The sequence below is a fragment of the Deinococcus seoulensis genome, assembly GCF_014648115.1.
Lineage (GTDB): Bacteria > Deinococcota > Deinococci > Deinococcales > Deinococcaceae > Deinococcus > Deinococcus seoulensis.
In genome coordinates this window covers 1-100,361 of the sequence record NZ_BMQM01000015.1, presented here as the reverse complement: position 1 = coordinate 100,361, position 100,361 = coordinate 1, and the positions used below count along the sequence as shown (strand labels likewise).

Below are 100,361 nucleotides of genomic sequence, written 5' to 3'. Positions count from 1 at the left end.
CCCTCATTCTGAGGTCAGAAGCCGTGCTGGACGTCCTTTTCTAAAACTGAAAGATGTCAGATAACCGAAATCAGGAATACCTGAAAAGCCGATTTCAGGTATTCCTGATTTCAGGTAAAGCGCATCGCAACGCTGTGGGGCGTGTTTCCAGGTGTCACTGAAGCGCTGGAATGCATTCTGGTGCAGAAAATGGCAGGGCGTACAAAGATCCCAGTCCGTGTGGTTGAGGAAGCGGCGAGGGGTCACCGACGGCCCTGTGAGTAGAACGGGAATAGCCGGAAGGGTCGAGGAAGAGATCTAGGAAGACCTGGAAGGAGTCGCGGTGTTGTTTGCGCGAGAAGCAGGTGAGGATAGAGCCGTCTGGTACGTGCATTCTTTGGGCTAACACCTCACGCCGAGGCGCGTCACCATTCGTTCGCTGCCGTGTGCCTGCACCTGGTGTGCGTTGGGCTGGCGGGGCGGTGATTACCCGATCACGGATGTCATCACGCACGGCACGAAGGATCAGGCGGTCACGTACCTGACGCTGACCGATCCAGATCAAAAGAACAGGCTGGAGTTCGTTGAGACCACCCCCGAGCATCCCTTCTTCGTCGCGCAGCCAGCCGATCCCCAGCCCAGGCCCGCGCCGGAAGGTCATGGCGACCTCAGCCGGAACTGGGTGGGCGCGGGGCACCTGAAGATCGGCGATAAGATCAAGCAGGCCGACGGCACCACCGGATTGGTCGCCAACGTCACCACCGTTGAGCAGACGCGCGAGATGTTCAACCGTCTGTGATTAGCGGTCGGCCGAAAGGCCGAGTACCGGGTCAGCGCATCAGGGAGGACTCCGGCGCATCGATGCCGTACAGCCGGACGCGCACGCCCCGGATCTCCAGCGTGTCGCCGTCGATACCGAGGCCACGCCGACCAGAGGGGCGGGAGCGGCGTGCGTGGTGCCCAGCAGGGCCAGGAGCAGGGGCGAGCAGCGCAGCACCCGCTGATGCTGGCACGGCGCGGGCGCGGGCCGGGGCCGGGTCAGGCGGTGGTGTCCAGGATCACGCGCAGCGTCTGGGCAGGCATGTCCCAGTGCGGGAAGTGGCCGCTGTGGTCGAACCAATGCAGCCGGGCGTCGGGAAACAGCTCCTTAGCCCTCGACGCCTGGACCGGCAGGCACACCCGGTCCCAGCGCCCCCAGCCGATCACCAGCGGGCGCGCCAGCCGGCCCCGGGGCAGGCCCTGCTGCGCCTCGCCATACGCGAGGTTCCGCAGCAGTTCATCCGTGGACGGCGAGGCCGCGAAACTCCTCATCTCGGTCAGGGTGAGTTCCGGACTCAGCGCCCACGGATGCGAGGAGAACTGGGCGAACAGGGCGCTGCGGGTGACGGGCGACGCCGTCAGGGCGGGCATGACCGGCTGGAGCGCGCGGATCAGTTTGATGGACGCCGCCACCGTGCTGTAGAAGAAGGCCCGTTCCCAGCCCTGCCAGAACCCGCCGGGATCGAGCGACACCACCGCGCCCAGGACGCCCCCACGCCGCGCGAGTTCCAGCACCAGCCGGGCCCCCATCGAGGTGCCCACGGCATCGATGCCCAGGAGGTTCTCCCGCGTCAGGAACTCGGTCACCGCGTCGGCGAGCGTGGCGATACTCACCTCGCCGGGCAACGGGGGCGTGTGGCCGAAGCCGGGCAGGTCGACGGCGATCACCTCACGCTGCGCTTCCAGTCCGGGCAGGATCGGCGCCCACGTCTGCCAGGAACTGCCCAGCCCGTGGATGAGCAGCAGCGGCTTGCCCTGGCCGCGCCGGACGTGGAAGAGCGCAGGTGCGGAAGCGTCCTGGGACGGGGGCCGGGGGGCGGGTGTGGATGCAGTCATCCTCCCACTGTCGGGGCGTGCGGTAGAGCCCGGCACCCGGTTGCCCCAAGGCCTCTTGGGTCTTGCCCGGCGGGGCGCTCGTGGGCGGCAGAAGGTGGACGGCGCGGCACCAGCCGGTGGCGTCCGTCCGGGGGCGTGGGCGCGGCCGACCGATGGCGTGACCGTCCTGGGCCTGACTACCAATGATTCGGACAGTTTTTGACGTGGCGATTTCCCCAGCCTCATATACAGTACCGTTACAGTTGTTGAACGCTCCAGCGACAACTCGCGGAGTTGGACGCCGAGGCGACGCAGCCGGTGCTGGCCCGCATCCAGGCACGCAGGGGGGCTGGGAACCCACTCCCGGAAGCTATCCAGCGTCACCTGGAACAGGGCCTGAACCATGACCTGAGCCGCGTTCGGATTCACGATGACGCGGAAGCGGACAAGCTGGCCAAGGGCGTGAATGCCATCGCGTTCACGACGGGTACGGACATCTTCTTCCAGGCGGGGCGCTTCAATCCGAACACGCAGAGCGGCCTGGAACTGCTCGCACACGAGGTCACACATACCGTCCAGCAGTCCCAGGGTCGGGTCGGGACCGGCATCGACCCGGACGCCGGACTGGAAAGCGAGGCCCGGACCATGGGCGCCCGACTGGCGAAGAGGCCGGTGAAGAACAGGCCCGCGTTGCCAGCCGTGGCTGCGGTGCCCCGTCACACCGGCAGCGGCCTCCTCGTGCAGCGCCAGGCCGCTCCGGGCCAGCCGGCCTTCAAGTTCAGGGACGTCAACTTCTGGAAACCCATCCCCGGTGCCATGTTCGAGGGCGCCAAGCAGGCCCTCGTGGACGTCTGGGAGCTCATCAAGAACCTGCCCGTCATCGCGCAGCAACTCCCTGAACTCACGCGGAAAGCGGTCGCCTGGCTCCGCACCATGGACACGCTGCAGGAATGGAAAGCCGTCGCGCAGGCACTCGGGATGGGCGCCCTGACCGCCGGGCAGAACTGGCTCAAGCAGACGGCCGCGCAGCAGGGCGCCGCGCTGGGACACTTCGTCGGCCAGCTGATCGGCGAGTTCGCACTCGGCAAGGGCGCCGGAGCCGCCCTGAAAGCCCTCAAGGGTGGCGGCGGTGTCGTGAAGATGTTCGACGACTTCACCGCTAAGGTGGACGACGCCCTGCAGCGGATGGGAGGCGGTGGGCCCAGACCCGCACTGGCCGGCGCAGGGTACGGGCCGTCGCTGCCCAGCCCAGCACGGCCAGGCAGCGTGCGCACGCCAGCGCCCCTCCCGTCACTGAGTAGCCCTACACGGATGACCGCGGCGGCCCCCACCAGTGGCGAAGTGATCTCCAAAGCGCTGCAGACAGCGATGAACGCGAAGAACTGGAACGCCGTCCGGGGACTGCTCGATAAGGCCCCGCCCGCCAAACTCCCGGACGGCTACTTCTACCGCACCATGGAGAACGGCAAGAAACGGATCGTTCGCAAGAAAGCGGACGACGATCAGTTCGTCGTGCTCACCATCGACGAGAAGGGCAAGGTGCAGGTCGCCGATCCCAATGTCAGCGACCGGATCAGCGTCGCCTCCGCCATGAAGAGGAACTTCAAGGCGGCGATGGGCCGGGCGGTCCGTGACGGGTACCAGCTGCATCACCTGATCCCGGACAACCTGGTCCGCAGTCATCCCCTGATGCAGCTGGCCATGGCCAAGGGGTACGACCTGGACCGCGCCTCCAACCTGCTCGAGATGCCCGGCCGGGCCGACGTTCGCCAGAGTGTCCAGGAGATCGTGGGGCACTTCGGCAGTCACCAGAAGTACGACGCCATCGTCGAAAGGCGCCTTGATGCCCTGTACGACACCCTCAAGGGCGACTATGGGACTCGGATCCCTGAGGATGTGTTGATGCAAGAAATGCGCAAGCTGGAAGACGGTTTGAGGAAGTTGTTCAAGGACGGGGGGGCACCGACGCGCTGGGACGATGAGACTAAATCGAACGTGCTGGCCGGCGTGGGCATAGATCAAAGAGTGGGTGATCAGGCGTGAGCGGTGAATTCTTCTTCCTGCTCCCTGACCTGGACCGGCTCCATCCTGACCTGAATGGCAGCGAGGTAAACCCCGTCGACAACAACCCAATCCGCGCCGAGTACACCACGATGTACGGTCGCGAGGAGTTGGAAGAAGACCTACGCTTCTGGCTGAATACGGCAGAGCCCTTCCAGGTGACTGAGCCCGTGGAGCTCACCGGCTTCTTTCCGACGCTGCTCGAGACCGACATGCCGATCATGCGCCCTCAGCTGCCGCTGGTGTCCAGGAAACTGCTTGAAACCCTGCAGAGCGTCGGGGACTTCACCCACCGGGCCCTGGCGACGCGAATCAAGGATGACGTTGAGTCCAGCGGCGGCGAGCCCGACTATCCAGTGGGTCGAACCACTGATCAGTACGTCCTGATCCAAGTGCTGGAGCATCTGGACATCCTGGACTTGGAGCACTCACGCTACAGCAGCCACAACGAGCGCACAGGGAGCGTGACGGGGTTAGAAAAAGCTGTCCTGACGATCCCTGCAGCGGGCGTGCCACCTCTGTTTCGCCTCAGAGCGGCCCGCACGCACCTGCTGGTCTCAGCCGCAGGGCGAGCCGCGCTTGAGGCCGCTGGCATCCGGGGCGTCAGCTTCTCGGATAGCCCCTACTACTGACCGCTCCGACTGCTGCTTGAGGCGGTGACCCGGGAGCGGGACTGGTTGCGCTCGATGGACGGACGGTACGAGGATGGGGGCGAGAAGCCCGGGCATCTCTGGGAAGCCCACACGGTGGTCAGCTGGCTGGCGGCACGCCATGGGCTGCCAGCGCCGACCTCGCAGGCCACCTGGGATCAGACGGTTCAGGACCTGCATGAACGGCTCTGAGGACAGCACGGCAGCACCTGACCAGTACCTACAAGTTACAAGTCGTCGGGGTAGCTATGGGCATCCTGATGGATCTCTACCAGTCCAGCAAGGAAGTAGGTGAGCAGGAGCTGGAGCGCGCGGCCGGGATGGCCCGCAGCATGAACCGGGACGTGATCGACGACGAGAAGATGGAATGGCTCCGCCGGGATCTGCGACTGCTCGTCCGCAACTTCTGGAGCACCCTCCGGGACCGTCAGAACCGCGGACGCTTCGACGAGATCATCCGGGGCGCTCTCCGCTGAGGGAGCGCTACTTTTCGGCCGCTGCAGTTGCCGCCTTGGTCGCCTGCAGGCTGTAGCCCAGCGCCAGCCCCGCAAACGGGAATGTCACGTCGGCGTGATCGCGGAACGCCTCCGCCAGCGCTGCGCGGTACTCCACGCCGCCCAGCCCGATCACCCGGTCGAACGACGCCAGGTCCCGCTCGATCACCTGTCGCCGCAGCGTCTCCACCGCCACCGGGCTCGTCTTCTTCCGCTTGAACGTCACCTCGTACGGCCCCTCCAGCAGGTCGTCCGGCGCCAGGAAGCCGTACCTGGCACTCAGGATCACCCATGCGTCTCCCACCACCTCGGCGTACGCCCGGTTCACCCGGAACGGCACGCCCACGTACGCGTCTGCCGCCCGCACCGCCCCGAGCGACGGCTCCTCCGCCCAGATCTTCTTCGCCCCGCACGGCACCACCACCAGTGTTCGCATGTTCCGGTCAGTTTGACCCGCGTTCTGCCCCGCCGCCACCTACCATGACGCCGTGCCCGACGATCTCGACCAGAAACGAACCCTGCTCCTGAACTGGCTCACCTCCCATGACGCCCACCGCGTCGCCCTGCACGACGGCGGCCCGATCGAGACGCCGCAAATCTTGACGCGTCTGCGGGCCGCCCTGCCCAATCCTGAGGAGAGTGTCTACATCCTCGTCCGCCGGGACGCCCCCACGATGCCGATCTACGTCGGCCGCGCCGCTCAGCCCGTGAGCCGCTGGAAGGGTCACCTGCGAAGCCTGCTGGAGCCCACGTCCCGTGCGGACGCCTGGCGGGCCCACTTCCAGCACGACCTCGACCTGTACGTCGTGCCCGTGACGGCCATGCAGGGGCCGCCCATCCCCGGCTTCCCCGTCACCGTCGGTGCCGTGGAAGCGCAGCTGATCAGCCTGGCGCAGGACACCAGTCCGGCGCTGCTCAACCGTGAAGGAGTCCAGCGATGATCCACCTGCCCGAATGGCTGGCCCAGCAGGAGCAGCACCTGACCCCGCTCTTCGAGACGGCCGGGGATGGCCTGAGCGTGAACACGCACCTGCGTGGCAAGGAGAAGAATCGACTGACCCTGACCCGTCACTCCAGCTTCGACGCAGCGATGATCGGGATGGTCACGGAGGGTCTCGAGGACGATACCTGGCAGGGCTTCCTGTACGTCATGCACACCGGGGAAGGGAACGACCTGACGCCCCGGTACATCGGCAAGGCGGAGAAGAAGGGCGTCACGAACCCGGTGAGTGCCAACCTCATCCGGATCGCCTCGAACCACGACAAGTTCGGGCGCTGGGGGTACAACAAGGCGTACCACATTGGCGAGCTCAGCCACGCCGTGCCAGGCTTTTATCTTGACGCGAGTTCAGGAATCAGGAGTTGAAGAGCGAGCAACGGATCAATGGTCAGGCGACGCACCAGCGCCGTGATCTGACGGGTCTGTCCGTTGAGTAGCGCCACAATCACGCCATTGAGCATCGCCCGTCCCTGTGCTCCCCGGCGCAACCGACACGCATCCTCGTGCAGCACGACATCCCGGCAATGGTGGCTTCGATTCTCAATACCCCAGTGACCACGCCAGATGCGCTCCGCTTCCTGAGCCGTCAGCAGCCGGCTGCTGACGGCATACCGCACCTCAACCCGTTGTGTGCCATCGCGGCGCGTCACCTGATGTTCACGGCGGATCAACGTCTGCACACCACACAGCCCTTCCTTGATCTCCTCTGGGACCTGCTCGCCGGTGATCACCGACGTACGCCGCTCCCAGATCTCCCCGCTGCGCCGCTCGACGTTCACGACGTGATCGTGCGCCGGGTACGTGAACGCGAACATCGCCCATTCCTTGAGCGAGCGGGTGTTGTTCTTGAGTGGGACGAGGTAGGCTCCGCCTGCCTCGTCGATTCGAGTGGTGAGTTCCCGCTCGGTGTAGGCGGCGTCCAACGTCATGAGCCACCCGTTCCCGAAGAGGGTTGTGAGGGTGGGGAGCAGATCCTGCATCCCTTTGGCTTCATGACGCCCTGCTTGATCAACCTGCGCGACGGTCAGCGCCAGCTCATGGAAGAAGACCGATAGGAACGAGAGGGCCGAACGGCCCTCTCGAGCGCTTCCTTTCAGGACTTTGCCGTCACCGGCAAGGATGACCAGGCGGTCATGCGCCGTGGGATGTTGAGCCTTCACTCAATCCAGCAGGGCGCGTTGCAGTTCGGGAAGATGCTGGTCCAGCGACCAGAAGAAGCGGTAGATCATGGCTTGCTGGGGGAGGCGATTGAGGCCGAGGTGCTGGCACAGCACCTCGCGGTGTCCGGCAAGCCACTGGGTGAGGGCGAGGATGTTGGGTGGTCCGGCGAGGAGGCCAGTGAGAATGACGGTCCAGAGGGCGTCCCATGGGTAATGGATGCGGGTAGGGGCACGCCAGTCTGGAATTTGGGTTAGAAATGGGAGCGGGCTGATGGGTGGTCTCACAACTTCCAATCAGCCCGTTTTGTTGGACCCGAGTCAAGATAAAAGCCTGACGCCGTGCTGGGGGAGGCGTTCAAGCCGGGCCGCGCACCGGGGAAGTACCACCGCTGGGCGGCGGCGCTGTTCGAGACGCTGGAGCCCCCGAAGCTGCAGATGCCGGTGTCGATGTCGCTGATTCCCTGGCGGGACGGCCTGCGTGGACCGTCGGGGATGATCGGGAGTCTGGCGGCGGTGGAGTACGAGTTGATCGCCCTGGCCGCTGCGGCCTACCCGGAGGCGCTCCTCAACGTCCAGGGACGCTGAAACAGAATCGACCGGCGCACCACCCTTCAGCGCGGTCCCACCGAGGTTGGACCGCATCATCGGCCATGATCACCTCTGTTTCGTTCAGAGAAACCCGCTGGCCGGGTCGACACTCGGCCCATGAACATCACCTTCGAGGTCACTCCCGCCCGCCCCGTCCCGGCCACGCCCACAGTCACGGACCTCCTGATCACGGTGACGCCCGCCGCCACGCCTGGCCCGGCGCCCCTGGACCTCACCCTGGTCATCGACACCAGCGGCAGTATGGGGGGCTTCCCGCTGGAGATGGCCCGCGCCGCCGCCAGCGGACTCCTCACCCGGCTCGGCCAGGATGACCGCGCCGCGCTCGTTACGTTCTCGGGCGGCCCCGTCCTGCACGCGCCCCTGCAGCCCGTCGGGGACGCCCGGACCCTGCAGGGGCACCTGAGCAGACTGCGCGCCACCGGCGGTACCGCCCTGCACGCCGGTCGGATGTTGTGCGGTGAGGAAAGCCACAGGCGCGAAGAACAGCATTCTTCGCGCTCTACATTCAGTCGGGGCTGTGGTGCACGGGGTATTTAAGGACATCCCGTCCCGCCTGGAAACTCTTGTCCTTGGCGACTCTGCACCACGTCGCCCCTTCATCACAGACAGATCGCCTGCCTTCGTGGCGTTCTTCTGCTTCCTGACCCCCGGGCTCCTGGACTGGCCCTCAAACGAAGCGACCGCCGACCAGGAAGGGCTCGCCGTCCAGGCTCAGGATACCGCCCAGGCGCAGGTCGCGGATCATGTCCCAGTGCACGGCGCTGCGGTTCTTCCCGCCATTTTCCGCGTAGGCCTGCCCCACGGCCAGGTGCACCGTCCCGCCGATCTTCTCGTCGAAGAGGATGTTCATGCTGGGCTGCTGGATGCCGAAGTTCGTGCCGATGCCGAGTTCACCCAGGAAGCGGGCGCCGTCGTCCGTGGCGAGCGCGGCCCGCAGGACGTCCTCCCCTTCCTCGGCGTGCGCCTCGACGACCTCGCCGTCCCGGAACACGAGGTCGATGCCGCGTACGACGCGGCCTCCGTACAGGGTGGGCAGGTCGAAGTGCACGGTCCCGTTCGCGCTGCGTTCCAGCGGCGCCGTGAACACCTCGCCAGAGGGCATGTTGCGTTTGGCGTCGCTGTTGCTCCAGGTCCGCCCGCGCACGCTGAGGTGCAGGTCCGTGCCGTCCGCCTGCAGGTGGACGTCGTCCGTTGCGGCGAGGCGTTCGATCAGCCCGGCCTGGAAGTCGCGGATTTCGCCCCATTTCTGCACGGGGTCCGGGGCGTCGAGGAACATCGCGCGGGCCACGAACGCTTCGTACGCTTCCAGGGTCATCCCGGCGGCCTGCGCGCCGAACGCCGTGGGGTACAGCGTGAGGTTCCAGCGGGAGTGCAGGGTGCTCATGGCAACCGGGGACTGCGCGGCGCGCCAGCGAGCCGCGCGGGCCACATCGATATCCGGGACGGGCGGGGTGGGCGTGAGGATGCGGATGGAGGCGTCGAGCGCCCGGGCGTCGTCGATCTCGACCGGGTGCAGCGTGCTGAGCACCTCGTCGGAGGCGAGGCGCTGTACGTCTTCGGTCTGCGTGGGGTAGCTCAGGCGCAGGACGGGGCGCGCGCCCCGCTCAAGCAGCGTGCGGTGCAGCGCCTCGATGAGGGGGAGGGCCAGGGTGCTGCCGGCCACGAGTACGCGGTCGCCAGGGCGGACGCTGACGCAGTAGTCGGCGAGCAGGGTGGCGTGCCGTTCGGGATCGTAGGTCATGGGTGCCTCCTGGGGTGCCTCACAGCGCGGTGACGGCGCCACCGTCGACGAGCAGGGCGCTGCCGTTGACGTACTGCGCGGCGGGTGAACACAGGAACGCGGCGACCCGGCCGAACTCGTCGGGCGTGCCGAGTCGGCCCATCGGCACCTCGCGTTCGGACGCCTCCCGCACGGCCTGCCAGCTGGTGCCGCGCCGGGAGGCTGCGGCCTCATCGAGCTGCTGGATACGTTCGGTGAGCACCCGGCCGGGTGCCAGGCCGTTGACCTGGATGTTGTCCGGGCCGAGTTCGACACTCAGGGATTTGCACAGGCCGTACACGGCGGGGCGCAGTGCGTTGGACAGGGTCAGGTTGTCCAGGGGGCGTTTGACGCTGCTGCTGAGCAGGGCCAGGATGCGGCCGCCGCCCCCGGCGCGCAGGTGTGGCAGGGCGGCCGTGACGCTGCGGACCACGCTCATCAGCGTGAGCTGGTACGCCGCGTGCCACTGCGCTTCCCCGAGGGCCGTGAAGTTCCCCGGCGGGGGCCCTCCGGCGTTGCAGACGAGAATGCGAATCCCCCCGAGGTCCCGGGCGGCCGCGTCAATGAAGGTCGTCAGGCTCTCAGCGTCGGCCACGTCGGCGGCGTAGCCCAGCGTGGGCACGCCGGTGTCCTGTTCGATGCGGCGCGCGGCCGCCTGGGCACGCTCCAGCGTGCGGGCGCACAGGGCCACTCGGGCGCCCTCGCGTGCCAGAGCGTGGGCGGTCGCGAAGCCGAGGCCCGCGCTGGCGGCGAGGACGACGGCAGGTTGATCTTTGAGGCCGAGATCCATCTCAGACGTGTCCGTACTTGGCGAGTACGTCGGGCAGGGTGGCGCCGTTCTCGAGGTCCGCGCGGATCAGGCGTTCCTTCTCGGTGAGCGCCTCGGCGCGCGTGAGGACCTCCTCGGCCACCTCCTGCGGGATCAGGATGGCGCCGTCCACGTCTGCGAGGATGAAGTCGTCGGGCCGGACGCGCACGCGCGCGGCGGTGGCGCCCGGGAGGTACACCTCGACCTGCCAGGCGTTGACTTCCCAGCGGCCGATCGACTGCACGGGCGTGCGGTAGCGGGTGTACACGGGGAAATTCATGCGGTCGAGCCACTCGATGTCGCGGATGCCACCGTCGACGAGGGCGCCCACGCAGCCGCGGTACTGCATGCCGCGGGCGATGAGTTCGCCGAAGAAACACACGCCCTGCGCGCCGCCGCCGCTCCAGACACTCAGGTGTCCGGGGGTGAGGCCGCTGACGGCTTCCATCTTTTTCGGATCGCCGGTGCCAGGGTACGGGGTCATCTGGCCGCGGATGGTGTACGCCCAGCCGCCCATCTTCTCGAGGCGCGTCTTGATGGGCCACAGGTCGCTGGACAGCCCGCAGTCGGGCAGGCCGAGTTCGTCGAGGACGTCCGCGACGTTGGCGGTGTCAACAGTCATGAAACGTTCGCGCAGGGCGAGTTTGTGGTCGGCGGTGAGGGTCATAGGTTCAGGGCTCCTTGTGTTTGCTTGGCGCGCAGTTCGTCGGCCACGACCGTGGCGGGCGCGTGCCCGTGGGCGAGCAGGGCGTCGTGAAAGAGGCGGGGCGGCAGGGCGAGTTCGGCGCGCAGGGCCTTGATGGTCTCGGTACCGAGCCAGTACATCAGGCGGCTGGCTGGGAACAGGGCGTTACGGGTGGTTTCGGCCCAGATCCGGGCGGGCGCGAAATGCGCTTCATCGCGGTAGAAGGTGCGGGCCTGTTCGAGGGTCCACTCGCCGAGGTGGAGCTTGAGATCCACGATGCAGGAGGCGGCGTTGCGGCGCTCGAACTGCGTGAGCAGCAGTTCCTCGGCGGGCGTGTAGAAGCCGGGGATTTCGGCGAGCAGATCTTCGGCGTAGCAGGCCCAGCCTTCGACCATGGTGCCCGCCCCGAGCAGGGCGATGCCGGAGGCGCAGTCGGTGCCGGCCACCCGGGCCAGCACCGAGTCGGCCTGACGGGCGCGGGCGTTGTGCGTGTGGTGCCCGATACTGCCGTGGTGCACGGCGTGAACGAGTTTCACGAACGCGCAGTTGTGGGCGCGCAGGTCCGCCGGGTTCGGCCCGGGCGGCGTGACCCAGTAGCGGCTGCCGCTGCCAGGGCGCAGAGGTGCAGGCGAGCGGTAGAACAGGAAGTACAGGTCGCCGCTGCCCTCCGCCCACTCGGGCAGGAAGGTGAAGTCCAGGCCGTACTCGTCGGCGGGCGTCATCAGCGGGCGGGCGGCGTCCAGTGCCCGCTCATGCAGGTCGCGGTAGGTGCCCAGCAGGCGCGCCGGGTCGGCGTCCGGAACCTGTGTCTCCAGCCGCGCGAGGTGTTCGGTCCAGTGCAGGCCGCCCGGCAGGCGCCGGGCCTGTGTCTCGAGCTGCGTGGTGAGACGCGCGAACGCCTCGGTGGCGCGTTCCAGCGCCTCGCGCGGCCCGAACGGCAGGGCGTGCGTGACGCGCATCAGCAGGTCGAGGTGCGTCTCGCCGCAGGCCACGGGTGCGTCCGGGCCGCTCAGGTCCTCAGCGTACGCCTGCAATGCGCGGGCGGCGCGGCCTGCCGGGAGGCGCAGTGTGTCGTCCCAGAGGGGGTGCCGCGGCAGCCCGGAGGTGAGCAGGTGCGCGGCGGCGCGCGCCTCACGCCGCGCCCGCTCCGCCACGTCATCGGGGCGGGCGCGGCCCTGCAGGTGCGCGCGGGCCTGCGCCAAAAACGCGGGAATTGCCTCCAGTCGCACGCGCAGCGCGTCGCGGGTGACGTCCGGGTCGTCCAGATGTCCGGGCAGCAGCAGGGAGATCACGCCGAACGCAGCCTCACCGGTGTACCACGCAGGGCTGTGCTGCCGCGGCGCGCGCCTCCCCTCGGCCAGCGCGGTGGTGAGCTGCGCCGTGAGCAGCTGCGCGTCGATGCGCCCGGCGGCCGTCTGCGGCACCTGAAGGTGCGCCAGGTCCGCCTGAAGGGCTTCCAGCGTGGCGAGCTCGGCATGAACCGCGTCCGGCCCGGCGGGAGGCAGTTGGTGGTCGTGACCGGGCAGGCCCATGAAGGTGGCGTCGACCGGGCGCAGCTGGGCATGGGCACGCAGGTACGCCCGGGCCTGGTCGTGCACGTCGGTCACGCCCGCGCCTCCTGCGGGTACAGCGGGAGCGACACCCAGCGGCGCTCGCGGTGAGACTGCACGATGGCGTTCACGGCCTCCTGACTCTTCGCGCCGTCGTAGAAGGTGCATTCGGCGGGTGTGCCGTCGAGGATCTCGTCCACGAAGTGCCGCACGAGGTTGCGGTAATACAGTTCCGGCCAGGGCGTGTGCAGGGTCGTTCCGGGCGGCAGGGCACTTTCCGGGAGTTTGACCTCCTGGAATTCCACGGCGTCCGGCGTCGCGAAGCGCAGCGTCTCAGCCACGCCGTTTTCCTCAACGAGACGCGCGACGGCCGCGCCGCGGCTGCCGTACACCCGCAGTTCCACGCCCGGGTAGTTCCCGACCGCGATGTAGGAGGTCTGCAGCATGCCCTGCGCGCCACTCTCGAATTCGACGAGTGCGACCGTGCCGTCCTCCACCTGGATGCGCTGCATGCCTTCGTACCCACGCACGACGCGTTCCGGAATGAAGTTGTGCATGCTCCCGATCACCTGCGAGTACTCCCCGGCGCACCAGCGCACCAGGTCGATCAGGTGCGAGCCGTACCCGACGATGGAGGACGGGATCAGGGTACCGAAGTCCGCACCCTGCGGAACCTGCCGCAGCGGAAAGTTCGGGTCGAGGAACTGCGAGTTCTGCTCCAGGCCGTGCACGTGGAAGATCTCGCCGAGCGTGCCGTCTTTGATCCAGGCCTGAATCTGCCGGATGGCCGGGGAGTAGCGGAACGTGAACCCCAGCTTGGTGCGCACGCCCGCCCGTTCGGCCTCGCGGGCCGCCATGAACGCGTCGGCCGCGTCGTGCGCGAGGGGTTTTTCGGAGAGCACGTGCTTGCCCGCGCGGATAGCGTCCAGGCTCAGGGGCAGGTGCGTGTCGGTGGGCGTGCAGACGTCCACCATCTGCACGTCCGGGTCGCGCAGCATCTCGCGGTGATCGGTATACACCCGCTCAATGCCGAACTTCTCGGCCATGGCTCGGGCGCGCTCTTCGACGGTGTCGCAGATCGCCACGAGTCGCGCGCGGTCATAGGCGTGATAGCCGGGCAGGTGGGCGGATTCCGCCCAGGCGTGCGCGCCGATCACGCCGACCCCGAGTCGCGGGCCGCTCATGGCAGCGCCTTGCCGAGACTCTGGACGTACCCCTCGAGTTCCTCGAAGTTCTGGAAGCCCAGCGGGCGCTGGCCGTCCTCGATCTCGTAGATCATCTCGCAGAGTTTCGCGTTCAGGCGCGAGTCCGCTCCGGCCTGCTCGGCGTAGGCGACCAGTTTGCCGTTCGAGGACCGCACCTCGGAGGGGCGGTTGCGGTACACGATGTCCCACCAGATGCCCGAGCCTTTTTTCTTGAACTGGTGCGTGGCGGGTTTCTGGTCTTTTTTCAGTAGCCAGATGGCGTGCTGGATGTTGTCGAGCAACTTGCGGGTCTCGTCGGGCGTGCGCGGTTTGTAGTTGGCAGGGTCGAAAAAGTCGAAGGCCTCGACGGTGATGCCGTTCGCCTCGGCGATCTCCAGCGCCTCACGGACGACGGCGCCCGCCACCCGGGCGTAACGTTCCACACCGAGCGTCTCGGTGACCGGCGCGTCGGCCAGGGCGCTGAAGACCACCTGGGCGCTGTAGACTTCCTTGGCCCAGATCTGTCCCCAGATATTGTCGCTGAGTTGCACCTCGGTCAGCGCGCCGAGCGCCGCGGCGAGTTCCGTCAGGCGCGGCGTGCGCTCACCGGTCATCTCGCCCAGCTGGATCGGCCCCTCGTGCACGAACTCGATATAGCCAGGATCGACGAGCGCGCCGCCGTAGTTGGGGATCGAGCCCATCACGCGCTCGGCGCCGCCCAGCCCGGCAGCCTGCAGGCGCGCGATCAGGTCGGGTTCGTTGAAGCCGTTCTGGAAGGACACCACGAACGTCTCCGGCCCGAAGTGCGGGAGGACGCTCTCCAGGGCCTCGACGGCATGCTGGGATTTCGTGGCGATCAGCACGGCTTCCAGCGGGCCCTGCAGTTCGTGGGGGTGCAGGGCCTTCACGGTAAAGTGCCGTTCGCCACGCACGCCGTCCACGCGCAGACCATGTTGTTTCAGGGCGTCGATGTGCTCGGCCCAGCGGTCGACGAGGGTCACGTCATGACCGGCCTGCGTCATCCAGGCGCCGGCGAGTCCGCCGATGGCGCCCGCGCCAACAATCGTGATCTTCATGGGTTCTCCTTATGGATCAGGGGCGGGGATCAAGCGCGTCGCGCAGTCCATCCCCGAGAAAATTCACGGCCAGGACTGTGATCAGGATCATCAAGCCGGGGAAGACTGCCAGCCACGGAGCGTTCTGCAGCCACTGGCTGGCGTAGTTCAGGAGGTTGCCCCAGGTGGGCGTGGGAGGCTGGACGCCCAGACCCAGGAAGGACAGGGCGGACTCGAGCATGATTCCGCTGCCCACCGCGAGGGTGGTCGCGACGATGATCGGCCCGAGTGCGTTGGGGAGCATGTGGCGGAACATGATGCGGTTGTTGCTGCCGCCCAGGGCGCGGGAGGCTTCCACGAACTCGCGTTCGCGCAGGCTCAGGAACTGCCCGCGAACCAGGCGGGCCGTCCCCATCCAGCCCAGCACGCCGATGATCCCGACCAGCAGCGGCACGGTGGGACGCAGCATGCCCGAGAGCAGGATCACCAGTGGCAGCAGCGGAATGCACAGGACCATGTCGGTCAGGCGCATCAGGAGGTTGTCAATCACGCCGCGGTAGTACCCGGCGAGCGCGCCGATCAGGGTGCCGAGCAGCGTGGCGAGCAGCGCGCTGGCCAGACCGACGGCCAGCGATACCCGCGCGCCGTACAGGACACGGGTGAAGGCGTCACGGCCGAGCTGGTCGGTGCCCATCAGGTGCGCCGGGCTGGGCGGCTGTGGCTCCCCCATGATGGTGAGGTCCTGCTCGTCGAAGCTGTAGGGAGCGATCTGCGGCGCGAACAGCGCCAGCAGGCCGAGCAGGCACAGCACCACGAGGCCCGTCACAGCCAGGCGGTGGCGCAGGAAGCGGCGCAGGAACAGGCGCCAGGGGCTGTCGGCCAGGGGAGTGCGGGCAGGCAGGGCGGGATTACTCATAGCGGATCCGGGGGTCGACGGCGGCGTAGGCCAGGTCGGCGAGGAGATTGCTGATGACCAGGGCGAACGAACCGGCCATCATCAGGGCCATCAGGACCGGGTAGTCGCGGCCGTTCATGCTCTCGATGAAGAGGCGCCCGATGCCGGGCCAGGCGAAGATGGTCTCGGTGATCACCGCGCCTGACAGGATGGTCGCGAAGTCGAGCGCCACGACCGTGATGATCGGGATGAGCGCGTTGCGCAGGGCGTGGCGGTACACGACCCGCCCTGCGGTCAGGCCCTTGGCGCGGGCGGTGCGGACATAGTCCTGCCCAAGCACCTCGACCATGCTCGAGCGCATGTAGCGGCTCCAGCCGGCCACGGACGCGAAGGCCAGGATGAACGCGGGCAGGATCAGGTGGTGCAGCAGATCCAGCACCGAGTTGCTCCCGATGGTCTGGATACCGGCCGAGGGCAGCACGCGCCACTGCACGGCGAAGAGCAGCTGCAGCATCAGCGCCAGCCAGAACACCGGCATGCTCACTCCCAGGAAGGACAGGAAGGTGATGAGGTAGTCCACGCCGCTGTAACGGCGTACGGCGCTCACGATCCCAAGGGGCAGGGCGATGAGCAGGGACAGCACGAAGCTGGTGCCGCCCAGGATCAGGGTCGGGCCGAGCCGCTCGAGAATCTCCTGCGAAACGGGCCGGGCAGTGCGGATGGAGTAGCCCCACTCGCCAGTGAAGAACGCCGTGACCCACGATACGTACTGCACTGGCAGGGGCTGATCGAGTCCGAAGGCGACGCGCATCTGCGCGAGCGCCTCGGGACTCACCGAGGGGTTGTCGGCGTACACGTCCAGCGGACCGCCGGGTGCGAGGTGCAGCACCCCGAACAGCAGCAGCGACACGCCGAGCAGCAGGGGCAGCGTTCCGAGCAGTCGTTTCAGAAGGTGGGCAGCGTTCATTCGGACCTCGCAGCGCGTGGGGCGGTCACCGTTACTTCAGGTACCAGCCGCTGGTATTCACGAAATTGGTCATGTTCGTCGGGTTGGGCACGAATCCCCCGAGTTTTTCCGTGACGGCGATCATGGACGGGTTGCTGGTGATCGGAATGCTGGGCAGGTCCGTCATCAGTGCCGTCTGGAATTCCCGCAGGGCAGCCGTGCGCTGCGTGGGGTCCAGGGTGCTCTCGGCGCGGGTCAGGAGCGTGTCGATGCGGGGATTTGAGTACCCCTGCCCGTTGTTGACACCTTTGCTGCCGAAGAACACGCTGTAGGTCGGGTCGGCGGAAGTGATCCAGCCGCCGTAGAACAGGTCGTAATTGCCCTTGTAACGTGCGTCGCGGAAGGCCACGCCGGACTTGTTGTCGGGCTGGAGCTCGATGCCGGCCTGTTTGAGGGAGGCGATGATGACCTGCTGGGCGTCCTCGTCAGTGGAGCGTCCGGCCTGCGCCATGATCTTGAAGCTCATGCGTTTGCCGTCCTTGACGCGGATGCCGTCAGGACCGGGTTTCCAGCCGGCGGCGTCGAGTAACTGTTTGGCGCGCGTGAGGTTGTAATCGTATTTCGGCACGGCCGGGTTGGTATACGAGAAGACCGGTACAACCACGCTGTTGATCGGCGTGGGATAGCCTCCCAGCGCCTTGCTGACGGCGGATTTGTTGATGGCGTAGGCGAAGGCCTTGCGCACGTTGGGGTCTTTGAAGGCATCGACCGTTTTGAGATTGAAGTCCAGGTGCTGCCAGCTCAGGACGTTGTTCTTCACGATGCGCATGCCGGGCACGCCGTCGAGCTGCTTGACCTGCGAGTAGGGAATGCCGTAGGCGAGTTGCACCTCGCCGGTGCGTAGCTGCGTGACAAGGGTATTGCTGTCCGGAATGATCTTGAAGATCATACCGTCGAGGTAGGGCAGTTGGACGCCCTTGCTGTCCTTGCGCCAGTAATAGGGGTTGCGTTCCAGAATCACGTACTGGCCGCGGCGGAATTCCTTGACCCGGAACGGGCCAGTGCCCAGCGGTTTCTCGTTGTATGTGTCGGTGTTCAGGTCCTTGCCGTCGAGCGCATGCTTGGGCAGGATGCCGAAGGTGAACAGGGTGCTCATGAAATCCGGCGCGACGCGCTTGTAGTTCACGACCACGGTGGTGGCGTTGGGCGTGTCGATGGAGGTGATGTCCTCTGTGCCGTCCTTGCTTTCCGCGATGAATTTGGGGTTCTTGACGGCTTCCCAGGTGAATTTTACGTCGGCGGAGGTCAGGGGCTGCCCGTCGGACCATTTGGCGCCGGGGCGCAGGCGGTAGGTGACGGTCATGCTCTTGCCGTCGGCGGCGACCTTGATGCCACCGTTGCGGACGGTGGGGACCTGCGTGGCGAGCACCGGAACGTAGTTGGCCTTGGCATCCGGGGCAACCAATCCTTCGACTACGGCGGCCTGTACGTCACCCAGAAAGCCTGTGGAATACACGTTGAGGGTGTCGATGTCGTAGCCGAGGCCGACGGTGAGGGTGCCGCCACGCTGCTGAGCCGCCGCCATTCCGCCTAGCAGAATGAATGCGGCGCCGGCGAGGCGCAAGGCATTTCGGGATGCGGAATGGTTGAAACGGGGATTCCGGGCCATGATGTAACCTCCATGAGTGGGGTAGTGATTCATCTCCTCTGGGCCGATCTGATCTGTCTGAACGATTCCGATTGTAAGAACCCGCGAAAGGGAAAGTCAACCTCAGTGGGCTAGATCGTTTCGTAGAGCGGAATGGACTGAGTCCAAAGCTATTCCACAATGCGGAATCTAGAGTACGCTGGTCATGGAGGTCTCAATGCCCACACAAGACATGACCCTGCAGGACCAGGAACTCGGCCAGCGCCTCACCGCCCTCACCATCGGCATGGATCAACTCGAGCGCCGCCTCTCCCGCGGGCACGGCGTCCTCGACAGCGAGGGCCTGGTGCCCATCTACCTCGGCCAGGACCTCGTCCCAGCTCCCACCTACCAAGACTGGGAAGAAGTCCACAGCGAGCTCGCGGCCCTCGATCAGGCCACCCGGCACATCGCCCCCAGCCCACGCCGCGCCTTCCTGGAAGACATGCTGCGCTCCCTGCGAACCGCCGCCCGCCTCTTCGAGGGAGAAGAACTCAGCTTCAAGGAAAAACTCGAGCAGCTCGTCGGCGTGCCCGCCGAACCGGTCAGTGAAGACGTCATCCAGGACCTCCAGGGCCGCATCGACACCCTGCTCCACGACGCTGGCTACCGCAGCGGAACCCTCGCCGAACGCGTCCACCGCTGGGAAGCCGACGGCGCCATCGCGTCAGCTGATCTCAGCACCACCTTCCGCGCCCTGATGAACGAAGCGCAGCGGCGTACCGACGCACTGATCTACCCCACCGGCGACTACACCATGGCCCTGAACGAGGTGCGAGGCGTCCCCTTCACCGCCCGCTGCAACTTCAACGCCGGACAGATGGACCTCAACGTCGATCTGAACTTCACCCGCTCCGCCCTCAAGCACCTCGTCTGCCACGAAGTCTTCCCCGGCCACTCCACGCAACTGCTCTACACCCGCGCCGCCGCCGAACGCGGCGAAAGCACACCCGACGTGCTGCTCTGCACTGCCAACGCCGTCACCGGCTGCGTGCAAGAAGGCATCGGCGACCAGGGCGTGCACCTGATCGACTGGGTTGAAGACACCAACGACGCCATTCACATGACGCTGCGGCGACTGCGGTCCGCGAGCGCCACCAGCGCCGCGTGGTACCAGATGGGGGCCGGCTGGAGTGAAGACCGCGTCCGCGCGTTCCTGCGAGACACCAGTTACGGGCAGCCCGTCTGGATCGATGGCCGCATCCGGTTCGCCTCGTACAGCTTCCGTGGGCCGTTCATCGCCTCCTACTGGCACGGTGACGAGGCTGTGCGGACGGTTCGTGAACGCATCCACCCTGACCAGCGGGCCGCCTTCATCGATACCCTCTACGGTCAGATGCACTCACCCCGGAGCCTCATGATGTTCCAAGCTTGAGGTAGCCACCACATGAGTGAAAACGTCCAGAGCATCGAACGGGCCCTGACCCTGATCAACACCATCGTGGACGCCCAACGTCCACTGAGCATCGCGGAACTCTCCCAGGCCGCCGGCCTCGCACCCAGCACCATCCACCGCATCATCCAGACCCTGGCCGCCAACGGCTACATTCACCAGGATCTCAACAGCAAACGGTACGACATCGGCCCGGAAATCGTCGAGATCAGCCGCTCCCTCTACCTGCGTTACGACCTTGTCCGGCGCGTCCGGCCCTACCTTCAAGACCTCGTTGACCTCACCGGGGAAACCGCGCATCTGGCCGAACTGTATGGCACCAGCGCCATGTACCTCAGCCAACTCGAACCGCTCAGCATGGTCCGCATGTTTACCACTCCCGGCTCCATCGCGCCGCTGTACTGCAGTGACGTAGGCAAACTCTTCCTGGCTGACCTGCCCCCCGCGCGGATCGCCGACATCATCCAGAAGACCGGCCTGCGCCCCCGTACACCCCACACCATCACCAGTCCCGAGCACCTCGACGTGGCCCTGCAAGTGGTCCGGGAACAGGGCTACGCCGAAGACGACGAGGAACGCGAGATCGGCGTGCGCTGCGTCTCCGCGCCCATCCTCAACGGCGCGGGCAAGGTCATCGCCGCGATCGGCATCGCCGGCTCCAGCGGCCGCCTCATCAAAGAGCGCGTACCGGACCTGGCCGCCGTTGTTCTGCAGGTCGCCCAGCGCGCCGCCACCGAACTCATCCTGCAACCCCGCGACGAGGCCCACGCCCCATGACCCAACCCGCCCGCCTCGAGATCAGCCGGGCCGAACACGCCCAGCGCCGTGAGCGGCTCGCGCAGCGCCTCCAGGAAAACGGCCTGAACCGCATCTGCGTGTTCGGCCCAGTGCGCGTCGCGTACCTCACCGGCTTCCACTTCGCCGCGACCGAACGGCCCGTCGCGCTGGTCATCACTGACGCCGGCGACGTCACCACGCTCCTCCCGGCACTGGAGGCCGAGCATTTCGCCCACCAGTGCCCGGACCTGCCCGCCCCCCTGACCTACCCCGAGTACCCAGGCGGCGGCAGCGGCCGGCACCCTCTGACCGTCCTGGCCGACCACCTGCGCGCAGCGCCGCAAGGACGCTTGGCCGCCGATCACGACGGATATGAGCACCGCTGGGGCTACCGCGGACCGGCTCTGTCGAGCCTGCTCAGCCAGCCTGTCCATGACGGACTCGCCCTGATCGACGACCTGCGCATCATCAAGAGCCCGGCCGAGATTGCCCTGATCCGCGAGGCCTGCCGCTGGGGCGACCACGCCCACCGACTGATGCAAGGCGCCATCACCACCGGCGTCAACGAACTCATGGTCTCCCACACCGCCAGCCTCCAGGCCACCCGCGACCTGCTGGAGACGCTCGGCGACCGCTACGTGCCCAAAGCCCGTGAAGGCCTGCCCGCCAACACCATGTTCATCAGCGGTGCCAACACGGCACACCCGCACGGCCTGCACCGTAACGCCGGAGTTCAGGAGGGCGACGTGCTCGTCACAGGCGCGTACGGCGTCGTGGGCGGGTACGAAAGCGAACTGGAACGCACCATGCACGTCGGCGACCCCACGCCCGACTTCGAACGGTACTTCTCCGCCATGCTCGGCGCGCAGGACGCCGGTCTGGCCGCTCTGCGTGCCGGACGCGCCTGCGCAGAGGTGGAAGCCGACGTCCGCGCCTTTATCGAAGACCTCGGTCTGACCCACCTGATCCGCCACCACACCGGGCATGCGTTCGGCCTGGAAGGTCACGAACACCCGTTCCTGGACCTCGATGATCACACCGTCATCGAGCCCGGCATGATCTTCTCCATCGAGCCCGGCCTGTACGTGCCCGGCCTGGCCGGATTCCGGCACTCCGATACGGTGCTCGTCACCACTGACGGCGCCGAGCGGCTCAGCCTGTACCCCCGCGACCTACCCAGCCTGTTGATTGAACCTCTGCCCGCAGGGATGTCCTGATTGTCGAACCCACCTGACGTGATCGACGACGAGCGGATGGAATGGCTCCGCCGGGATCTGCGACTGCTCGTCCGCAACTTCTGGAGCACCCTCCGGGACCGCCGGAACCGCGGACGCTTCGACGAGATCATCCGGGGCGCTCTCCGCTGAGGGAAGTGCTTTCAGAAAGAGGCGCACGGGCGTCGGAAGCCCGCGTCTGACCTGCGCCAGCAGCGCAGAATGGGGCGGTGAGTGAACTGTATTTTCTCGGTCTGGGCGGCACGGACGAGGTCGGAGCCAGCTCCTACCTCCCTGTCACGTCAGATGCTGGACGCCCTGCTGCAGGTGAAGCCCTTCAGACACCGGGCGATACCCATCCAGATCATTGGTCGGACGCAATGATCGGAGGAGTCAACGGAACGCCAACAGAAGATCGCCCCAGTCAACGGCAGTGACGCTATATCGGGATGGCCCGCACTTTCCCGTTCACCTTAGGTCAACCCTGTTCGCCGTGAACCGAGGCTCTGCGGAGCAGGGTCCAACCCCCGGGATAGATCAGGCGTTCCCTTTACACGGGGGTGGCCGGGATGGTTACACTCGAACATGAAGTTATTCACGTTCGGAGGGCTCTCGGTGTCCGGCGTGCCCTACCGGCGTGAGAAACCGCTGCTGCTCCTGACGTACCTCACGCTACAGGGACCGCAGGCCCGTCGTCACCTCGCCGACCTCTTCTGGCCGGACGCGGCCAATCCCATGAATTCCCTTGCGCAGCACCTGATCCGCCTGCGCCCACTGACCGGCGCCGTCGTGGAGACTGATCAGCAGGTCAGGGCGGACATCCCCTGCGACGCTCTGGAGTTCCGCGGGCACCTGCGTGCCGGCCGACTCGAGGAGGCGACCTCGCTGGTGACTGGGGCCTTCCTGCACGGCCTGCACCTCGACCTGCCGACCGAACTCGAGGAGTGGATTCTCGACACGCGTGACACCCTCGGGGCGGAACTGCGCGCCGCGCACCTGTCCCTCTCCGAACTCGCGCACGCCCGCGGGGAAACCAGCGAGGCCCTCGCCCAGGCCGACCGCGCTTACCACGCGCCCGGCGCGGCGCCCTGCCCTCCGGATGATCTGCTGCGCCTGTGGGCCATTGCCGGGCACACCGACCAGCCGCTCACCCTGGCCCTGCGGCGCGACGCGGCGGAACTGCAACTGCTCCTGGCGCCGCCCTCACCGCCCATCCCGACCGTGCGGCTGATCGGTCGGGACGCCGAACTCACAGCATTGGGCGCCCTGCGCGCCGGACAGACCGGCTGGGTGAGTGGCGGCGCCGGTCTCGGGAAGACGGCGCTGCTGCGCGCCCTCGCGACACGCGGCTGGCGGTACCTTCCCGCCCGTCCGGACACGCCGCTCGCCACCCTTGCGCCCCTGAGTTCCCGCCCTCTCCAGAACCTCTCGGACGCCGTGGAGCTTCTGCGTGACCCGCGCCTCAGATGCACGGTCGACGACTGGGACGCCCTGGACGACACCACCCGGCGCGCCCTGACCCTGACGACCCGGCACGCCGGCGGGGCCGCCCTCATCATCGCCTCGCAGAGCCTGCCGGCGTTCCCGCCCACACTTCACCTCCCACTGTCCGCGCTGAGTGAAGACGCTCTCGCGGAACATCCCGGCGCGTACACCGCCACCGGCGGTCACCCGGCGCTCCTCACAGCCTTCCTGCAGGGATCACCGACGGACCGTGGCCTCGACACCCACCTCGCGCAGCTGGGGCCCGACCTGCGCCGGTTATTCCTGACGCTGGCTGTGCAGGACGTGCCCGACCTGGGCGCCACTCGCGCCGCCATCGGGAACGACGCCGCTACCCTGGCCCACGCTCTCGACCGCCTCACCCACGAGGGCCTCACCCGCCCGGACGGCACCGTGCGCCCCATCGAACCGGCCCGCGCTCTCCTGACTGCAGAAGCCCACGAGGCGGCCCTCATCCACCTGCGCCTCGCCCGGCACCTGGACCCGGAGCGGGCCTGGCCGCACTGGCTGGCCGCGCGGCACCTCTGGGAACCGGCCGACGCGCCCGACTGCGCCGCCGCCGCCCATCAGCACGCTACCGGGCAACGCGCGCGTGGCGAGACCCTGGCGGCGGTCACCACCCTCGAACAGGCGCCCCCGGCCCCCGACGTGCTGCTCCTGCGCGGCTGGCTCCTGCTGGACCTGGGGCGCGCCCCGGAAAGCCTGAGAATCACGGGTGCGCTGCCACTGAGTGACGACGTCCGCGCCCTGCGGGCGAGTGCCCACCTGTACTGCGGGCAGCCGCGAGAGGCGCAGGCGCTCGCCACGCCCGTCGCCCCCGCCCTGAGCGCCGCGTACGCGCACGCCCAGTCCACCCTCGGGCACGCCGCCGACCGACTTGGTGACCTGGACGCCGCCGCCACCCATTACCGCGCGGCCGCGAACATCTGGCACATGCTGGGCGACGCCATGAGGTTCACCGAAGCGCAGGTGCACCTCACCACCCTGGACTGCCTCAGCCGCGGCGCGCCCCTCGAGCGCTTCACCGACCTGCACCGCGCCGCCGGTACTCCCGCCCTGCAGGGCACGGTTCTGCTCAACAGCGCCCACGTCCACCACCGCGCCGGCCTGCTCGACGAGGCACTCACTCTCGGTAAGGAAGCCGAAAGCTGCTACCGGATCACGGGTGATCAGGTGGGCCTCGCCAACGCCCTGAACACCCAGGCGGTCATCCATCACCTTCAAGACCGACCCGAGCGCGCCCGTCCCCATTACCGCGAAGCGCTGGATCTCGCCCGGCAGGCAGGGCACGTCAACCTGATCTCCCTGATCGCCTCGAACCTCGCCGAGATTGAAGGCCGCTTCGAGGACGCCCTCCAGATCATCACCTTCCTGCGGCAGGTCGGGCATCACGTCCAGGCTGAGCATCTCACGGAACAGATGCAGAACGTTCCAGACGGCCTGCATCCGCCCTGAACTGGTCACCGCCCGGTCACGCCCAGCCCACCAGACTCCCCGCGGAGGTCTACCATGAACCAAGCCCTGACCGCCGTCCTGATCGCCCTTCTGCTCAGCGTCGCCCGCGCCGCCATTCCCGTAGAGGAGATCTACCCAAGCCAGGTCGCGCCTGGGGGACTGATCGAAATCACCATTCCCCCACAACGGGATGTGATCTGCCGCCGGTCGGGTACGCCCTTGAGTGTCTGGATTGGCAGCCGACCCTACGCCCCCGCGTGCGAACCACTCGGTGCAGACTGGGTCCTGACCTTCCGGCTGCCCAAGCCACAACCTGAGACATCGCCCCCTGTCCGCGATCTCCGGCTGCCTCAGGAGGGACTGCAGGGCGTGGTGGTGCTGCCTGCAGGCGAACGCCTGACCGCCTCCACCGCTGCCACGGTGCGGAATCTGGCCATTCTGCCGCCCGGCGCTGGCGTGCTCGTCATCCAGAAGAACGGCAAGCGTGGCCTGTTCCCCTCCAACCGGCCTTTTAATCTATCGATCCTGTTCGCTCCGGGTTTCAGGGGAAGTAATCACAGCGCCGCCGTGAGTGATCAACTCAGACGGCTCGAAGAGAGCGTCCGTGACATTGACCTCAAGACGGTGTACCAGCCGTCAGTCGGAAAATTGTTCCCTGACGGTTCCCTGTGTGGGGATACCGTGGTGCAAGGTGGACAGCTGCCGGACGAAGTCAAAGCCGATCTGGGCATGCTGATCGAGCAGGCCGAACGGAAGTACGGCGGCAGCATCGTCGTCGCACCAGACACGGCCAAGCAGCCCCCCGGCGGCCAGGAGGGCCAGATGCTCCGGCGTACCGAGGGAGGCAACGAGTTGGCCTGGCAGGCCATCGGCTTAGCCCCCCTCGTGATCTCACAGCGCATTCGGCCCGTCACCGTCCACACCATCGACACGTTCGACGGCACAACGGACAACTACACGCACCAGACTCAACTGAACGGCTTGCCGTACACCATGCGGGGCCATGGCAGGGCCATCGACCAGCTCATCCGCACCGTCGCGCCAGTCACCTCCCGCTTCGAGTACACACCTGCCTGCGACGCAAAGGGGACCTGCCGCGTCGTTCAGATTATCGAAGGGCTGTGCCAGGCCGTTGCCGCGGTAAGGTCTCAAGCCCCCGTGATCGTCAACTTGAGTTTCGCCACACCCTACGACCACCCCATCCTGAGGCAGGCGGTGCAGGAGGCGCTGCAAGCAGGCGTCGCCGTGGTGACCGCTTACGGCAACAGCGACCGGTGTGCCCTGCGCGCCAGCAGCCTGCTCGATTACTGCAACGCCTACCCAGCCGACTGGACCACGACGATGGAAGAGAAGAAGTACCCAGGACGCCTGTACGCCGTTGGCGCATCCGAACAGGGCAACGCGACCCCGCAGAATTTTCAACGTGGTGAAGCCAGGTGGAGCAGGGAGAACGGTCAGGCCACGATCACGCAACACCGCATGAGCGTCGCCACGCAGCCCACAGTGCTCGCCCCGGCCTTCTTCTGGCTGACACCACCCGGCATGCAAGCTCAGGAATCTCCATCGCCGGGTGCCTACTGGGGCACCTCGTTTGCCGCGCCGCTGGTCACGGGCGCTCTTGTGCGCTGGGTACAGAGCGGACATCAAGGCTGGCCGACCCCGTCGCAACTTCAGTGCAGGGACGCGCGTCTCGATCTACGGCGCATCACCGACGCCTGCCCCTGATACCCAAGACCGCACATTCCTCACTTGAGACGGTGGCATCAGAACAGACTCTGACGCCACCGTGTAATCGGTCGCTACAGAACAGGCTACGTTCCCGGTCACGGTGCGGTCACGTGCCCCCTGCGAAGGTGCCCTCAGGCCGCGCGGACACCGCGGTCCAGGGGGAACAGATGACTGGGATCACGCCCACCGGAGGGGTCAGCCATGCTTGATGTGGCGATCACCCAGGAACTCGCCGACCTTCGCCCGCCCGCCTCACCCTTCCGGCTCAGCCGGCCGGAACGCGAGCGGCTCGTGCAGCGGTCCTTTCACGCGCTGTACCGCTGGTACACGGACCGGTCCCAGCGCACCCGGAACTGGAATCCGGACACGTCCTTCGACTGGCGCGCGTACCGCCGCACGCATAGCCCCACTGTCCTGCAGGTCCTGGAAGGGTTCTACGCTGTCGAGCAGTACGCGCCGGACTACACGTATGAACTCATCCGTCTGGTCCGGCAGGGATATGGCCGGTCGCAGTTCGTGCTGCGCTGGGGCAGCGAGGAGGAGAAGCACGCCGACCTGTGGCGCAACACGCTCCTGCACTCCGGGCAGCGGACGCCCGAGTGGATCGAGGCGTACACGGAGGAGTTGCGGGCGCGGGCGTGGCTGCTGAACTGGGACGAACCGATCCGGAACATCCTGTACACCGTCATTCAGGAACGCGCCACGCAACTGAACTACCTCAACCTCGCCGCGCTCGCCCGCGGGGAAGGCAAAGCGGGATTCGAGGCGGACCACGACCTGGAACTGGCGCGGATGGCCCAGACCATCGCCGTAGACGAAGCGGCTCACTTCGCGTTCTTTCTCGCCGGCGCGCAGCTGTTCCTCTATTACTTTCCCGAGGAGACCTGTGAAGCGCTGCTGGACGTCCTGAAACTCTTCCAGATGCCGGCGGCGGATCTCGTGCCGAACTATGAGGCGTTCACGGCGGCGCTGCACGACGCGGACCTGTTCGGTCGGCGTAAGTACGCCCGGGACGTGGTGCGGGTCGCTATTGACGCACTGGGCGTGGAGAGCCTCGCGGCGCTCGAGGCGGGCGTGCATGAGCGGCGCAACGTCCCCCAGGAGGACGGCACGCTGCGGTCCACGCAGGCCAACTTCGGTGTGCGCTTCGATGTGATCGAGTCGTCCCTGGACGGCATCTTCCGGCGGATCGGGGCATTCGAGCACCGCGTTGGCCTCGCAGATGTCGCCCCAACGCGGTTCGAGCGGGTGGTGTGGTGATCGGCACCTGTGACGGGTTCACGCTCAGCGTCGCGCGAACGCCCGCAGAACTGGACCTGGCGGCCGGCATCCGGTACCGGGCGTACCGCGCGACCGGCGCCCTGCCGGAATGCGCCTCCGCACGGTTCCTGGACGCGTTCGACCAGGCGCCCGATGCCCGCACGGTCCTCGTCTGGCACGGTGATCGCCCGGTCGCGGCCACCCGTACCCTGGTCTCCAGGGACACTGCTCGAACGGACCTGACGGCCGCCCTCGCGTTCGGGGACGTCATCCGTGAGGTGATCCCCCCGCAGGCCGTGGTGATCGAAGCGAACCGGTTCGTCGTGGACCCGGAGGTTGCGGGTATGAACCGGCGGGCCATCTGGCCGATGATCCGCGCAAACCTGATGCGCTGCGCCTTCGAGGAGGGCGACTACTTCGTGGCGGCGCTGCGCCCCGCGCACCTCGCGTTCTACGCCCGGGTGCTACGTCTCTCGGTCGCCTCGGAAGAGCGCGTGTATCCCGGCCTGCGCACTGGCATGCACCTGATGACGGCCGATCTGCACACGCAGGTGCCGCTCATCATGGCGGAATTCACTGCCCTGCAGGCCACGCACGCCGAGCAGTCTGCCCTGTTCGGGGAGGTGAGCTGTGTTCACCCTGACCACCCGCACGCGCGTCCAGGCCTCTGAGCGGGCTGTCGACTGGGACGCCTACGCACGCGAGTACGACCATCTGCTGCTGCAGAACCCGGCGTACCTGGACGTGCTGTCCCTCTTCGTGTCGGCCCTGCGGCGGTACCCGTCCCCACCCGGCGCGGCCGCCCTGGATATCGGTTCGGGCACCGGGAACCTCGCGGCTGTTCTCTCTCACGTCCGCCCTGACCTGCACTGGTTCCTGCTGGACCCTTCACCGGCGATGCAGCGCGCCGCCGCCCGGAAACTGACCGGCCGGACCGTGACGCCGCTCCACGCCGGGGCAGACGACGTCGATCTGACGGGCGTCCAGCCCCACCTCATCACGCTGATGCACAGCCTGTACACCCTCCCCGACCCGCAGGGCACGCTGCGCCGCTGCGCGCAGGCCCTCCCGCCGGGCGGCATGCTGATCCTCTGTGACATTGGCCGGCCCCTGAACGTCACCCGCTGGGCCGCGTACCTGGCCCACACGAGCGTGAAGCGCCAGGGCCTGCGGGCCACAGCCCGCCTGCTGCGCGCCACCGGGCAGGTCCGCGCGCAGAACCGCGCCATTCACGCCGCGCAGCGCGCCGGTTGCTACTGGCTACACAGTCCCGCCGAACTTCGCGGGGCCGTGCAGGCCGCGGGCCTGGACGTGCTCGAACAGCGACTCGCGTACCGCGGAAACAGTGATTTCCTGATTGCCACGCGATCGGTTGAGGCAGGTCGGCCGTGACCTGGGGCGCCTGCAACGTCCTGGCATTCATCGCCTGCTTCGGCACGTTCACCTGGGCAATGCAGGGTGGGCTGTTCCGGAAGACCAGCCACGCGTCACCGGGCCTGACCCTCATCCGTGTCCTGGGTGCCCTCAGCATGGCAGTGCATCTACTGACGCTTATTCTGGCCCGTCATTCGAACGATCTGCACGCCGCCGCAGGGTTCGTCGTGTACATGAGCGCCCTGACCCTGTTCGCGTGGGCCGCGCGGACCATCTGGCGGCGGCGGCTCACGCTGGCCTTCGCCGAGGACGAACCCGCCCACCTCGAGACGTGCGGGCCCTACCGGTGGATCCGGCATCCCTTCTATGCGGCCTACCTGCTGGGCTGGCTGGCCGGCGTCCTCGCAACCGGTCAACCAGCGCTGCTGGCGACCGTGCTGGCCATGGGAGCCCTGTACGTCCACGCCGCCCGGCAGGAAGAGGGCAAGTTCGCCCGCAGCGCCCTGAACGGCGCCTACACCTCATACCGGCAGCGTACCGGCATGTTCATCCCGAACCTCTGGCCACGCAAAGGAGCGCACCCATGAACGAACGGGCCCTGACCGACCTCGGCATTGACCCCGCTACTCTCAGCGCGCAGGACGTCATGGAGCGCCTCGACGCGCGGGTGGAACAACTCGTCCGCGACATGCAGGGCCGGCCGTTCTTCCAGGACGTCATGGGTGACCGCCTGCCCCCACCGGTCCTGCGGAATGTGCTTCGGGAAGTGTACCTGGACATCGCCCTGTACCAGGAGCACATCATCGAGGCGTCCATCGCCCTGATCGGCCAGTTGCCCAGGAGTCTCGACGTACGGCTGATCGAGGAACTCCTGCATCACCAGGCCGAGGAATTCGATCACGGGGAGATGGCGGTACGCGACTATGTCGGCCTGGGCGGCGACGAGGCGCTCGCGCGCGGACGGCGGATGACACCGGCCGCGTTCGGGATCGCCGCGCTGCGCCGCATGATGGTGCACACCCGCGACTGGCCAGCGTGGCTCGGGAGCCTGTACGTCGTGGAGTGCAGTACCCCCATCCTGACCGGGTTCGTGAAGGATCATTTCCGGACGCAGGGTGTCCCTGGGAGGGGACTGGAGTTCATCGACCACCATGCCACGGCTGACCTGGAGCATGCGGCGCTGCTCCGGAACGTCCTTCTTGAGATCGCCCAGGCCGTACCGGACGCACGCGAGGGCATGCTGTACGGCCCGGAGTACTACCTGCAGCTGTACCCCGGCGTGTCCTGGGAGGCCGCCTACCGGCGGGCGCTGCGGGCCACGCCAGAGGTGGGCGCGCGTGAACTGGCGTGAACTGCCCCTGCTCGGCCAGGGCCTCCTGGCCGAGGGGGACGACTGGCAGGTGCATCTGGTGCGGCCGGGCGAGCCGCTGTTCACCGCCATCCTCCATGGGCGGCAGGCGGTCAGCGGCGGCCCGGTCACGGACGACATCGACCGGCACTCCACCCACTACGCCCTCACGCAGGGGGGGACGCTGCAGGTCTGGTTCCGGGTGACCCGCGCCCATCAGGGCCCCCTCGACTGCGAGGACGCCTACCCCCCGGACCTCATCCGGGCGTTCCGGCCGGTGCTGGCTTCCACCAGCCGCCTGGGCCGCCAGCCCGGACCGGGCCGCAATCATCTCGTCACCCTCGCCATGCGGTGCGGATGGGCGCACCAGTTGAGCCAGGGCGCGGAGGTTGACCTGATCAACGCCCGCGCGACGCTTGCGCCGCTCTACACGCGTCTGCAGTATCCGCCTCTACCGGGCTGGTCGTTCACGCATCCACGCACTGGCGCCCTTCACGACGTGCGCGCGCTGGCTCCGGCCTGCGATGTCCGCGGCAGCTGGGGCGACGTGTTCGCGGACGTTCCTGTCACGCAGGCTGCGCCGCACCGTGCGCGCCTCGCGGCGGCCGGTCGACTGGTCGGTGCGTGGTGAGTGCGAGCATCCTTCTGCTGTACAGTTCCGCGCGCGGTCAGACGCGGCGGGTCTGCCACACGCTCACCGCCTCTCACCCTGACATCGAACTCGTGGAACTGACCCCCGACCCTCCCGCCTGGCCCGGCCGGTACGAGGCGGTGCTGTTCGCTTCCCCGACGTACGGGCAGGGCGGTCTGCATCACGTCTGGACGACCCACCTCCCTCAGCTCGTTGAGGCATTCACGCCGTCACCTCCGCGTCTGGGTGGCCTGCTGGTCCTGGGTGACCAGCGGTATCACGCCCGCACGTTCGCCGGGGCGGTGACGGCCTTCAAGCCGTACCTGCAAGGCACGGCGCTGGCTCCGCTGCTGGACCGGATCTGCGTGCTCGACCCACGGCAGGACAGGGCGTGGGAACAGCGCTGCGCATCCTGGGTCGAAGCCATCATTCAGGACTCCAGAGGAGCAACGTATGACCACGATCGATTCGACCGTTCAGCTCGCAGATGAGGTGCTGGCCCTGTTCGAGGCGCAGCGGGACTGGGACGCCGCCAACCGGTTGTGGCCAGCCCTGTGGTCCTGGCGTCTCACCGATCCGCTGGGCTGGCCTGACCGCGTCACGGAACTGCGCGCACATCCCCTGCTCGCGCACCTGCACGCCTGCCCATTCACGCACCGCGCCTTTCACAAACCCCGCGGGTACGCCGGGGACGCCGTGATGCTCGACCACATGTACGGCCTGACCCTGGCCTTCCCCCACCCGGCCTCGCCCGGGGGACGGTTGTACGCCTACACCACCAACAGTCCCGCCGCTCAGGCCGTCCGGGCGAGGCGCTCACGTCTGGCAGCCCTGATCGACCGGGCCGCGGCGCGGCGGCCGGACGCCCGCATCGTCGCCCTGGCCGCCGGACACGGACGGGAACTGGGGCAGTCCGAAGCGGTCCGCCGCGGCCAGCCGATCACGTTTGTGGCCGTGGATCAGGATCCGGAGAGCCTGGGTGAACTGGGCCGCAGCTACCCGGACGTGCGGGTCGAACCCGTCACCGGCAACATCCAGGACGTGATCACCGGTGACCTCACCTTCGACGCGGACGTCGTGTACGCCGCCGGGCTGTTCGACTACCTGCCGGACTCGGCGGCGCGGCGGCTCACGACCCGCATGGCGCAGATGCTCCGCCCGGGCGGGGAGATGCTGGTCGCGAACTTCGTGCCGGACTGCCCGGACATCGGTTTCATGGAGGCCTGCATGGACTGGCGGCTGATCACCCGCACCGAGGAGCAGGTGCGGGCCCTGTTCGTGGACGTTCCGGAACCGGACCGGGTCGTCACGGATCAGGACGGCTACGGCACCGTCACCTACGGCCTGTGGAGCCGGCCCACCTGATCGCTATGACTTCCCCAGCCTTCTCTCCCGGATGTGGGCAGTGTCGAGTAGAGCACCCGACCTGATCAGTCTCAGGCCCGAACGGTCAGCCTGAGACCCTGAATCTCATCGTTCAGCCCAGCAGTGGCCGGGGTTGCAGCCGGGGATCCGGGGGCAACCACAGCGGCGCGCGGTCCTCGATCACCAGCCGACTCCCCCCGCCCCCCGTCAGGTCCAGTCGGCCGAACTCCGGCCCGTGCCGCGTGCGCCACTGTCCCTCCTCGAACGTCACGCGGATCAACCCGCTGTCCAGCAGGCGGTGCACGGTCGGCGTGAGCGCCACCCCGTTATGCACGTGATCCGCGCCACCCGACGCCACGCTCCGCAGGTGCGCGGCGTCCAGCAGTCCCCCACTCAGGTCCACCGGGGCCTGCCAGCCCGTCACCGCGCACCGCCAGCGGTACGCGGCCAGCACCTGCGCCCGGAACGACCGGTCCCGCACCGCCCGCTCCACCAGCACCCGGCGGCGCTCCGCGTCCTCCCCGTCCAACGCGGTCCACGCGGCACTCGGGGTCAGGCCCAGCAGCCCGGCCGCCGCGAAGATCCGCGCGGCGTCCGCCTCCGTGACCGGCCGAACCGAGAGACCGTTCTGCCGGACGCCGCGTTCCCGGAGGGGGAACGCGCCCAGCCACGCCTCCATCACCACGCCGCCCTCCTCCTGCTTCACGGGGCGGGGCAGCGGCACGACGGGACTGTCGTACGTGAGGACCCACAGGCCCTGGCCCGCCGGTTCCGGCGGGCGCGTGACGACCGTCCACCCGATGTACGCCTGCAGGCCCCGGCCGCTCCCGGCGCGGCGGGACTCGTACAGGATCACCACGGTCGGCTCCCCGGCCATCAGGGGCGCCAGGGCGGCGTTGTAGCGGGCGGGGTAGGTGTAGTGGCGTTCGCTGTCGTCGTACGTCTGCTGACCGGCCTGGGAGACCAGGATCACGTAGTGCATGGGGGGTTGCTCCTCGTCGGCCAGGTTACCCGGGGAGCAGTGCACGGGTGACCGCACCTGCCGGCATTGGGCCTCCACGCACCAAGGGCCCCCTCCTGGAGCGCTAGGATGCGCGGGATGCCGCCCACCCTGCGCCTCGACCGGGGCACACTCGTCATGACGGACGCGCCCGCGTCCGTCCGTGATCACTTCACCTGGGATGACCGCAGCCAGTCCTGGCGGGCCCCCGGGCACGCCTACCGCGATGTGGTCGAAGCCCTGCGCGCCGCCGGGATCCCCTTCAAGGACAGCGCCGCGGCGTTCGAGCCGCTGGTGCTGGGCTTCGCGCGGGAGGTCACGCCGTACGCGCATCAGACGCGCGCCCTGAACGCCTGGAAACGCGCCGGTCGCCGCGGCGTGGTCGTCCTCCCCACCGGCGCCGGGAAGACCCTGGTCGCGCAGCTGGCGCTGCGGGACACGCCCCGCAGCGCCCTGATCTGCGTCCCCACCCTGGACCTGCTGCACCAGTGGTACGCGGGCCTGCTCGCGGCGTTCCCGGACACCCCGGTCGGGCTGCTGGGGGGCGGCAGTCACGACGAGGCGCCGCTGCTGGTGAGTACCTACGATTCCGCCGCGATTCACGCGGAGTCCCTGGCAGGGCGGTACGCCCTGCAGATCTTCGACGAGGCGCACCACCTGCCCAGTGACTTCACGCGGGTGATCGCGGAGATGGGCCTCGCCCCGTACCGCCTGGGGTTGACGGCCACGCCGAAACGCAGTGACGGGCGGGAGCGGGATCTCGACCGGCTGGTCGGGCCGGTGGTGTACGAGGTCGCCCCGGGCGACCTCGCGGGGGACACGCTCGCCGCGTACCGCGAGGTCGTGATCCGCGTGCGGCTCAGTCCGAACGAACAACAGAAGTACGCGGAGTTGATCGCGCTGCGCAACGACTTCCTGCGGCTGAACGGCATCCGGCTGGTGTCCCTGGACGGCTGGAAGAAGTTCATCCTGGCGAGCGGCACGCCGCACGGCCGGCGGGCCATGCTGGCCCACCGGGAAGCGAAATCCATGGCGTACGGGACCGAGGGGAAACTGCGGGTACTCGAGGAGATCCTCGCGAACCACCCGCAGGACCGGACGCTGATCTTCACGGACGACAACGCGACCGTGTACCGCGTCAGCCGGGAGTTCCTGATCCCGGCGATCACGCACAAGACCCCCATCAAGGAGCGCCACGCCCTGCTGGAGAAGTTCCGCAGTGGCGAGTACCGGATTCTGGTGGCGAGCCGGGTGCTGAACGAGGGCGTGGACGTCCCCGAGGCGAGCGTGGCCGTGGTCCTGTCGGGCACCGCGACGGAACGGGAGCACATCCAGCGGCTCGGGCGGATCCTGCGCCGCGCGGAGGGGAAGGTGGCGGTGCTGTACGAGGTGATCACGGAAGGCACGAGCGAGGAGCGCGTCAGTCAGCAGCGCCGCGGGCAGTGGCAACCCGGCCAGGGGCGCGCCCCATCGAGTTTCGAGGATCTGAATGCTCCCGAATGACCTGCTGCTGTTCCGGGTGAAGGCGGGGCTCGTGGAGCCCCGCCGCCTGAAGCCCACCACCCTGAACCTCACGCTGGCCGAAACCCTGATCGGGACCTTCGAGGCGAACGTCGGGAAGCGCCGCTTCGAACTGGACGAGGATCTCCGCGTCCTGGAGGCCGGTCGGCAGGACTTCAAGGTGCTGCGTGGCCTGGCGCACCTGCTCTCCAACATGGGGACGTTCGAGGCGGGGAGCGGGCTGGACCCGGTCCTGGCGCGGGAGCGGGTGTTCACGCTGGCGCAGGAGGTGGTGCCGAGCCGGCGCCACGCGGCGGCGGTCCTGGAACAGGCGGCGCGGTCCCTCAGTACGGAGGGGGAGGTGTCCGGCGAGGCCCTGCAGGCCTCGCTGTACGCGGATCTGCCGGATCAGCAGACGCTGGTGGCGTTCGAGCCGCCCGCGCCGCTGGAACTCATTCACCGCTACGACCTCGCGCAGGCGCAGGGTCAGCTGTACCGGGCGACGGAACTGGTGATCACCGCACGCCGGAACGAACCGGCGCGCTACAAGCAACTCCTGAAGTACCTGAAGTTCTTCGGGCTGATGGCGACGGTGGAGGGGGACGCGTCGTACGGGTTCTCGCTGACACTGGACGGCCCGGCGAGCCTGTTCTCACCCACCACCCGGTATGGGCTGGGCATGGCGAAGTTGCTGCCGGCGCTGCTGCACGTGACGAAGTGGGACCTGAGCGCGACCCTGAAGCCCAGGAAGGATCTCGCGTGGGTGGATCCGGGGGATACGGAGTGGTCGTTCCAGGTGACGAGCGAGGACGGGTACGTGAGTCACTACGCGCCGCCCCCGGAGTACGACAGCGCGCTGGAGGGTGGCTTCTCGGAACGATTCGCGAAACTCGACACGCCCTGGACGCTCGAACGCGAGGTGGATCTGGTGCCGGTCCCAGGGGGCGTGATCCTCCCGGACTTCCGTCTCGTTAACGGCGACCGGAGTGTGCTGGTGGAGATCGTGGGCTACTGGCGCCCGGAGTACCTGCGTAAGAAGTTCGACCTGCTGCGGAAAGCGGGGCGGATGGACGTGATCGTGTGCGTCAGTGAGCGGCTGAACCTGGAGCGGGCGGGCGTGGACCCCAGCGATTTTGGGGAGCGGCTGGTGTGGTTCAAGGGCGTGCTGAACCCGAAGGACGTGCTGGCACTGGCCGAGAAGTACGCGGTCGCAGGCGCTTGAAGGAGAGGTGCGAGGCGCACCCGAATCAAACCTCCTGTCAAAGTCCCCCTGATTCTTGGACCTGTGCCCAAATTTCTCCGTACAGGCAACAACGGCGGACAGGTTGGAGGGTTCGAAAGCTCATTCACATGCGATGCCGTCACCATCACCGTCAAGGCCAGCACGGTATCCAGGCTGGCCGCGGAAGAGTGGAGCAGCACCTGCAGCTTTGGCTTCAGCGCAACGGCTGTAATACACATTGGAAGGGCTAGCACTCACAACCGGTCGAGGTGCTTGCGAAGTAATCACCTGTAGGAAGTTTTGTGAAACAAAACCATACAGACGACCATAGTCCACGCGGCACCATCCGCCTGTGCATGATTGGATGGTCACCATGCTGCCTCTAGGTAATTGCTTGATGACGCGAGAAGTAGTTGTCGCACTCTGTCTTAGATTCAGGTTGCTTGTCGTTACAGCGCGGGCGCCAAATGATGGTGCGGCAAGACTTGAGTAAGTGCTTGTTGAGCTGCCTATATAGCCCTGACCGCCTGACAGATTTTATGAGATGAAGTGAAAACTAACGTGCCAGCCGTTCTTGAGCGAGTCCAACGAGGACGGCTGGTCGCGTTTTCTGGGTTTCGGTGGCTCGGGGTCCGGGCCGCCCCGCAATCTCAGGGTTCTGAAGAACCTCTGACCTCGACTCAGCGCGTAGCTCATCGCTTTGTGCCCAATCTTCAGGTAGCTCAATCCGCGCTGCCAGTGGGGATCGACGCGTCGTCGATCCCCACGCTCCACCACGTCCAGCCCCTCGGACACCAGCAGCAACGTCGCCACCGAGATCACCATGACCAGCCGTTCCAGGCTTTTCACATCCCGCAGTTTGGACGCTTCCAGCTCGAACAGGCCGCTTTTCTCGTCCAGAAACCCTTCCTCGATCTGAAAACGCTCGCCGTACTCGCCAAAGGTTTCCACGCTGGTGGGCTCGTTGCTCACCACCTGCCATTGCTCTGGGTCGTCTGATGGACGACCCAGAACGACGTGCACCGGCCCAAATTGCCGTCCGGTCAGACGCACATGGTGAAAGCAGGCCGTTTCCCTCGGTTGGAGTTTCACATCGCCGATCTTGCAGAGGCGCTGCCCGTCTGGCGTGCTGAGGATCAGGGTGGATTTGATACGGATGCGGTAGGTCCATCCGCAGTGCTGGAGCCATGCCATCAGGTCGGTGTCGCAGAAACCCCGGTCCGCCAGCAGGCGGACCTGACGGATTCCCACGAAGTCCAGGAGACCTTTGGCTTCTGCGAGCACGGGGAGCAATTCGTCCGTATCGACCTGGGCACTGGAATGCTCGAGTACCCGGGACACCAGTGGAACAGCCCGCCCCCGGAAGAGGACGGATACCCGGATGAGGCAGAATTTCTCGAACAGGACGCTGGTATCCAGGGCGAGGACCAGGGTGTCCTGGCCCCACTCGCGGAGTGCGCGGGTGATGATCGGACCGTAGAGCAGGCTCGGGTGAAGGTGCTTATTGCCTAACCAGCGTCGAAAGCGGCGTTCGGTGCTCTGCGCGAACGCTGCGCGGGAGTGGACGTGAGGGAGCCAGAAGGAGGGTGTGCTGCGCCTGGAGAGCAGCATTCCCGTGACCATCCAGGCGAGGGTATGGACGTTGCGGACGTCGTTCCACAGGGCACCCTGGAGATGAGGGAGGATGGCTTGGTAGAGTCGTGAGGCGTCCCCGGTGGCATTTTCGGTCTTCACAAACAGAAAGTGTCCCCTACCGGGGACGCTTTCTCATAATTTCTGTCAGGCGGTCAGCTATATAGCCACTACTACCGCCGCTGTAACCGCCGCCACTCGGAGAGGACCGAGTATACCCCCGTACATACGTTCCATCTTTACGGAAGTACCCTCGTACGCTCACGCGTCCTGCGTCAGCGAGAGTAGCGCTGATGCAGCATAGGACGGATACAAGGAGAATGGCTTGCTTCAAAATTTTCACGCAGAGATCCTGTCATATCAAGCAACCCTGAAAGTGCAGATTTGCCGCCCAGACTGCGAAAAAACACACATTTCGGACCAGCCTGCACATACATGCAGTGATGCAGAGCCGGTTACACCAGCGATTCCCAGGTCCGCAAACCGGTCACTCGCAGGCGCGGCCGTCCCCGTCCCGGTCGAGCTTGGTGCTGTACCCGGGTTGACCGCGCAGCAGCGGTGACTTCCCGGCGGCGCGGACGGCCGCGCAGTTCGCGTAGGTCACGTTCGCTGGTGCGGCCGGGACCACCGGCGCGGGCGTGGGCGCCGGTTTGACCGGAACAGCGGCTGGCGTGGCCGTGCCCTTCTCCGTGGTGATGCGGTACGCACCGCCGGGTTGCACGGTCACCGTCACGGTGCCCTGGAGGTCCGTGCGGAACACGTTGGCCCCGACCTTGCGGTACAGGTTCAGGGCCGTACTCGTCGGATGCCCGTAGTTGTTCGGGCCCACGCTCACCACCACGTTCCGGGGCTGCACGGCCGCCAGCCACGCGGCGCTGTCTCCGTTCGCCGCGCCGTGATGAATGCTCTTGTACACGTCCACCGGCCCCAGCGTCCCGCCCGGAAGGGTCCGCAGCCACGCACGGGTCTGCTCCGTCTCACTGTCCCCGGTCAGCAGCGCACGGAACGACCCGTACTGCACGATCAGGCCGACGCTGTTGAGGTTCTGGTCACCGGCTGGCATGCCAGCCGGTGGGGGCAGCACCGTGAGCCGCACGCTGCCCAGGTTCAGGACCTGGTTCCGGGCGGGGAGACCCTGGGTGCCCGCGAGCTTCAGGATGTTGGTGAGTTTCGCCCAGGTCTGCGTGGTGGCCGCCACGCCGTTGTTCAGGAAAAAACGCGGCTTGAACAGTGCCGCGGCCGGGATCAGCCCGGTGATGTGGTCGGCGTCCCCGTGACTGGCGGCGATCAGGTCCAGGGAGGGCACGTCGTACTGGCGGATGAGTTCCCGCATCCGGCTTTCACTGCGGCCCCCGTCGTACAGGACACTCTTGCCCTCAGGACTGGTGATCAGCACCGCGTCGCCCTGCCCGACGTCCAGGAAGCGGATGGTGAGGACCCCGGCGGGCGCGCGCTGCGCGTGCGCCAGTCCCAGGCTGAGGGCCAGCAGGCACAGGGCGCGCTTCACAGCTCCACGTCGCCGGTGGGTGCCCCGGCGTTCAGGGCGTCCATGCCCGCCTGCGCGGCCGTGAGGCGGTCGCGGGTCTGGGCATGGTCGATCTCCGCTTCGAGGTCGCCGCCGTGGACGGTCAGGCGGATCACGTCGCCTTCCCTGACGCCGGGGGGCAGACTGGCCAGGGGCCAGTCCTCGGTGGTGCCGTCCGGGAGTTCCACGCGGGCGAGGTGGCCTTCGAGGCCGTCCACGGTGACGAACGACGGGTGCAGCATCAGGTCATCAGGGGCGTCTTCGGTGGGCATGCCGCACGCTACCGTACGGCGGGACACGGCGCACGCAGCGATGACCACGAGGAAAACATCGAGACCATGATCAAGGGCGCACCGGGTAGCCTGTGCGCAGGGCTACCGGCACCACGCCTGGTCACTGCTTGCCGCGCCCGAATGACGGCTTTCAGTCCTGCAGGATCAATCTGTTTCTCCCCCCCCTTATCCAGGATGGGCGAATTGCCTGACCAATCCTTATGTTGCGCTCCCTGGCTGCGCTGGCTGCTTTGACGCAACAGCATGTCTGGTTTGTCCGGAGACTCAGGGTCGGCCTCCGTACTGCACTTGCATGAGCCCTGGCGACCACTGCGCATGCTCTGGTCGAGCTGGAACGCGGAGGTCACTTTGCTTGTTAAGTACATCGAAGCTAACATTGCGAGATTCCGGGAAGGCGCCGGAACCTCTCCATTCCCGCTTCAACGTACTTCCTCTGCTACGCGCTCCGCGCGGTTTATCTACAAGATAAACGCAGTGTACTTAGTCAGATCTGGATAGGCTGGTTCTGATCACACCTACCTCATATACACTCTTGTACACAGGATTCCGAAGGGCACAATCGCACCAAGCACATTACCTTCCCTGGACGTTGAGGAGCGCCTCCGGGTAGGCCGCGGCGGCCAGGGCAATCAACTCGTACTCCACCGCCGCCAGACTCCCGATCATCCCCGACGGTCCCCGCAGGCCGTCCCACCAAGGAATCAGTGACATCGACACCGGCAGCTGCAGCTTCGGGGGCTCCAGCGTCTCGAACAGCGCCGCCGCCCAGCGGTGGTACTTCCCCGGGGCGCGCCCCGGCCTGAACGCCTCCCCGAGCACGGCGTGACTGAGTTCCCCGACGTGGTACGCCTTGTTGTACCCCCAGCGCCCGAACTTGTCGTGGTTCGAGGCGATCCGGATGAGGTTGGCACTCACCGGATTCGTGATGCCCTTCTTCTCCGCCTTGCCGATGTACCGGGGCGTCAGGTCGTTCCCTTCCCCGGTGTGCATGACGTACAGGAAGCCCTGCCAGTCCTCCTCCGCCAGTCCCGCCGTGACCATCCCGATCATCGCTGCGTCGAAGCTGGGGTGACGGGTCAGGGTCAGCCGATTCTTCTCCTTGCCGCGCAGGTGCGTGTTCACGCTCAGGCCGTCCCCAGCCGTCTCGAAGAGCGGGGTCAGGTGCTGCTCCTGCTGGGCCAGCCACTCGGGCAGGTGAATCATCGCCGGACTCCTTCACGGTTGAGCAGCGCCGGACTGGTGTCCTGCGCCAGACTGATCAGCTGCGCTTCCACGGCACCGACCGTGACCGGGAAGCCGGGGATGGGCGGCCCCTGCATGGCCGTGACGGGCACGACGTACAGGTCGAGATCGTGCTGGAAGTGGGCACGCCAGGCGTCCGCGCGGGACGTGGACTCCAGCAGGCTCCGCAGGTGACCCTTCCAGCGGCTCACGGGCTGAGCGGCGCGGCCGACGTAGATCGGCATCGTGGGCGCGTCCCGGCGGACGAGGATGTAGACACTCTCCTCGGGATTGGGCAGGGCGGCGCGCAGGCGCATCAAGATCCGCACCGACTCGACCTTGCCGCCGTCGTGCAGGGCGACGCGGTGGGCGTCATGGGTGGTGAGCCACTCGAGGAGCAGGGCCCGTTTCCGGTCGTGGTCGTCGGACACCAGGTCATGGTAGGTGGTGACGGAGCAGAACGCGGGTCAAACTGACCGGAACATGCGAACACTGGTGGTGGTGCCGTGCAGGGCGAAGAAGATCTGGGCGGATCAAGGCCAGCAGCCTGATCAGCAACATCCTCGACCTCATCGTCACGCAGCCCCCGCAGGGAAGCGCTCGGATCAGGAGCTACGTCTCCACGTTGCAGAAACAGGGTCTCAGCGTCTGGGAGGGCCTGGTCAGCGTGTTTACCAGTGACGTGCTCATACCCAACTTCAACCCCTGAGCTCGCCCTGCTGAGCAGCGACGTTGAATCTACTTCTGACCTCAGCTCCCCGGAATCCGGGATGAACCTACAAGTATATCTTTCACTGATTATTATGTCAAAAAACCAGTAAAACGTTTTAGCGGTTTACCGTTTTTTAGATGATCTGAGGACACGCAGGACAGCAACACCGCGCCACTCGGGCGCGGTCACGGGGTCAGAATGGCAGGCCATCCTCTGGGCTTCCGGGCTCGCTCTCCTCTGCCGCCGGGCCTGCCTCGCCCAGGGGCTCCTCGTCCAGCTCCCGCGCGGACTCGTTCGCCCCCCAGTCCAGGCCGTGCAGGTCCTCCAGATCGGGGCCGCTCGTGATGCTGTCCTCGTAGTACTCATCTGCGCTGTACATCGCCTGTCCTCCTTCGGATGGGGCGGCCCCCCCTGGGGGGCCGCCCGCTGCGGGTCAGGCGGCGGCCTGCGGGAGCGCCTGGGCGCGCTGCTCCAGCGTGCCCAGGATGTGAGACACCGCGCGCTGAATGCGGGTCAGGCTGCCCTGCAGCTTCTGCGCGTCCCCGCCCCAACCGGTGATGTAGTCGCTGACCTGGGCGGCCGCCTCGATGCCGTAGAAACTCGACAGCACGTACGCGCAGGCGTCGGCCTCCAGTTCCCGCGTGGCCCGGTCGGGCAGCTCCTCGGGGCGTTTCCCCTGGCCCTGAAAGTGCAGCTCGACGTGCGCCCACTCATGGAAGAACACGCGGACGGCGTGCGCGGGCTCCAGGGCGCACTTGGCGCGGTTGAGCACGATCCGCCCGCCGTCTGTCCAGCCGTGCGCTCCGCGGCCTTCGCCGTCCTGCCACTCGACCGGCACGGGGGCGGCGCCCGACAGGGCGCGCAGGAGGTCGCGCGTGCCCTCGTCGCCGCCCTGCACCACCCATGCGGAACAGGTCGGGATGGGGTCGCCTTCGGTGTCGTAATCGGCAAACACGCTCATGTACTTGAAGCCCACCACCTTCTGCGCGGGCTTGCCGCTGAGCAGGGGCGGCGCCTCGCGGTCAGGGACCACGAGCGGGGCCAGCACCCGCACGGCCTTCGCGCCCTTCCTGACCTTGCGGCCTAAGTCCTTCCACGCATGGAACCCGGCCACGTGGGCCGCTTCGGGGGCCTGCATCCAGATCAGCAGCTGATTGTTCAGGCTGTACGTGTGGAAGCGGGCAGAAAAGCGCATGAAGGTCAGCAGCTCCGCGCTGGCCCCCGCTCCCAGCTGTTCGGACAGCCGCTTGACGCGCGTATCGATGCGCTTGATCAGGTCCTGGGTGATCTCCTGGGAAGCGGCGCGGGCGGCTTCGCGTTCCTCGGGCGTGCTGGGCTTCTTGTACGTCATGGGCGCTCCTTGAGAGGGGGGCGGGTGTGGAAGGTGCCTCCCTACGCCTACAAGTATACTTTACACTGATTCGTTTGTCAACAGAAAACCAGTAAGCTGTTTTACTGGTAAACCGCATTCCCGACGTATGCCCAGACTCACGCGCCCCGCGCCGCGCCCCTGGGAGCGCACTCCACCGCCTCCGGCGTCCCTTCCCCCTCACCCGCGGATGTCCAGGGCCGCCCTTCCACCTCCAGGCCCGAGGCAACTCCCGGCGATGGGGGGGGCGCTTCCCAGCCTCCCCCATCGGTGGCGGGTTGCCGTCTGGGGCGCCCCTACCCTGTCGCGCGGGAAACGCGCGCCTGAGTCCGGTGCCCTTCCGGACGAACGCCTGCGTTTCCCCGCTCCCCTCTGGGGGCGGGGGGGGAACGCTCCCCCTGCCCAGGGCAGGGGGCGGGGGGGATGGGTCCGTACCCGGCCGCGCTCGGCTCCCGCGCCGAACCGCTTCAAGCGGGCGACGGGCGCGGCCCGCCGCCGTGACCGCAGGGAACGGCGGAAACCAGCAGCGGGCGGCCAGAGGCCGCGCCTCTTCCTTCGGCCCGCCGTTTGGGCCGAACCCCGGCCCCGCAGGGCCGGGGGTGGCCGCGCCACGTCGCCCGTCAGGGCGAACAACAGATGGGTTGCGCCCTGCACCGCCACGCCCTGCGCCCCCTGCCTTCCAGACGACGCCAGGGACCGGAATGTGAAAAGGCCCCCCGCGGCGTGACGTGAGGAACGCCGCTGCCCTGGGGGCCTGGTCCCCGCAGGGGATGCACATGGAGGGCCGCGCCCGGCGGGCGCACACCCGCCCCCTCCATGATGTGTTGCGCACCGTATTCCGCACCACGCACACGAACTCCGTTTGAATGGCTTTGTCAGTCGTTCAATCAGAGCGGAGACAGCAGGAGCCAACTCCACCGGTCTCCGTGTTAACGGCAAACCAGTAAAACGGTTTGCTGGTTTATCATCTGGTACGGATTCCGTTTGTTTCGCCAACAATCCGGAACTTCACCGCCCCTGCCGGCTCCACGTCCGGAACCCGCCCTGCTCTCACTCGCTTCGCTCGGATTGAACGGGCTTTGCAGCCCATTCAATCGGAGTCCGTATGAGCGGAATCATACTCAGCACTTGAGGCCGCACGATGCCCGCGCAGGTCTCCGGACACCGGGTCTCCCGGATCACCTACACCTCGGTCGGGCTGGCCCCCGGGAACGGCACGCAGGACCCACATACGGATTCCGTTTGTTTCGCCAACAATCCGGAACATCACCGGATTGCCGGCTCCACGTCCGGAGGGGCGTTTCTCTCCCACTCGCATCCGCTCGAATTGAACGGGCTTTGCAGCCCATTCAATCGGAGTCAGTATCAGAGGGCCGCTTCGATGTCCTGCGCGTCTACCCGCTGGATGGGGCAGGTGGAGACAGGTGGTGCTCAAGCCGGACGCCCACCTGCGCCGCGCGGCCGCCCATCTGCTGCAGGCATGATGCCTGCCCACTTCCTAGCCGCCGCGCGGGTGAATTAAAGTGACCCCATACCCAGTTCACAGGGAGGTCGTATGTCCGTTGCATTTACCGTCACGACGCAGCGCGGAAGCATTCAGGCCAGGAACACCATTCAGTGCGCCGGAACAGCCCCGCATGTCACTGAGCAGGACATCCTCAGTGCGGCCAGGAGCGGGCGGGTTCTGGTGCACTTCCACGGGGGCCTGATCGATCAGGCGACGGGTCTTCGTATTGCCAGCAGGCTCAGCGGGTGTGGTGGGGTGCACTACCCCGCGGGTCGAGCGGAGGTTCAACTCTACGTGGTGTGGCAGTCAGGACTCCTGGACGCGCTCAAGGGCATCCTTGAAGGTTCCGTGCTCGGCAAGGTGGTCAAGACCATCATGAACTTCTTCGGTGCGGCGCGTGGCGCGGTGGGCTGGAGGGCGACCGCGCTTCCTGACGATGACGTTTCACTGGAACGGTACTACCGGAGGGAATTACAGGAAGCCCTGAGTGAGCAGGACCTCGAAGCCAACGACCTGCTGCTGGAGGAAGACGCCAGGGCTGGACAGAAGTCGTTCACGGCCGCCGCCACCCTCGTGACGGTCGCTGTGAACGCCACCCGGGCCATCCTGGCGAGGCGGGGCCGCAATCCGCCTGATTATTCCTTCGAGGCGATGGTGAGAGAGGAAGTCCTGAACGCTTCCAGACTCGGCCTGATCGGCGCCAGGACGTGGCAGCAGATGAAAGAAGACGCCGCGGCCCATGCCACGGGCAATTTCATGGACTTCTTCAAACAGCTCCACGCGGTCAGCAAGGAGGTCACGCTCGTCGGCCACAGCACCGGCGCGATCCTCATTGCTGAACTCATCCGCGCCCTGCCAGCAGGATTCACGGACCGCAGGAAGCTCAAGGTGGCCTTCCTGGCCCCGGCACTCACCGTCAACGGCCTGAACGCCTGCCAGCAGGCCCTGAGGCGCCACGTGGCACTCCCCTTCCCGGTCTACCTCATGAAGAGCGAGGTCGAGATGGGTGACCGCAGCATCACCTGGGGCGGCGTCAACTTCTACCCCGGTTCGCTGCTGCAGCTCGTAAACTTCGTCTTTGAGTCCCCTCTCCCCGGCCAGGTGATGGGGTGGGCGTACTACGCTGACCAGCACAGACAGGAGTGGTCCGGGCTCCTGACCCTTCATACGGATCATAACTGCACGACCCACGGCGGGTTCGACGACGCTCAGGATGTCCTCGACCGGATCTGAGCCAGGGAGCATGAGATGCAGAGCGCCGCCATCCTCATTGGCCTGAACACCTACCCTGACACGGCCAGGGTCACAGCGTTGCGGGGGGCCGTGAACGACTGCCTGGACATGGCCGACATGTTCACCCGGCACAGGCTGGTGGCTCCGGACAACGTGTACACCTACCTGTACGACACCAGCGCGCCCCCCACGCCCCCACCACAGAGCCGGACGCTCGTCCCCCCTGCGCAGGTGATGGGCAACGGTACCGTCGGGAGAGACACCCTCATCAGCATCCTTGGAGACACCGTCAACAGGCTGGGACGCGACGGGTTCGAGCGGCTCTACATCTACCTCTCCGGGCACGGGGGAGATATCACGAACGCTATCCCCCCCGTCTCCGCCCTGATCTGGACGGATTTCACCAGTCAGAACGGCTTCTCCAACCTGGGCCTGCTGGTGACCGACCACCTGCAGAACATTGTTCACAATGCCCCCCGGATCAGGGAGGCCGTGATCATCACGGACTGCTGCCGTCTCCCCCTGCCCGCCCTGACGCAGCTTCCGATGCTCGGCCCGGCCCCTGCGTGGAAGCCGGGAACGCGTTGCCTCACCATCAAGTCCGCTGTTCACAGTCAGCCGTCTGTTGAAAGTGCCCTCCCTGGTTCAGACCGCTTCGTGGGCGAATTCACCCGTGCCCTCATCGACGTGATTGATGAGGCAATGACGACACCTGGAACAGTGCTGTGGCGCGACATCTGCGACCGGGTGGCGGCCACCGGGGCGGGCCGCCGCATCGAGTACCAGCAGCTTGCCTCTTATCCCCTGATGGAACTGAGACCTGAACCGGACGCGAACCCTTCCATCCCGGACAGTGCGCCGGCCGCCCTGCGCCCGGGGCGGCCTGGAACAACCGGCGCCGTCGACCGGGCCGTGCCTGCCCGGCTGTGGAAGGAGATTCAGGCCATCTACGACCAACGTCCCCTCGTGAACGGCATTGACAGCCTTCATCAACTGTTCCCGTACCTGAACGAAGAGCAGCGGCGCCTCCTGCAACTGGCGCGTGACATTCTGAGTACGGAAGGCACCCCCTCCGCCACGACCGTCCTCGCCCGCGACATCACTGCGGTGCAGGTGGCGGCGGTACAGCAGTTTCTGAATGACCAGATCTGGCACGCTGATCCCTTACACACTGTGGCGGCCCCCAGTCAGCAGGACGGGTTCAACATGAACGTGACGGGCGTACAGCCGTACCACAAGGGCGACGCAGCGACCATCCGGCTCGAGGTGACGCGGCCTCCTTCCAGCCACTCCCCGGGCGTCCAGTTCTACAACCATCCCACCACCGTACCGGTCTACCTGGATGTCCCGTTCGTTACGGATACGGTCACCGTCGAACTTGACCTGTGGGGCGTCTACACGGTCGTCGCACAGGTTTACGGCGGGCCCCTGCTGAAACTTGACCTGGCAACCATCCGGGACATTCCGGAGAAGATCCGCCTGAGATAGGAACCGGGTCGATGCAGGTGCGCCTGGCGAACGCAGGCGCGGGCTTTCCCGGTGGGGATGATACGGACTGCGATTGAACGGTTTTTGCAAAGCCGCTGGGTCCGAGCGGATGCCAGCAGGAGCCGAAGCGCCCCTCCGGGCGTGGCGTTGGCAATCCGGGACAGCACCGGGTTGTCAGCGAAACAGACGGCAGTCCGTATGAGGGACTGGCCTGACCCTTCCGGCCGCTCACCTCTGGGGCCGATCCGGCCAGGCCACGGACCGGACAAAGCGGTAGACGCCAGGTTTCCGGAGACATATCCGGGTGCGATGGGGGCTGTCAGGGTCACTCCTGGGGACAGGGAGCGGATGGGCCCCCCTGAGCTGCAGGCTCCTGTTCGCATCCTCCCTTTCCACAGTAAACCAGCAAACCGGTTTACTGGTATCATGCTCAGCGCTTGAAGTCGCCCCGCACGATGCCCGCGTAGATCTCCGGGAACTGGGTCTCGAGGACCACCTGCACGTCGGTCGGGTCGGCCCCCGGGAACGGCACGAAGTACGCACAGAGGGCCGCTTCGATGTCCTGCTCGTAATACCCGTTGGCCCGGCGCACGGGCGCAGGAATCCGCTCGTTGACCGCTGGAGACAGGTGGTAGCCCCCGTGGCGGCCGGTCTCGACGAAGATCACGCCGGGCATCACTTCTTCCTGGAAAGTGACCACGCCCCAGGGACTGACTTCCTGTGGCAGGAGGGGGCCCTGCTCCTCGCGGTCAGGCCGCACCTTGCACCGCCGTCACAGGCCCGTTCACTGGCTCCTGAGCAGAGGCGCGCAGGCGTGCAATGGGGTGCAGGGGCGGGGCCAGCCTCGCCCAGTCGCGGGCGGGTTCACCAGCGCGCACCGCGTCATGCACCTGGGCGCAGCACGTTGGATGCCCGCTGTCCGTCACCGGCGCGAAGGTCGGCCGCGACCGCGTGCAGGGTCTCGCCGGACGTATCGGGCAGCCCGGCTTCGCGTTGCTGGCACCCTCCATGTCATACGGACTCCGATTGAATGGGCTGCACAGCCCGCTGGGTCCGAGCGAAGCGAGTGGGAGAGGGGCGGGTTCCGGACGTGGAGCCGACAGGGGCGGTGAAGTTCCGGATTGTTGGCGAAACAAACGGCAGTCCGTATCAGTACCTCGTGGCTCACTGCAGGTCGGGTGTGGCCTTCCTGCGGCCACGTCCGGGTGCTGCACCCGTGTCACTGCTGGCCTTGTCCTCCGGCCGCTTTGCCGCTCGCCTGGGCTTCATCGCGGGCGTGTAGGTGGGCACGCTGCTCAGCTCATCCCCGGTGGCCACCCGGTACTCCCCGGCTTCCCGGCCGCCCCGCCCCACCATGCCGCCTTCGCGCACGGTCACGATCAACCCGACCTGGCGCAGCAGCTGAAGGCTCTCGGAGAACGTCTGGTAGTGGTGACCATACGCGTCCACGAGGTCCTGCACGTACAGCTTGCCGGGGTGCTCACGGACGTACAGCCAGGTGAGCTTGTCCAGGGCGGAATAGCTCTTGAGCACGTCAGGAATGGGGAAGGCCTTCTCGGACATAACACGAGTATGCCGGGCGCGGCGGCCTGGCAGGTGTCTCTGGGCGGTCCTGGGGCAGTGCTGCAGGTCCATCGGGGGTCCTCCACAGAAAAGGGGGTGTGGTACGGTGAGGAGAAGGAAGCGGGGTTTGGGTTCTCCTTTCCCGACTTCCAGAAGCGCGAAACGCGGGTGTGGAAACCTTGGTGCGGATCGTGATTCGGGTGGGGGGCCTCGCGCCCCTCACTTTTTTCAGGTTGCGGCGGGGCGCGGCACCCCAGGTCAGGTGGAGCGGCCGTATCCCTTGATCCAGGGCCGCGACTGACGGCCCGCGGGCACCGTCCGGTAGGCGCTACGCACAGAGGCTTCGAAATGGGCTGGCAGGTAGGCCTCCCGGCGGCCCCTGGTGTTGGTCAGGGGCAGCAGCGACAGCCAGTATGGCCCGATCTCCAGCGCCTCTTCCCGGCTGAAGTCGTTGTCACGCAGCTGGCAGCACAGCCAGAATCCAGCGTCGTTGCGACCACGGTGATCCACCATCCGCAGGGCATGCTCGACCAGGATCTGGTAATCGATCCGTGTGTGCGGCGCGCCCTGCGTTCCGTCCCCGTCCGGCGCCCCGAACACGGGTGCCTGGGCGGCCGCGCGGGGCGGCCCGGGCCGGTCCTCGGGCGCACAGTCCAGACCCAGCAGCTCGCGCAGGCGGTAGGGCTGGCCGTCCACCTCGATCTCCCGCGGAATGTGACAGCGCTGGAGCAGTCTTGTTGCGGACAGCCGTTCATACGCCCCGGTCGGCGTGACGGTCGGCGGCAGCATCGCCAGCCCACCGTCCGCCCGCACGTCCAGACCCCGGGGCAGCGTCTTCTTCGACCGGCTGTTCAGGGTGGCGACCGGCCAGCCGGGGTGTTTGCAGTAGACGTGGAATCCACCGCTGGGCGTCCGCACGTGGGCGTCCCAGCCCAACTGCCGGAGCAGCGCCGCTCCCGCCTCTCCATCGAAGTCCAGGGCGATCAGTCCGGAGACCCGGCCGGTCACCATCGCCAGCCCCGGCGCGCGGTGCACCTCGAACCAGGCGCGCAGCTCCTCCGCGCGGGGGAGGCGCTCACGAAGGGCCATGAAGGTCGCCTTCCACTTCTGCTCGCCTTCGTCCCAGGAGCAGTGATCGGTCTTTTTGAGGGCGTCGTAGTGGGGGCGCTTGGCAAAGTCGCCGGATACGCCTGTGGGGATGATGCTCACGCCCGCGGCCACGTACCCCTCAGCGGCGCGCAGCAGGTCGTTGGACGGGGACGTGAGGGGCCTGTGGCAATGGGTGGGGACTGCGGGAGAGATCAACATGGCTGCCTCCTCTGAACATGTGGACCTTAAGTACGTCGAAGCTAACATTGCGAGATTCCGGAAAGGCGCCGGAATCTCTCCATTCCCGCTTCAACGTACTTCCTCTGCCACGCGCTCCGCGCGGTTTATCTACAAGATAAACGCAGTGTACTTAGAACTGACCCACAAAGCCGGAACAAGAACGACAGGTCCGCAACAAGAACATCCTATGCCCGCTTCAGTTCACCCCCCGCGCAGCGGCCTCCTGCCTGGCCGGCCCATGCTCACGGTGCGCGGCCGGTCCATCGTCTCCACCGCCAGCCGGTGCGCGTCGGCGGGGCTGTGTTCAGACAGGGGCTGCAGGGCGTTCGGAACCGGATTTCTCTGTTCGTCACTCACGCGTGCCCTCCTTGGGGTGCCGGGGGGCGCCGGGCACCCCCTGGCCAGGTCTCAAGGACGTTGAAGCTAAGTACGTCGAAGCTAACATTGCGAGATTCCGGGAAGGCGCCGGAATCTCTCCATTCCCGCTTCAACGTACTTCCTCTGCTACGCGCTCCGCGCGGTTTATCTACAAGATAAACGCAGTGTACTTAGCGGCTGAACGTCACCACGTCCGGCACCCATCCGGCGGCTTTCAGCCTGGGGGCCATCTCGACGATACGCCCCATCAGTTCCTTCTTGCTCACCCCCGGCGCCAGGCCCGGCTGGGCATCCCTGGGCATCGTCGCCGCCAGGGCCGTCAGCTGCGGGATGGTGTAGGCGCTCAGGAACTCCTCGGTGACCTCCCACTCCTGGCTCAGCCGCACGTCCGCGCCCGTCTGCGCCGCCACGTACACGGCCAGCTCGCCGGGGCGCACGCTGGGCGCCGTGCCGGACCAGTGGTGCAGCGAGTCGTGCAGGTGGTACGCCAGCAGGCCCAGCAGGTCATCCGTGCACAGCTCCATCAGCGCGGCGTGCAGCTTCGGGCCAGACACCCGGCTCACCATCGTGCCTTCCTTGTGACTCTGGAACAGATCGGGGCGCTCGGTGGTCCAGTGGTCCACCACCGCCACGACTTCCGGCAGGGGGATACTCAGGCTGGGGGCCACGTCCACCCTGACCTTGACTTCACTGGCCGTCTCGAACAGGCCCTGCACGGTCAGCGCGAGGCACCGCTGGGGGTCGTTCACCAGCTGGCCCCACAGCACGCGGGCGCGGGCCTCCTGGCCGACCCGGTGCGCGGCGTCCTTCACCGGGCGGTCCTCGGGCGGCGTCTGCGCGCGGTTCTGTGCCGCCTGGGTCCGCTCAGCGGCCTGCTGGACCTTCTGTGCGGCCTGCACGTCGGCCTTCCGCACCACCCGTTCGTGACGCTTCATCTGCCCGCTGGAACTGTGCAGGTACAGCACACCGCGCAGGTTCTCGGGGCCGTAGTGCTCGTACTCGCGCCAGGGCAGGTTCTGCACGTACTCCGAGGGCACCACGTCCACGAACGCCCACGCGCCGCTGTCCCGGTCAGCCTGGGCCTGCGCCTCGATGGCCTCCAGCTGCAACGCCTGGGCCTTGTGCGTGTCCCGGAAGTACGCGGGGGTAATGCCCCACAGGTCCTCGACGATCAGCAGCCCCGACGCCTCGGCATCGAACAGGGCGTCACTCACCAGCAGGCGGCCCTCGGTGGTCAGCTTGCGAAGCTGATCGGCGCTGTAGGCGCGCGGGTTGTCCTTGACCAGCCGCACCAGATGCTTTTTCAGTTCGCCCGTGGTCTGCGCGATCACCTGGGCCTGCGCCACGTTGATCCTGCCCTCGGTGAGCAGCTTGCGGGCCTCTTTGCCCAGGCCAGAGGCCAGCGTCAGGCGCTGCTCGACCAGCCGCACGTCCCGCCCGCTCCGCGCCGCGATTTCACCTGGCTTCATGCCCAGGCCCACCAGCCGGGAGAAACCGTCCGCCTCCTCCAGCGGGGTCACGTCCTCGCGCTGGAAGTTCTCGGTGACCGCGATCTCCACCAGTTGTGAATCGGTCATGGGCTGCACGCGGCAGGGCACCGCATAGCCTTCGGGCACGCGCAGCACGTCGCTGGGTCCGCCCTGGTCGTCCACGAGTTCCAGCCCTTCGACCAGCAGGCCCACGGCGCGGTACCGGCGCTCACCTGCGGCGACTTCATAGGCGCCCGCCTCGGTGGGGTGGGGGCGCACCACGAGGTTCTGCAGGACGCCCTTGTGGTAGATGTCCGTCGCCAGCTCGAACAGGGCCTTGTCGTCAAACGCGCGCCGGGGGTTGAGATCGCTGCGGCGCAGGGCCGTCCAGGGCAGCTGCACCACTTCGGCGGTGGGGGAGAGGCGCAGTGCGGTAGGGGCTGGGGCGTGGGTCAGGTCGTGGGCAGGTTCCGTCATGTGGGTTCTCCTTGCGCATAAACGCCGTGTGGGAGCGGGTGTGGAAGGTGCTCCTACGCAAAGAAGTATACTTTACACTGATTCGTTTGTCAACAGAAAAACAGTAAGCTGTTTTACTGGTAAAACTCCTTACTGGCATACCTTGGCGACAACAGGCCACGTACCCTCCCACCGCCTCCGGCGTCCCTTCCCCCTCACCCGCGTATGTCCAGGGCCGCCCTTCCACCTCCAGGCCCGAGGCAACTCCCGGCGATAGGGGGGGCGCTTCCCAGCCTCCCCCATCGGTGGCGGGTTGCCGTCTGAGGCGCCCCCACCCTGCCGCGCGGGAAACGCGCGCCTGAGTCCGGTGCCCTTCCCGGACGAACGCCTGCGTTTCCCCGCTCCCCTCTGGGGGCGGGGGGGGATGGGTCCGTCCCCGGCCGCGCTCGGCTCCCGCGCCGAACCGCTTCAAGCGGGCGACGGGCGCGGCCCGCCGCCGTGACCGCAGGGAACGGCGGAAACCAGCAGCGGGCGGCCAGAGGCCGCGCCTCTTCCTTCGGCCCGCCGTTTGGGCCGAACCCCGGCCCCGCAGGGCCGGGGGTGGCCGCGCCACGTCGCCCGTCAGGGCGAACAGCAGATGGGTTGCGCCCTGCACCGCCACGCCCTGCGCTGCCCGCCTTCCAGACGACGCCAGGGACCGGAATGTGAAAAGGCCCCCTGCGGCGTGACGTGAGGAACGCCGCCGCCCTGGGGGCCTGGTCCCTGCAGGGGATTCACATGGAGGGCCGCGCCCGACGGGCGCACACCCGCTGCACCGGGCGTGGCCCTCCATGATTTTTTGCGGACCGTGTTCCGCGCCGCACAGGTCTGCGCCAGTATTCCCGGTAGCCGGGGGCCCGCGCATCGCCTTTGGGAGCAGCAGGTCTGGCGTGGAGACTGCATCTATTGCCAGCAAACCGTTTTACTGGTTTACCACTGCAACTGCCGGACGCTCAGAGTCCGGCGAGACGCGGCGTGCCGATGCTCCTGACTTGCGCTGACGAGTGTTCAGCTGCGGTCTGCGCGTTCCAGGTATTCGCGGATGGCCTGATTCAGCTCGTTCTTGAGGCTGACCCGCGCCTCTCCCGGCTTCTTCTGGGACTTTTTCTTCGCCACCAGCACGTTCAGGCGGTTCATCAGGTCAGCGTCCAGGTAGGTGGTGATCTTGAGTTCGTTGACCTCAGGTTCTGCGGCCTCGACGGGGACAGGCTCAGCCACCGGCTGCGGCGCGGCGGGCTCCGGGCGCTTCAACCGGTCCTGGAGGTTGAACTTCTTCTTGACTTCACCCGACATGACGCAGCACCTCCCGGGCGATCAGCTCGTAATCCATCCAGACCAGCTTCGCGTACCGGTCGCCCTTGACGTCGCGGACACTGACGCCCTCGCGCGCCGCCTTGCTGACAGCCACGGCGTGCCGGATGGTGTGCCCGAAGACCGGCACCCCGGCGTTGTCCAGTTCCAGTTTCATGTCCAGTCCGTCGCTGTTGGGCGGTGGGGGCACGTCGGTCAGCAGGACGCGGTAGTTGGTGACGTTCTGCTCCATCAGGGACTGCAGCGTGGCCACCAGGCCGTCGGCACTCACGCCGTCGGGTTTGGTCGGGATGACGACCAGCGTGCTGTTGCGGGCCAGTTCGATCAGCTCGTCTTCACCGCCCTTGGTGTCGATGATGATGTAGTCGTACTCCTCGCCGCCTTCCTGGGCCATGAACTCGGAGTGGATCTGGGTCGTGAAGGGCCAGGTGTACCCTTCGTTCTTGGTGGTCCAGTTCCACGCGGAGCGCAGGCGCTCGTCGGCGTCCAGCAGCAGCGTGCGCCCCTTGCTGGAGAGGTGAGAGGCGAGGGCAACGGCGGTCGTGCTCTTGCCGACACCACCCTTTTCCGAGGCCACACTGATCACGACTGTTCCCATATTCCCAGTTTACCAGCAAAACGGTTTAACTGCAAAGAATTCTCTGTGATATGCCCCCGGTATGCCTCCCAGAAGACGCGCCGGTGAAGGAACCGTCCGTCCCATCCGCCTGAACGGCCGCATCGTGAGTTACCGCGGTCTGGCCAGCTACTCCGATCCCGTCACCGGTCAGCGGAAACGCCGCTCGGTCAGCCGGCCCACCCAGGCGGAAGCGGAGCGTGCCCTGCGCACACTCCTGCAAACGCTGCCTGAAACCGACTGGAGAAAGCCTCGGACCGCCACCTGCCCTGCCCTCCCACCTGCGCCGGATCCGGCGTCCCTGCATGCCTTCCTTCTGCGCTGGCTCGCGTACAAGGAACGGGACGTACGGCCGTCCACCTACCGCCTGTACGTGGTGGCCCTGCAACCGGTCCTGCCGGTCCTCGGGTCCCGTCCCCTGGCGGAGGTACAGGTTCTCGACATCGAGGAGTTGGTCAAGGTCCTCCACCATGAACGCGGCCCCCAGGGTGCGGGGCGGTGCCTGCACATCCTGCGCATGGCGCTGCGGCAGGCAGTCCGCTGGCAACTCGTGCCCGTCAACGTTGCGCAGGACATCCGGAAACCGAAGACTTCCCGGCGGGAGACACTGGTCTGGACGCCTGCCCAGGCGGCCCGGTTCCTGCAGACGGCGCGTGAGCACCGCCTGTATCCGCTGTTCGTCCTGGCCCTCAGTACCGGAATGCGCCGGGGCGAACTGCTCGCACTCCACTGGGGGGACGTGGATCTGGCCAGCCGGGAACTCACCATCCGGCACAACCTCGTCAAGGACGCGGCCGGCCACTATGAAATCGGCACGCCGAAAACCGACGCGGGGCACCGCCGTATCCTGCTCGCCGAAGACGTCACCGTCATCCTGCGGGAACACCGAAAACTGGAAAGCCGTGCGGGACGCGCACCGGGACCGGACGAGCTCATGTTCACGGCCGCCTCCGGAAACCATGTGCAGGGCCGCCACCTCGACCGCACCTACCAGTCGCTGACGGAACAGGCCGGCCTTCCGGGGATCCGCTTCCATGACCTTCGGCACACGGCGGCGAGTCTGTTGATCCGCCGCGGCGTTCCGCCGAAAGTGGTTGCCGACCGACTCGGGCACGCAGATGCCAGCTTCACGTTGAAGGTCTACACGCATGTGTACGACGACCAGCGGGTGGCGGCCGCGTTACCGCTGAGCGAACTTCTGAACACGGCGGCAGCTCCAGGGGCCGCGGCTCTGCCACCCGCTGGTCCAGAACGGCAGGCCGGGATGGACGCCTTGAAGGAACTGCACGGAGCGCTGGGCCGGTTTCTGGAGAACGCGCCCGACTGGGCCCGGAAATCCCTGACCGGGTTGATCCGGTCTACGGAATGACTGGCACAGCACGAGAGTGGAGCTGCTGGACGGCAGTTCCCGCGGGCCACCACTGCCTTTTGAGGATGAAGGGACGCTCCGGTCAGACGGGCCGTGCCCCTGCCGAAGACGGAGGGGCGTGCAACGCCCGACCGAGGACGAATCTCTTCTGCTTCTCTGTGGTCAGGGGGGCTCCTCCCTGGGTGGCAACGCTCATCTGCAAGGGTGACCGAGAGGTCCGACCCTCAGTCCGGGCGTTGGCTCCAGAGTTCCAGTCTCTTGATCAGTAGACCTCCTGCGAAAGTCACGCCACGCGGGCAGCAGTGCGGTTGCACACTGCTGCGATGAGATTAAGTACACTGCGTTTATCTTGTAGATAAACCGCGCGGAGCGCGTAGCAGAAGAAAGTACGCTGAAGCGGGAATGGAGAGATTCCGGTGCCTTCCCGGAATCTCGCAATGTTAGCTTCGACGTGCTTAACGCGTAAGGAGAAGCGCCGCCTCCGGTGACGATAAATGCCCAGATCCATTATTGAGAACGGTAAGTGTTAGCCCGACGGAACTACTGACCCGCCCCACCGGCGTGCTTGAACACTGTCAGCACTCGCATGTGCGGCGAGGATACCGTGCAGGCCGCTCTATCCTGAGTCATGTCCACCAACGAGCTGCTCGCCGCGTTCACGCGTGACCACGCCTGCTCTGCTGGACGCACTTCAGTACCCAGGAGCCCCCATGCCCAATGCACTCCGCGCCCTCAGTCTGACCCTTCTCCTGACCGCCTGCGGAGGCGGTCAGACACCCCCAACGGGCCCGCAGCCTGACAGTACCCTTCCAACTGTTACGCTCACCGGGCAGGGATCTGCTCGTGGCGAGTTTCGATTCCAGGCGGAGGCCCGTGACGACATTGCCGTCCGGGACGTGCGGTTTTTCGATAATGGGGTGCTGATTGCGACTGACGCGGCGGCGCCGTATGAGGTCACGCGGACGTACACCAGCGCCGACAACGGGTCGCATGTCATCAAGGCCGTTGCGACCGACAGCAGTGGAAACAGTGCCGAAGTGAGCGAGACGTTCACCGTGCAGGTACAACCGCCTCCTCGCCCGGACACCACCAATCCGACGGTCACTGTCACAGCCCAAGGCAAACCGGACGGCAAGTTCTCGTTTGTTGCCCAGGCCAGTGACGATGTGGCCATTCGGGACGTGCGCTTCTTCGATAACGACAAGTTGATCGCCACGGACACAGCTGCCCCATACGAAATCACTCCGGGTTACACCCCGCAGGACGACGGCGAGCACACCATCCGGGCAGTTGCGACCGATACAAGTGGGAATGCGGCGGAAGCCATGGTGACCGTCATGCTGCAGCTCACCCCACGTCCCTCCAGCTTCAAGACGGTGACCACAGCCCTGACCGGTAACACGGGCGCACTCACCACGACCAGCCCCACCGTCAAGGTCCTCGATCAGTTCGGGCGTCCGATGGCCGGAGTTCCGGTAACGTGGGAAGCGGAGTCGGGCCAGGGCTGGGTCTTCCCCCATGCATCAGCAACAGATGCCCAGGGCCAGGCCCTCGCGGACTGGGTTCTCGGTGATGCCCCTCAACAGGTGCTCACCGCCCGGGTTGCTGGGTTGCCCGACGTCACTTGGAAGGGCACGGCCGCGCCTCTGGCCACTCAAGCGAACAGCGTCCACCTGAACTTCGATACGCCGGCGGCCACGGCATACCGGATCAGCATCCAGCCGGTCAAAGCGGTCCGTGACACGTACTTCGCAGCAGCGACGATTCAGGACGCCTATTTCGGCTTGCAGCGGCATGGAGACGGGAGCAGCGGCATTCTGATCTTCAGCGTGTGGGACACGACGGGCCCGGCCACCGTGATCCGTCCAGGTAACGGCACGTACTGCCTGGACTTCGGGAATGAAGGCACCGGGAAATCCTGCCGTTTGCCCCTCCAATGGTCGCTGGGCGAGCGTTTCACCTTTGAGGTCACCGTTACCCCTGTCGGAAATGACGCTGACCTGACCGTCATCGTGACGCGCGGAAACGGTCAGCGTATTGACCTGGGCACCATCCGGCACACGGGAGCGGTAAAGCTCAACCATGCCTACTCCTTTACAGAGGATTACGGTCCGGCCAGCGCTTCGTGTCTCGCCACCGGTGAGCGACTGACACGAATCAGTCCCCTTGAGGCTCTTGTGAACGGGCAGTGGCAGACATTCAAGACCGGACGGTTCACCAGCTATTATCCGCGGACCCGTTGCGGCAACATCTACTTCGGGAATCAAGAGGGGGACTTCCTTCTGGGCACTGGCGGGCGGCTCGTCAGCGATCCGAAGGTCCAGCAGGTCACTTTGCCCTGAGGCTGGCCGCTTTGAGAGCGGTAGGTTCTGGCACCTTAATACGGATTCCGTTTATTTCGTTGACAACCCGGGACAGCACCGGGTTGCCAACTCCATGTCCGGAACCCGCCCTACTCCTACTCGCATCCGCTCGGATTGAATGGTCTTTGCAGCCCATTCAATCGGAGTCCGTATTATTGGTAGTCCGTTGACTTCTCCGATCATTGCGTCCTGTACGGGGTGAAGGCTGATATCGACGGTTCTCGCGAAATGCGTACTGAACGTCAATCCCGTCCAGAGTCAACGGCGTACCACTCTTTCGCTCAGGGGAAGGGGCTGTTGCTGTTCTCAGTGGAGGCCGTCTTCTTCAAGAACTTCAGGCGCCTGACAGCCAGTCCGCGCCACGCTGGGCCAGATCGGCCACCAGTAGCGCGGCGGGGACCATGGCGGCCGCACTCCAGGCTGGACCCAGCACAGGGCTCAGGAACGCGAACCCCACCATCAGGACGGGGAAGTGCGTGGCATACAGCGCGTAGCTGCGTTGCCCCAGCCACTGCGCCGCGCGGCTCCGCAGCCACGCTGGATCAAGGCCCCGCAGGCCCAGCAGCAGCAGCGCGGCCCCCACCGCAGCGCCCCACCGCATCAGGTCGTGATTCACGCCCGTCAGATGCCGGGAGAACAGCAGCGCGCCCCCGAACAGCGCCATGCCTCGCGCCGCCTGGCGGGTCCTGGGCGTCATGCCCGGCAGCGGCGCCAGCACCAGGAGCGTACCCAGCAGGAACAGCGGCAGGTAGACGAACGCCGTGAAGACCGATGACAGCGCGAGGCACACCGGCAGACTCACCCACAGCGCCGCCCACCCCCACCGCCGCGCGCCCAGCACAAGCAGCGGCGTGAGCAGTGAGGCGTACACCTCGACGGCCAGGGACCACAGCGGCGGGGAGATCCGCGCGGCCCGGTACTCCCCCAGCAGGCCCATGCTGAGGCTGCCCCACACGTCGGGCCCACTCAGCGGCAGGCGCAGGTACGCCAGCAGACCATGCCCGGTCGCCGGGGCGGGAATCAGGCTCATCAGCGGCCGGGCCACCAGCAGGCCCAGCAGCGCCCCCAGCAGCGCGAGCGGGTACAGACGGCGCAGCCGGGCCAGGTAAAACGTCCAGACGCTGCGGTGGCGCAGGTAACTGCCCGCCACCACCCAGCCGCTCAGCACGAAGAAGGCATCGACGGCCGGTGCGCCCAGGTACCAGCACAGGTGCTCCCACACCGCGAGTGGCCGGGTCGGGTCGTCGAAGGGGTTGACGGTCATCAACGTGAAATGCGACAGCACCACGCCCAGCGCCAGCAGCCCGCGCAGCCCATCGAAGGCAGGGATGTAGGCCTGCGCCGCGGAGGCCGACGTGGCCACCGGCCGGGCTGGGGTGGCCGCCGTCATCACCCGGGCTGGTCCCCCATCGTCAGCCAGGCCCGCTCCGGGTAGAACTTCAGTGCGCACAGCGCGCCGTCCACGGCCCGGCCGTGCACGACCAGGCGCCCGCCCACTTCCGGCAGGGCGGCCACCAGGCGGCCTGATGCGCGCAAGGTCACCTCGAAGGGGTCATGTCCGGCGCTGCTGGGTGTGATCCGGAGGGTGAACGTGTGCCCGCGTCGCCCGGTCAGGGTGCCGCAGGCCCGCAGCGCGCCGGGACGGGCGACCTTCCCCTCCGCCTTCGCGCGACCCAGTGTCCAGGTCGTGACCAGCCCCGTCTCATCGGTACGGGGCCACAGCAGGACCTGCAGCACGGGCCCGCCCTCCGGGACGGTCAGGCCAGCAGCGGGCGTCACGGGCCAGCGGGCGTCTCCGGCAGTGAACATCAACACGCCGCCTTCCCCGCGCAGCACTCCGGCGGCCGTCACGGCGACGTGATCATGCCGCGCGGCCTGGGCCAGCACGTCGGGCCGCTCACCGCGCCGCCGGGTGCGGGCGGGTGGAGGTGACGCAATCACTGTGGCTGGTTGAGCCCCGGGCGCATGGACCGGCCGGGCCGGCTGCAGTGAAGGCTGAGGAGTGCTTTCTCTGCCCGGCTTCGCCCCGACAGGTGCGGGCGGGGCGGCGGGCGCAGCGGCTTTCACCCGGGCACGGGGACGGGCGCTGCCTGTCATGGGGCGGCTCCGATCAGGGTCGCCGGGATCCCTGCCGCTTCGGCCGCGGCGGCCAGTTCGGCGCGGGGGGTGAGGACGGTCAGGTTCAGGCGGCGGGCGGTGGCCAGGACCGCCGCGCCCTCCACGTCCGGCGCCGCCGGGACGCGCAGGGCGTCTTCGGGCGTGAAGGGCACCAGCTGCACCAGGCTCTGCAGCAGCAGCGTGGCTTTCCTCGCGCCCGCGCTGCCGGTGGGGTACCGGCCCACCACGGTGGCGGCGGTGACACTGCTCACCTGCACCTGACCTTCGGAGAGCGCGGCGCGCACTGCCTCCGCCCCGGTCCCCCCGGTGAGGTAGGTCCGCAGCGCCGCGGCGTCAGCAAGATGACTCATCAGTGTCCCCCTCGTCAGGTGTGCTCCCGTGCAGGGCCTGGATCATCTGCGCGCGGGACGTGACCTGCACTGTTCCATTTTCCACCACGAAGAGCAAGGTGTCCCCTTCTTCCACATTGAGGATCTGTCGCACGGCTTTGGGCACAATCACCCGGTATTTTGGACCAAGACTCGCACTGTGAACTTCCTGAGCTTCTGTGACACCACCAGACATAAGGACACTTTATCACCTGAAGTGTCCCCGAAGACGGGTATCCTTCTGGCAATGTGTCTTACCAGAAGGTCAAGGATGACCTGCCGGGTCACCACAGTTTTCACTCCCGAAACCTCTAAAATCAGTCCATGACTCAGATCCAGTACTACAATCTGAAGATTCAGGCGCAAGGTCGCGTGGCAGTCCCAACTGCGGTGCGTGCCGACCTCAATGTTCAGGAAGGTGACGAGGTCCTGCTCGTGAAAGACGCCCATGGATACCACCTCACCACCCGCCAGGCCCTGATCGAGGCCGCCACCGGCAGCCTCGCCCGCACCGACGGGCGTGACCTCACGCAGGAACTCCTCGACGACCGCGCACAGGACGCCGCCGGGAAAGACTGGTGACCCCACTGCTGCTGGACGCCAGCGCCATCATCGCCCTGCTCCGGCAGGAACCGGGCTACGAGGTCGTCCGCGCGGCCCTGACCGGTCGCGCCTGCCACGTCAGCAGCGTCACCCTGACTGAACTGGAAGGCAAACTCGTGGGCAAGGGCGACTACACCCACGGGCAGGTGCAGGTCGCCTGGGGCCACCTGGCGCCCCTCATTCCTGAACTCCCCTTCGACGCGGACTGCCGGGCACGGGCCACCTTCTACTACGCCCGCAAACAGCCGTACAACCTCAGTCTTGGAGACGCCGCCTGCCTGGGCACCGCCGAGGCCCACGGACTCTCCGTCCTGACCGCCGAGCAGGGCTGGGCCAGACTGCCGGACCTGCCGTTCGCGGTGGAACTGATCCGGTGACCCTGGTTCTCTCCCAGAACGGACACCTGGCCCCCTCCCGCGCCTGGGTGGCGCTGTCCCCTGAGGAACGCCGCCGCCGGGCGGTGGCCGCGGTTGCCGGTCAGGACACCGCCACCCTGCTCGAGCTGCTGGAAGCACATCATGTCCGGACCCACGGGCACGTCAGTCCGGAGACCCTGCGGAAGTACCGCCTCGGCGCGAGGACGTGGATGGAGTACGCGGCGAATCAGGCCGTGAAGGTCCTGCACCCGGAAGGGGAGGACACCGACCTGTGGGTCCGTTCGTTGGAAGCGGCCGGCAAGTCACCGTCCAGCGTGGGCGTCCTGCTCGCCGGGGCGCGGGCCCTGTACGCCGCCCTGCGCTGGGCGAAGGCCACAACCGACACGCCCTTCACGGACACGAAGCCCCGAAAGGACAGGCGCCGCCCCTGGGACAAACGGCAACCCTACCCGGACACGGACGTGCAGCGCCTCCTCGACGCGGCCCCCGTGGAGATGCGGGTACTCCTGCGACTGGGCGGCATCGCTGGGCTGCGCGCCTCGGAAATCACGGGCCTGACCTGGGGCGCTGTGGATCTCGATGGGGGAGCACTCACTGTGCTGAACGGCAAGGGCGGCAAGACGCGGCGGGTGCTGCTGCCTGCCTCCTTGATTGCGGACCTGCGGGAACTGGGCGTGCAGACGCCGGACATCCTGGTGATTGGCCGCACGCCGGAGGCCGCCCGCGCCCGGCTGAGGACGCTCTGCAAGCGGGTGGGCGTGCCGTACCTGGGCCTGCACGCCCTGCGGCATACCGCCGGAACACGCTTGGTCAGGGCTGGCTTCCAACTCCAGGACGTGGCCGAACACCTGGGACATAGCGACGTGCAGACCGCCCGGACTTACGGCAAGTGGGCGGACGATCGACTCAAAGACCACATGCGCCAGAACTGAACTCTGTGCCGCTGCACCAGAGAGCCTCCCAGCCAGGAAAGCAGCCAACGGCCAGAGACCCTTATGCTTCAGTACTGGACACCTTCATCTTCTTGGTCTGCTCTCCAGAATCTGGACAGTATTGGGCAGAGACCCCAACTCACGCCTGATACGAACTCTCCACATCGACTCGTCCAGTTGCTGGATTTCGGACCAGTGATGGCGGACCCGGCACCGTACGCCGTGGTGGTCGAGCCGCTGGTCGGGAAGTTCCGTGTCCTCTTTTACTTCTGGACGCGTCTGACCGCCCAGCGGCAGGCGTTCGTGCAATACGGACCCCGATTGAATAGGCTGCAAATCCCGCCCGGTCCGAGCGGATGCGACTCGTAGAGCTGCTCCGCAGAGGAGGAGAGAAACGCCCCTCCGGACGTGGAGCTGGCAGGGGTGATGACGTTCCGGATTGTCAGCGAAACGAACGGCAGTCCGTGCAACTTCAAGGGAGAGGCGATCCTGGCAGTGTGGGCCGTGCTCAGGGTGGGGTGACTGCCCCGGTGGAGACGCTTGCCCTCGTGACGACCCGCAGCGAGGACACGGTCCGGGTGCCTGGTGCGTCAGGGTCGTCGTCTGCCCGGTCCTGGTAGCGAAGTGAGCTGCTCTTCCTGCACAGTGCCTCTTCTCCGTGCCCGTTCCGATCAGTACCATCGGTACATGCCACCTCTCCGCATCCGGGTGCTGACAGTCCTGACCTTTCTGTCGCTCAGTTCTGCCGGAGCCCAGGCTACGTCCGGCGCCGCCCTGTACCGCGAGGGGCAGCTGGACGCCGCGTTCCGCGCCCTGCAACCCGAAGCGGCGCGGGGGGACGCGCAGGCGCAGTTCCTGCTGGGTGAACTGCATTACAACGGGTTCGCGACGCCCCGGAACCGACCAGAGGCGCTGCGCTGGTACCGCCTGGCCGCCGCGCAGGGATACGCCCCCGCTCAGCTGTTGGTGGCTGAGATGCTCCTGGACGACGGCCGCTCGCCTGCCGAGTGGCGGGAAGGCGAGGCGGCCCTGCGCGGCGCGGCGGAGCAGGAGCTCCGCGTGCCGGACGGCGCGCCCGCTGACGCCCGTCGCTCCCTGACCGCGCTGCTGCTCGGGGAGTTCCTGCCGGAGGCGCGGGTGCGCCACCCGGCGCAGGCGGCGGCCCTGCTGGCCCGCTGGGCGGACGGCGGGGACGCCATCAGCGCGCAGAAACTGGCGGACCTGTACGAGGCGGGCGTGGACGACCCGGACCCGGCCAGGCGCCTCCCGGCGGACCGGGAACGCTTCCTGTTCTGGACGAACCGGGCCGCGACCATGCCGCAGGACGGGCCGTCCACCCGCGGACCGCGCCTGACCGCCGAGGCGGCCCAGCTCGAACAGGCGGGCGACCTGAACGAAGCCATCAAGGTGTACTGGGAAGCGGCCGACCTGGGCCACGTCCCCGCCATGCTGCGCCTCGCGGAGGTGCTGCTCGCCACACCCGACCGGAAGGGATCGGGCCGGTTCTGGCTGGAACGGGCCGCCGAGCGTGATTCGGCCGAAGCGAACCTCCTGCTCGGCCAGCTGCTCCTCGACGAAAGGGACGCGGTGCGGGCCGCGCATCACTTCGAGGTGGCCACCCGCGGCCAGTACCGCTCCGAGGACACCCGGCAGGCCGCGGCGCTGGCCCTGGCGCGCCTGCTGGCCGCCGGCGCGCCGGACCTGCCGGCCGACGTGCCCCGCGCGGTCGAGGTGCTCCGGTTCTCTGCCCGGACGCCAGAGGCCCTGAATGTCCTCGCGGACCTGCTCCTCGCGCAGCCCACCTGGACGGCCCTCACCGTGAACGACGCCATGAACGCCCGCCTGAAGGCGGCGCTGGGTGGGCTCCGGTCCGCGCAGCGCACCGTGATCTGGGATCACTTCACGCGGCGGTACCCGGAGTCGCCACGCTGGCAGCCTGCCGCGGCAGATCTGCAGACCATGGTGGATTGGGTCAGGCGGGACGCGCAACTCGGAGACGATCGGGGACTGTACCTGCTGGCGCAGCTGACGCTCCACGGCCTGCACGGCATCCCGGCCAGTGAGTCGGTCGCACGTGACCTGCTCAGCCGGGCTGTGGCTGCCGGTTCCTCGGATGCCTCCCTGACACTGGATTACCTGACGGCTCCGCCTCCCACTACACGCGTGACGGCGCAGCAGGCGCAGGCCGCCCTGAAACTCGCGCAGGACGGGCGCCGGGACGCGCAGATATTTCTGGCGTCCATATACCTGTCTGGCAACGGTGTGCCGCGAGACCTGCGTCAGGCGCTCAGATGGACGGTGACAGCCGCCGAGGGGGGGGACGTGGATGCGATGCTGGCGGCATCGGTGCTGTACAGGGCAGGCATCGGCACGCCGCACGACAGTGCCGCCGCGAGTGCCTGGCAGGTGAAGGCCGTCCGCGCCGGGGTGCCCCCTGCGGAGCGAACCAAGCTCGGCGCGTGGTACGCAGACGGCATCGGGCTCAAACCGGACCCGGCGCGGGCGGTGGCCCTGTACCGGGACGCCGCTGAATTCAACGAACCGGTCGCCAAGCTTCTTCTGGGCCGCACTTTGCTCTTCGGAACCGGCGTCACAATGGACACCCAGGAGGGCGTCCGGTGGATCCGGCTCGCAGCCGAACAGGGCGTGGTCGACGCGCAGATCCTCCTGGGAGATCTGTATGCCGCAGGGCAACACGTCCCGAAGGACGCGGAGCTCGCGGTGACCTGGCGGCGCCGCGCTGCCGATCAGGGAAGTATGCGTGCCCTGACGGAACTGGCGTGGATGGCCCTGGATGGAGAAGGCCTGCCCCGCGATCCGGCGCAGGCCCTGCAGTGGGCGGAGACGGCCGCGGCCCGCGGCTACCGCGATGCGCTTCTGGTGCTGGCCAACGTGTATGGCGCAGGGCGCGGCGTGCCCCGAAATGTCATCAAAGCCGTAGAGTACAGCCGTCAGGCTGCGGAACGCGGAAGTGTGACCGGCGCCTACAACCTCGGCATATCCTACCTGACGGGCACAGGAGTCGCGCGTGATCTGGCGCAGGCCCGCGTGTGGCTGGAACGGGCGCAGGCCCTGGGCTCTGCGGAGGCGGCAGCCCAACTCCGCCGCCTCGCCCCCTGACGCGGCACCTCGCGGTCTGCTGCATCACAGCTTGAACCACCCGTAAGCAGTTCGGGAGGCCGTGTCATACGGACTCCGATTGAATGGCTTGCAAAACCCGTCCCATCCGAGCGGATGCGAGTGGGAGCAGGGCGGGTTCCGGACGTGGAACTGGCAGGGGCGGTGAAGTTCCGGATTGTCAGCGCAACAAACGGCAGTCCGTATCAGATTGGCCTCTCCAGGAGGATGGGATGACGACTGCCGACGTAGTTCAGGACAACCGGAGAACGTCTCTGTCCATTCCGGTTCACCTGCCGCACCCTGAAGTCATGCGCGTCCTGTTCCCTCTGCTGCTCGGCCTGAGCCTCGCTGCCTCCGCCCCCGTGCCCCCCTTGAACCCGGCCGGGGAGGTGGACGTCGGCGCGCCCGCCCAGAGCGTCGCCCTGAGCGCCGACGGCCGCACCCTCGTGGTCGGCACCGCACGCGACGTGCAGCGCCTCGATCCCAGGACGCTGCGCTCCCTGAGCGTCCTGCCCGGCAGTGACGGCGGCGGGTGGGGCGCGACCTTCAGCCGGGCGGGCCGACTGGCCGCCGCCGGCATGAGCCGCGGTGTGACCGTCTGGGACGACCTGCGGCGGCCACCACGCACGCTCGACTCGCCCGGCGGGCGCGTGTTCGCCCTCGCGTGGCACCCGGACGGGCAGCGGCTCGCGCTGGGCGACGCGGGCGGGTACTGGCAGGTCACGCCCGGCGGGCCGCGCGGCCAGCTGCGCGGCGACGTGATGGCCGCCGCCTGGAGTCTGGACGGCCGGACGCTGTTTCTCAGCACCGGGCAGGAGGACAGCGCCACGTACGCGCTGGACGCCATCACAGGCCGGGTCCGGTGGCGGCAGCAGAACGTCCCCGCCACGCACACCCGCCGCGCCTACTACGGCCTGGACGAGGTGAACGGCCTGAGCCTCTCCCCGGACGGGCGCATCCTGGCCAGCGCGCATCAGGACGGGCGGGTCCTGCTGCGTGACGCCGCGACCGGCCACCTGCGCCGCACCCTCACGGGCGGCGAGGACACCCGCTGGGCGGCCTTCACGCCGGACGGCACGCAGGTCGTCGCGGTGGGCGAAACGGGCCGCGTGAACGCCTGGACAGCCGCCGGGCAACCGGCCGGGCAGGCGCAGGTCGGCGGGGAGCTCTGGCACGTCCTCGTCCTGCCGGACGGGCGGGCACTGACGGCCGGAGCGGACGGCGCGGTACGCGCCTGGACGCTCCCCACCCAGGTTCGCTGACCGGGTAGCGTGAAGGCGTGATCATCCTCGACTCTGCCCTGGCTGCCCGGCTGCTCACCGACCCGGACACACGGCACATCCTGGCGGCCTTCCAGGGGAACGGGCAGGTGATCGCCGACGCGGCCCGCGCGCTGAACCTGCCGCTGGAGACCGTGCGGTACCGAGTGCGGCGCGCCGTGCAGGCGGGAGTGCTGGTCGCGGCGGGTCGCCGCGCGCGGCGTGGGCGGACGCAGACGGTGTATCGCCTGCCACTGCCGGTGTTCGTGCCGGGCCTGCAGGTGCCCGGCGGGCCGGACACCCTGCTGCATCCGGATGAGGACGCCTTCCTGGCGCAGGTGCGGCGCGTGCGGGCCGCGCTGCTCGCCGGGAGTGGGTGGGGCCTGCCCGTCACGGCGGGCACCCCAGACCTGGTGGCCGAACTGGCCCGGCCGGAGCAGCGCGGCGCGACCATGGACGCCCTGCGGACCACGAGCGCACCTGCCGTGGTGGACATTAGCAGTACCCTGACGCTGAGTGCCGAGGACGCCAAGGCCCTGCAGGCCGAACTGCTGGACGTCTACGCCCGCTACGCGGCCCGGCAGCGGCCCGGCGCGGCGCATCTGCTGGGTCTCACGCTGTACCCGGCGTCTCCATGAAAGAACAGCTCTGCACATCCTGCACAGACGGCAAGCCAGTCGAAGAGACCCGAATTACCGCTCCAGATCCATCCACTGCGCGCGACCGCTCGCGGTGAACTGCACGCTCTGCCCTTCCTGCACGCCGCGCCCCAGTTCGCGCGTGGGCGCCACAATGACCCGGTTGCCGTCCTGCACGGCGGACAGCTCACGCCCCTTCCAGGCCACTTCCCCGCTGTAGATCTGCCCTTTATTCGCGGTGGCCACGTAGAGCCCGTTCCAGTCCTGCCCGCGCTTCTCCAGGGCCTGTTCGGCCTGCTGCAGGGCCCTGACCGCCTGGCGGTCGCTGATCTCCAGCAGCATCCGGCGCAGGCCCTCGTTGTCTCCCCGGGCGGATTCGATGCTGACATGGATCATGCGCGCCTGGCTCACGACTGAGAAGTTCAGCTGGTGGCCCGCTTCTACCCCCAGTTCGCGCATGAATTCGCGTTGCGTGCGGCCGTTGCCTTCGCGGAAGGGATGGGCGGCGTTCATGTCCCCCATCAGCTCAGCGGCCTTCCCGGCGAACTCCGGCCGGGACAGGCCGCGCAGCTGGTTGTCTCGCTCCAGCTGGCGGAAGGTGTCCCGGAGGAAGGGTTCGACCATGGGACCATCGGCAAAGCGGGTCCCGCCCTTCATCAGCCCCGCAGGGGGCATGAAGCGCTCGCCCTGAATGGTCGTCCACTCGCCGCGGGTCTTGCCCGCCCACTCGTACACGTCGCCGAACGCGCGGCGGTGGATCCCGCGCAGGTGGTCCAGATCAAAGCGGCCCACCGGCTGCTCCAGCTGCTGCATCTGGGCCAGGCGCACGGTGCTGATGGCGGTCTCGCGGGCCTGTAACTCGGCGGCGTCCGTGATGCCCAGGCGGTTTTTGAAGGTGCCGTTCTCCTGAAGGTAAGGATCGGCCGCCACGGTCAGACAGTCAGGGACGGCGGGCTGGAAGTGGGGCCGTCTTCAGGCGCTCGACCACTTCATCCGCGCTCAGCTCGCCGCGGACGTACCCGTCCAGGTGACCTTCAAACGCGGGGTCGATGGACAGGCCTTCCAGGCGCGCTTCATGCCGGGCGTGCTCAAGCGCTTTGCGCCGGGCCTCCTGGGCCAGGATCGGGGAATCCAGTACAGTCATGCAACACCTCCTGCTCGTGCTACACGCAGAATATCATGAAGCGGGTGGCTCAGGTGCCGTCTCCGGCTCCAGTTCTTCCGGGCGTTCCGGCTCGTCCGGCCCGGTGGGCGACGTTTCCTGCGCTTCGAGAGAGGCCCTGAGCAGGTCAATCATTTCCGCGTTGGCAAGGTCATGAGGATTCATGCGCTCTGATTGTGACCCATGTCGACCGGTGTGTGCGCCGCATCGTTGCTTGACACCTCATACGGATTCCGTTTGTTTCGCTGACAGATCGGAACATCACCGATCTGCCAGCTGCACGCCCGGAGGGGCGTTTTTCTCCTACTCGCTCCGCTCGGACCCAGCGGGCTTTGCAGCCCATTCAATCGGAGTCCGTATCAGGCCGACAGAGAAAGAAACCGGCTGAACAACTGGAGGGTCGGGGTGAGGCAGGGCAACTGCTGTCCCACGACGGCCAGCTCGTCGCTGTGGCGTCTGAGGGTCTGGCAGTCATCCAGGCTGAGTTCGAGAGGGGGAGCTGCCCGGTAGGCCGCGTCCAGCGCCGCCGTGGCGAGATCCCAGTCCTGTTGCTGCGCACGGAGCACAGCGTTCTGGTACAGCGTCAGAGGTGAATTCATGGGCACCTGGTCATGCGGGGATGAGATCGGCAATGGTGTACATGCTGCCGGGATGGATGAGTCGTCCGGGGGTGGGAAAGGGTCCGCCGGGGCAACGGTGGGTCCGTCGGCGGGCCAGCGCGCCATTCATCTCGAACAGGGCGGCCTGAGCACGCTCGGCGGTGTCCCTGGTGGCGCCGGGCAGCACCAGACTCAGGGCATAGAGGCAATCTGCGCTCTGCGTCGCCAGGTCACGGCCGGAGAGACGCTGAAAGTCCAGGATGTAGACGTAATCGTCGTTGTGCAGGGCCTCGCGCAGGGCGCGGGTGATGTGCGGATGGGTCGCTTCCGGGCCGCACTGCAGGGTCAGCAGGGTGGCGTCGCGCTGTGCCAGGGCGACACTGACGCGCTGCGTGCTGGTCAGTTCAGCCTCCGTGAGCAGGCGCGCGGCCAGCCCCCCCTGGCGCATGCGGGTGATCAGGCAGTGGCGGTCGGTGCCGCGCGTCCCTGTCGTCCGGGGAGAGCCGTGAACGCGACCTATGGACAGAACACAGGGAGCACGGACGGCCCCGGGTGGGTGGTGGTACAGCAGGCGGCCCCGCTGTCCGGGCGCCAGTTCGGTCTCGAGGAGCGCGGCGAGGAACTGACTGCAGTGTGTCCGGGCCTCGGCCGCGCTGCGCAGCGATTCGGGCAGGATGAATTCGAGGTGGAGGGTGGGTGGGTGACTGGAACTTGAGATTGAAAAAGGACGGGACGGAGTCAATCCGGTGAGCGTGGCTGCGCTCACCTGACCACTGTTCAGGACTTGCCCCATGAACGGATCGTAAAGTCATGGCAGAAAGAGGGGCTGACAGGGAGGCGACTGCTTGATGAGTACCGCATGTGAAGGTCTGTCGGCCTGCCTGCTCAGCGGATCTCCAGCATCCTTGCAGCCAGTCCTTTTGGCGTCAGGTACCCTTCCAGCAGGGCGCGAACAGCAAGCTCCACCTCTTCGAGCGCCCCGATCATGGGGTACATCGCCGACGTACTGGGCCGCACACCATAGCTCTGCACGACCGAACGGGCACGGAGGTGATAGGCCTCCTTCTGGTGCGTCAACAGGCCGTAGGCAATCCGCACGGCCGAGACAGGCTGCCTCCAGACCGTGACCTCACCCACCTGTTGCCGCAGTTCCTTCTTCTTGCGGCGGCTGCCACCAGGGTCACTCTGCACAAACGAGAAATCACGGCGCAGGTCAAAATCCAGGGCCCGGAGCACCAGATCACAGGCGTACACCGGCGGCAGCACCACGTCATCAAACACGACGTTCTGCTGGCCCACCTTCAGCACGTCCCGGATGGCAAACGCACAGGCACCGACCGGTTCCGGCATGAGCGCCAGATACGCCGCGGCGGTCGGGTGCCAGCGGTGCAGCAGCCGCGCCAGGCCGGGCGCACTCGCGTACCGCCGCTCCTCGACCTCGGCGAACACCTGCCGCAACCCCGCCTCCATCCGCGCCACGGACCAGTCCCCCGGCGCGGCCCAGGTCAGCGCCAGGTCCAGTCCGGCGCCAAGCGACAGCACCCGCAGGTCAAACAGTTCCGCCGGCACGTCACCGATCCGTTCGAGCGCCCCCGCCGCCGCCGAGAATTCCCCGCGGCCCAGGTGGGCCGTCGCCGCCGCCCATTTCGCGAACGCGCGCTGCCACTGGTAGATCCGCCGCCCCTCATCCTCCGCGAGGCGGCAGAGCTGAATGACGGTGGCGAACTGACTGGCGCGCTCCTCCGCTTCCCGGCCCTCACGCGGCAGGGCGGTGGCGCGCATCATCCCGCGCATGACCTCCGTCATCCAGCCGGACGGCTCTTCACCCGGCAGCGTGGGGAACACGTCACCCTCCAGCCCACCCACCCCCCAGAAGGCCGCCTTCTGCTGCAGGAGCGAGCGGGCGCGCTGCTCATGGACGCCGTCCACCCGCTGCGTCAGATCGGTCAGGGTCGCGACCGCTTCCGGGTAATTGCCCAGGAGGAACAGGCTGTTGGCCAGGGCCAGTTCCGTGAAGCGCCATCCGTACCGGAACTGCTGCCGGCGGTCGTCCTGGGCCAGGGCGATCGTCGTCTCCACGTGCCCGGCCGCCGAATGACAGGAGATCAGGGAGGCCCGGGTCCGGGCGACCGACACGGCCCCCTTGATCTGCTCCGCCAGGAACAGCGCCTGCGAGGCGTACTGCAGGGACTCCTCAAAGTTCTGCTCGTTGAGGTACAGGACCGCTGTGGGAAGGTAGATCCCAATCTGGGCCTCGATCAGCAGGTCCGTGACCGGCACCTGCGACAGTCGCCGGAGCGAGAACGCCAGCGCGCCGCGCATCTCCGCCAGGCGGGCATGCATGTGCGCGCCGCCCTCCATCATGATGTTGACCGACCGCTGGTAGACCGCGAATCCCTTGGCCACTTCGTTGGCCACGACGTTACTCATGGTCAGGCACCGCTTCAGCAACCGGTCGTACTGCGGCGTGCTTCGCCAGTAAGAAACGATCAGCGCCCGGATGTACGCGGTGTCTGAGCCGATGCCCTCCAGGGCGTCCACGATCTGCTCGGGTGGAACATGCTCGATCTGCTCGATGAACCAGTCCTGGAAGACCTGCGAGGAGTCGAGATCAACGGCGTGAACGTCCATCTCTTACCCGGTGACAGCGACCAGCCGGCGGTCAGTCCTTGTCGGCATTGATCGCGATGCAGCAGGCGGCTTTTGCCGCCTGAACGACGTGCCCTCTGGTCCCAGCGGCGTACGCTGATCCCAGGCCAATCAGAAGGACAAGAGCGTACCCAAGCAGTTTCTTCATGGTGAGCCCCCTTATGACAACCAGTCTTCCAGCACGGACCTTGCCAGGACCAGTTGATCCCGCTGAAACGGGAAGGTGATGCCAGCCTCGGCAAAGATGCGCTGCGCTCCAACGGTTGCGCCCAGCAGCATACTGCACTTCAGGCGCGTCAGGGCCGCCGTTCTGTCTTCGCGGTAGGCATGCACGAACTGCAGCGCCGCGAGCATCGCGACCGCGTAATCGATGTTGTAGAAGGCGTACTTGAAGGTGTGAGGCTTCTGCCACCGCTTGCTCAGGGTGTCCTCCAGCCCGCTCCAGTCCACCCCGGAGGTGCGGGTCAGTTCCCGGTACCGGGCGTCAATCTGATCGGTGGTGGGGGGCCGCTGCTGGTAGAGCCACAGGTCCAGCCGGGTGCGCTCTTCAATGTCACTGAAGCGTTCCATGATGCGCTCCACCGTCGAGCGCAGGTACCACTGCCGCTCCTCTGCGCTGACCTCCTGCACCTCGAAGAATTCCAGCAGGCCGATGTAGGTGAACACGAAGGCGTAAAACTCCTGCACTTCCCAGAAGCCCGTGAAATCCCAGAACACGTGACCGGGCACACCGGAGAGGCTGTGATGGTGCGCGGCGTGCCCCAGTTCATGCAGCAGGCCCCGGAAGGACTCCACCCCACCGGAGAAGTTACAGACGAGCACCGAGCGCCCCCTGTCGAGGTCATGGGCGCAGATGTTGCCGTTCGGTTTTCCCGGCCGGGGCGCGAGGTCAAATCCGCCGTGGTCACGGATCTGCCTGACCACCTCGCCGAACTGACCGTCGATGCGGTTCAGGACCCGTTCGGCAGTCGGCACGTACTCTTCGATGGGCAACGCAGCGGTCGTGGGGGCCGTGAGCGCCACGTCCAGATCCCAGGGGCGCAGGGACGGCACGCCCAGCGCTCCGGCCCGGTGGTCACGCAACGCCCGGTCCACGTTCTGGAACACCTCGCCGATGGCTTCGAGCAATGCCTCGGTGCCCGCGATGGTGTCTGCCCGGCTGGCCCAGTGCAGACTGGCGTAGTCCGGAGCACCGCTCTCCACCGCAATGTCCTGCCTCACCTGCAGCAGGCGCCCCAGGAGGGCGTCCAGCTCAGGCACGCAGGCCAGTTCCGCTGCCCTGATCTGCCGCCAGAGCACTTCACGCTCCGCCCGCTCCGGCGTTGATCGCAGCCGCGCCTCCGCGTCCGCCACGGTCAGGGACTCGCTCCCGTACGCCACCTGCTGACGCCCGACGATCACCTGGTAGTCCCTGATCAGCTGACGCTCCGCGGCGCGCAACTGCAGCAGGCGCGCGGACGGTTCCGGTTCCTCCTCCAGTGCCGCCGCCACGGCCGGGTGCAGGTCCGCGAGTCCACTAGCCAGCGCCAGACGCTGCAGCTCACCGTCGAGACGTTCGAGCTCGGGCAGCCAGTGCTCCGAGAACCGGCGGTGCAGCGCCTCCGTCTCCCCGTGCTCCGGCCGGGTGTGCTGCGCGACGATCTGCTCCAGCCACAGGCTCTGAATCCGGCATTTCAACTGATTCCAGTCCTGGAACCAGCCAGGCAGGGCGTCCTGGCCTGGCCCGAGGTCCGCCAGGGCCCGCTGCGCGTCAACGATGGCCTGTGCCCGGCGGTCAAGGTGCTGCAGTGCGGTGGGCATGCCGTAATGTATAGCGAGACCCCAACCATGCCCGCTGCGCCACGCCTCTGCCCGTCTGATCAGATGCTCGCGGCCGTTCCAGTCCTGATCCTGGCGGCGGTCGCGTCAGCCCATGTCTGGCGCTGGCATCACGAACAGGTCAGCGCCTGGCGGGGTGGGGGTTTCGGCATGTACGCCACGGTGAATGACCAGCGGGGCCGCCGCGTCTCCCTGCTCGTCCTGGACCGGAGCGGGCACTGGCAGCAGGTGGAGGGCCCCCGGTCACTCCGGGGCGTCAGTGAGACCCTGATGCTGCACCCCTCACGAGCCGATCTGCGGGCGTACGGTCAGGCCGCCGCCTGCAGCCCCGAGCTGCGGCAGACCCCGCGCCGCCTCATCGCCCTGAAAGTCGAGTACCGGGAACTCACCTTCGATCCTGAGCGCTTCACCGTGACCAATACCCTGAAGGAGTCCGTGCGCCTTGCGCCCTGCCATTAACGCGGTCCGCTGGTGGACGGGCCTCTGCGATCAACTCGACGGGTGGCCCACGCTCGGCCTGATGACCCTCTTCGTGCTGGCAAGGTACAGCAGCTTCGGGGATCAGGTGCAGACCATCTACGCCTGCCTCCTGGCCGTGGCCATCCTCCTGCGGCAGGTGCTCCACGAGCAGGTGTTCTGGTTCACCGTACTCCTCGCCGCCGCCCTGCCTGTCGCCAACAACTGGTGGGTGCCTGGAGGGCACACCTTCCTGCTGCTGTACTGGATCTGCGCTGTGTTCCTGTCGTTCTTTGCACGCGACCAGCGCGGCATGCTGGCCGTCTCCGGCCGGTACCTGATCGGCGCCACGTTCCTGTTCGCCGCGCTGTGGAAGTTCATCTCCCCGGAATTCCTCGACGGGACGGCCATGCGGTACTTCATGTCAACCACCATCCCGATCGGGGTCACCACCCAGCCGGTGACTGGCCTGACGCAGGATCAGCTGCAACACAACATCCAGACCATCACAAGTCTCCTGAACCAGAGCTCGACCTTGACCGTCCCCCTGATCAGACCGCCGAACATTGCGCTCACCGCCGAGGTGTTCACGCGGCTGACCCAGGTCCTTGAAGTCGCGCTCGCGGTCGTCTTTCTGGCACCTCTGCCACGGCACAGGGTCGTCTGGCGGGATCTGGCCCTGATCCTGTTTTTCATCACCGCGTACAGCGTCCTGCCGGTCCCCAGCTTCGCGGTCCTGCTGGCCTGCATCGGTTTTGCGAGTGCGTCGTCACCCGTGACCCGGGCGTTCTTCGTGCTGGCCTTCTTTCTCTGGCAGCTCATCACGCTTCCGTTCGGCAGCTGATGAACATGGTGAGGCACACCGGCGGTTAAGTACGTCGAAGCTAACATTGCGAGATTCCGGGAAGGCGCCGGAATCTCTCCATTCCCGCTTCAACGTACTTCCTCTGCTCCGCGCTCCGCGCGATTTATCTAAAAGATAAACGCAGTGTCCTTAACAGCATGCGGGCAGCGTTTTCGTTCCACCCGCCGTTGTCCCCGGCAACCCGCCCGACGCAGCGGTGCTGAAGAGTGCCTGGCAGCGGCTTACCAGAACGGCGGTCGCGCCGCGTCTCTGTGCACACGGTCAACCTCACGGAACGCGAGGCCGGCGAGCACGCCGAGCAGCTGGAGCAGGAGCAGCAGCAGGCCAGCCAGGAGTGTCAGCGCGCGCCAGCTGATCCAGACTGCACGCCTGAGCATGGTCACAACGTCGTGGTTGGTTAGCATCTGTCTCACCTCATACGGATTCCGATTGAATGGGCTGCAAAGCCCATTCAATCCGAGCGGAGCGAGTAGGAGCCGAAGCGGGTTCCGGACGTGGAGCTGGCAGATCGGTGGTGTTCCGATCTGTCAGCGAAACAGACGGAATCCGTATCACACCCTCAGTTCCCGGTACGCCGGCACCTGACCCTGGCGGTGCCGGTCCATCGCCCTGGGCAGATCGTACAGGTGATACACACCGCGCGCCGCGACGATGACCAGCCACCGGAAGATGGGCGGGTCATACACCGGGCTCAGCGCTTCGTTCTCGACCAGGTCCTGGAACGTGTTGCCGTGGGCTGTGGCCACGGTCTTCACGCCCAGCTTGGAGGCCTGCCGGATCACGCGGGCGTCGTCCGCGTAGCCGATCTCATCCACGACCAGGACGCGGGGGTTCAGGCTGCGGACCGCTTCCCAGATCACGTCGGCCTGCTGCGCCTTGATGGCCACCTGCACCCGGTCGGCGTATCCGATGCCGGGGTGCGCGCGGCGGCCGTCGCCGCTCAGTTCGGCGCTGGTGTCCACGATGACGCAGAACGCGCGGATCTGCTCGGCGATCAGCCGGGCGATGTCACGTTCCAGGGTGCTCTTGCCACTGCCGGGCGTGCCCATGATCAGCAGGCTCGCGTCCTCGTCCAGGTAGGGCTTCAGGGGCCACGCCACGCCCTGCAGGAAGCGGCCGATACGGACGGTGACGCCCTCGATGGTCCCGTCGGCGTTCCGGGTGCGGTAGAGGCGGTGGCAGGTGCCTTCCACGCCCTTGCGGCCGTCATCGCGCCAGTTCATCACCTTGGCGTTGATGTCCAGCAGGTGATCGTTGTCCACGGTGATCTCGTCGAACACTTCCCAGCGGTCACCCATCAGCACCATCAGCGGCCGCCCGTAACGCAGTTTGATCTCGTCGACCGTGTCCATGATGGGCCGCAGCAACCCCGCGACGTCGCCCGGCAGGAACCGCAGCAGGGTACCCACGTCATCGGTGATGCGCTGCACAGGCTCGCGTGACAGCGCAGGGGCGGCAGCGAGGGTGGTCACTCCGCCTCTCCGGTACCGCGGCGGCCTGTGACCACGAGTTTGAGCAGGTCGTTGCTGGCGGTGAGCGCGCGGGTCTGCGCTTCCGTGGCGGCCAGCTGGGCGCGCAGGGTGTCACGGATGGTCAGCAGCAGCCTCAGGGTGGCCACCACGGCGAGGATGAACAGCGCCGCGATGATGCCCCGGGCGTCGAAGAAGGGCAGCGCCAGGCCCAGCAGGGTCAGGGCCAGCAGCAGCAGCAGGTACGGGCTGCGGATGAGGCTCTGCACGAGCCTGGGCAGCAGGGCGCTCCTGCGGGCGGGAGTCAGGTCGGCGTCGTGGGTGTGGGTGGTCATGGCGTTACCTCCGGGTCAGGCGGCTGAGGGCGTCCACGGGGGACAGGCGTGTGGCGGACTTCAGGGCTGAGGTGAACCACCCGGCGTACACGCGGGTCTGGGCGGCACTGGCCGCGGCGGGGGGCGCGGACGTGGCGCGGCCCAGGTTCGGGGCGGCGTAGGCCACGCCGTCAATCAGGACGATCCCCACCGGACTGTTGACGTTGGCCTCGAACACCGGCACGCCCGCGAGCGCCAGGCTGGGCACGTAGCTGCTGGAGGACCTGGTGAAGTACGGGACGGTCAGCAGCAGCACGCGCCGGCCGTAGTTGACCTTCGCCTGCCGGAAGCACTCGGCGAGGTCCGCGGACTCCAGGGCGGGCAGGTAGGCCACCACCTGCACGCGGCTGGTCGTCATCTGAAGGCACAGGTCCTGCAGGCTCACGCTGCCCTGGGCCTGGGCGGTCCCCAGGCTCAGCAGCAGCGCAGGCAGGAGGCGGCGCATCATAGGGACTCCGACTGAATGGTTGTTTCAAACCATTCAGTTCGAGCGGATGCGAGTGGGAGCAGAACGGGTTCCGGGCGTGGAGTTCGCAACCCGGTGAAGTCCCGGGTTGTGAACGAAGCAGACGGAATCCGTATCACTTGCCCTTCATTGCTTCGGCCACACCGCCGAAGAAGGACGCGAAGCGGCTTGGTGTGGCCAGCATGATCCCGATGGAGACCATCATGCCTACGATGGAGACGCTCAGGCCCCAGAACGCGCTCTGGATGGTGTTGACGATGCCGTTGAACAGGTCAGAGATCACGCCCAGCCGCTGCGTGAGCACGTCCGACATGCCGGTCAGCAGCCGCTCGACCCAGCCGCCCCCCTGCACCTCGGCGCACGGATCGGCCTGCAGGTCACCTGCGGGCGTGGCCGCCTGGCAGTTCGCAACGCTGTCCAGAGCCTGCTGCTGCACGTCCTGGGAGGCGCGGGTGGCCTCATCCTGCGCCTTGACCCGCTGAATGCTGAGGTGCTGGGCGTAGTAGTCCATCGTCTTCGCCGGCTCGACGAACGACTTGTTGAGACTGACGGCCAGGAACAGCGGCAGCAGCAGGATGGTGAACCAGGACGCGAAAAACGTCCCGAACACCGTCCAGAGAATCCGCGTCGAGCCGAAGTTGATGGCCGCGAAGCCCAGCGGCAGCACGTAGATGCTGGCCAGCACCAGGAGCCCGGAGACGGTGACCACGAACGAGTACGCCATCAGGATGTAGTTCAGGAAGGACATGGCGACGTTCATCCTGCCGAGCACCTGGGCGCCGCTGCGGAGGCTGGCTGTTTCCAGCCTGCCCGCGGTGCCGGCGGCGGCCAGGCCCGCGCTGATCTTCTCGCCCTTGGCGGCCAGGGCCATGCCACGCGCGGAACGGATCGCCACGCCGGTTCCGCCGGGGATGGCCACCAGGGACGCGCTGGAGACCACCTGCCCCATCAGGGCGTACATGCCCGCCTGGGCCTCCTCGATCCGCACGTCCATGTCTTTTGCGAACGTGCGCCGTGACCAGTCGTACGTCGCGCCCCACTGGTTGAACATGATGGCGCTGAAGGACCACGGCACTTTCGTGCCGTTGGCGAAGTTGAAGCACAGGCCGAGCATGAGGCCGCTGACGATCATGTTCATGAACGCCCCCTTGATGGCGGTCTCGCTGGCGATCACGGCCGCGCGCCACAGGGAGAGGGCGAAGCCCACCACGGTCAGGACGCCGGCCAGGCTCAGCACGTAGCCGGGCAGGTTGGCCTTGCGGGGAATGTCGGCGTAGTCACGCAGGGTGGCCACGGGGTCGCCGAGCACGAGTTGCTGGTACTGGTTGAATTTGCTGTGCTCCAGGTACTGCGTGATGGAGTCGGCCGGGTCCGGCACTTCCTGCTGCGCGGACGTCTGCCCCAGCGTGAGGGCCATGAGCATGATCAGGAGTTGCAGGGCGCGGGTCATGGGGCCAGGTCCTCCAGGATGCGGGTGGTGCTCACGTCCGGGTCGAGCATGCTGGACGCGGTCTGCACGTTGCGGTCCACCTGCTGCGCCACGTCGCGGGCCTCGTTCAGGGTCTGTTCTGCCTGCTGTTCGAGGTACTGCTTGAGTTCGTTCTCGGTGTCGGCCTGCTGCGCCTCGGCGCGGGCACGCGCCTGCGCGAGTTCCGAGTTGTTCAGCACGCCCTGCCTGGCGATCTCGGACAGCAGGCTCAGGACGGACGTGTTGTACACGGCGTCCGACTTCATGGCCTCCGTCATCACCCTGGCCTGGGCCACCGCGACTTCCCGCGTGGACACGGCACTTTCCGCGCTCCGGTACAGCTCGTCGGCCTGACCGGCCTGCACGCCGTTGCCGATGGTGCCCATGGCGTTGCTCATGGCTGGCGCCACGGTGTCTTCAATGGCCTTGATGCTCTGTTCCTGCACCTTCTTGACCCGCATGGCGGTGTCGGCGGCCTTGAACTTCTCGATGGTCTGCCCGAGGCGCCCCGCGGTCTGGGAGGCGTTGAAGATCGGGTTGACGTCCGCGAAGTAATCCGCCAGGCCGCCCGGGGTGCTGCCGGGCAGGCCCTGGTTGTCCTCCGGGGCGTACTGCCCGCGCGACAGCAGGGCGTTTTTCATGGCGCCCAGCATGGCGTTGCGGAAGTCACGGTAGGTGCCGCGCATCATGTCGTTCAGCTGATCGACCGTTTCGTTCAGGGAGCCCAGGCCCAGCTGCCCGGTCAGGTAGGAGGCCAGTTCCGTCACGTACCGGCCCATCACGTCCTGCGCGAAGCCCTGCCAGTCACCGTTGATGATGTTGTTGCTGATGAAGGTGTACATGCTGCTGACCGTGCACACCCATTGCAGGTTGCGGTCCCCGCCGTACTGGATGCCGCCGGACTGCCCGCCGCCGTTCACGTAGGTACAGGCCCGTTTCAGGGTGCCGCCCAGGTCGTCCCAGGTCAGGGCCTGAGCCTGCGCCGGGGCGGTCAGCCCGGTCAGGGTGGCCGCCAGGATGACGGCCCGCACGCAGCGCTGGTGCGTGGTCATACTGCCTCCTCGTCCAGAATGGCCTGCACGGCGTCTTTGAGGTTGCCGTACCGCTTCAGGTACTCGTCCCGTCTGGCCGCCTCGCCGGGCTCGCTGGTGAGGTACCAGTAGCTGCGGCGGGACTCCTCGACCTTGATGATGTCGCCGTTCTTGGGGCCGTCCTTGCTGCGGTAGATCAGGGCCCACTCCTTGTAGCCCCGGCCCTCCCTGAGCAGTGAAATCTCACGGCTCACGCTGCCCGGGAGCCTGAGCACGTCGCGGATGACCTGCTCACCGCCCTCCAGCCGGCCCAGCAGGTACCAGTAGATGGCTTCTTCCATGCCGGAGATGCGGTTCATGTCTTCAAGCGTCTGGGTGGCCAGGCCGAAGGCGAGGTTGCTGCTGCGGGCCAGGCGCAGGGTGGTGCTGACAAACGCCCGGTCCTCCTCGGTCTGGATCTGGCTGCCGAACTCGTCGATGAAGGCGATCTTGCGGACGCTGCGGGGCAGGCGCCGGGCGGCCTGCCAGATGCGGTCGTTCACGATGTGCAGCGCCACGCGCCGCATCTCCAGGTCGCTGTCGGCGATGCCGCTCAGGTCGTAGTACATGAACTGGGCGTGGGTGTTGACGTTGGTGGGCCGGTCCAGGATCGGTCCCCAGGGGGAATCCTCGCCCAGCACCGGCCGCAGCCGCAGGGCAATCGAGCGGGCCAGCGCCCGCTGTTCCGCTGCGATCGGCCCGCCGTCTCCGTACATCTCCATCGCGTTCAGGGTGGCGGCGAACTCGCTCAGCAGCGGGGAGCGGCCTTCACGCTTCACGCGGCGGTAGGTCTGACCCAGGGCCTCCAGGATCAGGGCCTTCTCCTCGCCCGCCTCGCGGCTGTTGCTCGACGGCGGCACGAAGTACCGCACCAGCGCGAGCAGGAAGGCCTGCTTCACCGCGTCCGGCTTCGTGTCCCCTTCCGGGAGGTCCATGGGGTTGAGCTGCGTCGCGGCCCCCGGGTAGAACGGCACCACGGCGCTGTTGTGCTTCTGATCGTCGCTCAGGCTCCCGATGAAGAACCTGAAGTCTTCCTTGCGGTCCACCACCGTCACGAAGGGATTGTGGGCGCGGATGTGGGCACTGAGCAGGCTCATGACCGTGAACGTCTTGCCGTACCCGGTGGGCGCGAACACGGCGAAGTGGTTGGCGTTTGTGGGCCCGGTGAAGAAGTCCACGTTGGCCAGACTGTTCTGCCGGGTGCGGACCACCCAGGTGGGCCGGTCACCACCCTTCCACGGCGCGACCGGCGGGAAGAAGTCAGCGGCGGTGGTTTCGGTGGCCTCGAACAGGAACGGCCCGCGCTGCCCGTTGAAGGGAATCAGCGAAAACCACTGGAAGAGGCTCTGGAAGTCGTGCTTGACCACCCCGGAGCCGGGCACGATGGCGCACGCGCTCACCGCTGATTCCCTGGCCTGCCGCAGCTCCTCGGCGCTGTCGGCGATCAGCACCAGCGTCATGCCGACGCGGTAGGTGTGGTCGCCGGTGGACGTCAGGTGCCTGATCGTCTGGTTGAGGTCGCGCAGTTTCGCCTGGGCCTTGACGTTCGGGGCTTCTTTCGTCCCTGACCCCATCTGCGAGAAGAGGCGGTTTTTCGAGACTTCCAGCTTCCTGTCGGTTTCCGTGGGGTCGTTGTGGTCGAACTCCAGCACCACGTAGTAGGTACTGGCCTCCAGTTTCTCCAGCACGCGTGCGAGCATGCCGGTCACCGTGCGCTGCGGCACCCGCGCCAGGCTCACGGTGCCCACGTGCTTGGGCTGCCCTGCAGGGCCGATCCGCAGGTGGCTCATGTCCTCGTTGTTCACCGGCGTCTGGAACAGCTGCTCTTTGAGGGTGAACAGCCGCTCACGTGGGCGGGCGGCCTCCCCTTCCGGCTGGTCAGGCACCACCCTGACGCGCTTCTCCGGCGGGACCCAGTTGGGTACGCGGCCACTGGCCCGGCCGGGATTGAGGTACCGGTAGGTCAGCTTGAACATCTCGTTGCTCGACATGCGCCGGGCCTCGTACCCCGCGTTCCGCAGGTAGCCCAGCAGGCCAGCGGCGGCGGCGTCGGCCTTGCGGACCGTGGCCACCAGTTCCTCGGGGGTGGGGCGGGCTTCCTTGCTGTACTTCGCGGTGGCCCTGGACGTGCAGGTCATGAAAAAACGCCAGCGCTTCACCAGGTTCTTCTGGCGCAGCCCCTCCAGGTACTCGTACCGGTCCTGCGCCATGAGGTTGACCAGTTCATGCTCACTCGCTGGCACGTCCCGGTAGGGGTGCAGGTCCTCGGGCGGGGCGGTCTGCACCTCGATGTAGAGGCGGCCCCGCTCCTCCCGCGCGACGCCCTGTTGCAGGACGCCCTTCACCATCTGGTGCAGCTCGGCCAGCTTCTGGCTGGTCTGGAAGAGCCGTGAGGAGGGCTGAATTTCGATCCCCACCTCGGTACAGGGTTTGTCCCGGCCGCCGGGTCTGTCCAGAAACATCACGCCGTCCAGCAGGTCCCAGTGCGGCTGCTCCCGCAGCAGATTGCCGACTTTGAGTGGTTGCCCACCCTTCCCGAGGCGGCCGACCCGCGCCGGGGCAGCCGGGCGGGTCGGTCCTGGGGGCGCGGGCGCACGTTTGAAGCGGAACGTGGTCACGTGACCTCCTCGTCAAGTTCTCCGGGCCGCACCCGGTAGAGCGGGGTCGGGTCAGGATCGGGCTGCACCTCGTACAGGTCAGGCTTGAAGTACCAGTTCATCATGTGGGTCGCCATGCGCGGGTAGGGCGAGAGCAGCCGCTTGAACAGCATCAGGAGCACGTACACCACGGCCACGACGATCCCCGTGGCCAGCAGCTGGAAGCCGCTGGCGGCGATGAGTTTCTTCGTGACGTTGATGGTGATGAAGAACGTCAGGCCCAGCACCGCGATGTCGGTCGCGTCGAAAAACGCGATCAGCGGGGCCCGGCTGTCCGTCCGGTGCGCCTGGTGGGTCAACGGCTGCTCACTCATGGTCTGTGCCCTCAGCAGCCGGTGATGAACAGACCGGCGATGGTGGAGCAGCAGAGCACGGCCACCATGCCGATGAAGCCGCGCTTGAGGGCCACGGTGGAGTCCATCTGGCCGAAGTACTGGTTCCAGCCCCAGATCGCCACGCCGACCGCCAGCGCCACCCCGACGAAGATGGGGTTGGTCACGAAGCCCATCAGACCCGAGCCGTTGCTCCCGCAGACACCGTTTTTGATGATGTCGGAGGGATCGTTTTTCCCGCCCGAGGTCGCCGCGAGTGCGGGGGACAGCGCGCCGGTGACCACCATCATGGCCACCACGAACCGCCGCCACTGGGCTCCCTGGACCTGCAGCGCCATGCGAGAAGTCGCCCCCATCCTGTTGCCTTCCGTCATTTCACCCTCCATGTCATCCCATTTTTTTCGCCGCCTGGGCGTGGGTGTTTCGGAGTGTAAATGATGCAACTTTATAGATCAACTTATATACTCAGCCCATGACGACCACCCTGGACCGCGACGCCTACCGCGACGCCGCACGTCAGATCAGCGAGGCCCTGGGCGAACCGGTCCCCGAGGCGGATTCACCAGATCTGGAGCCGTTTCTTGAGCGGATGCGCCTGGAGCACCCCATCTACGCGGAGATGCTGGACGAGGCCCGGCCAGAACCGCCCGCGCCGGACCCGGAGGAGGCCGTGGGCACCGACGACCTCAACGACCTTCCCCTCAGCTCCAGGGCCAGGGCGCGGCAGCTGCGCGCACAGGCCACGGAACGCCTGTGGTGGCGCCGGAGCAGCTTCGGCAAACTGGTGCTGAACAAGCAGCGGGGCGCCGTGGTGCTCCTGACCGGAACCCTGCTGATCTTCGGCGTGTACACCGTGGCCTACTTCGCCAAACCTGTCGGCAGGAACGCAGGCCTGCTGGAAGGAAAGACGGGCAACGGCGGGAAGGGTGGCCAGGGTGCAGTTGGCGAAACGAGTGGGTCGAACCAGCCCACAGACGCCCAGATTATGGCCGCCACGGACCTGTCCAGTGGCGCCGCAGGCACTGCCCTCGGAAAGCCCCCCGGCAGCGTCCCCACCAGCCCGGCAGGCACGGCGGCACCACCGCAGTCTGCGCCCGCCGCGGCCAGGACACCGCCGCCCTCTGCTTTTGCGAACGTTCCGGCCCCGCCTGAGGAGGCGCCGCCCGTCTTCAGCACACCACTGCCCAGCGGCAGCGCGCCCATGATCATCCCCGACAGCTCACCTGTCCCCACGCCCATTCAACCCCCGGCCTCCAGCGTGACCCTGCCCACCACCCCCACTCCGGCAGAGATGGGCCGCCCCATCGTTCTGTCGCCTGAGTCTGGCTCCAGCTTCGGCCAGGGAAGCACAGGCCGCGCCAGCAGTGGACCCGTCACAGGGGCCGCCAGCACTGGACGTACCGTTCAGGGCAGCACCCTTGCGGGCACCAGTCCCCCTGGCAGCGCAGGCGTCAATGGGGGCAGCAGGATGGCGGGCGCAGGGGCAGCACCGGCGGGACAGGTCGTGTACGCCAGTGGGCGCCGTGACACCAGCGCCGCTGCACCCAGTGCCGCGTCCAGCGTCGTGTACCGCACCAGCCGCCCCGTGACCCCTACCCCGGCTCAGGGGCAGCCCACCGCGGTTCCCGGTGGCACCGTGAGTGGTGAGCCCAGCGCCGCACCCACCCCCGCCCCTGCTGATTACTTCGGCGGCACCCCCGCTGTGGCGGGCACAGTGCCGGTCACGGAGGCGCAGGGAGTGGCCGATCCAGTGGGCCCAGCTGGCGGGGGCGTGGTGTACGCCGGCCGGGGGAATGCCAGTGCCCGCCCGGAGACCAACGTGATCTACACGGCCAAAGCGCAAGCGGGGGCGCCCACGACCTCCGCTCCGGGCAGCGGCAGGGATGCCACTCTGATGACCTCCAGCCCGTCCATCAACGACGCGTCCGCGCAGGAGTTCGCAACAACAGGTCTGCACCCTGTCTCTGCGGTCCCGGCCCGGCTGATCACGGTGCTGGAAGCGCCCCTCGGGCGGCCCGTCCCGGCAGTGGCGGAATCGGAGGCGGGGATCTGGGTGGGTACCGCGCAGCCCAATCCCGAGACCGGGCGCATGGACGTGCTGTTTGACCGTCTCATCCAAGGTGGCCGCACGTATCAGGTGCAGGCGCTGGCCTACGACCCGGCCTACCAGCTGGGGCTCAGCGGGGCCGTGCAGGACCGCTCACCGGCCTTCCTTCAGGACGTGATGCGCTCAGCCCTGAACGGCCTGAACACCTACGCGCAGGGCCTGGCCAGTGCCGGGCGCACCACCATCCAGGGCGGCGTGGCCGTGCAGGACCGCAACGCCCCGCCGCTAGCGGCCGTGCTCGCCGGGCAGATCGGGCAACTGTTCCAGCTACCGCAGGGCAACCAGAGCGTCATCCGCACCATGCGGATTGAACGTGACACGCCGCTCCTCGTCATGCTGGGCGTCTCGACGCCCCGGAATTAAGGGGCGGCCCTGCATGACTGAACCGCTGCGCCGCTTGAAAGACATCCTGACCGGACTGGTCCCTGGCCTGCGCCCCCCGCAGGCCCACCTGGGCTTCGACCACGGCCGTCCACTCGTTCTCACGCCAGGGCACCAGTGCGCCATGATCTCCATGGGCCCGCGCTCAGGGAAGACAGAGCTTGCCCTGCACGCGGCGCGCACGTGGCCAGGGCCGGTCCTCCTGGTCATGGAGGACCCGTCACACGATGCGGTATGGGAGGGCGACAGCTCCGGCTACCACCTGCCCAGGAACATGGTGCGCTTCTCTTTAAGAGAGCTGCCGCTGACCTCCCCAACTGCACTCACCAACTGGTTTGAGCATGACGCCCCGATCTCCCTCTCGGCGGGCCGCAAAGTCGTGCTCGACGCCAGCTGGAGTCAGTACCTGCAGACTGAACTCTCCCAGGGTCTTCAGACGCTGCTGCTCGAACTGGCCCACATGCTGGCCCACATGGGCGGGACCGGACGGCCAGCGCTGGTGCTGATTGACGGTCTCTACCACAACCTGCCTGCCATCGACTTCGCGGCCATCCGCAAGGCGGCCACGCTGGTCCCCAACCTCACGCTGATGGGACTGAGCCGGGTGGCAGGGCTCAACGACGTCTATGACTGGGTGGACCACCTGGAGTGGGCGGATTCCGTGCTGCTCGACGGCACCGGCGCGGCGGCGCTGCTGGGGCACGCAGGCCCCACGCGGCTCAATCATCTGGCGGACGTCGTGCAGACGGCGGATCAGCGCCCCAGCGCGGTGTACCTCAGTGCGGCCGGACCCCGGACCCTGAAGAAACGAGGTTGGCGGTACCTGGACGCGTACACACCAGCTCCCCCAACGCGCCCTTGACCCCTGTGCGCCCGCCCCGCGACCGGGGCAGGGAAGGTGTCATGATTTCGACCCTTGGCCGCGTGCGAAACGCCCTGTCCACTGCGCTCCCGTCATTCCAGGCAGATTCGCGCCCACGTGTCCTCCTGGGAAGGGCTCAGCCTGGGCTGCATGCCTCACAGAGCAGCGCAGAAGTCCCAGGCGCTGCCGCAGGCCCCCTCTTCCTTCCACCAGAGACGCGCTGCGGACTGATCATGCTGCCACGTCAGGGAGGCAAAAGCGGCCTGGCCCTTCGCGCAGCCCTGCACTGGCCAGGGCCGGTGCTTCTGGTGCAGGAAGACGGCTATATCGGGTATTCCGAGCAGCGCCGTTTCGGGCGGTACAGGCACCTCGACGCCCTTCCGTTCCGCCTGCGGGACATGCCTTCGACCGCACCCGGTGACTGGCTGACCTACGAGGCGCCGGTCTACCTCGCGGCGGGCCGCAAGGTGGTGCTCGATGCCAGCTGGGCTCAGCACCTGGGCACCACGCTCTCCGACGGCCTACAAGGCCTGCTGTACGAACTGACGCAGATAGAGCGCACCGGACGGCCGCTGCTCCTGGTGCTCGACGGCCTGGGCCACAACCTGCCCCACGTGGACCTGCTGGCCGTGCAGCGCGCCGCGGCCCGCATTCCCGAACTGACTTTGCTGCTCCTCACGCGTGACCTCGACGCATTGGGGCTTGAGACCTGGTGCGCCGCCGCCGATCAGGCTGACGCGGTGCTCCTGCACAGTGACGCCCTGACCTTCCTGGGGCAGATCCCTTACGGCCTGGCGGGCCTGGTGGATACCGCCTGGGGGCAAGAGGACACCACCCACTCGGTGTACCTCAGTGCCGGCACCAGCACCCTCGCGCAGCGCGAGTGGACCCGCTTCCCTGGCTACCGCTCCCCCTTTTCATTGCAAAAATAATTGCAGTCACTGCATTATATTTGATCATTTAGCCTTGAATACAATCGAAGTGAATTTTTCGGTCCGCTTTCCGGTGCCGTCCTGAACCACGAGATAGAGAATTGATTGACTTCCCTCGACCGGAACCACGAAATTATTTTGTATCCAGCGCCCAGCAACATAGCGGTTTCCATCAATCCATTCAACAAGATTAATCGGGATGACAGCTTCCGATAGATAAGCTCCGGGAGGAATAACAGAGGGCTTTTGCGCATTGGAGCGATCTGTATACTTGATACCAATATGCATAACGGGACTTGTCTTTCCGCCTCCATAAACAAGCGTGCTTTCATCCCAGATAATAAAAGCGTTCTCCTTACCATCATTGCGGACACCAAAATTAATCTGGTCAGGGCGAGGATCGAACTTGAGGAAAAGATCACCCGTTTTGCGAGTGAAGTCACCAGTTTTATTTCCTTCCTGATCATATGTATAAACTCCGAAATTCGTCCACGGGTTTTCATATGTTGTTGGCGCACATGCCGTTAAAATGACCAATGGGAGTAGAGCGCTGATTCTTTTCATTCTTTTCTCCTATATTTATATATCCAAAGATTCCAATAGCTTAATAGAATTCAAGCTAATGTGATTAACCTTGGCCAAGAGAGCAGTCTCACTACTGCCGGCGGCAGTCTATAAACAATTTTCTTCAGTGCGTTCGCAATTTGAGCACTCATGGGGGGGGGTAGCCCCCCATTGTAGATTGCTTCACAAAACTTCAGTTGCCAAATTGCCGCTTCGCACCTTGATTCGCGGGTCTTTGGTGCAGCAGTCAAGGTTCTGGTAAACCTTTGGCGCCGCCCGCCATCCTGCCCAAAGTCAGAATCAGCGCCAATTTGGCACACTATCAAATTATTCAGGAACTCAATAACGCTTATATTTGCCACAATAAACTAAGCACTACTTAGATATTCCATCAACTGATCGCCTAGTTTTTGGATAGAAATCTCCGCCATCACCAGGAAGCGCATTAAATTACAATGATAATCAATTCATCGTCCTCTGAATTGACTGTGTCCGGAAATCCGCGCCCGTATTTGAAGACGGCGAACCGGTAAATACTTCCTGGTCATTTGTACCCAAGTATAGCGTCTTCCCATCGGAACTAACCTGGACCCATGTTATATATGGGCTGGTGAGCCCCTTACTCGCCATGACCCACGAGCTTCCTTTGTCAACCGTCTTGTAGACTCCACCCGTGGTGGTAGCGTAGGCCACATTGGCATCAGATGGATCGAATTCAACATCTGTCACGGCGTAGGATTGCAGAAGGCTGCTCACAAACTCCCACGTACCTCCCCGGTCCAATGAGCGGTAGACGCCACCATCATTGGTCCCAGCGAGCAGACTGCTGCCATCCGGCGAAATCGCCAAGCACCGAACCTCCAAGTTGCTCAGACCGTTGTTCACAGCCTTCCAGTCCTGACCGGAATTCGTCGTCTTGTAGATCCCGGCGTGATTTGTGGCCAGGTAGACCGTCTGATCGTTGAGTGGATCGACACTCAGGTCAGTCCCCGAGGCATGTTGCAGGTTGACTGATGCCCACTGCCACGTCTGTCCACTGTTTTCACTGCGGTGCACGCCAGCAGGGGAGAGAGCGTACAGACGAGCAGTGTTCTGCCGGCTCGCCCGCAGCACCAGTGACGCTGCCCCCTGGCCATCCTGATTGAACGGGACGCGGCCTGTCCAGGACCATGAGAGGCCGCTGTCAGTGGAGGTGAGCACGTCGCCCATGCTAGTTGCCCCGTGCCAAATTGTGGCCGTCACGCCGTTCTGCGTCAGGGACTGCAGTGACGCAGTGTCAAGCTTCAGCCATTGGCTTCCTGTGGTTTCTGTGAGGTAAGGCTTGCCACGCCCATAGTATTCATCCGATGTGATTGCGAAGAGGCGTGAGGCCTGCGTCCGATCAATGACCCCTGCCTGACTGGGCTGGATGGTCAACCCGAGGTTGTTTCCAGCACTGCTGAATGTGTCCTTTGCTCCAGGGGCAGCCCATAATCCAGATCCCGTAGCGACAAGGACGCGACCATCCTTGTCCCTCAGCACCCGAACATTTCTCAATGGGTAATTATTTCCAGAAGGGTAGATCGGGTTTACGATGTCCGTCCAAGTGATTCCGCCGTCTAACGAACGACTGAGGCCTTCTATAGTATTATATGTATTTCCAACCTGCGATACTGGCAGTGGACGATATATCACGCTCGAATCACCCTCATCCGGGAAGGCATATTTCGAGCTAACAACTTTGAAAGTTGCCCCTGAGTCCTGGCTGATTGCCAAACCGTCTGGCCACTGGACATACATCACAGTAGGCTGAGGTTTGTAGAAGGTGAATAAAACCTTCGCATATTTTGGAATGGAAAGCGATGATTTTTTTGTCCACGTGGCGCCAAGATCACCACTAACGTAAAGTCCCGTTGTCCAAACCCCTGCAATATCGGCGCCCACAACCTGCATCAACTGCCCCGCGGGCGTGATTGCTTCGCCTTGAACACTAAATGCAGCTGGCGAGGCAAAAGGCTTGCCATAAGGCTGCCATGTTACCCCCTGGTCAAGGCTTTTCTCAGTAGCAGCAAAAATAGTCTTTGAGTAAGCACCCGAAATTGTCAGGTCATTGCCATATGAACGCTTTTTCCAGGTCTTCCCAGCATCACTCGAATAGATACCACCAATCACCATCAGATTAGGATTGGCCAAGTTCAGCTTCACTCGTTCACCGTCGAGGCTCGAATCCGTGAGCCTCTCCATCCAGTAAAGTCCGCCGTTTACGCTTTGATAGAGCGTATCATTACATGTCAGCCAGAGATTGTCTTTTGAAAAAGCCGCCAGCGTCACTTTAGCCGAAGTGCTGTAAAGCGCATTGCAGGCGGGAGCACTCGTGTTATTCATATAGACTGGTGCCCAGTTTTTTCCATCTGCCGAGCGGAACAAGCGTGCTTCATTCAAGCGTGTGCCAAATCCCCAGAACGTTCCGTCTGCGTCCTGGCCAAGATCACGTAACTGCAAAGGTCTGACTGGCTCGACAGCTTTCCAGAGAGCCCCAGAGAGCGCAGTACTACTCGCCGTTACCGTAAGAGACGCTGTTGTGGTTTTGCTACCACTCTTTACTGTGATGGTTGCAGTCCCTTCACCAAGCGCGCGCCCCTGACCACGGCTGTCTACGTTCAGGACACCGGGGTTGCTACTGATGTACGTATAGACCGCATCAGGAATAGGCTGCTGCGCGGAATCTAAAGCTTGAGCGGTGAACTGCACCGAAGATCCCCGTGGAATGCTACCGGTACCGGGTCCGAGAGTCAGGGTTTGAACCGTGACGCCCGTCTGCGTGACCGTGATGGTCATGGTCCCCTGTTTTCCGCTGGCAGCGTCGGTTGCACTGACGGTGGTTGTGCCGACACCGACTGCCGTCACAAGTCCGCCCGTGCTTACCGTGGCGACACGTGAATCCCCAGTTGTCCAATTAAAGGTACTCCCGATGACAGTGCTATTCGCGGCGTCGTACGCGGTAGCCGTGGCTTGTAGTGAGTCGCCTGGTGCCAAGTCCGCTGTTGGGGCCGATACCGTGACTCGGTCAACGATGTTGTTCAATGAGAGAACCACAGTATTCGTAGTCCCTGCAGTGATCTGTTGTTGAGTGGCGCCTTGTCCTAGTAATTTTCCCTGCCCATCGGCCTGATCATAGGCTCTAGCCGTGAAAATGGTCGTCCCCAGAGGTGCGCGGAGGGTGGCCTGAGAGGCGGGCCGGTTGATGGTGACTGTTGCGGCAACCACACCTGGACTGGCAGATGAAGCGGCAGTGATCGTGATGCTTTTGGCACTAGGACTCAAGGCCTGACTGGCTGCGTCAGGCCAGGTGATGTTGAACTGGACTTGTTCGGTCGTTGTGGCAGGAGGCTGTACAGGTCCGGGGGGAACTGGAGTGATTGGCGGCGATGAGTTTCCACATCCAGCTAAGCTTAAAGCCACGAAGAGGACGAAAATACGTTTCACGCGTCCAACATAGAACACTCATGTCCCTCATCCTTGCTCAAATGAGCGATAGAGCAGGGGCCGATCGAGCCTATAAGATGATTTATGGCTCCCTACCGGCGAATCTGGGACGCGCAGCGCAAGGTGCAGGTGCGTGAGCACCGGCTCGTGGCAGAGGCCACCCTGGGCCGCCCGCTCGCGCCGGGCGAGGTGGTGCACCACCTTAACGGGGACAAGGGGGACAACCGCCCAGAGAATCTTCAGGTGCTGCGCTCCCAGAGCCTGCACATGGCCCTGGAGCATCTGGAACGCAAAAAATCCAGCGGGCAGAGTCCGCTGTTCGATCCGCATGAGCTGCTGGGCCCACTCGACGGTTAGACATCCGCTGCGGCTTTCTTCCTGCCTCTGGATGCCGGAACTTTCGCTTGCAGCGGTTGCGGCATGTCCACCTCGCGGATCTCCAGGGGGTAGCGGTCATGGAGCGTCCGGAAGCGTTTCGCTTTGGGCACGAACACGAACAGACGCGACAGCTCCGGCCGGGTCCCGTCGAACAGCCGCCCGGCCAGCAGGCGGATGGAGTGCGAGTTGAACGACGTGGCCCGCGCACTCACGCACACCATCTTTCCGTCCGGGTCGGTCATCTGCGCGTGGGCGTTGCCGTACATACGCGGTTTGGGGTTGGTGTACCCTTCGGCCGTCAGGGCGGCCACGGCCCGCCGCACTGCCACGTTGTTCACCAGGGCCTGCACCGTGGGGTGGTACAGGTTGGTGAGGCCCACCGCCAGGCGCCCTTCTCGCGTCAGGTACAGGATCTGCCCGTACGGCGTGTCGATCTGTTCCGCGTAATGGCGTCGTTTGATGACGTTCAGGTTTGACTCCCCGAACGTCGTGTTGAAGTCATTCAGTTCACAGCCACCCCAGTCTGCGAGGTTCTGCAGGATGGCGTGAAGGTCGGCGTCTTGCATGCCGTCACATTACAGGCCCATGACCCGCCGCTGGTGCCTCATCTGGGCGTGACGACGGGTCAGTTGCCGCCACTGGGTCAGAACCGGAACTTCACCCCGAGTCTGGCACCCGGACTTACCCCGCGCTCCACGCCTGCGTCCAGGCCCGAGGCGTACCCGTGATTCGACAGGAAGTACCGCACGCCCAGCTCCCCGGTGAATGCGACGCTCTCATTGAAGGGGTAGTCCACGCCCACCAGGCCACTCAGGTAGGAGTCGGTCGCGTTCTCGGTGATCGCGCCGCGCCGCGGACTGAACGCCGCGCCCGCACCCACGCCGGCGTAGGGCGTGACGCCCTGAAAGGCGAATGGCCGCGTCAGGGCCGCTTCAGCCGTGAAGGCCTTCGCGCTGGGCCGGTAGCCTGCACTGACCTGCACGCCGAACCCCGCCACGGCGTTCTTCATGCCCAGGGTTGCTTCTCCCCCCACGCGCACTTCGCTGCTGACCGGTGTGGTGGCGGTCAGGCCCAGGTACAGGTTGCGGGGCTGTGACGCGTTTTGCTGGGGCTCTCCGGGAGCCTTCTGCGCGGGTGGGAACGCTGGGGTGGTGACAGCTGGCGTGACCGGCGCGGCGGGCGCCGACACCTGGGCCTGCGCCACGGTGGGAGCGGGCGCCGGGACGTTCGCCGCCCGCTCCGTTTCCAGGGCGGCCACGCGGGCCTGCAGGGCCAGGTACTCGCCGCGGGGCACCGTCCCGTCGAGCAGCGGCGCCGTGGCCAGCACAGCCGCCTCCACGGCATCCAGGCGGGCCCCCACCAGTGGCGCCTGCCCCTCGATGGTGGACAGTCGGGCGTCCTGGTCCCGGTTCTTCGCTTCAGCCACGTTCAGCCGGGCACTGAGGGTCAGGATCTCAGCCGTGACCTCTTCGAGCCCCCTGGCGATGGCCTGCATGTCGGCAGGGGTCAGCTGCACCTGCGACAGCGTGCCACTGGTGAGCAGGCGGTACAGGAGGGTGGCCGCTTCGTAACGGGTGAGGGGCGCCTGTCCACTGAAGCTTCCATCAGGGAAGCCCTGCAGGAGGCCCCGGCCCATCAGCACGCCGATCGCTTCCCGCGCCCAGTGGCCAGCCGGGACGTCGGTGATAGTGACACTGGCCGCAGGGGTGGGCACCAGGGTAACCGCAGGGGTGGTCTGGGCGCTGGCCGCGCCGAGCGCGAGGGCAGCAAGAAGGAGGGTGGTTCGCATGGGCACCTCATCAGGAATTCCGGTGGGAAGGTTTGGATAACCTTTCCGAGCGGAGCGGGAAGGAGCAGACGGCATCCGGGTCACTCCAGGGTGACGGTCTGAATGAAGGTCGTGGCGTTGCCCGCGGCGTCGGTCGCGGTGACGGTGATGGTGACCGGGCCACTGGCGCCGCCCGCGCGCAGCTGCGCGCCGGTCAGGGTGAGGGTGTTGCCGCTGCCCGTGCCGCCCTGGTCGCTGGTCAGGGTGACGCCGCCGCTGCCGGGCGTGCGGTCGGCGCGCAGCGGGTCGGTGCCGGTGAAGGTCAGGACCGTGCTGCCTTGGATCCTGGCTCCCTGCGGCGCGCTGCCCGTCACGACAGGGGCCGTGAGGTCCACGTTAAACGGCCCGGCGACCGTGCCGGGTGGCACATCGACGCGGTTGCCGAGGCGGTCACTGATCACGTCCACGCGCAGCGTGTAGCCGCGCGCCTCGGGCAGTTCACCCGCGGCGCGTACGTCGCCCAGCACCGGCAGACCGCGCAGGTACGCGCTGAGCTTCACGGGGTTCAGGCCCACGCCGGCGTCCGTGAAGCTGGCCTGGAAGGTGGCCGTGCCGGGCAGTTCGGCGTTTTCACCAACGAAGAAGGCCGGGCGGCCGGGAACGGTCGCGGTGACGCCGCCGTTCGCCTGGGGCGCCTGATCGTCCACCCGCAGCGGCACGGTGATCGGCACGGCGCCGGAGGGTGTGGTGACGGTGGCCGTGACGGTGATGGGCTGACCGGTGAGGACCTGGCGGTTGATGTCGTTGTACGGCAGGGTCGCGCTGAGGCCCTGGCCCACGATGGCCCCCTGACTGACGCTCCAGGTCACGGGCGTTCCCTGCTCGACGGGGCCGGTGAGCGTGATCGTGACCGCGCCGCCGCCGTAGACGGTGCCCTGGTCACCCGTGAGGTTATTGCCGCTCACCTGGGCCGTGATGCCCTGGGTGGGGGGGTTGCCCTCGGTGATTTCGGTCGCGGCGCCGCAGGCCGTGACCAGCAGGGCCAGCAGCAGCAGAGGGTAGTTTTTTGCGGACGTGTTCATTTGGCAAACCTCCAGGCGGATTCGAATTGGGACTGCACGCTGGCGGCCACGCCAGGGCCGCTCACGACCTGATACCCGTTACCCCTGGCCACGATCAGGCTGCCGCCCGCCACGGCGACGGCGCCGGTGATCCTGCCGGGGAAGGCCCTGACCACACCGCCCGCCTGCTGCACGGGCGCGAAGTAGGCCAGGCTGTCCTTGCCGGTCAGCACACGGACCCGCAGGGTCCCCACTTTCAGGCGCTCCAGCACGGTTTTCTGGAACAGCCGCCCGGGGAATTCGCTGCCCAGGATGAGTACCTCGCCGGTCAGCAGCGGCAGCAGCTGGGTCTCGGTCATGACGGCCGCTTTGACCTGGGGGGTGCCGGGCGGGGGCTGCGCGGCCGCCAGGGTGGCCAGCAGCAGCGGCGCGGTGAGCAGGTGGTTCATGGAACTCCTCACCGCACGACCGGGCCGTAATCGAAAGCCGGGGTGCCGCTGACCCGCGGAATGTCGTAACCCTCGGGCACGCTCGTCCAGGTGTAGTGCACGCGGTAGTTCAGGAAGGGCAGGTGGTAGGGGGGTACCAGCACGCCGGTGGGCACGGGCACCTCGTGGATACCGCTGAAGTCCACGTAATGGTCGATGGCTCCGGCGAAGAAGGTCAGGGTGCGCAGCGGCCTGGCGGACAGCGGCTCCGGCAGGATCGCCGCGTCCAGCTGGTTCCAGGTCTGGAACCACGTGGCGTACCCGAACAGATCGTAATAGACGGGATTGCTGGGCCCGAGCGTGCGCTTGAACTCCTCGAACTTCCACACGCCGGGCGGGGACCCCAGCAGGTCCTTTCGCCCCGGCAGGGAGAACACGTCCAGAGCCGGGAGTCGCTTCACGCTCTGGAAGTAGTACAGGGGGCTGGTGGGCCGGTACACGTCCCCCAGGGCGTCCCCGGCCCGCTGGGCCAGGTCGGTGAACTGCGTCAGGCTCACGTCCTGGTTCATGACGGGCGCGACCATCGCGCCCTGACCGGGCAGGTGTGCATTCCACGGCAGCATGAACAGCCCCCGGCGCCTGGGCGGCAGCATCTCCGCCAGGGCGTCCGCCTGGTACTGGGGGTAGTACACGGTGGCGGCGTGCTGCATGGCGTCGAACACCCTGCCTTGCGCCTCTCCCATGTTGAAGTAGATGGGTGCCACCCCTGGGCCCGTCACAGCGTCGTTGCCCTGCAGGCAGAAGGTCCGGACACCGAAGAAGTACGTGCAGCCGCCCGGCAGGTACATGAAGTTGACCTTCCAGTGCAGGCCATCGCAGAAGTCCCCTGGAGGCACCTGCGGCAACGGCCAGTAACTGTCCAGGTGCAGGTCGTTCTCTGGGGTACTGGTCGGGATCCTGCTGGCCAGCACATCTGGAACGTCGCTGCGGTCCACGGTGGTCCTGACCGTGGCGGGCCTGGTGTCCAGGCCGCCCATGCCGAGGCCAAGCCAGCAGTGGACGGGCACCATGGAGGTGTTGTTCAGGTTCGTCTGCGCCCGCCACCAGTAGCGGTCCTCGAAGCGCTGCCAGGCCCTGCGGATGCCGGTGGCCGCGTCCTTCGACTCGCTCTCCAGGGACAGGGGCACCGTCCACTCGTACTGCGGGCAGCTGACGGCGCCGCCGGCGGGCGCCCTGCCCTGCTGCTGCTGCCTGCAGGCGGCGGCGTTCTTCTGCCACTCCGCCTGCTTCTGCACGTTGATGACCTCCAGGATGGGCCACTTGCCTCTGGTCAGCACGCCCAGGCGCTCGTCGGGGAACGAGAACACGTTCCTGCGGGTGTAGGTGGGGGGCGGATCGTTCCGCGTGCCGGTCAGCAGGGAGGGGTCCACGTCTTGGAGAGAGGGCATTGGGGGGAGAACCGGCAGGGTGGGCAGGGTCGGGCTTGACCCGCCCCACACGTCACGCACGCCGGGCAGCGCGGGCAGGGTCGGCAGACCCGGCAGGGTGGTCAGACCGGGGATGCCCTGCGCACCGGCACAGGCGGCGCAGCAGGCCAGCGTGAGGGCAGTGAGGCGTTTCATGTCACTGCGCCTGGGTGGTGGTCTCCAGGCGGCTCAGGGCGCGGCCGTCCCCGGCCAGCCACGTTACCCGCACGGCGTCGCCTGCGCGCAGCTTCAGGCCCAGATCCAGGTTCAGGCGCTGGGTTTCGCCCGCGTCCACTTCCAGGTCCTCGGCCTGCACCTGCACGCGCCGCCCGTCCACCCACAGCTGCAGGTCGTCCGCATTGAGGGTCACCGCGCCCGTGCCGGTGTTCTGCACGCTCAGGGTGAGCGCGTCTGTGGCCTCTCCGGTCGTGACGGCCGCGGTCAGCCCAAGACGCAGGGGGCTGACCGCAGCGGCGACCGCGCCTGCACCCTGTCCCTTCAGGTCCTGGATGCGCGTGAGGGCCGTCACCAGATCGGCCCGGGCGGCGTTCAGGGCGGCGTCACTGGCAGCCTGTGGGATCACTGTGAGCGGCGTCCCCGGCGTGGCCGTCAGCTTCAGGGTGGCCGGAGCGGCCACTGTGGAGGCCGTCTCCGGTGCGGCGGCCTCGACGTCCACGAAGACGTACTTGCGGGTGCCGGTCCTGGCCTTGCCGTCAATCACCAGGGTCAGGGGCAGCACGCGTCCACCCGTGATGACGGTGATGGTGGCTGTGCCCGTGGTGGCCAGCGCATCGAGCAGGAGGTACCGGTCCTGGGGCGCGTCCGGCACGGTGGCCCTGAACAGGCCCGTGTTGCTGCCGCCTACCAGATCAATGGCCTGGGGGAACGCCAGCACCACCTGGTAGGACGGGCTGAGCGTGATCGTCCGCCCGTTCACCTCGGCGGCGCTGGCGGAGACCTGCACCACCAGCGGCACACCGGCCGCACTGACCACCCCGCCACTGACCGCTGCGACCAACAGAACTGATATAAGTTTTCTATATAGTTGCATAGCGGGATGGTAACAGATTACTGCCCAGGACGGGCGGGAATCCAATTTCCAGAGGGTATTAGGGTCTGTAGGCCAAGGTCAGGAGTGGAACGACGAGGTGTATATTCTTCCGCTGTGGCGCGAAGAAATCAGCGATGAGCAGTGGGCACGTCTGGAGCCTCTCTTACCGCCTCTGATGGGTTGGGGACGACCCTATCTGGCCCACCGGCTGATTGTCAGTGGCATCATCTGGGTACTCCGCACGGGCGCGCCCTGGCGTGACGTTCCAGAACGGTTCGGGAAGTGGACGACCGTGTCCAGTCGCTACAGTCGCTGGACCGCCCAAGGCGTATGGCAAGCGATCTGGGCATCATTGCAGCGTGAGGGGGACCGAAACGGTCAGCTGAATTGGTCCATGCACTTTGTCGATCAAGAGTTTCCGCGTCCCTTGGAGGCGTGTGCCACACGACATCATGAGGGCGCAGAGGAAGAGAAACGTCGGTCAGCACGTCGTTTTCCCCGTTGCGTCCTGGAGGGAGTTTTTAGCCGTGACCTGCGCTTCTCTGCCGGAACAGCCCGAAACCGAGCGTCTGGTGACTGACATCTTTCAGTTTTCGAAAAGGACGTCCAGCACGGCTTCTGACCTCAGAATGAGGGTGTGAAACAGAAGATTAACCGCGCTGGACAGCTTTATTCTGACATGTTGACTGCCTGCTCCCGTAAGCAGCATCGAGACAACATGCAGGTGGTGCTCAGCTGCTTCCTTGAAGCCCTTGGGATATCCCGCTCCTTGGTACGGCAGATGCCGCTCGTGATGCCCCCAGGCCCGCTTCGGACCTGCGTCGTAGACCGGAATGATGATGCAGTCGAGCGTCTGCCGATCAGTCAGCAGCGTCACGACGTGGTAGATGATGGCCAGGTCCAGATGCAGGGCATCGGTCTCCTCCTCCGGGACAACCTGCAGCAGAAACGCCGCTTCTGTAAGTGCGGCCGGACGCTGCTGCGGCGCACATCGTGTGGCCAAATCCACTACCCGCTGAGCACTGTCCAGCAATGGGTGAGATGGAGCGCGTGACGCCCATCGCCGCAACATCCCCTGCAGTTCTCCTAGACACAGCGCAGCGTTCACTTCTCGTTCGCTCAGTTCTGGCATGGTCTTGGCTCTGTTGTCAGACATTCCGATGTTTACCATCCATCTTGTTGAAATAGAGCATAGCCTCCCCCCTCGACCGTCTTTACAGTCGAGCGAATACCCTGGCAGGTACAAGCAGCGCGTCTGACCCCCGTCTTCGAATTGAGCCCTCAAGGTGATCGCCCAGTAGACTGCTGCCCCCCACGGTTCACTTGGTGTAGTCAGCATCCTCAATCCGTCCCGGTTGCGGTGAGTCCTGGTCTTGACGCGGGAGGGACACCCGGCCCGCGTGACTGCTGGTGCCCGCATCGCCCCCCGCTGAACGTCCCTCCCCGCCCCCGCAGGAACGAACCACGCAGCGACCACCATGCGAGACGCGCCCCACCGCACCGGGGCGCGCGACCTTTGGAGGCAGCATGAGAATCCCAGCGTTCGATGGCCTGCGTGGCGTCCTGGCCCTGGCCGTGGTGATCAGCCACGTGTCCGCCCTGACATACGTTCCCTGGGTGGCCCCCGCCCGCCCGGACCTGTTCGGGTACCTGACGTGGCACCTGGGCGCGCCGGCCGTGGACGTGTTCTTCGTGCTGAGCGGGTACGTCGTGGCCCTGAGCTGCGCGCGGTACCCGGGCGTCTGGGCGTTCTACGCCGCGCGGGTGCGTCGCCTGTACCCCCTCGCGCTGTTGGGCGCGCTGCTGGGCCTGCTCGTGGCGCGGCCCGTCGCGGCGTTGATCCCTGAGCACGTCGCGCCGGGCGGCCTGCTCCCCTTCCTGCGGGAGGGCCTGCACGGGATCGACGTGATGGGCGCGCTCACGCTGGGCCTGGGCGGCTGGTACGACGCCAACCGCCTCAACCCGCCCCTGTGGACGATGGCCGTCGAGACGTACGCGAGTGTCCTGATGCCGCTGATGGTCGTGTCCGCCCGCCGCCTGGGCTGGCGGGCCCTGATCCCGTGGCTGCTCGGCAGCGCGCTCCTCACCCCGCTGTTCTGGCCGGTGCTGCTCATGCCGGCGTTCCTGCTGGGCGCGCTGCTGGCCCTGCGGCCCGTCACGCTCCCCCGACCGGCGCTCATTCCCGTGCTGGTGGTAGGCACCGTGACGCTGCTGATCCGGCACCTGCTGGGCAGTGACGACGCCCTGCTGCGCTGGCCCGCGGCGCTCGGGGCGGGCCTGGTGCTGCTGGCCGTGCGTGACCTGAACCCGGCCGGGCTGCTGTCCGGCCCGGCGCAGTGGCTGGGCGAGAGGAGTTTCGCGCTGTACGTCACGCATTTTCCCGTGATGGTCGTGTTCGTGTGGCTGCTCGGCCCGGCGCTGGGCGTCCGCGCGAGTGCGCTGCTGGCCGTGCCCGCGTGTCTGCTGGTCGCGCACGCCGTTCATGCCGTCAACGTGCCCTTCTTCCGCCGCGCCGCGCGGCGCGTGTCCCCTGGAGTGTCATGACCCTGAAGACCCCGTTCATCCCGACGCCGTGGGGCCTGTCCATCACGGCCGAAGAGCTCCTGCCCGGCGTGACGTTCGTGCAGACCCCCTCGCACGGCGGGTACCACCTGAACGCGGCCGTGAACGCGCGCCCAGCCGCGGCGCGCGTGATGATCCGGCAGGCGTTCCCGCACCTGGAGTTGCCATGACCCTGACGCTCTTCGAGGTGGGGGCGCGGCAAGTGCAGGCCGGGGCGTTCGAGGCGGCCGGGGGGACGCTGCGCGCGGCGTACGCGGCGCTGGGGACGCCCGACCGGGCGGCGTGCGCCGCGCTGCTGCCGCTCCTGGATGACCTGACGCTGGTGGGGCAGGTGGACGCGGCGCTCCTGCCGGGCACCGTGACGCTGCTGCGGGCCGTGCGGACGCACGTGCAGGGGCAGCGGGCGTGCTGACCCTGCTCGTGGTGTACGTGGGGGCCCTCGCGGGGCTGGGTGGGTTCTGGCAACTTAACGCAGGTAGGCTGGTGAGCTGTGACTGATCGGAAGCCCTACCGCCAC

General features: G+C 66.6%; 103 protein-coding genes and 1 pseudogene. 44 read left to right on the top strand and 60 right to left on the bottom strand.

Annotated features, from left to right (window positions below):
• Positions 1–3: 3 nt before the first annotated feature.
• Complete coding sequence (locus IEY70_RS11950) at positions 4–246, bottom strand: hypothetical protein (RefSeq protein WP_189065250.1); 243 nt, start codon at positions 244–246, stop codon at positions 4–6.
• A 199-nt stretch (positions 247–445) separates the two neighbouring features.
• On the opposite strand from IEY70_RS11950, the gene IEY70_RS11945 reads away from it, so the two are divergent.
• Positions 446–778, top strand: a complete 333-nt coding sequence (locus tag IEY70_RS11945; protein WP_189065249.1) for a Hint domain-containing protein — start codon at positions 446–448, stop codon at positions 776–778.
• A 239-nt stretch (positions 779–1,017) separates the two neighbouring features.
• Here the strand turns inward: IEY70_RS11945 and IEY70_RS11940 are convergent, their stop codons facing one another.
• On the bottom strand, positions 1,018–1,854 hold the full coding sequence (locus IEY70_RS11940; protein ID WP_189065248.1) for an alpha/beta fold hydrolase: 837 nt from the start codon (positions 1,852–1,854) through the stop codon (positions 1,018–1,020).
• Between the two features lie 273 nt (positions 1,855–2,127).
• On the opposite strand from IEY70_RS11940, the gene IEY70_RS21055 reads away from it, so the two are divergent.
• From IEY70_RS21055 to IEY70_RS11925, 3 genes are all read left to right on the top strand, one after another.
• Complete coding sequence (locus tag IEY70_RS21055; RefSeq protein WP_229777886.1) at positions 2,128–3,876, top strand: eCIS core domain-containing protein; 1,749 nt, start codon at positions 2,128–2,130, stop codon at positions 3,874–3,876.
• On the top strand, positions 3,873–4,526 hold the full coding sequence (locus IEY70_RS11930; RefSeq protein ID WP_189065247.1) for an imm11 family protein: 654 nt from the start codon (positions 3,873–3,875) through the stop codon (positions 4,524–4,526). The genes IEY70_RS21055 and IEY70_RS11930 overlap by 4 nt, the downstream gene beginning before the upstream one ends.
• A 266-nt stretch (positions 4,527–4,792) precedes the next feature.
• Positions 4,793–5,020 (top strand): hypothetical protein, encoded by a 228-nt coding sequence (locus IEY70_RS11925; protein WP_189065246.1) that lies wholly within the window; start codon positions 4,793–4,795, stop codon positions 5,018–5,020.
• A 7-nt stretch (positions 5,021–5,027) separates the two neighbouring features.
• Here IEY70_RS11925 and IEY70_RS11920 read toward each other — a convergent pair whose 3' ends face one another.
• A complete protein-coding gene (locus IEY70_RS11920; protein WP_229777885.1) occupies positions 5,028–5,474 on the bottom strand; it encodes a DUF6884 domain-containing protein in 447 nt (148 codons plus the stop codon).
• 52 nt (positions 5,475–5,526) lie between these two features.
• On the opposite strand from IEY70_RS11920, the gene IEY70_RS11915 reads away from it, so the two are divergent.
• The gene (locus IEY70_RS11915) at positions 5,527–5,979 is read left to right on the top strand and encodes a hypothetical protein (protein WP_189065245.1); all 453 of its coding nucleotides are present in this window, start codon (positions 5,527–5,529) and stop codon (positions 5,977–5,979) included.
• Entirely contained in the window at positions 5,976–6,404 is a 429-nt protein-coding gene (locus IEY70_RS11910; RefSeq protein WP_189065244.1) for a hypothetical protein, read from the top strand. Before IEY70_RS11915 ends, IEY70_RS11910 begins: the two co-directional genes overlap by 4 nt.
• Here the strand turns inward: IEY70_RS11910 and IEY70_RS11905 are convergent.
• Both IEY70_RS11905 and IEY70_RS11900 read right to left on the bottom strand, forming a co-directional pair.
• Complete coding sequence (locus IEY70_RS11905) at positions 6,371–7,198, bottom strand: ISAs1 family transposase (protein WP_189065243.1); 828 nt, start codon at positions 7,196–7,198, stop codon at positions 6,371–6,373. The genes IEY70_RS11910 and IEY70_RS11905 overlap by 34 nt on opposite strands.
• Entirely contained in the window at positions 7,199–7,483 is a 285-nt protein-coding gene (locus IEY70_RS11900; RefSeq protein WP_189065242.1) for a transposase family protein, read from the bottom strand.
• Between the two features lie 54 nt (positions 7,484–7,537).
• Here IEY70_RS11900 and IEY70_RS11895 point away from each other — a divergent pair, with 54 nt between their 5' ends.
• Together IEY70_RS11895 and IEY70_RS11890 are read left to right on the top strand one after the other, a co-directional pair.
• Positions 7,538–7,783 carry a hypothetical protein gene (locus IEY70_RS11895; RefSeq protein WP_189065256.1) on the top strand — a complete coding sequence of 82 codons (246 nt, stop codon included), beginning with the start codon at positions 7,538–7,540 and terminating at the stop codon, positions 7,781–7,783.
• A gap of 120 nt (positions 7,784–7,903) precedes the next feature.
• Positions 7,904–8,344, top strand: a complete 441-nt coding sequence (locus IEY70_RS11890) for a VWA domain-containing protein (RefSeq protein ID WP_189065241.1) — start codon at positions 7,904–7,906, stop codon at positions 8,342–8,344.
• Positions 8,345–8,474: 130 nt separating this feature from the next.
• Here the strand turns inward: IEY70_RS11890 and IEY70_RS11885 are convergent, their stop codons facing one another.
• Genes IEY70_RS11885 through IEY70_RS11845 form a run of 9 tightly spaced genes read right to left on the bottom strand, consistent with a single transcriptional unit; the run spans position 8,475 to position 18,274 of the window.
• A complete protein-coding gene (locus IEY70_RS11885; protein WP_189065240.1) occupies positions 8,475–9,548 on the bottom strand; it encodes an aminopeptidase in 1,074 nt (357 codons plus the stop codon).
• Positions 9,549–9,567: 19 nt separating this feature from the next.
• The gene (locus IEY70_RS11880) at positions 9,568–10,356 is read right to left on the bottom strand and encodes an SDR family oxidoreductase (protein WP_189065239.1); all 789 of its coding nucleotides are present in this window, start codon (positions 10,354–10,356) and stop codon (positions 9,568–9,570) included.
• A gap of 1 nt (position 10,357) precedes the next feature.
• Positions 10,358–11,041 carry an RraA family protein gene (locus IEY70_RS11875; RefSeq protein ID WP_229777883.1) on the bottom strand — a complete coding sequence of 228 codons (684 nt, stop codon included), beginning with the start codon at positions 11,039–11,041 and terminating at the stop codon, positions 10,358–10,360.
• The gene (locus IEY70_RS11870; RefSeq protein WP_229777882.1) at positions 11,038–12,666 is read right to left on the bottom strand and encodes a DUF885 family protein; all 1,629 of its coding nucleotides are present in this window, start codon (positions 12,664–12,666) and stop codon (positions 11,038–11,040) included. The genes IEY70_RS11875 and IEY70_RS11870 overlap by 4 nt, the downstream gene beginning before the upstream one ends.
• Entirely contained in the window at positions 12,663–13,793 is a 1,131-nt protein-coding gene (locus IEY70_RS11865; RefSeq protein WP_189065237.1) for a Gfo/Idh/MocA family protein, read from the bottom strand. Before IEY70_RS11865 ends, IEY70_RS11870 begins: the two co-directional genes overlap by 4 nt.
• A complete protein-coding gene (locus IEY70_RS11860) occupies positions 13,790–14,869 on the bottom strand; it encodes a ketopantoate reductase family protein (protein ID WP_189065236.1) in 1,080 nt (359 codons plus the stop codon). The genes IEY70_RS11865 and IEY70_RS11860 overlap by 4 nt, the downstream gene beginning before the upstream one ends.
• Before the next feature lie 16 nt (positions 14,870–14,885).
• Positions 14,886–15,764 (bottom strand): oligopeptide ABC transporter permease, encoded by an 879-nt coding sequence (gene opp4C, locus IEY70_RS11855; protein WP_189065235.1) that lies wholly within the window; start codon positions 15,762–15,764, stop codon positions 14,886–14,888.
• A complete protein-coding gene (locus IEY70_RS11850) occupies positions 15,757–16,710 on the bottom strand; it encodes an ABC transporter permease (protein ID WP_189065234.1) in 954 nt (317 codons plus the stop codon). Before IEY70_RS11850 ends, opp4C begins: the two co-directional genes overlap by 8 nt.
• 31 nt (positions 16,711–16,741) lie before the next feature.
• A complete protein-coding gene (locus tag IEY70_RS11845; protein ID WP_189065233.1) occupies positions 16,742–18,274 on the bottom strand; it encodes a peptide ABC transporter substrate-binding protein in 1,533 nt (510 codons plus the stop codon).
• Positions 18,275–18,554: 280 nt separating this feature from the next.
• Here IEY70_RS11845 and IEY70_RS11840 point away from each other — a divergent pair, with 280 nt between their 5' ends.
• The 14 genes from IEY70_RS11840 (at position 18,555) to IEY70_RS11775 (ending at position 32,424) form a co-directional block, all read left to right on the top strand.
• Positions 18,555–19,751 carry a hypothetical protein gene (locus IEY70_RS11840; protein ID WP_229777881.1) on the top strand — a complete coding sequence of 399 codons (1,197 nt, stop codon included), beginning with the start codon at positions 18,555–18,557 and terminating at the stop codon, positions 19,749–19,751.
• A gap of 12 nt (positions 19,752–19,763) precedes the next feature.
• Positions 19,764–20,546 (top strand): IclR family transcriptional regulator, encoded by a 783-nt coding sequence (locus IEY70_RS11835; RefSeq protein WP_189065231.1) that lies wholly within the window; start codon positions 19,764–19,766, stop codon positions 20,544–20,546.
• Positions 20,543–21,763 carry a M24 family metallopeptidase gene (locus IEY70_RS11830; RefSeq protein WP_189065230.1) on the top strand — a complete coding sequence of 407 codons (1,221 nt, stop codon included), beginning with the start codon at positions 20,543–20,545 and terminating at the stop codon, positions 21,761–21,763. The genes IEY70_RS11835 and IEY70_RS11830 overlap by 4 nt, the downstream gene beginning before the upstream one ends.
• Positions 21,764–21,913 carry a hypothetical protein gene (locus tag IEY70_RS11825; RefSeq protein WP_189065229.1) on the top strand — a complete coding sequence of 50 codons (150 nt, stop codon included), beginning with the start codon at positions 21,764–21,766 and terminating at the stop codon, positions 21,911–21,913. It begins immediately after the preceding gene.
• A 432-nt stretch (positions 21,914–22,345) separates the two neighbouring features.
• Entirely contained in the window at positions 22,346–24,718 is a 2,373-nt protein-coding gene (locus tag IEY70_RS11820) for a tetratricopeptide repeat protein (protein WP_189065228.1), read from the top strand.
• A 54-nt stretch (positions 24,719–24,772) separates the two neighbouring features.
• A complete protein-coding gene (locus IEY70_RS11815) occupies positions 24,773–26,443 on the top strand; it encodes a S8/S53 family peptidase (RefSeq protein WP_189065227.1) in 1,671 nt (556 codons plus the stop codon).
• Positions 26,444–26,647: 204 nt separating this feature from the next.
• Positions 26,648–27,706 (top strand): acyl-ACP desaturase, encoded by a 1,059-nt coding sequence (locus IEY70_RS11810; protein ID WP_189065226.1) that lies wholly within the window; start codon positions 26,648–26,650, stop codon positions 27,704–27,706.
• Complete coding sequence (locus IEY70_RS11805; protein ID WP_189065225.1) at positions 27,700–28,377, top strand: N-acyl amino acid synthase FeeM domain-containing protein; 678 nt, start codon at positions 27,700–27,702, stop codon at positions 28,375–28,377. Before IEY70_RS11810 ends, IEY70_RS11805 begins: the two co-directional genes overlap by 7 nt.
• Complete coding sequence (locus tag IEY70_RS11800; RefSeq protein ID WP_189065224.1) at positions 28,337–29,098, top strand: class I SAM-dependent methyltransferase; 762 nt, start codon at positions 28,337–28,339, stop codon at positions 29,096–29,098. The genes IEY70_RS11805 and IEY70_RS11800 overlap by 41 nt, the downstream gene beginning before the upstream one ends.
• On the top strand, positions 29,095–29,667 hold the full coding sequence (locus tag IEY70_RS11795; protein ID WP_189065223.1) for a methyltransferase family protein: 573 nt from the start codon (positions 29,095–29,097) through the stop codon (positions 29,665–29,667). Before IEY70_RS11800 ends, IEY70_RS11795 begins: the two co-directional genes overlap by 4 nt.
• Complete coding sequence (locus IEY70_RS11790; RefSeq protein WP_189065222.1) at positions 29,664–30,431, top strand: iron-containing redox enzyme family protein; 768 nt, start codon at positions 29,664–29,666, stop codon at positions 30,429–30,431. Before IEY70_RS11795 ends, IEY70_RS11790 begins: the two co-directional genes overlap by 4 nt.
• A complete protein-coding gene (locus IEY70_RS11785; protein WP_189065221.1) occupies positions 30,418–31,059 on the top strand; it encodes a hypothetical protein in 642 nt (213 codons plus the stop codon). The genes IEY70_RS11790 and IEY70_RS11785 overlap by 14 nt, the downstream gene beginning before the upstream one ends.
• Positions 31,056–31,550, top strand: coding sequence for a flavodoxin family protein (locus tag IEY70_RS11780; protein WP_189065220.1), 495 nt, complete (start codon positions 31,056–31,058; stop codon positions 31,548–31,550). The genes IEY70_RS11785 and IEY70_RS11780 overlap by 4 nt, the downstream gene beginning before the upstream one ends.
• Positions 31,513–32,424, top strand: a complete 912-nt coding sequence (locus IEY70_RS11775) for a class I SAM-dependent methyltransferase (RefSeq protein WP_189065219.1) — start codon at positions 31,513–31,515, stop codon at positions 32,422–32,424. Before IEY70_RS11780 ends, IEY70_RS11775 begins: the two co-directional genes overlap by 38 nt.
• A gap of 112 nt (positions 32,425–32,536) precedes the next feature.
• Here the strand turns inward: IEY70_RS11775 and IEY70_RS11770 are convergent, their stop codons facing one another.
• Entirely contained in the window at positions 32,537–33,406 is an 870-nt protein-coding gene (locus IEY70_RS11770) for an HNH endonuclease (protein ID WP_189065218.1), read from the bottom strand.
• Between the two features lie 117 nt (positions 33,407–33,523).
• On the opposite strand from IEY70_RS11770, the gene IEY70_RS11765 reads away from it, so the two are divergent.
• Positions 33,524–34,927, top strand: coding sequence for a DEAD/DEAH box helicase (locus tag IEY70_RS11765; protein WP_189065217.1), 1,404 nt, complete (start codon positions 33,524–33,526; stop codon positions 34,925–34,927).
• Positions 34,914–36,146 carry a DUF790 family protein gene (locus IEY70_RS11760; RefSeq protein ID WP_189065216.1) on the top strand — a complete coding sequence of 411 codons (1,233 nt, stop codon included), beginning with the start codon at positions 34,914–34,916 and terminating at the stop codon, positions 36,144–36,146. Before IEY70_RS11765 ends, IEY70_RS11760 begins: the two co-directional genes overlap by 14 nt.
• A gap of 120 nt (positions 36,147–36,266) precedes the next feature.
• Here IEY70_RS11760 and IEY70_RS11755 read toward each other — a convergent pair whose 3' ends face one another.
• The 8 genes from IEY70_RS11755 to IEY70_RS11720 form a co-directional block, all read right to left on the bottom strand.
• On the bottom strand, positions 36,267–36,584 hold the full coding sequence (locus tag IEY70_RS11755; protein WP_373290781.1) for an excalibur calcium-binding domain-containing protein: 318 nt from the start codon (positions 36,582–36,584) through the stop codon (positions 36,267–36,269).
• A 99-nt stretch (positions 36,585–36,683) separates the two neighbouring features.
• Entirely contained in the window at positions 36,684–37,880 is a 1,197-nt protein-coding gene (locus tag IEY70_RS11750; RefSeq protein WP_189065215.1) for a transposase, read from the bottom strand.
• Positions 37,881–38,265: 385 nt separating this feature from the next.
• The gene (locus IEY70_RS11745; RefSeq protein ID WP_189065214.1) at positions 38,266–39,285 is read right to left on the bottom strand and encodes an excalibur calcium-binding domain-containing protein; all 1,020 of its coding nucleotides are present in this window, start codon (positions 39,283–39,285) and stop codon (positions 38,266–38,268) included.
• Positions 39,282–39,575 carry a DUF3006 domain-containing protein gene (locus IEY70_RS11740; protein WP_189065213.1) on the bottom strand — a complete coding sequence of 98 codons (294 nt, stop codon included), beginning with the start codon at positions 39,573–39,575 and terminating at the stop codon, positions 39,282–39,284. The genes IEY70_RS11745 and IEY70_RS11740 overlap by 4 nt, the downstream gene beginning before the upstream one ends.
• Positions 39,576–40,169: 594 nt before the next feature.
• Entirely contained in the window at positions 40,170–40,799 is a 630-nt protein-coding gene (locus IEY70_RS11735; protein ID WP_189065212.1) for a hypothetical protein, read from the bottom strand.
• Positions 40,796–41,248, bottom strand: a complete 453-nt coding sequence (locus tag IEY70_RS11730; RefSeq protein ID WP_189065211.1) for a hypothetical protein — start codon at positions 41,246–41,248, stop codon at positions 40,796–40,798. The genes IEY70_RS11735 and IEY70_RS11730 overlap by 4 nt, the downstream gene beginning before the upstream one ends.
• Before the next feature lie 474 nt (positions 41,249–41,722).
• Positions 41,723–41,908 carry a hypothetical protein gene (locus IEY70_RS11725; protein ID WP_189065210.1) on the bottom strand — a complete coding sequence of 62 codons (186 nt, stop codon included), beginning with the start codon at positions 41,906–41,908 and terminating at the stop codon, positions 41,723–41,725.
• 54 nt (positions 41,909–41,962) lie between these two features.
• The gene (locus IEY70_RS11720; protein WP_189065209.1) at positions 41,963–42,880 is read right to left on the bottom strand and encodes an ArdC family protein; all 918 of its coding nucleotides are present in this window, start codon (positions 42,878–42,880) and stop codon (positions 41,963–41,965) included.
• A 1,573-nt stretch (positions 42,881–44,453) separates the two neighbouring features.
• On the opposite strand from IEY70_RS11720, the gene IEY70_RS11715 reads away from it, so the two are divergent.
• Together IEY70_RS11715 and IEY70_RS11710 are read left to right on the top strand one after the other, a co-directional pair.
• Positions 44,454–45,638 carry a hypothetical protein gene (locus tag IEY70_RS11715; RefSeq protein WP_189065208.1) on the top strand — a complete coding sequence of 395 codons (1,185 nt, stop codon included), beginning with the start codon at positions 44,454–44,456 and terminating at the stop codon, positions 45,636–45,638.
• Between the two features lie 15 nt (positions 45,639–45,653).
• Complete coding sequence (locus IEY70_RS11710) at positions 45,654–47,126, top strand: caspase family protein (protein ID WP_189065207.1); 1,473 nt, start codon at positions 45,654–45,656, stop codon at positions 47,124–47,126.
• Positions 47,127–47,556: 430 nt separating this feature from the next.
• Here the strand turns inward: IEY70_RS11710 and IEY70_RS11705 are convergent, their stop codons facing one another.
• From IEY70_RS11705 to IEY70_RS11680, 6 genes are all read right to left on the bottom strand, one after another.
• Positions 47,557–47,886, bottom strand: a complete 330-nt coding sequence (locus IEY70_RS11705) for a DUF7007 domain-containing protein (RefSeq protein WP_373290780.1) — start codon at positions 47,884–47,886, stop codon at positions 47,557–47,559.
• Positions 47,887–48,290: 404 nt separating this feature from the next.
• Positions 48,291–48,689: an ArsR/SmtB family transcription factor gene (locus IEY70_RS11700; protein ID WP_189065205.1), complete on the bottom strand. Its 399-nt coding sequence runs from the start codon at positions 48,687–48,689 to the stop codon at positions 48,291–48,293.
• A 258-nt stretch (positions 48,690–48,947) separates the two neighbouring features.
• The gene (locus IEY70_RS11695) at positions 48,948–49,997 is read right to left on the bottom strand and encodes a bifunctional DNA primase/polymerase (protein ID WP_189065204.1); all 1,050 of its coding nucleotides are present in this window, start codon (positions 49,995–49,997) and stop codon (positions 48,948–48,950) included.
• Positions 49,998–50,566: 569 nt separating this feature from the next.
• Positions 50,567–52,342 carry a ParB/RepB/Spo0J family partition protein gene (locus tag IEY70_RS11690; protein WP_189065203.1) on the bottom strand — a complete coding sequence of 592 codons (1,776 nt, stop codon included), beginning with the start codon at positions 52,340–52,342 and terminating at the stop codon, positions 50,567–50,569.
• A 1,026-nt stretch (positions 52,343–53,368) separates the two neighbouring features.
• Complete coding sequence (locus IEY70_RS11685; RefSeq protein WP_189065202.1) at positions 53,369–53,653, bottom strand: hypothetical protein; 285 nt, start codon at positions 53,651–53,653, stop codon at positions 53,369–53,371.
• Positions 53,643–54,269: a ParA family protein gene (locus IEY70_RS11680; protein ID WP_189065201.1), complete on the bottom strand. Its 627-nt coding sequence runs from the start codon at positions 54,267–54,269 to the stop codon at positions 53,643–53,645. The genes IEY70_RS11685 and IEY70_RS11680 overlap by 11 nt, the downstream gene beginning before the upstream one ends.
• A 124-nt stretch (positions 54,270–54,393) precedes the next feature.
• Here IEY70_RS11680 and IEY70_RS11675 point away from each other — a divergent pair, with 124 nt between their 5' ends.
• Together IEY70_RS11675 and IEY70_RS11670 are read left to right on the top strand one after the other, a co-directional pair.
• Entirely contained in the window at positions 54,394–55,656 is a 1,263-nt protein-coding gene (locus IEY70_RS11675; protein WP_189065200.1) for a site-specific integrase, read from the top strand.
• Between the two features lie 710 nt (positions 55,657–56,366).
• Positions 56,367–57,998 (top strand): DUF3472 domain-containing protein, encoded by a 1,632-nt coding sequence (locus IEY70_RS11670; RefSeq protein WP_189065199.1) that lies wholly within the window; start codon positions 56,367–56,369, stop codon positions 57,996–57,998.
• Positions 57,999–58,353: 355 nt separating this feature from the next.
• Here the strand turns inward: IEY70_RS11670 and IEY70_RS11665 are convergent, their stop codons facing one another.
• The 4 genes from IEY70_RS11665 to IEY70_RS21430 all read right to left on the bottom strand — a co-directional run bounded on the left by IEY70_RS11665 (position 58,354) and on the right by IEY70_RS21430 (position 60,701).
• Positions 58,354–59,409, bottom strand: coding sequence for an acyltransferase family protein (locus IEY70_RS11665; protein ID WP_189065198.1), 1,056 nt, complete (start codon positions 59,407–59,409; stop codon positions 58,354–58,356).
• Positions 59,409–59,960 carry a hypothetical protein gene (locus IEY70_RS11660; RefSeq protein WP_189065197.1) on the bottom strand — a complete coding sequence of 184 codons (552 nt, stop codon included), beginning with the start codon at positions 59,958–59,960 and terminating at the stop codon, positions 59,409–59,411. Before IEY70_RS11660 ends, IEY70_RS11665 begins: the two co-directional genes overlap by 1 nt.
• 152 nt (positions 59,961–60,112) lie before the next feature.
• A complete protein-coding gene (locus IEY70_RS11655) occupies positions 60,113–60,487 on the bottom strand; it encodes a hypothetical protein (protein ID WP_189065196.1) in 375 nt (124 codons plus the stop codon).
• Positions 60,471–60,701, bottom strand: coding sequence for an AbrB/MazE/SpoVT family DNA-binding domain-containing protein (locus IEY70_RS21430; RefSeq protein WP_189065195.1), 231 nt, complete (start codon positions 60,699–60,701; stop codon positions 60,471–60,473). The genes IEY70_RS11655 and IEY70_RS21430 overlap by 17 nt, the downstream gene beginning before the upstream one ends.
• Positions 60,702–60,829: 128 nt before the next feature.
• Here IEY70_RS21430 and IEY70_RS11645 point away from each other — a divergent pair, with 128 nt between their 5' ends.
• The 6 genes from IEY70_RS11645 (at position 60,830) to IEY70_RS11620 (ending at position 67,434) form a co-directional block, all read left to right on the top strand.
• Positions 60,830–61,087 carry an AbrB/MazE/SpoVT family DNA-binding domain-containing protein gene (locus tag IEY70_RS11645; RefSeq protein ID WP_189065194.1) on the top strand — a complete coding sequence of 86 codons (258 nt, stop codon included), beginning with the start codon at positions 60,830–60,832 and terminating at the stop codon, positions 61,085–61,087.
• Positions 61,084–61,485 carry a PIN domain-containing protein gene (locus IEY70_RS11640; RefSeq protein ID WP_229777878.1) on the top strand — a complete coding sequence of 134 codons (402 nt, stop codon included), beginning with the start codon at positions 61,084–61,086 and terminating at the stop codon, positions 61,483–61,485. The genes IEY70_RS11645 and IEY70_RS11640 overlap by 4 nt, the downstream gene beginning before the upstream one ends.
• The gene (locus IEY70_RS11635; protein ID WP_229777877.1) at positions 61,482–62,417 is read left to right on the top strand and encodes a tyrosine-type recombinase/integrase; all 936 of its coding nucleotides are present in this window, start codon (positions 61,482–61,484) and stop codon (positions 62,415–62,417) included. The genes IEY70_RS11640 and IEY70_RS11635 overlap by 4 nt, the downstream gene beginning before the upstream one ends.
• 687 nt (positions 62,418–63,104) lie before the next feature.
• Complete coding sequence (locus IEY70_RS11630) at positions 63,105–65,537, top strand: tetratricopeptide repeat protein (protein WP_189065193.1); 2,433 nt, start codon at positions 63,105–63,107, stop codon at positions 65,535–65,537.
• Between the two features lie 308 nt (positions 65,538–65,845).
• Complete coding sequence (locus tag IEY70_RS11625; RefSeq protein WP_189065192.1) at positions 65,846–66,799, top strand: WD40 repeat domain-containing protein; 954 nt, start codon at positions 65,846–65,848, stop codon at positions 66,797–66,799.
• A gap of 17 nt (positions 66,800–66,816) precedes the next feature.
• On the top strand, positions 66,817–67,434 hold the full coding sequence (locus IEY70_RS11620; RefSeq protein WP_189065191.1) for an Lrp/AsnC family transcriptional regulator: 618 nt from the start codon (positions 66,817–66,819) through the stop codon (positions 67,432–67,434).
• Positions 67,435–67,488: 54 nt separating this feature from the next.
• Here the strand turns inward: IEY70_RS11620 and IEY70_RS11615 are convergent, their stop codons facing one another.
• From IEY70_RS11615 to IEY70_RS11585, 8 genes are all read right to left on the bottom strand, one after another.
• Positions 67,489–68,364, bottom strand: coding sequence for a Fic/DOC family protein (locus IEY70_RS11615; protein WP_189065190.1), 876 nt, complete (start codon positions 68,362–68,364; stop codon positions 67,489–67,491).
• Positions 68,365–68,374: 10 nt separating this feature from the next.
• A complete protein-coding gene (locus tag IEY70_RS11610) occupies positions 68,375–68,578 on the bottom strand; it encodes an antitoxin VbhA family protein (RefSeq protein WP_189065189.1) in 204 nt (67 codons plus the stop codon).
• A 33-nt stretch (positions 68,579–68,611) separates the two neighbouring features.
• A complete protein-coding gene (locus tag IEY70_RS11605) occupies positions 68,612–68,761 on the bottom strand; it encodes a hypothetical protein (RefSeq protein ID WP_189065188.1) in 150 nt (49 codons plus the stop codon).
• A gap of 194 nt (positions 68,762–68,955) precedes the next feature.
• Positions 68,956–69,195 (bottom strand): hypothetical protein, encoded by a 240-nt coding sequence (locus tag IEY70_RS11600; RefSeq protein ID WP_189065187.1) that lies wholly within the window; start codon positions 69,193–69,195, stop codon positions 68,956–68,958.
• A 10-nt stretch (positions 69,196–69,205) separates the two neighbouring features.
• Entirely contained in the window at positions 69,206–69,988 is a 783-nt protein-coding gene (locus IEY70_RS11595; protein ID WP_189065186.1) for a hypothetical protein, read from the bottom strand.
• 92 nt (positions 69,989–70,080) lie between these two features.
• Positions 70,081–71,826, bottom strand: a complete 1,746-nt coding sequence (locus IEY70_RS11590) for a hypothetical protein (protein WP_189065185.1) — start codon at positions 71,824–71,826, stop codon at positions 70,081–70,083.
• Positions 71,827–71,857: 31 nt separating this feature from the next.
• On the bottom strand, positions 71,858–71,992 hold the full coding sequence (locus IEY70_RS21305; RefSeq protein WP_268243911.1) for a hypothetical protein: 135 nt from the start codon (positions 71,990–71,992) through the stop codon (positions 71,858–71,860).
• An 11-nt stretch (positions 71,993–72,003) separates the two neighbouring features.
• Positions 72,004–73,644 carry a M3 family metallopeptidase gene (locus tag IEY70_RS11585; RefSeq protein WP_189065184.1) on the bottom strand — a complete coding sequence of 547 codons (1,641 nt, stop codon included), beginning with the start codon at positions 73,642–73,644 and terminating at the stop codon, positions 72,004–72,006.
• A 27-nt stretch (positions 73,645–73,671) separates the two neighbouring features.
• Here IEY70_RS11585 and IEY70_RS11580 point away from each other — a divergent pair, with 27 nt between their 5' ends.
• The gene (locus tag IEY70_RS11580; RefSeq protein ID WP_189065183.1) at positions 73,672–74,121 is read left to right on the top strand and encodes a hypothetical protein; all 450 of its coding nucleotides are present in this window, start codon (positions 73,672–73,674) and stop codon (positions 74,119–74,121) included.
• Complete coding sequence (locus tag IEY70_RS11575) at positions 74,105–74,962, top strand: hypothetical protein (RefSeq protein ID WP_189065182.1); 858 nt, start codon at positions 74,105–74,107, stop codon at positions 74,960–74,962. Before IEY70_RS11580 ends, IEY70_RS11575 begins: the two co-directional genes overlap by 17 nt.
• Positions 74,963–75,204: 242 nt before the next feature.
• On the opposite strand, the gene IEY70_RS11570 is transcribed toward IEY70_RS11575, so the two are convergent.
• From IEY70_RS11570 to IEY70_RS11530, 9 genes are all read right to left on the bottom strand, one after another.
• A complete protein-coding gene (locus tag IEY70_RS11570) occupies positions 75,205–75,387 on the bottom strand; it encodes a hypothetical protein (protein WP_189065181.1) in 183 nt (60 codons plus the stop codon).
• 147 nt (positions 75,388–75,534) lie between these two features.
• Entirely contained in the window at positions 75,535–76,455 is a 921-nt protein-coding gene (locus IEY70_RS11565) for an AAA ATPase domain-containing protein (protein ID WP_189065180.1), read from the bottom strand.
• Entirely contained in the window at positions 76,452–76,787 is a 336-nt protein-coding gene (locus tag IEY70_RS11560) for a hypothetical protein (RefSeq protein WP_189065179.1), read from the bottom strand. Before IEY70_RS11560 ends, IEY70_RS11565 begins: the two co-directional genes overlap by 4 nt.
• 4 nt (positions 76,788–76,791) lie before the next feature.
• Entirely contained in the window at positions 76,792–77,274 is a 483-nt protein-coding gene (locus IEY70_RS11555; RefSeq protein ID WP_189065178.1) for a hypothetical protein, read from the bottom strand.
• A 133-nt stretch (positions 77,275–77,407) separates the two neighbouring features.
• Positions 77,408–78,742, bottom strand: a complete 1,335-nt coding sequence (locus IEY70_RS11550) for a hypothetical protein (protein ID WP_189065177.1) — start codon at positions 78,740–78,742, stop codon at positions 77,408–77,410.
• On the bottom strand, positions 78,739–79,812 hold the full coding sequence (locus tag IEY70_RS11545) for a hypothetical protein (protein WP_189065176.1): 1,074 nt from the start codon (positions 79,810–79,812) through the stop codon (positions 78,739–78,741). Before IEY70_RS11545 ends, IEY70_RS11550 begins: the two co-directional genes overlap by 4 nt.
• Complete coding sequence (locus tag IEY70_RS11540) at positions 79,809–82,448, bottom strand: TraC family protein (protein ID WP_189065175.1); 2,640 nt, start codon at positions 82,446–82,448, stop codon at positions 79,809–79,811. The genes IEY70_RS11545 and IEY70_RS11540 overlap by 4 nt, the downstream gene beginning before the upstream one ends.
• Positions 82,445–82,801, bottom strand: coding sequence for a hypothetical protein (locus tag IEY70_RS11535; protein WP_189065174.1), 357 nt, complete (start codon positions 82,799–82,801; stop codon positions 82,445–82,447). Before IEY70_RS11535 ends, IEY70_RS11540 begins: the two co-directional genes overlap by 4 nt.
• A gap of 11 nt (positions 82,802–82,812) precedes the next feature.
• Positions 82,813–83,193, bottom strand: coding sequence for a hypothetical protein (locus IEY70_RS11530; protein WP_189065173.1), 381 nt, complete (start codon positions 83,191–83,193; stop codon positions 82,813–82,815).
• 98 nt (positions 83,194–83,291) lie between these two features.
• Between IEY70_RS11530 and IEY70_RS11525 the strand changes: the two genes are divergently transcribed.
• The 3 genes from IEY70_RS11525 (at position 83,292) to IEY70_RS11515 (ending at position 87,101) form a co-directional block, all read left to right on the top strand.
• Complete coding sequence (locus tag IEY70_RS11525; RefSeq protein ID WP_189065172.1) at positions 83,292–85,289, top strand: TraB/TrbI/VirB10 family type IV secretion system protein; 1,998 nt, start codon at positions 83,292–83,294, stop codon at positions 85,287–85,289.
• Positions 85,290–85,302: 13 nt separating this feature from the next.
• Positions 85,303–86,169 carry a hypothetical protein gene (locus IEY70_RS11520; RefSeq protein ID WP_189065171.1) on the top strand — a complete coding sequence of 289 codons (867 nt, stop codon included), beginning with the start codon at positions 85,303–85,305 and terminating at the stop codon, positions 86,167–86,169.
• Between the two features lie 233 nt (positions 86,170–86,402).
• Complete coding sequence (locus IEY70_RS11515; protein ID WP_189065170.1) at positions 86,403–87,101, top strand: hypothetical protein; 699 nt, start codon at positions 86,403–86,405, stop codon at positions 87,099–87,101.
• 24 nt (positions 87,102–87,125) lie between these two features.
• Here the strand turns inward: IEY70_RS11515 and IEY70_RS11510 are convergent, their stop codons facing one another.
• The 3 genes and pseudogenes from IEY70_RS11510 to IEY70_RS21425 all read right to left on the bottom strand — a co-directional run.
• On the bottom strand, positions 87,126–87,665 hold the full coding sequence (locus tag IEY70_RS11510) for a hypothetical protein (protein ID WP_189065169.1): 540 nt from the start codon (positions 87,663–87,665) through the stop codon (positions 87,126–87,128).
• A 462-nt stretch (positions 87,666–88,127) separates the two neighbouring features.
• On the bottom strand, positions 88,128–90,482 hold the full coding sequence (locus IEY70_RS11505) for an immunoglobulin-like domain-containing protein (RefSeq protein ID WP_229777876.1): 2,355 nt from the start codon (positions 90,480–90,482) through the stop codon (positions 88,128–88,130).
• A 15-nt stretch (positions 90,483–90,497) separates the two neighbouring features.
• A pseudogene (locus IEY70_RS21425) lies at positions 90,498–90,740 on the bottom strand (Ig-like domain-containing protein); the annotation flags it as partial.
• 474 nt (positions 90,741–91,214) lie between these two features.
• Between IEY70_RS21425 and IEY70_RS11500 the strand changes: the two are divergent.
• Positions 91,215–91,487, top strand: a complete 273-nt coding sequence (locus tag IEY70_RS11500) for an HNH endonuclease signature motif containing protein (RefSeq protein ID WP_189065167.1) — start codon at positions 91,215–91,217, stop codon at positions 91,485–91,487.
• Here the strand turns inward: IEY70_RS11500 and IEY70_RS11495 are convergent.
• The 6 genes from IEY70_RS11495 to IEY70_RS11470 form a co-directional block, all read right to left on the bottom strand.
• Positions 91,484–92,074 (bottom strand): hypothetical protein, encoded by a 591-nt coding sequence (locus IEY70_RS11495; protein ID WP_189065166.1) that lies wholly within the window; start codon positions 92,072–92,074, stop codon positions 91,484–91,486. The genes IEY70_RS11500 and IEY70_RS11495 overlap by 4 nt on opposite strands.
• A 77-nt stretch (positions 92,075–92,151) precedes the next feature.
• Complete coding sequence (locus IEY70_RS11490; RefSeq protein ID WP_189065165.1) at positions 92,152–93,297, bottom strand: S-layer homology domain-containing protein; 1,146 nt, start codon at positions 93,295–93,297, stop codon at positions 92,152–92,154.
• 80 nt (positions 93,298–93,377) lie between these two features.
• Positions 93,378–94,358, bottom strand: a complete 981-nt coding sequence (locus IEY70_RS11485) for a hypothetical protein (protein WP_189065164.1) — start codon at positions 94,356–94,358, stop codon at positions 93,378–93,380.
• Complete coding sequence (locus IEY70_RS11480; protein ID WP_189065163.1) at positions 94,355–94,786, bottom strand: hypothetical protein; 432 nt, start codon at positions 94,784–94,786, stop codon at positions 94,355–94,357. The genes IEY70_RS11485 and IEY70_RS11480 overlap by 4 nt, the downstream gene beginning before the upstream one ends.
• 8 nt (positions 94,787–94,794) lie before the next feature.
• Positions 94,795–96,387 (bottom strand): hypothetical protein, encoded by a 1,593-nt coding sequence (locus IEY70_RS11475; RefSeq protein ID WP_189065162.1) that lies wholly within the window; start codon positions 96,385–96,387, stop codon positions 94,795–94,797.
• Between the two features lies 1 nt (position 96,388).
• Complete coding sequence (locus IEY70_RS11470) at positions 96,389–97,249, bottom strand: hypothetical protein (RefSeq protein WP_189065161.1); 861 nt, start codon at positions 97,247–97,249, stop codon at positions 96,389–96,391.
• 130 nt (positions 97,250–97,379) lie between these two features.
• Here IEY70_RS11470 and IEY70_RS11465 point away from each other — a divergent pair, with 130 nt between their 5' ends.
• Entirely contained in the window at positions 97,380–97,862 is a 483-nt protein-coding gene (locus IEY70_RS11465; protein ID WP_189065160.1) for a transposase, read from the top strand.
• Positions 97,863–97,868: 6 nt separating this feature from the next.
• Here the strand turns inward: IEY70_RS11465 and IEY70_RS11460 are convergent, their stop codons facing one another.
• Complete coding sequence (locus IEY70_RS11460; RefSeq protein WP_189065159.1) at positions 97,869–98,453, bottom strand: hypothetical protein; 585 nt, start codon at positions 98,451–98,453, stop codon at positions 97,869–97,871.
• A gap of 356 nt (positions 98,454–98,809) precedes the next feature.
• Between IEY70_RS11460 and IEY70_RS11455 the strand changes: the two genes are divergently transcribed.
• From IEY70_RS11455 to IEY70_RS11445, 3 genes are read left to right on the top strand one after another with little or no spacing between them, the layout of a single operon-like run.
• Positions 98,810–99,826 (top strand): acyltransferase family protein, encoded by a 1,017-nt coding sequence (locus IEY70_RS11455; protein ID WP_189065158.1) that lies wholly within the window; start codon positions 98,810–98,812, stop codon positions 99,824–99,826.
• Entirely contained in the window at positions 99,823–100,014 is a 192-nt protein-coding gene (locus IEY70_RS11450) for a DUF7007 domain-containing protein (RefSeq protein ID WP_189065157.1), read from the top strand. Before IEY70_RS11455 ends, IEY70_RS11450 begins: the two co-directional genes overlap by 4 nt.
• The gene (locus IEY70_RS11445) at positions 100,011–100,256 is read left to right on the top strand and encodes a hypothetical protein (RefSeq protein ID WP_189065156.1); all 246 of its coding nucleotides are present in this window, start codon (positions 100,011–100,013) and stop codon (positions 100,254–100,256) included. Before IEY70_RS11450 ends, IEY70_RS11445 begins: the two co-directional genes overlap by 4 nt.
• Positions 100,257–100,361 lie beyond the last annotated feature (105 nt).

Coding starts and splice junctions, on each gene's coding strand:
- IEY70_RS11480 (WP_189065163.1), bottom strand. CDS start 94,786: ATGAACCACCTGCTCACCGCGCCGCTGCTGCTGGCCACCCTGGCGGCC.
- IEY70_RS11610 (WP_189065189.1), bottom strand. CDS start 68,578: ATGACTGTACTGGATTCCCCGATCCTGGCCCAGGAGGCCCGGCGCAAA.
- IEY70_RS11595 (WP_189065186.1), bottom strand. CDS start 69,988: ATGGGGCAAGTCCTGAACAGTGGTCAGGTGAGCGCAGCCACGCTCACC.
- IEY70_RS11910 (WP_189065244.1), top strand. CDS start 5,976: ATGATCCACCTGCCCGAATGGCTGGCCCAGCAGGAGCAGCACCTGACC.
- IEY70_RS11590 (WP_189065185.1), bottom strand. CDS start 71,826: ATGGACGTTCACGCCGTTGATCTCGACTCCTCGCAGGTCTTCCAGGAC.
- IEY70_RS11630 (WP_189065193.1), top strand. CDS start 63,105: ATGCCACCTCTCCGCATCCGGGTGCTGACAGTCCTGACCTTTCTGTCG.
- IEY70_RS11840 (WP_229777881.1), top strand. CDS start 18,555: ATGCCCACACAAGACATGACCCTGCAGGACCAGGAACTCGGCCAGCGC.
- IEY70_RS11770 (WP_189065218.1), bottom strand. CDS start 33,406: ATGCACTACGTGATCCTGGTCTCCCAGGCCGGTCAGCAGACGTACGAC.
- IEY70_RS11600 (WP_189065187.1), bottom strand. CDS start 69,195: ATGAATTCACCTCTGACGCTGTACCAGAACGCTGTGCTCCGTGCGCAG.
- IEY70_RS11925 (WP_189065246.1), top strand. CDS start 4,793: ATGGGCATCCTGATGGATCTCTACCAGTCCAGCAAGGAAGTAGGTGAG.
- IEY70_RS11560 (WP_189065179.1), bottom strand. CDS start 76,787: ATGACCACCCACACCCACGACGCCGACCTGACTCCCGCCCGCAGGAGC.
- IEY70_RS11810 (WP_189065226.1), top strand. CDS start 26,648: ATGCTTGATGTGGCGATCACCCAGGAACTCGCCGACCTTCGCCCGCCC.
- IEY70_RS11490 (WP_189065165.1), bottom strand. CDS start 93,297: ATGCGAACCACCCTCCTTCTTGCTGCCCTCGCGCTCGGCGCGGCCAGC.
- IEY70_RS11815 (WP_189065227.1), top strand. CDS start 24,773: ATGAACCAAGCCCTGACCGCCGTCCTGATCGCCCTTCTGCTCAGCGTC.
- IEY70_RS11830 (WP_189065230.1), top strand. CDS start 20,543: ATGACCCAACCCGCCCGCCTCGAGATCAGCCGGGCCGAACACGCCCAG.
- IEY70_RS21430 (WP_189065195.1), bottom strand. CDS start 60,701: ATGTCTGGTGGTGTCACAGAAGCTCAGGAAGTTCACAGTGCGAGTCTT.
- IEY70_RS11685 (WP_189065202.1), bottom strand. CDS start 53,653: ATGTCGGGTGAAGTCAAGAAGAAGTTCAACCTCCAGGACCGGTTGAAG.
- IEY70_RS11515 (WP_189065170.1), top strand. CDS start 86,403: ATGCTGCCACGTCAGGGAGGCAAAAGCGGCCTGGCCCTTCGCGCAGCC.
- IEY70_RS11475 (WP_189065162.1), bottom strand. CDS start 96,387: ATGAAACGCCTCACTGCCCTCACGCTGGCCTGCTGCGCCGCCTGTGCC.
- IEY70_RS11695 (WP_189065204.1), bottom strand. CDS start 49,997: ATGTTGATCTCTCCCGCAGTCCCCACCCATTGCCACAGGCCCCTCACG.
- IEY70_RS21305 (WP_268243911.1), bottom strand. CDS start 71,992: ATGAAGAAACTGCTTGGGTACGCTCTTGTCCTTCTGATTGGCCTGGGA.
- IEY70_RS11715 (WP_189065208.1), top strand. CDS start 44,454: ATGTCCGTTGCATTTACCGTCACGACGCAGCGCGGAAGCATTCAGGCC.
- IEY70_RS11835 (WP_189065231.1), top strand. CDS start 19,764: ATGAGTGAAAACGTCCAGAGCATCGAACGGGCCCTGACCCTGATCAAC.
- IEY70_RS11845 (WP_189065233.1), bottom strand. CDS start 18,274: ATGGCGGCGGCTCAGCAGCGTGGCGGCACCCTCACCGTCGGCCTCGGC.
- IEY70_RS11765 (WP_189065217.1), top strand. CDS start 33,524: ATGCCGCCCACCCTGCGCCTCGACCGGGGCACACTCGTCATGACGGAC.
- IEY70_RS11690 (WP_189065203.1), bottom strand. CDS start 52,342: ATGACGGAACCTGCCCACGACCTGACCCACGCCCCAGCCCCTACCGCA.
- IEY70_RS11880 (WP_189065239.1), bottom strand. CDS start 10,356: ATGGATCTCGGCCTCAAAGATCAACCTGCCGTCGTCCTCGCCGCCAGC.
- IEY70_RS11940 (WP_189065248.1), bottom strand. CDS start 1,854: ATGACTGCATCCACACCCGCCCCCCGGCCCCCGTCCCAGGACGCTTCC.
- IEY70_RS11670 (WP_189065199.1), top strand. CDS start 56,367: ATGCCCAATGCACTCCGCGCCCTCAGTCTGACCCTTCTCCTGACCGCC.
- IEY70_RS11455 (WP_189065158.1), top strand. CDS start 98,810: ATGAGAATCCCAGCGTTCGATGGCCTGCGTGGCGTCCTGGCCCTGGCC.
- IEY70_RS11500 (WP_189065167.1), top strand. CDS start 91,215: ATGGCTCCCTACCGGCGAATCTGGGACGCGCAGCGCAAGGTGCAGGTG.
- IEY70_RS11725 (WP_189065210.1), bottom strand. CDS start 41,908: ATGTACAGCGCAGATGAGTACTACGAGGACAGCATCACGAGCGGCCCC.
- IEY70_RS11570 (WP_189065181.1), bottom strand. CDS start 75,387: ATGCTAACCAACCACGACGTTGTGACCATGCTCAGGCGTGCAGTCTGG.
- IEY70_RS11545 (WP_189065176.1), bottom strand. CDS start 79,812: ATGACCACGCACCAGCGCTGCGTGCGGGCCGTCATCCTGGCGGCCACC.
- IEY70_RS11625 (WP_189065192.1), top strand. CDS start 65,846: ATGCGCGTCCTGTTCCCTCTGCTGCTCGGCCTGAGCCTCGCTGCCTCC.
- IEY70_RS11550 (WP_189065177.1), bottom strand. CDS start 78,742: ATGACCCGCGCCCTGCAACTCCTGATCATGCTCATGGCCCTCACGCTG.
- IEY70_RS11535 (WP_189065174.1), bottom strand. CDS start 82,801: ATGAGTGAGCAGCCGTTGACCCACCAGGCGCACCGGACGGACAGCCGG.
- IEY70_RS11580 (WP_189065183.1), top strand. CDS start 73,672: ATGCCCGCTGCGCCACGCCTCTGCCCGTCTGATCAGATGCTCGCGGCC.
- IEY70_RS11665 (WP_189065198.1), bottom strand. CDS start 59,409: ATGACGGCGGCCACCCCAGCCCGGCCGGTGGCCACGTCGGCCTCCGCG.
- IEY70_RS11450 (WP_189065157.1), top strand. CDS start 99,823: ATGACCCTGAAGACCCCGTTCATCCCGACGCCGTGGGGCCTGTCCATC.
- IEY70_RS11920 (WP_229777885.1), bottom strand. CDS start 5,474: ATGCGAACACTGGTGGTGGTGCCGTGCGGGGCGAAGAAGATCTGGGCG.
- IEY70_RS11555 (WP_189065178.1), bottom strand. CDS start 77,274: ATGATGCGCCGCCTCCTGCCTGCGCTGCTGCTGAGCCTGGGGACCGCC.
- IEY70_RS11495 (WP_189065166.1), bottom strand. CDS start 92,074: ATGCAAGACGCCGACCTTCACGCCATCCTGCAGAACCTCGCAGACTGG.
- IEY70_RS11885 (WP_189065240.1), bottom strand. CDS start 9,548: ATGACCTACGATCCCGAACGGCACGCCACCCTGCTCGCCGACTACTGC.
- IEY70_RS11890 (WP_189065241.1), top strand. CDS start 7,904: ATGAACATCACCTTCGAGGTCACTCCCGCCCGCCCCGTCCCGGCCACG.
- IEY70_RS11520 (WP_189065171.1), top strand. CDS start 85,303: ATGACTGAACCGCTGCGCCGCTTGAAAGACATCCTGACCGGACTGGTC.
- IEY70_RS11505 (WP_229777876.1), bottom strand. CDS start 90,482: ATGACCATCACGGTCACGCAGACGGGCGTCACGGTTCAAACCCTGACT.
- IEY70_RS11585 (WP_189065184.1), bottom strand. CDS start 73,644: ATGCCCACCGCACTGCAGCACCTTGACCGCCGGGCACAGGCCATCGTT.
- IEY70_RS11860 (WP_189065236.1), bottom strand. CDS start 14,869: ATGAAGATCACGATTGTTGGCGCGGGCGCCATCGGCGGACTCGCCGGC.
- IEY70_RS11700 (WP_189065205.1), bottom strand. CDS start 48,689: ATGTCCGAGAAGGCCTTCCCCATTCCTGACGTGCTCAAGAGCTATTCC.
- IEY70_RS11740 (WP_189065213.1), bottom strand. CDS start 39,575: ATGCCCACCGAAGACGCCCCTGATGACCTGATGCTGCACCCGTCGTTC.
- IEY70_RS11510 (WP_189065169.1), bottom strand. CDS start 87,665: ATGAAAAGAATCAGCGCTCTACTCCCATTGGTCATTTTAACGGCATGT.
- IEY70_RS11865 (WP_189065237.1), bottom strand. CDS start 13,793: ATGAGCGGCCCGCGACTCGGGGTCGGCGTGATCGGCGCGCACGCCTGG.
- IEY70_RS11850 (WP_189065234.1), bottom strand. CDS start 16,710: ATGAACGCTGCCCACCTTCTGAAACGACTGCTCGGAACGCTGCCCCTG.
- IEY70_RS11655 (WP_189065196.1), bottom strand. CDS start 60,487: ATGAGTCATCTTGCTGACGCCGCGGCGCTGCGGACCTACCTCACCGGG.
- opp4C (WP_189065235.1), bottom strand. CDS start 15,764: ATGAGTAATCCCGCCCTGCCTGCCCGCACTCCCCTGGCCGACAGCCCC.
- IEY70_RS11645 (WP_189065194.1), top strand. CDS start 60,830: ATGACTCAGATCCAGTACTACAATCTGAAGATTCAGGCGCAAGGTCGC.
- IEY70_RS11735 (WP_189065212.1), bottom strand. CDS start 40,799: ATGATTCACCTGCCCGAGTGGCTGGCCCAGCAGGAGCAGCACCTGACC.
- IEY70_RS11605 (WP_189065188.1), bottom strand. CDS start 68,761: ATGAATCCTCATGACCTTGCCAACGCGGAAATGATTGACCTGCTCAGG.
- IEY70_RS11710 (WP_189065207.1), top strand. CDS start 45,654: ATGCAGAGCGCCGCCATCCTCATTGGCCTGAACACCTACCCTGACACG.
- IEY70_RS11790 (WP_189065222.1), top strand. CDS start 29,664: ATGAACGAACGGGCCCTGACCGACCTCGGCATTGACCCCGCTACTCTC.
- IEY70_RS11460 (WP_189065159.1), bottom strand. CDS start 98,453: ATGGTAAACATCGGAATGTCTGACAACAGAGCCAAGACCATGCCAGAA.
- IEY70_RS11875 (WP_229777883.1), bottom strand. CDS start 11,041: ATGACCCTCACCGCCGACCACAAACTCGCCCTGCGCGAACGTTTCATG.
- IEY70_RS11525 (WP_189065172.1), top strand. CDS start 83,292: ATGACGACCACCCTGGACCGCGACGCCTACCGCGACGCCGCACGTCAG.
- IEY70_RS11530 (WP_189065173.1), bottom strand. CDS start 83,193: ATGACGGAAGGCAACAGGATGGGGGCGACTTCTCGCATGGCGCTGCAG.
- IEY70_RS11445 (WP_189065156.1), top strand. CDS start 100,011: ATGACCCTGACGCTCTTCGAGGTGGGGGCGCGGCAAGTGCAGGCCGGG.
- IEY70_RS11820 (WP_189065228.1), top strand. CDS start 22,346: ATGAAGTTATTCACGTTCGGAGGGCTCTCGGTGTCCGGCGTGCCCTAC.
- IEY70_RS11485 (WP_189065164.1), bottom strand. CDS start 94,358: ATGAACACGTCCGCAAAAAACTACCCTCTGCTGCTGCTGGCCCTGCTG.
- IEY70_RS11775 (WP_189065219.1), top strand. CDS start 31,513: ATGACCACGATCGATTCGACCGTTCAGCTCGCAGATGAGGTGCTGGCC.
- IEY70_RS11680 (WP_189065201.1), bottom strand. CDS start 54,269: ATGGGAACAGTCGTGATCAGTGTGGCCTCGGAAAAGGGTGGTGTCGGC.
- IEY70_RS11760 (WP_189065216.1), top strand. CDS start 34,914: ATGCTCCCGAATGACCTGCTGCTGTTCCGGGTGAAGGCGGGGCTCGTG.
- IEY70_RS11720 (WP_189065209.1), bottom strand. CDS start 42,880: ATGACGTACAAGAAGCCCAGCACGCCCGAGGAACGCGAAGCCGCCCGC.